The sequence below is a fragment of the Pseudorhodoplanes sp. genome (genome assembly GCF_046289595.1).
Classification (GTDB): domain Bacteria; phylum Pseudomonadota; class Alphaproteobacteria; order Rhizobiales; family Xanthobacteraceae; genus Pseudorhodoplanes.
The window spans coordinates 1-105,070 of the sequence record NZ_JBKBVB010000002.1; the positions used below are offsets into that span (position 1 = coordinate 1).

The following is a 105,070-nucleotide window of genomic DNA, read 5'->3' on the forward strand; positions in this document are numbered from 1 at the left end:
CCGCCTCCACCCCTTTTTTTTTCCTGGTTGGGAACGCCCCCCTCCCCCCGCTTCTTTTGTTGCACGGCACCGGCGCGGACGAGAACGACCTGATCCCGCTTGGGGAAATGCTGTCGCCGGGCTCGGCGCTGCTATCCCCGCGCGGCAGGGTGCTGGAAGACGGTATGCCGCGTTTCTTCATGCGCGACGAAACCGGACGCTGGGACCTCGACGACTTCGCAACCCGCACGGCGGAGCTTGCGGCTTTCGTTGCGCAGGCGCAGGAGACTTACGGTATCGGACCGCCGGTCGTGCTCGGCTTTTCAAACGGCGCCAATATCGGCTGGGGACTGGTGCGGCATGAGCCGTCGCTGCTCGCAGGCGCGCTCCTGCTGCGCGCATCGCTGCCGTTCGATCCGCGTCCCCTTCCCGATCTGACCGGCTTTCCGATCCTGCTTCTGTCGGGCAAGAACGATCCGTTGGTGCCGTCGGACCGGCCGCCCTATTTCGCCGCGCTGTTCGGGGAGGTCGGAGCCGACGTGACCCTCGAACTCCTGCCGGCCGGACATGCGCTCACCCGGCAGGACCTCGTCTTCGCCCATGCCTGGCTGGAACGGATATTCGGATCAGTCGGGACGTAGCACCAGATTGGCGAGCAGCAGCCCGAGCGTTGCAGAGGCGCCGGTAACGAAGGCGCCCCAGATGATGTCGACCACCGTCACCGGCCAGGTCCAGCCCTTCAACAGCGCCAGCGCTGTCAGATCGAAGGTCGCGTAGCAGAAGATGCCGAACAGCGCGCCGTAAAGCAGCGCATGCTGCCAGTTCTGGCCCGCCGCATAACTCGCGAAAATCACGATGCCGATCGGGTAGCCCAGATAGAAAATCGCGGCAGGAACAATGCGCACGTCGCCAAGGAGCGGGCCGACCTGCGACTGGAAGAAATTCTTGGCGATCACGCCGAGGAACAGGAAATCCAGCGGCAGCATGACGATCAGGGTCGTGAAATAGAGAACGATGGCGCGCTTCATGACGGTCCCCGTTACGATCTGGATGGAAAATACGCACGTCCCCCGTTCCGGTTTCACCGTGATGCGAGACTTTTCTTTCGCTTTTCCCGCGCGCTCGACTGTGGCAAGCCGACTCCGCCCATTGCTCTCGCCAAGATGAAACCATGCGCCAGGATCGCCAGCCGCCCTTTGCCGATACACTCGGGATCAAGGTCATCAGCATACAGCCAGACCGGATCGAGGCCGAATTGCCGGTGCGGCCGCAGCTGGGCAACCGCAACGGCAACCTGCATGGCGGTGCGGTGATGGCCTTTGCCGACGACCTCGGCGGCGCCGCCACCATCGTCAATCTGCCCGAGGGCTCCACCACCGCCACCATCGAAAGCAAGACCAACTTTTTCGCCGCGATTGCGGTCGGCGATGTGGCGCGCGCCGAGTGTACCGCTCTGCACAAAGGCAAGACTACGATGGTCTGGCAGACCCGCATCACGCGGGCGAGCGACGGACGCCTTGCGGCGATCGTGACCCAGACCCAGCTCGTGATTGCGGGCACATTCGGAACGCGAGGCCCTCATGGCTGATGAGCCGCCCCTGTCAGCCATCGTCTGGTTTCGCGACGACCTGCGGCTTGCCGATCATCCGGCGCTGACCGCGGGCACAAAGGCCGCTGCCCTCACCTGCGTCTATGTACTGGATGAAGAGAGCGCAGGGCTGCGCGCCCATGGCGGGGCCTCGCGCTGGTGGCTCGCGCAATCGCTGCGCGCGCTGGGTGCGGATTTGAAGATGTACGGTCAACGGCTGGTTCTTCGCCGTGGCAAGGCGGCGAAGGTGATCCCGGCCCTCGCAAGGGATGTCCAGGCGACGCAGGTCTGCTGGAACCGGCGCTACGACCAGGCCGGCATCGCTACCGACGACGCGGTGATCGCGCAGCTTCGCGCGGAGGGCGTGAACGGCGGCACCTTTCCAGGAAATCTCCTCGTCGAACCTGACCGGATTGCGAACAAGGATGGTGGTCCGATCCGGGTGTTCACGCCATTCTGGAAGCGCGTCCTCGCACTGGGCGATCCGCGAAAGCCGTTGGATGAACCAAGTCACCTGCCGCCGCCTGTCGAGGTTTCCTCGGACAGTCTCGACGACTGGCACCTCGAACCGTCCAGGCCCGATTGGGCTGGCGGATTGCGCAAGACCTGGCGCCCCGGAGAAGGCGCGGCGCGGGAACGGCTGTCCGGTTTCCTCGACAATATCCGCGGATATGCAGACAACCGCGACCGTCCGGACAAGCCCGCCACATCGCGGCTTTCCCCTCACCTGCGCTTCGGCGAAATCAGCCCGGTCGAGATTGCCCATGCCGCACGATTTGCGGCGGATGGCGGTGCGCCATCGCGCGATGTCGAGAAGTTTTTGAGCGAACTCGGCTGGCGCGAATTTTCCTATCATCTGCTGCACCATTTCCCGGATCTTGCGACAGAAAACCTGCAGTCACGCTTCGACGCCTTTCCATGGCGCAACGACGCTGCGGCGCTGAAGGCGTGGCAACGCGGCCTTACCGGCTATCCGATCGTCGATGCCGGCATGCGCGAACTCTGGCAGACGGGCTGGATGCATAACCGCGTGCGCATGGTGGCGGCGTCGTTCCTGATCAAGCATCTGTTGATTGACTGGCGCATTGGCGAGCAATGGTTCTGGGACACGCTGGTCGATGCCGACCCCGCCAACAACACTGCGAGCTGGCAATGGGTGGCGGGCTCGGGCGCCGATGCCGCGCCCTATTTCCGCATCTTCAATCCGGTGCTGCAGGGCGAGAAATTCGACCCGCAGGGTGAGTATGTGCGGCGCTGGGTGCCGGAAATCGCAGCCCTCCCCGACCGCTTCATCCACAAGCCGTGGATGGCCTCGCCCCTCGAACTGGCGGAAGCGAAAATTGCTTTGGGCAAAACCTATCCGGAGCCGATCGTCGATCACGACATGGCGCGCAAACGCGCGCTCGCGGCGTTCGAGGCGCTTAAGGCCTGAGGGCGCCGCGGCTGACCATGAACACGCCTGCCGCGCATAGCACCATGCCGGCAATCGCGGGCGCGTTCAGCGTTTCGCCGAACATCAGGAAGGCGAAGGCCGCCGTGGTCGCGGGGACGAGATAAAAGAGGCTTGCGACCCTCGATGCGGGGATCCGGCGGATCAGCCAGTACATCAGCGCGATGGTAAGCACCGACAGGACGATCACCGACCAGCCAAGCGCCGCAATGAAATGGATGTCCCAGTCGATGGGTCGTGTTTCGAACAGCCACGCTGCGACGCCGAATACGACGGCCGAGCCGGCGAACTGAAACAGATTGCCGGAGCGCCAGTCGATCGCGCCGCAATAGCGCTTCTGGTAGAGCGTGCCCAGCGTGATGCCGAGCAGGGAGACAACGCTGGCCGTCCATCCAAGCGCGGTGCCGGTCATGGTGACGTTGCGGTCGTTGAGGACCAGAAGCACGCCGACCAGCCCCAGCGCAAAGCCGCCCCATTGCAAGGCCGTCACGCGCTCGCCGAGAAAGCGGCCGGCCAGCGTGGCGGTCAGGATCGGCTGCAGACCGGGGAGCAGCGCGGATATGCCGGCGGGCACCCCGTGCGACAGCGCGACGAACACGCCGCCGAGATAGAGCGTCTGCAGCAAAAAGCCTGCGACCAGACTGTGAAACGCGTCGACCAGCTTGGGCAACCTGACCCGCATCACCATCACGATCAGCGCAAGCACGACCACGACCATCCACATCCGGGTGAACAGGAAGGTCAGCGGCCCGGCATAAGGCAGCCCGTATTTCGCCGCGATGAAGCCGGTGCTCCAGAGGAATACGAAGGTCAGCGGCGCCGAGCGGATGGCGAGATCGGCAAGGAAGGGTTTCAAAAGGCAATATCCGGCAGGCAGGTCTTGATCGGCGCGCGGCGTCGCGCAAAACCGGTACCACGCGAGCGGGTTTACCGGACTGCTGCCGCAAAGTCATTGCGCCTTGTGTTGATCCGGGCCATCAATCGGGCGAATACATGCCCCTTGTGACTCGTGGCGAAGGACGGAGACCGGAACATGGATGTGCGTGCGGCGGTGGCGGTCGAGGCGGGCAAGCCGCTGGAAATCATGACGGTGCAGCTCGAAGGCCCGAAGGCCGGCGAAGTGCTGGTCGAGATCAAGGCAACCGGGATCTGCCACACCGACGATTTCACGCTGTCGGGCGCCGATCCGGAGGGCATTTTCCCCTCGATCCTCGGCCATGAGGGCGCGGGCGTGGTGGTCGATATCGGCCCCGGCGTCACCAGCGTCAAGAAGGGCGACCATGTCATCCCGCTCTATACCCCGGAATGCCGGCAATGCCCGTCCTGCCTGTCGCGCAAGACAAATCTCTGCACCGCGATCCGTGCCACCCAGGGCAAAGGTGTGATGCCGGACGGCACCTCGCGCTTTTCGATGGGCGGCAAGCCGATCCATCATTATATGGGCTGCTCGACCTTTTCGAATTTCACGGTGCTGCCGGAAATTGCGGTCGCGAAAGTGCGCGAGGACGCGCCCTTCGACAAGATCTGCTATATCGGCTGCGGCGTCACCACCGGGATCGGCGCCGTTTTCAACACCGCCAAGGTCGAGATCGGAGCCAAGGCGATCGTGTTCGGTCTTGGCGGCATCGGCCTCAACGTCATCCAGGGGCTGAAGCTCGCCGGCGCCGACATGATCATCGGCGTCGACATCAACAACGACCGCAAGGCCTGGGGCGAACGCTTCGGCATGACGCATTTCGTCAATCCGAAGGAGGTTGGGAACGACCTTGTGGCCCATCTCGTCGACATGACCAAGACGCCGGCCGACCAGATCGGCGGCGCCGATTACACCTTCGACTGCACCGGCAACGTCACCGTGATGCGCCAGGCACTTGAAGCCTGCCATCGCGGCTGGGGTGTCTCGGTCATCATCGGAGTCGCGCCGGCAGGCGCCGAAATTTCCACGCGGCCGTTCCAGCTGGTGACCGGCCGGGTCTGGAAAGGCACCGCCTTCGGCGGCGCAAGGGGCCGTACCGACGTGCCGAAAATCGTCGACTGGTACATGGACAAGAAGATCGAGATCGATCCGATGATCACGCACATTCTGCCCCTGTCCGACATCAACAGGGGTTTCGACCTGATGCACAAGGGTGAAAGCATCCGCAGCGTTGTGGTCTATTGACGCTGCGGGGAAACGGCGCCTTGCCGCGTGGCGCCGCCGCAAAGGCTTCGTCGTTATGCGGCGTCGTCGGGCCGTTGCGCTTCGAGACGGTGGATGTGATCCGTGAAATCCTTCACGCGTTCGCGAATGGTACCGGCCTGGCGTGTCACCTCGCCGGCCGCCTGACTGAACTGCGCGATCGCAATTGCGCTTTGCGACATCACGGCCTCGATTTCTGAAACGCTTTGGGCGAGACGTCCCACCCCGAGCGTCGCGGTATTGACGTTGCCTGCGATCTCGCGCGTCGCAATCGCCTGCTGCTGGACCGCCGACGCAATGCGCGTGTGCGACGCATCGAGCTCGCGGATGACGCCGTCGATCGTCTGAATTGCCGCGACCGAGCGGCCGGTCGCCTCCTGGATCGCTGCGATCCGGCGGGCGATGTCTTGAGTGGCGCTCGCGGTCTGGGCAGCGAGCGCTTTCACCTCCTGCGCGACCACGGCAAATCCGCGGCCCGCCTCGCCCGCGCGCGCCGCTTCGATCGTGGCATTCAACGCCAAGAGATTGGTCTGGCTGGCGATCGCGCTGATGAGTTCGGTAACCTTGCCAATCTCGTCGGCAACGGCGGCAAGCTCGTCGATGGTGGCGCTGGCGCGCGCGGCCTCTTCGACCGCCGTACTCGCAAGATGCAGCGACTGGGTCGCGTTGGCCTCGACCTCGGTGACCGTGACCGCCAGTTCGTCGCCGGCCTGCGCCGCGAGCCGGACGCGCCCGGAGGTGTCCTCAGCCGTGACCAGCGCCGTCGAAGTTTGCGCTTTGGAGCGGACAGACGCCGCCTCAAGCGTACTGGCATTGCTGTGCAAAACACGCGCGGCCTCGTGCAGAAGCGCGATGGATTGCGACATTTCCTGCTCGAAAACCTGCAACAATTCCTCGACCGACCTGGCCCGTTGTCTGGTCTGGGTCAGGTCGCGACCACGCTGGTCGAACACATGCTGGAGCTGCTCGGCGGCCTGTTCGGCGGCATTGCGTGCGATTTGCGCCTGCTGAAACGCGGTGCGGATGGTCCAGCCGATGCCGGCGAGCATCACCGTCTCGACGACGACGACAAAGGCATGCAGCGCAACGCGGCCATAGTCGGTCCCGCCCGGGTAAATCGCCGCGGGAAAGAGCTCGTTGAAGCCGAGATGCTGCACGGCGATCAGGCCGGCCGCGAGCAACAGAACCCGCAGATCGCAAAAGCCCGACAGCATCGCCAGGATCGCAAAATAATAGAAATGGGTTTCCACCTGCCAGGGATGTCCCTGCATCAGGAAAACCAGAAGCGAGGTCTGGGCGATCAGGACAATGGCGAGCGCCGCTGCAACGGAACCAATCGGGCGCCGCACAAGCATCAGACCGGCCGGCGCCGCGGCAAAAAACAGGGCAAGGACTGTGACCGCCAGCACGTCAAAGCCGCGCAGACCCGCAAGAACCGCAAGAACGGGAACGTGAATGAAGGCGAGTGCGCATAGTGCGATCGCGACGAGCCGCCGCAGACTTTGCAGACTATCGATCTTGGTCATGGCTTGACTTCGCGCCACGGCAGGCACGCGGCCAGCTTGCGCGGATCGAGCGCCGCAAGCGCGCCCTGCCGGGCGATCCGCTCGGAGAAATCCACCCGGTCCGGTTCGGTAATGACGATGAAGGGAAACGCCCCGAAGCGGACAATCCGGCCGCCCGCTTCCGCGACGCGCAGCATCGCCGTGTCAGCGGTTGTCCAGGGCGCGAACATGATTGCGACGACTCCGCCGGCGGCGGCATCCGCCGGCCGTTCAAGCCCTCGGATCTGCACAAGCAGGGTGGCGCCCAGCAAAACGGCGAGGACCGCACCATCCAGCCAGCGGCCATTCTTGGCCAACATCATTCTTTCCAACCCCAAATGCTCGCCTTCAATAGGATTTGAGCCGTTTCCAGACCATTAACGATGCATCGCAGCAGCGTCCTTAGCCTCGGCAATGGGAGGCCCGCGTGAGACCGGCCCATGCTTGATCCGTGTCAATACGGCGCAGGCGGCTTGGCCTATTTTCTTCGAAAAGCCGAAGGGAGAGGATCATGAACGCAAGCGATGTCATGACGGTGCGCGTCGTTACCATCGAGCCGCATGCGACCGTCCAGGATGCCGCCAAGCTGATGCTTGAACGCGGCATCAGCGCCTTGCCGGTCGTCGACAAGGCGGGAAATCTCGTCGGCATTATATCCGAGGGCGATCTGATCCGGCGTGCCGAAACCGGCACCGAGCGCAAACCATCCTGGTGGCTGACAGCGATTTCAGGCGCGGACCAGCTGGCCTACGATTTCGTCAAATCGCACGGCACCAAGGTTTCCGACGTCATGACACCGGACGTCGTGGTTGCAAAGCCCGATACGCCGCTCAACGAAGTGGCGCGCCTTCTCGAAAAGAACCGGATCAAACGGGTTCCGGTTGTCGAGGGTGACCTGATCGTTGGAATCGTCAGCCGGGCCAATCTGCTGCAGGCGCTGGCCAGCGCCAAGCCTCGTCCCGCCAGCGCCCAGCCGTCGGACTCGGAACTGCGCGACATCATCATGGACAAGCTCGCGGCCCAACCGTGGTCGCATCCCGCCCTGCTCAATCCGATCGTAACCGACGGGGTCGTCGAGCTCTGGGGCATGGTGCTGAACCAGACCGAGCACAACGCGGTGCGGGTTCTGGTCGAGGAGACCCCGGGAGTGCGCGGCGTCAACAGCCATCTTGCGGTCCGTCCGATGCCAAGCGGTATCTGACCACGGGAGGCAGCCGCCGACTCACGATTTTTGGAAGAACGGCGCGGTCGTTCCGCGACGCGGCCGTGCCGGCAGTACGCGGCGGTATGCCGCCGTATGCTTAACGGATTGAAAACCGGATTTCGTCAAAGTCCTGCCCAGCTGAGGCCGTTGATGGGCTTCAGTAGTCGTCAGCGTATTGTTTGCGTTCCGGGGTGGGTATGCGTCGCTTGGGGGTTGCGATTGCGGCCTTATGTGTTTCGGCCGCGTCGGCGTCTGCCGACTTGCGCATCACGCGCGATCACGGCGGAGAAGTCGAGAAATACAAGGCGAAGTATCGTCAGATCGCGGCGCGCGGCGAGCGCGTCATCATCGACGGGATCTGCAATTCCGCCTGCACGCTGGTGATCGGCATCGTGCCGCACAACAAGATCTGCGTCACACCGCGGGCGAGCCTCGGCTTTCACAAGGCCTATACGATGGTGAACTGGCCGATCAAGAAGAAGGTCATTCACGAGGCCGGAACCCGCGATCTGCTCTCCTATTATTCAGAGCCGGTACTCGACTGGATCGAGCGCAATGGCGGGCTGACGCCGCAGATGAAGACGGTGAAGAACGGTCCCGAACTCTGGGCAATGCTGCATCCCTGCCCGGAGGAATGGTAGGTCACTCGAACATCTTGTCGATCGGCACGCGATAGCCGTTCGCCAGCCGGTTGGTCTCGTTGGCCATCCCGGTAACCGCCATCACCTCGCCGAACATTGCGTCCGTCATGCCGGCCTTGCGCGCGGCGGCGGTGTGGCTCGCGATGCAATAGCCGCAGCCATTGGTGACGCTGACAGCGAGATAGATCATCTCTTTCGTCAGTGGATCGAGTGCGCCCGGCGCCATCACCTCCTTGACGCTCTCCCAGGTGCGTTTCAGCAAGGCCGGATCGCGCGCCAGATATTTCCAGAAATTGTTCACGTCCGGCACATTGCGCGAGGTCTTGATGTCGTCGAACACGGCACGAACCTCGGCGGAGGCCTCGTCGTAGTTGATGGCAGCTGCCGGCATGGATCTTCCCTGTTGGCGTTGCGATGAAGGCGCTTAACGAACGGCGCATGGTTAACGAGGGTGCGACAATCTGGCCTACCCCGTCATGGTCCGGATGGCCGTCCGGCCTTGAACCTACAGCATTTTCGGCGTCGCGCGCATGGCACGCGCCGGCAACCGCGGTGGAAAACGGCGCCGCCTGTTAACCTCTTGCCCTTCACCCGCCACATTTGCATCGGGAATTGTCGCGGTATGCGACGGGGGTCCTGCGTAGTGTTGCGTCGCATTTGATTATCGATTTGTGCGGCAAGACATTTGGGGGGACACATGCGGACAGGATTCGCATCACTCTTGCTTGCGTGCGCATTCTTGGCCGCACATTCAGCCGGCAACCCGGCACAGGCCAGCCGGGCGCCTGTCGAAGTGCAGAAGGTGGCGCTCGGCGACCCGGTCAATCGCAGCCGCGACATCGCCTATGAGACCGACCTCTATTGCCTGACGCTGGCCGTCTATTTCGAGGGCGGTTCCACTGATGAGTCCGAGGAAGGCCAGCGGCACATCGCGCAGGTCGTAGCCGAGCGCGCCAAGGCCAACCGGAAAATCTGGGGTGGCAACAAGATTTGCGACGTCGTCTTCTACAAGCGCGGCAAGGTCTGCCAGTTTTCCTTCGCATGCCTTGCGATCGAGAAGCGCACGGCGCGCGGCGGCAAGGCCTGGGCCTATTCGATGCAGATTGCGCGCGACGAACTCGAAGGCCGCAGCGGCCTCGAGGACCGACTCCTGCGCTATTACATGAATGCCGCCCTCACCCCGCCGAAAAATGCCTGCCGGTTCCGAAAGGAATTTGTCCCGGTGGTGCAGGCAGGGCGCCACGAATTCTTCCGCGAGGCGACGCGCGCCGAACGCCGCGCGCTGGAGAAAGCCGAGCATGAGGAATGCAAAAAGTATGAGGCCTCGCTGAAAAAGAAGAAGCAGGCTCGAAACACGAAGATCGCCAAGAGCGCCAGAAAGGACGCCAAGCTCGCGAAGAAGACAGCGCCTGCGAAGGCCAACAACGCCGTGACTGCCGCCCGGAAGTCCGCGGTGGCGGCCGCGAAGCAGGCCGGTCCTGCGGCGCAAAAAAAGGCTGCGCCGCGGGCGGTGGCGAAGCGATAGGCTCGGCGGCCAGTTAGAACGAATAGCGCTTCCCGACGGCGGTCGGGGCCAGAACTCCATCGCTGAAAGCGTTGGCGAGCGCGGTCATGGCCCGCCAGCCTGTGCAATGACCGGCCGCGATCGTGATCAGGCCGAACTGCCTGAGATCGGCGACGGTTTGCGGGATCACCGCTTCGTTCGCGCCGGACAGATGCAAGCCGCCAAGAATGGCGTAGAGCGGTACATCAGGAAAACTCTGGCGCGCGTGATGCAGCACATTGACGATGCCGGCATGCGAGCAGGCTGACAGCACGACAAGTCCTTTGCCCTTCACGTGCACGCCGAGCCAACGTTCGTCGAGCAGGAGTTCGTCGGGCTCCCACCCCTCCCCGTCCAGCGTGCGGCGGACCTGACCGGGATAGCCGCGCTCATAATCGGTGACGCGTGGAATTTCTCCGCTGACATGCACCAGGCCGCCGAGCAAGGTATGCGGCTCGCAGCTGCTCACGACCTTTGCGCCGAACGCCGTGAGATCCTCGATCGAGGGGATGTCCTCCATCTGGCGCAACTTGCCATTCGGCATTTTCACCGCGCGGGTGCGGAACATGTCCGGATGCGCATCGAAGAGAATTTCGCGGCCGCCGTTGCGGCCGCGGATCATGGTCAGCGCCAGCAGCATGGCGCCCGCATGGTCCCAGTGCCCATGCGACAGCATGATGGCCTCAACGGGAGACAGATCGGCGGCAAGCCGCGTGACATTGCGCTCGAACGCATATTCCTCCGGACCGGAATCGAACAGCATGGTCCGGCGCACACCGTCCCGCTCGACGGTAATGAGGCAGGAGAGACCATGCGCGGCGCAGCACAGGCATTTGCCGCCCATCATGCGCACGCCGCGCCGCATCAATCCGGCGCCCTCGCCTTCTACATGCGCGGGCGTCGAGGAGAGCATATCGGTCGCATTGTCGACGAGGACGAGGATTTCCAGCGAGTCGACTGCCTCCAGCATGCCGCACTACCAGCCCATCAAGGCCTTGGTGCTGACCTCGTTTTCTTTCAGGAATTTAACGTAGGCATCGCCCTTGATGACGCGCGGCTCAAGCGACAATTGTTTTGCCTTCTGCTGGTGCTCGGCAGAGTTCAGCGTCTTTTCCAGCGCCGCCGTCAGCGTGTCCTGCACAGCCTTCGGCAATCCGGCGGGCGCGGCAATGCCGCGGGACACCGACCAGACCTGGTCGAAGCCCTGTTCCCTGAAGGTCGGCACGTTCGGCAGGAATGGCGAGCGTTCGGGTGCCATCACGCCAAGGACACGGATTGTGCCGGCGCGCGCTTCTTCGGCGACTTCGGAAATATTGGCGCCCAGCACCTGGATATGTCCGCCGAGCGCACCGGTCTTGGCGTCGGCCGTCGACTTGTGATGCACGGTGATCAGCTTGATTCCGTTCTCCTTCTGCATCGAGAGGATGGCGAGATGATCGTCCGAGCCCGCGCCGAAGGCCGAGACGCTGATGGTTTCGGGCGCATTCTTTGCGGCCTCGACAATGTCCTTGACCGACTTGAAGGGCGAATCCGCCTTCACCGCCCAGACATTGTAGTCGAGCACATGGTTCATCAGCGGCGTGAAGCTGTCGAGCGACTCAGAGCGGTTATACTGGCGATCCAGATAACCGGCATACATCGACGGGACATTGAGATAGCCGATGGTGTAGCCGTCGGGGGCGGCTTTCGCCAGTGCGCCCCACCCGACCCAGCCGCCGCCGCCGGCGCGATTTTCCACGGTGACCGGCTTGCCGAGCACGGCTTCGAGATCCTTTGCCAGCATGCGTGCGGTGATGTCGGTGCCGCCGCCTGCGCCATAGGGCACGATCAGCGTGACCGGGCGTTCGGGATATTGCGACACCGCAGGCGTTGAAACGGTACATGCGATCAAGGCAAGCGCGAACGGCGTCGCGCGCAGTGAAGCAACGATCATGACGTCCTCCCGTCCGCCGCTTGATGCGGCGTTACCGGTTCAAGACTGCTCCCGCCCGATCGGCCCTGCAAGCGCAAACGACTCCGCGCGGCAAATCCTGCAAGCCCGCAGGCGTGCAAATTCGACAATCAGAAATCCAGCTTGTCCTGCACCGCCGCGATCCCGGCCTTGGCGCAGGCGTCATCGGCATCGCCGCCGGGCGCGCCGGACACGCCGACCGCGCCAACCGTGACACCGGCCGCCTCGACGCGCACCCCGCCGCCGAGGATCACCGCGCCGGGCAGATCGCGCAGGCCCGCCTGCGGCATGCCGGGCCCGCTGATGCCGATCAGGTCGGTGGTATTGGTGCGGAAGCTGACCGCGGTCCAGCCTTTGCCTGCCGCGGTCGCGGGCGTATGCGGACCGGCAAAGCGGTCGCGCAGCATCACCTGGGTCTGGCCGAACCGGTCCACCACAGCGACTGCGACCTGGAAGCCGCGCTTGCGGCAATCCTCGAGCGCCGCCCGCGCGATTTCGAGCGCGGTCTCGGGACTGAGGCTGCGATACGTCACCAGCGCCTCCTGCCCGCTGGCGGGCCGGCAGGCGATGAGCGTGAGGCAAATCATCATCGCGGAGACGAAAGCTGTACGGTTGCGGATCATGAATGACCTCCCTGCCCATTCCTCAGTGCGGCACAATATGCCGCCAACATTTTCTCCTACTTGAATGCGTAAGGACGAGCCGCACGTTGCGCCGGATCAATCCGCCGCCATGGCATCCGCTGGCAGCAAAAACGGCTATTGCCCCGGCACACCGATCGATACCGGCCGTACCGGCGAACCCGAGCTGCCCCTGGAGCGCAGCGGCAGGATCATGGTGCAGGACAGCCAGACCCGGTCCTTCGCCAGTTCGCCGAGATTGGCGTTCTGGATATTATGAATGCCGGCGACCACCAGATTGTGGTGATGGATCGCGAAAGGCAGCCCGGGCGGCGTGCCGGGCGCGGGGTCGGCCTTGCCGATCAGCATGCCGTCCGGCACCGGATCGGTGAACGGATTGTCGAGTGCGACCAGGACGATCTGCTTGCCTTCGATGTATTTGGCCGCGTCGTAAGAGAGGCCCGGCCCCTTGGTGTAATAGGTCTTTGCAGTATCCGGATCGATCCAGCCGTCGCCCCAGCCGGTATAGATGTAGAGCACATCGCCCGGCAGCAGGCCACGCTTGTCGAGCCCCTGCGCCTTCAGCATCGCCTCGATATCGGCGGCCGTGACAAGCGCGCCCGGCTCCATCGGCTTGCCCTTGCCGAGATGGGTCCTGGCGTCGAGCAGGATCGCGGTGGTGAGGATCGGCGGCACCTTCTCGATGCCGAGCTTCTGCAGCGGCGAATCCGGCGTCGGCTTCACCTCCTGCTGCTTGAAGCCGCCGTAATAGGTAGCGCGGCCGGAAGGAAATTCGCTTTTGCCGTCCCAGGGTTCGGGCAGCACTGCGAAATGGCCAAGCGCATCCATCTGCGTGCCCTGTGCGCCGGGTTCGCCGCTCACTGTCTCCTCGCCATTGAAGGCGTGGCGGGTGCCGGGAATGCCGACGGTCGGGCGGTATTTCTCGACCAGCGGCGTGCCGAACGGCGATTGCGGCATGGTGTTGGAGCGGATGTGCGAGATTTCGTAGGACTTCGCCTTGGGGTCGGCGAGCAGCGGCGCGCAGCGCGCCCAGGTGGCGGGACCGAGATTGTTCGCCATGCCGATTTCGTCGCCCGCAGGCCAGCGCGATTGCGCGGCGGCGGAACCAGAAATAAGCACAAGACCGAGAAGAGTGAGGCCGAGCCGTCGCATCGTAGCACCTCGTGATTTGCGTACCCGGACCGATTGGACAACAGCGTCGCAGGCGCTTCAAGTCCGGGAACTCCCCGCATCCCCGGCCGTTTGCTCAACGGTCATCCAAAACATGCGACGATGGTAACGGAGCCAAGCATGCAGACGCCGCACGACCGCATTCCGCCCACGGAGGCAGCCCAGCCCGATCCGCAATTGCAGCTCTCCCATGGCCGCGCAGGCATCGGGCAAGTCGCGATGGCGGCGTTCGTATGCGTGGCAGTAATCGGCGTGACGATCTACGGCCTTGGACGCCCCTCGCCGACGGACGGATTCCAGAATGCTTCGGCGTCGGCAGTCGAGGAAACAACGGGCGCCGCGACACCTGCCGAGCCGGAGGCACCGCAGGCAGGCGGCGAGACGGCCGCACCGGCTGCCGAACTGCCTGAACAGCAGCCTACGGTTGAGGAGCCGGTGCCGCAACTGCAGAAGCCTGACGCCGTTGAGGACGACGCGAACCGCTAATCCTTGGCGCGTTGCCGTTGATCCCGATCAAGGCGGGTTACGGCGCTTTTTGTCAGATTTTCTTTCGAACAAGAGCTTCGGGAGGAAATCCCATGACTGCGAGACAGGCACAATGGCCCGCGATCCGTTCGCTGATCGACTGGTTCAAGCCGAGCCCCTATCAGCGCGATCTGGACTTTCTCGAAAAAGCACGCGGCGAGGAGATGGATCGGCTGCGCGCCCATGTGCGCGGACGCCCTGAGGATTTGCGCTGGCTGGTGGGGCGCGAGCCGGGCTCGACCGAACTTCTCTGCCACATGATGGCGTTGACGGGCGTCGACGAGCGCCGCCTGCCGAAAGGCACGATGCGCGAACTGGAATCCAATTGCGCGAGCTGCACCGCCAAGCTGCATTGCGCCGACGAGATCGGCTATGGCCGTGCCGCGCAGAGCTTTGCCGATTATTGCCCGAATGCGCCGGTGCTGAAGCGGCTGCAGACGTAACGGCCCCGGGACACTCCGGGCGGGAGTTGCGCGCGCCGGTCCCCGGCGCGCGCAGCTTTTTTTATGGCTCAGAAGCGATCCCGTCGAACAGATTAAGGCTCAGCATCCAAACATCGGGCGTCGTCGCCAGCGCGCTCCGCTACGCGGCCGGCGCCGGAAAAAAGCGCTGAATCATTTCCGGATCGGTAATCGCCGGTCCGATCTCAAGAGCAAGGATGATCGGCTGAGCATGCTGCGGAAAGCGCTTTGTCATTGCATCGACGATTGCCGCTCGTCGCCATCTAGGCACCCGGTATTAGGTGTTTATTCCTTGCAAATGCGTGGGACGACGGCTATTCTTTTCTGATGAATGCTCATGTAAGCATCAAACCACAAGCAGCCCGCGTCGGCTGCCAGCGCGGTTTGAACTGGCCGAAACGGATAATCGGCTCATATGGTTCTTACATGCAGTATCCAAAATTCGATGTCTCGACCTCTCTCGCTGAACGGCCGGAAGCCCTCGGCTCCAAAGAAAAGACTTGGATTGTGCCGAGTCCGGAACTCGGATTGCCGGACATACCTCACCTATTTAAAATCGGAAGACCCAACACAGGTGAAAACTGGTCCGAGAAGGCATGTTGCGAAATTTTGAAAACCATTGGCATCCCCTGCGCCGATTACAATCTCGCTGTATGCCTTGGCAAGGAAGGCGTCATCTCAGGCAGATTTTTTCCGGCTGGCGGGTCATTTGTTCCAGCGAACATGATCATTTCCGAGCTCGATGATGAATATGATGGGTCGGTTCGTTTCAAACAGGTTAGGTATAAATTGGTTGTGGCCCTTGCCCTCGTTAAGGCGCTGACCCTCAAACCGCCGCTCGGTGCCGAAAAACATATCCAGGCCTTACAGCGCAGGACTTTTTCGGCGGATATCTGCTATTCGACGCCCTCGTTGGTAACACAGACCGTCACCATGAAAACTGGGGCGTAGTAGTCCTCGATCGGGGAAACAATCAAACGGAATATCACTTGGCACCGACCTTCGATCACGCGTCCAGTCTTGGTCGCGAACTCACTGATGAAGCCAGGACCAAAAGACTGGAAACGTCAGACCCTCGCGCCACAGTCGAAGCTTACGCTGACCGAGCTCGGTCAGCCTTCTATGACGTAGGCCCACAGCCCAAAATCCTGACAACAAAAGAAACGGTTGCCGCCCTACGTCAAGCGACACCTACCGCGACGGCGTTTTGGGCGGAAAAGCTGGGCAATGTCGAATCACTGGTATTCGAAGATATCTTTGCTCGAATCGGGCCAAATGATATTTCATCGGAAGCGACGCAGTTTGCCTTACGAATGCTGGCGCACAATCAGAGCGTAATTCGGGAGGTTGGTCTTGGCTAATGCCCTGTACGTTGCTTGGCAGGATCAAACTTCACGCACTTGGCATACCGTTGCGCGATTGCGTAGAGTTAAGGACGAGTATGAGTTTGTCTTTACTCGTGGCGCTGAACGCCTTCGGAATGTCCCGTCTGAATTGTTTCGGATGGACGTGCGCAAGCGCTATCGTTCAAATGAATTAATTCCGTTATTCAGGAACCGGCTCCTTTCGAGCAGTCGCACCGACTATCACAAAATCTCCAACTGGCTAAATCTTAGCGGCGAGGAAGATGAGTTTGGCACGCTCATGAAGTTTGGTCTGATCCCGGGCACAGACTCAATTTTGATCTACCCGGAACCAACCTTGGTCAACAATAACTATGCCTTGGAGTTTTTTGTTCACGGACTTCGCCATATGCATCGCGACGCGATCAATTTGTGCCGCCTGATGAATCCGGGAGAAAGGCTCTTGCCGCTCTTAGACGTTCAAAATCCGTTCGATCCGAATGCTGTGGCGCTGCGCTGCCCTGAAAATACAATTATTATCGGATACGTTCCGACGTTCTATGCCGCTGATTTGCGCGACCTCCTCTCGCGCCCCACCGTCGCGAGGAATGCTCGAATTGTCATAGTCAAGAACAATACGGACGCGCCCGAACAATTGAGATTGCTTTGCAAAATTGAAGCTGTCGCTCCCGCAGGATTTCGGGCACTTAGCTCGGAAGATCATCAACCTCTTTTTGATGAAGCCGCTTAAGTACCCCTCACACCGGCAAATTGTCGTGCTTCCGCGCCGGCATCTCCACCTTCTTGGTCCGCAGCATCGCCAGCGCGCGGGCGATGCGCTTGCGCGTCGAGTGCGGCATGATCACGTCGTCGATATAGCCGCGCTCGGCGGCGACGAAGGGCGAGAGAAACCGCTCCTCGTATTCCTTGGTGCGCGCGGCGATCTTGTCGGGGTCGGCCATGTCGGCGCGGAAGATGATCTCCACCGCGCCTTTTGCGCCCATCACCGCGATCTGCGCCGACGGCCAAGCATAGTTGAGGTCGCCGCCGACATGCTTACTCGCCATCACGTCATAGGCGCCGCCGAAGGCCTTACGGGTGATGACGGTGACCAGCGGCACCGTCGCCTGCGAATACGCGAACAGAAGCTTGGCACCATGCTTGATCAGCCCGCCGTACTCCTGCGCGGTCCCCGGCAGGAAGCCCGGCACGTCGACGAAAGTCACGATCGGGATTTCGAACGCATCGCAGAAGCGCACGAAGCGCGCGGCTTTCCGTGACGCATCGGAATCGAGCACGCCCGCCAGCACCATCGGCTGGTTGGCGACAAAGCCGACCGAGCGGCCGGCGATGCGGCCGAAGCCGGTGACGATATTTTTCGCAAAGGTCGGGGAGATTTCGAAGAAGTCGCCCTCGTCCACGACCTTCAGGATCAGCTCCTTCATGTCGTAGGGCTTGTTCGGATTGTCAGGAATCAGCGTGTCGAGGGAATTGTCGATGCGGTCGGCCTCGTCGAGCGAGGGCCATTCCGGCACGCCCGATGTGCAGTTCGAGGGGAGAAAATCGATCAGCCGGCGCATCTGGAGAAGGCACTCGACATCGTTCTCGAATGCGCCGTCGGCGACCGAGGATTTGGTTGCATGCACCGAGGCGCCGCCGAGTTCTTCCGCGGTCACCACCTCGTTGGTCACGGTCTTCACCACGTCGGGGCCGGTGACGAACATGTAGCTCGTGTCCTTCACCATGAAGATGAAGTCCGTCATCGCCGGGGAATAGACGTCGCCGCCCGCGCACGGCCCCATGATCACGCTGATCTGCGGGATGACCCCGGACGCGATCACGTTGCGCTTGAAGACTTCACCATAGCCGCCGAGCGCCGCCACGCCTTCCTGGATTCGGGCACCGCCGGCATCGAACAGGCCGATGATCGGGGCGCGCGCCTTCAGCGCCATGTCTTGCACCTTGACGATCTTCTGCGCATGGGTCTCCGACAAGGAGCCGCCGAATACGGTGAAGTCCTTGGAGAACAGGAACACGGTGCGGCCGTTCACGGTACCCCAGCCGGTGACCACCCCATCGCCCGGGATCTTGGTCTTTTCCATGCCGAATTCGTTGGAGCGGTGCTCCACGAACATGTCGAATTCCTCGAACGAGCCCTTGTCGAGCAGGAGCTCGATGCGCTCGCGCGCGGTCAGTTTGCCGCGCTTGTGCTGCGCCTCGATGCGGGTCTGCCCGCCGCCGAGCCTGGCGTCCTTGCGGCGAAGATCGAGCTTTTCGATAATGTCTTTCATGGTGCCCCGTGCCTGATGACCGGCCTTGGTCATAGCACGAAGACCATTTTTTCGTCATGCCCGCCCTTGTGCCGGGCATCCGCGCCGTTGATCGCCGAACGGCGTGGATGGCCGGGACATCGGCGGGCGAAGCGACCCCGTCCTGCGGACGGCCACGCTCGGCCACGACGTGCCGGGGTCTCAGGCAGTGGTGAGCTGCCTGTTAAACGCCCGGAGCCCCATCGCGATGGCGATCAGGATCACCCCGGCCGCCAGCACCGAGAGCGCCTTGGCGCCGAGGATCGCGGTCCCGGCGCGCACCGCCGTGACGAAAAGGGCCGCGCGCGGCGAGCCGTCGTCGAGAATGAGCAGGCGTCCTGCGCCGGTCAGCGCGCCGATGATGATCAGGGTCTGCGAGAGCAGGTTCATCACCTCGCCGCGCATCCCGAGCAGCGCCAGGCCGATAGAGAACACCGCACCGCCGATGATGACGGCGGCTCCTGCGGTAAACTGGAACGCCGTGAGCAGGATGGCGACCGCGCCGGCGCTGGCCGCGATCACGCCGAAGCCGGTGAGGATGTTGAGGCCGAGATGGCCGGTCTCCTGCGCTGCGAGCGCCGAGGCGGTCGGCCTCCGCGGCGGTCAGTTTACCCTGCTCAACAAGTTTTGACAGGTCGAGGGTAATTTTCATCGAAAGTTTCCGCTGCAAAGTCAGCACGTCTATACCAAAGTCGGCAATTCCGGCCGATCGCACTTTGCGTCAACTCGCTTACATCCGCGTTGTGCTATCCAAAATCGATTTATCCGCCCTCGGAGATTTGCCATGAGCGCCGAAAAGACCAGAGCCCGCCTTGCCACCCCGACCGATCTCGGCGGCAACGCCACCAAGGATATCTCAGGCGCACTCAACGCGCTCCTGGCCGATACCTTCGCGCTGTATCTGAAGACCAAGAATTTCCACTGGCATGTCTCGGGCCCGAACTTCCGCGACTTCCATCTGATGTTCGACGAGCACGGCGACCAGCTCTTCGCCATGACCGACGAGATCGCCGAGCGGGTGCGCAAGATCGGCGGCACCACGTTGCGCTCGATCGGCGATATCGCCAGGCATCAGCGGATTTCCGACAACGACGCGGCCTATGTCGATGCGCAGGACATGCTGGCCGAGTTGCGCGAAGATAATCAGAGCATCATCAGAGCGATGCGGGAGGTGCATGACATCTGCGACGAGCACGGCGACGTCGCCACCGCCAGCCTTCTCGAAAACTATATCGATCAGGCCGAGAAGCGGGTGTGGTTCCTGTACGAAGCCGGCCGCGCCGCAACCGCGACGGGGCAATAGCAACCGCCCGTTACCCGTCATGGCCGGGCCTGTCCCGGCCATCCACGTCGTTCTTATGAGTTCCGCCACATAAGACGCGGATGCCCGCGACAAGCGCGGGCATAACCGGTTGAAACATCGTGACGCTCGGGCTACCGCGCCAGCCTCAGCACCGTCGCCGCCGCCTTCATCTCGGCTTCCCGATAGGCGCGCCGCTCCATGGCGAGGCTGTCGCGGCCCCATTGCTCCATTTGCCAGTCTTCGTCGACATGCGCGGCTTTCCAGACATCGTCGACCGACGCTGCATCACGTGCAAGTGCGAGTGCAAGGAGCGCCGATCCGGTCAATGTCATTGCCGAATGGACAGCGCCGAGAGTCCATGCATCGGCAGGGATCGCCCTCGCCGCCGCGGCGATCGCCTCTTCCGGCTGCATCGCATAGACGACGCCCTCCACCATGATGAACCGCGCACCGAGCGCATCCGCCGCCCAGCGCACGACCGGGTCGAAGGCCGCTGCCTGCCGCTCGATCAGTCCTTCGGGACCGTCGGCACGGTAAAACAGAAGATCGGAGCCCAGATATTTGACGATCTCGTCGCGGACCTCGTGCGGTTTGTCGGCGACACCGTCGACGATCGAGTTGGCGAGCCGGGTCAGCGGCATATGCGCGGGATCGATCACGTCTTTTTGCGCCTGCCACTCGTCGGCGATGGCCTGGGCCAATTCGCGCGTGGGCGCCGCCAGCAGCCTACGCGCCGGCGTGCGCACCGGCTTGCCGTCGAGGGTCACGGCATATGCATCGCCATCCTGTGCGACCGCAGCGTTCTCATAGAAGCGCCTGCGCAGAGTCGGCCGCACGTTGCGCCGCGCCGCCTCCATCGGGTCGAGGGGATTGCCCTTGAAAATGTCATCGAAAATATCGCGCATCCGTCTTGTCCAGCGGCGCTCGGCGGGAGCCCGCGCAATCATAAAAGAGTCGATGCGGCGTGCGAGTTCCGCAAAATCCGATACCAGGTCGGCGGCCCCGCTTCGCTGAAGCATCACATGCGGGTGATAGCCCCAGGTCACGCCGATCGCATGCACGCCAGCGGCGCGCGCCATTTCCATATCGTAGGTAGTATCGCCGACCATGAGCGTATCGTGCGGCTCAGTACCCGCCTCGCGCATGGCCTCAAGGATCATGCCGGGATGCGGCTTGGACGGTGCATCGTCGGCGGTTTTGAGCGTCGCAAAATACGGCAATAGTTCGTGGTGGGTCAGTATCGCGCGCAAGCCGCGCTGCGACTTGCCGGTCGCGATCCCCAGCAGGCAATCGTCGCGCGCGGCCAGGGCGTGCACGGTTTCGCGGGCACCGGGATAAAGCGGCTCATGATGCTCGAGCGAATGGCGCAGGTCGAAAAACGCCTGCTTATAGTGTTCGATCATGCCATCGACGGGGAAGCCATCATGCCCCTCGCCGAGCCGCTGGAATGCTTCCCGCAACGACAGGCCGACAATCGACAGCACCCGCTCGCGCGGCGGACAAGCGATGGCATGCGCATCGTAAGCCCGCTGCATGGCGGCGCAGATCATGTTCTGGCTGTCTACCAGGGTTCCGTCGCAATCGAAGATAATAAGTTTCAGTGTTCGTCTCCCCCGGTTTCCAGGGTCGCGGCAAGATCGGACGAGGCCCCGCGAATCTGCACTGGAACCATGCCACTTTCGTATGAGGCAGGTTTGTGCGCTGCACAAGCCCTGGAGCTGCGGGCTCTATTCACGCATGGATAGCAGCCATCAATGGCGCAAAAACCGGCCCAAACCGGCAGGCTTTTCGACTCATGAAATCCACCGCGCTGTCGCAAGGCATCGCGTGACCCGACGTCAACCATGTGCCGGAATTGCGCAACCGCGACAGTGCATCGGTGGCTTTTCAGAATTGGACTGACTACAATTTAGGTAAGAGTCGGGGGATAGAACACCGGCCCAACGGGGAATGAAATGCCAGCCTGCCGTTTGCGGCTCGCCGGTCCCAACAGAGCACAGGAAACCGAAGGGTTCCGGGACGCGTGCGAGAGGAGTCAATGAAACCGACTGACATCGGCGATCCGAATTATTTCCACAAAGTCGTGGACTGCCAGTGGGCATGCCCCGCGCACACGCCCGTTCCCGAATATATCCGCCTTATCGCGCAGGGGCGTTATACCGACGCCTACATGATCAACTGGAAATCGAATGTGTTTCCGGGAATTCTGGGCCGCACCTGCGACCGCCCCTGCGAGCCGGCCTGCCGGCGCGGCCGCGTCGAGAAGGACCCGGTCGCGATCTGCCGCCTGAAGCGCGTCGCCGCCGACTACAAGGACGACGTCTCGGCGCGCATGCCGAAAAGAGCGCGCGTCAAGAACGGCAGGCGTGTTGCGCTGGTTGGCGGCGGACCCGCCTCCCTCACCGTCGCACGCGACCTCGCTCCGCTCGGCTATGACTGTGTGGTATTCGACGGCGATCCGCAGCCCGGCGGCATGATGCGTACGCAGATCCCGAAATTCCGGCTGCCCGATTCCGTGATCGACGAGGAGACCGGCTATATCCTCGATCTCGGCGTCGAATTCCGCGGCGGCCGGCGCATCGACAGCATGAAGGCGCTGCTCGCCGAGAATTACGACGCGATCTTCGTCGGCTCAGGCGCGCCACGCGGCCGCGATCTCGATATTCCCGGGCGGAAGGAAGCCGCCGCCAATATCCATATCGGCATCGACTGGCTATCCTCCATCGCCTTTGGTCACATCGACAAGATCGGCAAACGCGTGATCGTCCTCGGCGGGGGCAATACCGCGATGGATTGCTGCCGCTCCGCGCGAAGGCTTGGCGGCGAAAGCGTGCAGGTCGTGGTGCGGTCGGGCTTCGAGGAAATGAAGGCGTCTCCCTGGGAGAAGGAAGACGCCATGCACGAGGATATTCCGATTCACAATTATCTCGTGCCGAAGGAATTCACCCACGAGAACGGCAAGCTGACCGGCATCACCTTCGAGAAGGTCAAGGCCGAATATGACGACAAGGGCCGGCGCAAGCTCGTTCCCGCCGGCGAGCCGGACCAGCACTTCCCGTGTGACGACGTTCTGGTCGCGGTTGGACAGGAGAATGCCTATCCGTGGATCGAGCGCGACATCGGCATCGCGTTCGACAAGTGGGACATGCCGGTGGTGGATGCGACCACGCTCGGCTCGACCCACCCGAAAGTGTTCTTCGGCGGCGACGCGGCGTTCGGACCGAAGAACATCATCTGGGCGGTCGCGCATGGCCATGACGCCGCCTTGTCGATCCACAAGATGCTGTCCGGCGAAAGTATCAGCGAGCGGCCGCTGCCGCATGTCGAGATCGTCAGCCAGAAAATGGGCATTCACGAATGGTCCTATGACAACGACGTCACGCTGGACCATCGCTATCGCGTTCCGCTGCGGGACAAGCAGGTGGCGCTGCGCGACATCAAGGCGGAGGTCGAGCTTGGCTATGACGTCAAGCTCGCGCTCGGCGAGGCGCATCGCTGCCTGAATTGCGACGTACAGACGGTGTTCGCCTCACAGCTCTGTATCGAATGCGATGCCTGCGTCGATATCTGTCCGATGGACTGCATCACCTTCACCCAGAATGGCGACGAAGCCGACCTGCGGCAGCGGCTCCAGGCCCCGGCTCTGAATCTGACACAGGACCTCTATGTTGAGGACGGGCTGAAGACCGGCCGGGTGATGGTGAAGGACGAGGATGTCTGCCTGCATTGCGGGCTGTGCGCCGAACGCTGTCCGACCGGCGCCTGGGACATGCAGAAATACCTGATCGAAATGACACATGCGGGTGATCGAGGATGTCAGGCGGCGCGCTCAGCAGCGTAAATGATTTCGTCATCCGCTTTGCCAATGTGAACGGCTCCGGCTCGGCAAGCGCGAACGAGATGTTCGCGCGCGCGGTGATGCGGATGGGCGTGCCGGTCTCGCCCCGCAATATCTTCCCATCCAACATCCAGGGATTGCCGACCTGGTATGAGGTGCGCGTTACCGAGGACGGCCATCTCGGTGCCCGCGGCGGCGTGGATTTCATGGTCGCGATGAACCCACAGACCTTCGACAAGGACGTCGCGATGATCGAGCCGGGAGGCTACCTCCTCTACGACTCGACCAAGCCCCTGCCGGCCTCAAAATTCCGCGAGGACATCAACGTCATCGGCGTGCCGCTGACCGCGATCTGCAACAAGGAATATACCGACCCGCGCCAGCGGCAGCTGTTCAAGAACATCATTTATCTCGGCGTGCTCTCGGCCCTGCTCGAGATGGACGCCACGGTGATCGAGACCCTGATCGGCGAGCAATATAAGGGCAAGGACAAGCTGATCGGCCCGAATGTGCATGCGCTGCATCTGGGCCGAGACTGGGCGCTTGCGAACCTGAAATGCCCGATCGGCCTGCGCATCCGCAAGGCCGACAAGGTCGGCGACCGCATTTTCATCGAAGGCAATGCGGCCGCGGCGCTCGGCGCGGTCTATGGCGGCGCGACCGTCTGCGCATGGTATCCGATCACGCCGTCATCCTCGCTGGCCGAGGCTTTCACCCGCTATTGCGCCAGGCTGCGCGTCGACAAGGATACCGGCGAGGCAAAATACGCCATCATCCAGGCCGAGGACGAACTCGCCTCGATCGGCATGGTGATCGGCGCCTCGTGGAACGGCGCCCGCGCCTTCACCTCGACTTCCGGGCCCGGCATATCGCTGATGCAGGAATTTCTGGGCCTCGCCTATTTCGCGGAAATCCCGTCGGTCATCTTCAACGTTCAGCGTGCTGGCCCCTCGACCGGCATGCCGACGCGCACACAGCAATGCGACCTGATCTCCTGCGCCTATGCCTCGCATGGCGATACCAAGCATGTGATGCTGTTCCCCGAGGATCCGCACGAGGCCTTCCGGTTCGGTGCCGATGCATTCGACCTCGCCGAGCGGCTGCAGACCCCGATCTTCGTCATGCTCGATCTCGACATCGGCATGAATCATCGCCTCTGCGCGCCGCTGACATGGGACGACAATCGCAAGTTCGACCGCGGCAAGGTCATGACCCGTGCCGAACTGGAGGCCGGCACCGAATTCGGCCGCTATCTCGATGTGCATGGCGACGGTATTCCGTTTCGCACCTATCCCGGCACGCATCCCACCAGAGGGTCGTTCTTCACCCGCGGCACTTCCCGCGACCGCTATGCGCGCTACACCGAGGAGGGCGGCCCTTACGTCGACAACATGCAGCGGCTCTTACGTAAGTTCGAGACCGCTAAGAATATCGTGCCGCGGCCGCTGATCGCCAATGCCGACAAGCCGACCAAATACGGGGTAATCTATTTCGGCTCGACCTCGCCGGCGATGGACGAGGCGATCGGGCTTCTGGAGAAGCGCGGACACGAGCTCGACCGCATGCGCATCCGCGCTTTCCCGTTCCATTCCAGCGTGAACTCTTTCGTCGCCGACCACGACTTCGTCTACGTGGTCGAGCAGAACCGCGACTCTCAGCTACGCTCACTCATCGTCAACGAATGCGGCGTCGATCCGGTGCGGCTTGTGCCGATCCTGCATTATGACGGCACCCCGATCACCGCGCGCTTCATCGCCGGCGCGATCGGGGATCATCTCGGCCGGATGAAGGTCAAGCCGATGCGGGTGGCGTCATGAAGTTTTCGCTCGCCATCACGGGCGCCCTCGCCGGCGTCCTGGTCGCGGCCGGCCCGGCGCTGGCGCAATTCAAGACGCCGGAAGCCGCGGTCGAAAGCCTTTATGCGATCTATACAAAGCAAGGCTCCGACGGGTTTTCGGACCGCGATGCGCCGCGCTTTCTGGACGCCCAGACGTTGAAATTGTGGCGCGCCGCCAGGCACAAGGATTCCGACTTTTTCATTCAGGGCCAGGACTTCGAACTGAAGGACGTAAGCGTCGCACCCGCCAGGATTGCCGGTGACAAGGCGGAGACGGTTGTCACCTTCCGCAATTTCGGCGAGCCGATGCGGATCACCTATGTCTTCGTCCAGGCCAAAGACGGCTGGCGCATCACCGATGCGCGCAGCAGCAGCGGAACCCTGCGGGCGGCGCTTAAGCGAGCGAGCAAACCATGACCTATCTCGCCAAACCGAAATTCCACCACCCCGCTCTGCCGAAGAATGCGCTGGGCTATACCCACCGCGATTACGAGGGCTCGATCTCCACGCTCTGCGCGGGCTGCGGCCACGATTCGATTACCGCGGCGATCATCGAAGCGTGTTTCGAACTCTCCATCGAGCCTCACCGGGTGGCGAAGATATCGGGCATCGGCTGCTCGTCCAAGACCCCGACCTATTTCCTGGGCAATTCGCACGGCTTCAATTCCGTACATGGCCGCATGCCCTCGGTGCTGACCGGCGCCAATCTCGCCAACCGCGACCTGATCTATCTTGGGATATCGGGCGACGGCGATTCCGCCTCCATCGGCTTTGGCCAGTTCGCGCACGCGCTTCGTCGCGCCGTCAACATGGTCTATATCGTCGAGAATAACGGCGTGTATGGCCTGACCAAAGGCCAGTTTTCCGCGACCGCCGACCGCGGATCAAAATCCAAGCGCGGCGTCATCAACACCGACAATTCGATCGATCTATGCGCCATGGCGCTGCAGCTCGGCGCAACCTTTGTCGCCCGCTCCTTCTCCGGCGACAAGAAGCAGCTGGTGCCGATCATCAAGGCCGCCATCGAGCACGAAGGCGCGGCTTTCCTCGATGTGATCTCGCCTTGCGTTGCCTTCAACAATCATGCGGGCTCCACCAAGAGCTTCGACTATGTGCGCGAACATAACGAGGCGGTGAACCGGCTCGACGTGATCGCAGGCCGCGCGCCGATCACGGTCGACTATGGCGAAGGCGAGGTCCAACTGGTGGAGCAGCATGACGGTTCGACGCTTGCGCTCCGCAAGCTCGGCGCCGATTACGACATCCACGACCGCACCGCGGCCATGGCTTTCCTGCAGCGCCACGCCGCCGAAGGCCAGATCGTCACCGGCGTCCTCTATATCGCCGAGGAACCGCAGGATCTGCACGCCTCGCTGAAGACGATCGCCAAGCCGCTCAACACGCTGGGCGAGGCCGAGCTCTGCCCCGGTTCGGCTGCGCTCGAGAAAATCAACGCCAGCCTGCGCTGAAGCCGTAAACATCGTAGCACCGGGCCTTGCCGCGCGCTGGAAGGCACGGCATGGTGAACGGCGTCCAATCAAGGAGAGCAGCGTGTATCGCCGAAAGCTCGGCCGCTCGGATCTTTCGATTGCCCCGATCGTGTTCGGCGGCAATGTGTTCGGCTGGAGCGCCGACGAAAAAACTTCGTTCGCGCTACTCGATGCCTTTGTCGATGCAGGCTTCAACGCCGTCGATACTGCGGACGCCTATTCGCGCTGGGTGCCCGGCAATTCCGGCGGCGAATCCGAAACCATCATCGGGCGCTGGCTGAAAGCGCGCGGACGCCGCGACGACGTTCTGATCTTTACCAAGGTCGGCAGCGACATGGGGTCCGGCAAGACCTTGAAGCGCGATTATGTGATGCGTGCTGCGGAAGCCTCCCTGCGGCGGCTGCAAACCGACTATATCGACCTGTATCAGACCCATTTCGACGACATCGACACCCCCGTTGAGGAAACGCTCGATGCTTATGCAACACTGATTGCGCAGGGCAAGGTGCGGGTCATCGGCGCGTCCAATGTCAGCCCGGATCGCCTGCGGGCCTCGCTCGATGCAAGCCGCAGGCTCGGCCTTCCGCGCTACGAATGCCTGCAGCCGCACTACAATCTCTGTGAGCGCTTTGGCTACGAGCACGACTACGAGGCGCTGTGCGGCGAAGAACAACTCGGCGTCATTACCTATTATGCGCTCGCAAGCGGCTTTCTGTCCGGCAAATACCGCTCCAAGGACGACCTTCCGAAGAGCGCCGCACGCGGCAGCGGGGTCGCCAAATATCTCGACGCGCGGGGTCTGCGCATTCTCGATGCGCTCGATACGGTCGCAGCGCGGCACGCGGCGACGCCCGCGCAGATCGCGCTGGCCTGGCAGCTGGCGCGGCCCGGCATCACAGCGCCCATTGTCAGCGCGACACGTCTCCCCCAGCTTGCCGAAATCCTGAAGGCGCCGGACATAGCGCTGACCGCCGAAGACATCGCTGTGCTCGATACGGCCAGCGCGGAAGCTTGATCGTGGAGCGCTTTACCGGTTCACGCAGTTCTGGGTGAAGCTTCCGATCTGGCCGGGGCCGACGCCCTGCCCAGTCCCGGACATGATGCAGTCGCGGGCGCGATCCTGGAAAGTCTGACCTGCCGGACGCGCCGGCGCGATCGCCGGCATACCGCCGGTGCCGGCTACACCCGGAACAGTCGCGGCAGGCGATGCCGGGTTGGCCATGCTCGGCGCGGTAGGCATCGGACGGACGGCGCCGGGCGGTGTCAGGGGTGAGCTGTGGGTCGGGATCGTGGACAGGGTGGATGAGCCACGCGGCGCGCGCCGGGAACCGGCTTTGGCCTTCTGCCGTGCGGGCTGCGCATCGTCCGCCTTGGGCACAGGCTTCGCCCGCTTCGCGGCACGCCGCTCGGACCCGTCATTGATGATCGAGAATGGAAATCCTTCGCTGCTCTGGGCATGCGCAACCGGGCCCGAAAACCCAGGCAAGATCAACGCCAATGCAAAGATGCTCAAGCGATTCCACATATCGCTCATCCAATCTCTAAGGATGCAGGACCAGAACCTGCACCAAGATTTAATATAGGAACGCAAGGGGGGCGGTTTCGGGTCCCGGCCTCGGCGGACCTAGTCTAGATTCGCGGCTTCGCACGCTCGGGTTCCGCAGGCTCCAATGGCGCGAGCCGGACCGCTGCGCGCACACAACGGTCGGACAGACGGCGCAGATTGGCGGCGGTCCGGATGGCGCGGTCGGTTTGAGACACCGGAAAAGCGCCCCGGCTCGCGGCATCCAGGAGCCTCGCCTTCAGCGCCTGATACGCGGCTTCTACCTCGGCCATTGCCGCCTCCGCCGCCGCGACTGGAATCCTCTCGTTTTCGTCTCTACCCAAGCCGACCAGCGTGTCGACCTGTCGGATCAGATTTTGCGCGGTGTCCTCGGCGCCCCCCAGCGGTCCCGACAGCGCGGAGGGCCGCTCTGCCCGCTCGGCGACTTCCTCGAAATGCTGGACCGCCCGCAACACCGAGGCCAGCGCCGCGCCGATCGGTTCCGGGGACGGCGTCGCAGACATCGCCGCAACGTGGTCTTCGATCCGCCCGGCCAGCTGCCGTGCGGCCTCGCGTTCGGTCTCGAAGGGCTGGCCATTGAGCGCCTTGTGAACCGCCGATCGCGCCAGCGCGCCCAGCCGGTTGGTCTCCAGCACAAGCCCCGCGAGACTGAGCTCCGGCACCGCGAGGAGATTGGCATCGAGGTAGCGCGGCGAGGCCAGGTCCTCGACCGGCGACCGGAACATCCTTTGCAGGACCCGCACCAGCATGGCCGAGAACGGCCACATCAGAACGACGCCGAGCAGATTGAAGGTTGTGTGAAACAGCGCCAGCGTCGTCGCCGGCGCCGCGCCAAGCCCGATCAAATCGCGCAAGGCTTCGATGCCCGGCAATATCAACGGCAGCAATGCAATCGCGGCGACGGCGGCGATCAGGTTGAAAACGATATGCGCGGCCGCAACCCTGCGGGCGTTCGGGGTTGCGCCGATGCTCGCGAAGACGGCCGTGGACGTGGTACCGATATTGGTGCCAATCACCGCGGCGGCGGCATAAGACAGCGGCACCGCATCGCCCGCCGCGGCCGTCAGCACGATCGCCATCGCAGCGCTGGACGATTGCACAAGAACCGTCAGAAAGGTTCCAAGCCCCAGAAACAGCAATGTCGTTGTCACCGGATGTGCGGTCAGGCCGGCCAGGCCGATATCGTCGCCAATCGACGAGAATGACTTTTGCAGGATGTCGATGCCGAGAAAGAACAGGCCCAATCCAGCGATGGCGAGGCCGAACGCTGCTGCCCGGCCACGCGATGCCGACAGGAGCCGCAACGCCATGCCAATTCCGATCAACGGCAGGGCCAGGGCTTCCATCTTGATCTTCACGCCGATCAGAGCCACCAGCCATCCAGTCATCGTGGTCCCGACATTGGCCCCGAACACCAGCCAGACCGCCTGAGAGAGCGTGAGCAGGCCGGCATTGACGAAACCGACAATGGCCACCACCACCGCGCTCGACGACTGCACCAAGGCAGTGATGACGGCTCCGGTAATGAAGCCGCGGCCGCGATTTGAGGTCCACGATCCGAGGATGGTCTTGAGGCGCTCACCGGCGGCCGTTTTCAGGCCGTCGGTCATCAACCGCATGCCAAGAAGAAACAGCCCGACCCCGCCGGCCAGCGACGCCACCTCCGCTGCGCCGATCCCCGGCAGCATCATTGCTCAGTCACCCCTCCGGCGCCTCCTCGATCGGATCGTAGCGGGTGGCATCGAGCCCGAGCAGGTTGAAGCTCTGCTGCATATGCGGCGGCAGCGGTGCAGTGACGTCGATCACCCCGCCGCGCGGATGCGGCACTGCGATCCTGCGCGCCAGAAGGTGCAGGCGGTTCTGCATGCCGCCGGGCAGCTGCCAGTTTTCGATATCGAAATATTTCGGATCGCCAACGATGGGGTGCCCGATATGGGCGAGCTGAACGCGCAGCTGATGGGTGCGTCCGGTGACCGGCTTTAGCGACAGCCAGGCGAGGCGCTGCGCGGCGGTTTCTACCACCGCGTAATAGGTTACAGCATGGCTCGCGCCCTCTTCGCCGTGCCTGGCGACACGCATCACCGAGTCGTCCTGTCGCTCCTCCTTGGCAAGATAGGTCGAGATGCGGCCCTGTTTGGGCTTGGGCACGCCGGGCACCAGTGCCCAATAGATCTTGCGCGCCGACCGCGAGCGGAACGTCTTGGCAAGCGCTGCGGCGGCAAAGCGCGATTTCGCCACCAGAAGGCAGCCGGCGGTATCCTTGTCGAGGCGGTGCACGAGCCGCGGCCGCTGGCCGTCCTTGGTCGCGATCGCTCCCAGCATGCCGTCGATATGGCGCACAGTGCCGGAGCCGCCCTGCACGGCAAGCCCCATTGGCTTGTTGAGGACCATCACATCGTCGTCCTCGTACAAGGTGATGGATTCCAGGAAGGCGCGCGTGTCTGCATTCTTGCCGCCGCCCTCACCGTCCCCGCGCGGCTTTTCCGGATCGAGCCGCAGCGGCGGGATTCGCACCGATTGTCCCGCCTCCAGACGATCCTTGGGCTCCACCCGCTTGCCATTCACCCGCAACTGGCCCTTGCGGATGATGCGCTGGATATGACTGAAGGACAGCCCCGGAAAGCGCGCTTCGAGGAAGCGATCGATGCGCATGGCGTTCTCGTCAGCCGTGACAGTCACGGTCTGCACCGCCATGCTGAGCGGCGCGGCATCTGCCGGTATCGGTCTCGCCTCAGGTTTCGGAGCGGCTTTGTGCGCTGCCGTAACCGGGGCGGATTTCCGCTGCCCCCCGGGAGGTCTGATCCGCTTTTCCTGAATTTTGCCGAACGGCCGCGCAGACGTGTCGGCCCGCTCTGGCCTGCCGACACGCCCTTGCTGCTCGGGACGCTCTGGTTTCTGAGCACGTCCTTGCTGATCCGGACGCCCGTGCTTCACGGGCCGGCGCTGCGGCAATGACGGACGTTTGACGCGCGATCTCATGACCGCGCCATACCACAATCCGGCCCGCCAATGCGAACCGGACCGTGCCGCTTCATTGCGCCATGACCGGGACTGTCGTTTCAACGACCCTGGGCTTAACCCCGGCAAGTTCAAGCACCGCTTTAAGGACTGCATGTCCCGGTTTCGCGCCGGCTTCGAACCGGCCGACAAAGGATCGCTCGAACGGATTGCCGGGGTCGGACGCGGACGGGTCCGGTTCGAGCGGGATCGCGACCTCGTGCCCGTCCGCCATCCGCCGGGTCAGTTTGATGCCGGCAGGGTCGACGCTGGTCCGGTCGCCGAGCCGCAGATGCACATAGACCTTGCCAACGTCGCCGGTGCGATAGATCGGCTCGTCCGGCTCCACCTTGACGCCCACCAGCTCGGTCAGGCTGCCGTCGACGGAGAGCATCCGGCCGCGCTCGCGCACCGGCACGGTGGCGATGGCGCGCGCGACGCTTTCGGTCAGCGCCACGCGCAGGAAGTCCTGAATCTGCGGATCGTGAAGGATGCGGTGGTGATCGGAGAAGCTGGTCGGGTGGAATGGCGTCTGGCCGATTACCGCACTGTCGCGGATCACGGTGCCGTCGCCAGCCCAGCTATGCAGCACGGTCAGCACCGCGGGCCCTTCCCCGTTACGAAATGCGGCGCGCTGCGGCGTCCGCTGATCGAGCCCGACCAGCAGCACGTCCTCGACATCGCGGGGCATCGGCATCGTGATCAGCGCCTCGAGTTTCCGGATACGTCCGAAGGTTTGCTGCAGGTCCGGCATGGTCGTCGTGTCGACCCCCTCCCAATGCAGCGCAGTCCACATATCGCCGCGTGCCGGATCGAATGCGTCGGCGGTGTTGCCACAGCAGTCGTGATAGCGCGGCATCAGTTCGAACACCGAGGGAAACGACAGCATGGTGCGGCGGAATCCCTCGAGCCCGCCCATCGCCGGATTGAGCGCGCCCCACCCTTTCTGCACGGTCTGGAACACCTTGACCGAGCCCTGAAACGGCGCCCCGGCGCTGAACAGACGCGCCACGCGCTCGCCGCCCTCGTTCGCCACATAGATACGCGCAACAAGTGCGCCCATGGAATGCGCAAGAATGTCTACCTTGCCGTCCGGCACCTTGTCGCGGATGAACGCGCCGAGCGCCCTTGCGTTATCGAACGCCGAGCGCCGCCAGTCATAGGCGAATACGAACAGATCGCGGCCCTCGCGATATCCGGTCTTTTCGAGGTGGCGGATGATCGGCGAATAAACGTCCTGCGCGTAGACACCGAGATAAACGATCTCACGAATAACGCCGCAGGGCCTGATCGGATCGCGCGCATCCGGCCGGTGCGACAGACGAATGGTTGGAAACTGCTTCAGTGCGCCGACCGTCCCCCACACGACCTGCACTTTCTTCGGATCTTTGGGGTCGGGGCGGCAGAGGCGTGAACCGAGGAGACCGGGAACCAGAACCAGCGGCCGCTGGACGCCTGGGCCAGGCTTTGGCGTGACCTGCTGCGCAGATACCTGCGGCGCGGCGCATAGCGCCAGAGATAGAGCGGCGGCATACCAGCAATGCCGAATGGCCGGGGCGGGCAACGTGACCATCGCCCTTCTCCTTTTCGTACGCCTCCTGGCCCCGGGCTCTTGCGTGCGGCCGGGCCGACCCAATCTACCAGACTCCGCCGCACGCCCAGTCAGATTGTCGTGAAAGGCCTCCCTTCCGAAGTCTTTCCGGGCAGCATCGATCCACCTTCCGGCCAATTTGCGATGAGCAGCGCATGACCCTGGTCAGCTTCGTTCTCGGACTCACCTTGCTGATTGTGGGAGCCGAGTTCCTGGTTCGTGGCGCGGCGAAGCTCGCGCTCACCTTCGGAATATCGCCGCTTGTCGTGGGATTGACCGTGGTGGCTTTCGGCACCGGATCGCCCGAGGTCGCGGTCTCGATGCAGTCCGCACTCTCCGGTCAGGTGGACCTCGCCGTCGCCAATGTGGTCGGCAGCAACATGTTCAACGTGCTTTTCATCCTCGGCGTGTCGGCGATGATCACGCCGCTCCTGGTGGACCGGCAGCTGATCCGGCAGGAAATCCCGATCATGGTCGGCACGTCGCTGCTCTTGGCCGCGATGGCGTGGGATGGGGCGATTTCCCGCGTTGACGGCTTGATCCTCACCGCTCTTCTCGCCGCCTATACCGTGTTTCTCATCGTTCAAAGCCGCCGGTTCGGCGCCAAACCGGAAGACGGCACAGAGGACCTCCCAGGGGCGGGCTCGGATTGGGATTCGACGGTGCCGGTACAGGCCGTCTTGATCGTTGGCGGCCTGGCGTTGCTGATTGTGGGTGCGCAACGGCTTGTCGGGGCCGCGATCGCGTTTGCAACGTATCTCGGCGTCAGCGAGATGATCATCGGGCTGACGATCGTTGCCGCGGGCACGTCGCTGCCGGAGGTCGCGACCTCGGTCATGGCCGCGATCCGGGGGCAGCGCGATATTGCGGTCGGTAATGTCGTCGGCAGCAACATTTTCAATATTCTCGGTGTGCTCGGCCTGTCCGCCGCGATCATACCCGGCGGACTTGTCGTTGCGCCGGCTCTGCTCGCGTTCGATATCCCCGCGATGGTGGCGGTGGCGATCGCCTGCCTGCCCATTTTCTTTACCGGCAATCTGATCGCGCGCTGGGAGGGCGCGGTCTTTTTCGGACTCTATATCGCCTACACGGTGTATCTCATCCTGGCCGCAAAACAGCACGATGCCTTGTCGACCTACAGCTTCGTGCTCGGCACCGTGGTCCTGCCGCTCTGTGCGCTGACCATCGCCGTCATTGCCTGGCGCGAATGGCAAAGCAGGCATCCCACATCTTGACATCGCGCGTTCCCGCCTGCGAAGGCTCTGGGCCATGACTTCTGACATCGCTGAAAAAATCGCGGCCATCGGCCGCGTGATCGATCCGCAAAAGACCGCGGCACTATACGCACCGCTGCATAAGCCGGAGCCCTATGCCGGCGTGACCGTCACGCGCGACATCCGCTATGGCCCGGCGGGCCGCAATTTTTTGGATATTTTCGTCGAACAAGGCGCGACGGGCACGCGCCCGGTGCTCGTCTTCGTGCATGGCGGCGGTTTCACCGGCGGCAACAAATCGACACCCGGCTCGCCGTTTTACGACAATGTGCCGCTATGGGCGGCACGCAACGGGCTTGTCGGCGTCAACATCACCTATCGCCTTGCGCCTGAGCATCCCTGGCCGGCCGGCCCGCAGGACGTCGGTGCGGCGCTTCAATGGGTGCGCGACAATATCGTGGATTATGGAGGCGATGCTTCGAAGATCGTGCTGTTCGGCCATTCGGCGGGTGCGACCCATGCCGGCAGTTACGCGGGTATGCGGCAATTTCACGAGCCCGACGGCATCCGCATCGCCGGCCTGGTTCTGACATCGGGAATCTACGACTTCACCGACTTTCCTCCGAACGAGGGCTATCGCTCCTATATCGGCAGCGACGAATCCCTGTATCCGGCGCGCTCCCCGATCGGCGGGCTGCGCACGCTTGCGGTGCCGTCGCTGGTGGTCTGCGCCGAGTACGATCCCCTTCCGTTCGTGAGCCAATTTGAGGCGCTGCTCGCCGCCATGGCGAACGCGCCGGGCGGTCCTCCGATGACGCTATTTCTGAAGCAGCACAGCCATCTGTCGCTTGGCTATGCGATTGGCACGGACGATACGGCGCTGACGGGGCGGATTCTCGATTTCATGCGGGGGCTGGGATAGGCGCGTTGCGGTCTTGGTGCTGCGCAAAAAAAGGCCCGGCATCCATATCCGCGGCCGGGCCAAGTGGAGAGAGACGCTGCTGAAAGCGCCCTGCCCGGGAACACGCAAACCGGGCACAACTGCTGATAATTGACATGCCCCGCTTCGACTGTGAGCCGCATCACACTGCACCCGAAAGTTTTCCCTTCGCTGCCGGACACATTCGGCTTTCGTTAAATGATGATTCAGAGCCGCGCCGTAACGTCGCCCCCCTCTAAGGAGGGATACTATGTCCGAATTATTGAACTCGCTCGACAAAGCCATCGCCGCACACGCAACCTGGAAACGGCGCCTGAAAACGGCCGCGGAAACCGGCCAGTCGGATGTGAACCCGCAAACCGTCGCCGTCGACAATCAATGTGAATTCGGAAAGTGGCTTTATAGCGCAACGATCTCGCCGTCAGATAAAGGTACAGATTTCGACACCGTGAAGAAGCTGCACGCACAATTTCATCAGTGCGCGGCGCAAACTCTGAGCAAAGCCCTGAGACGCGACAAGGCTGGCTATGAAAGCGACATGAGTCTGACCGGCAGCTTCACCAGCGCTTCGGCAAAGCTGACCGAGGCGATGATGGCATGGAAGAGGCGCCTGGCCGCCAAGGTATGATACGGGTGTCCGGCAAGCAGAAAAACCCCCGCGGCGCCCCGATTTGCCCAACGAAATCGGGGCGACCGCATGCGACATGCCGCTCGATGCGTTTCACGTCCCGGCCTTGTCGCGGCGCAGTTTCGCCCAATAGTCCAGACGCTTCCTGATCTCGCGCTCGAATCCGCGTTCGGGCGGGTCGTAGAAGGTCTGGCGGGGCAGCGCGTCCGGGAAAAAATTCTGCCCGGAGAATGCATCCGCGGTGTCGTGGTCGTAGGCATAGCCGCGGCCATAACCTTCGTCCTTCATCAGGCGGGTCGGCGCATTCAGGATGTGCTTCGGCGGCAGGAGCGAGCCATGCTCCCTGGCGCTCCGCATTGCCGCGCCATAGGCCTTATAGGCAGCATTCGATTTCGGCGCGGTGGCGACGTAGATCACGGCCTGCGCGATCGCGAGTTCGCCTTCGGGGCTGCCGAGGAAATCGTAGGCCTCTTTCGCCGCATTGCAGATCAGCAGCGCCTGCGGATCGGCGAGGCCGATATCCTCTACGGCCATGCGTACCACACGCCGCGCGATATAAAGCGGGTCTTCGCCGGCGTCGAACATCCGAGCGAGATAGTAGAGCGCGGCATCGGGATCGGAGCCGCGCACCGACTTGTGCAGCGCGGAGATCAGGTTGTAATGCCCGTCCTGGCCATTGTCATAGATCGGCGCGCGCCTTTGCACGATGTCCTGCAGCGCAGCCTCGTCGAAAATTTCACCCGGCCGCGCCGCGCGCCACACCTCTTCCGCAAGCGTCAGCGAGGCGCGGCCGTCGCCATCGGCCATCCGGATTAACGAAGCGCGCGCGCGCTCGTCGATCGGCAAAGGCCTGCCCTCGATCTCCTCGGCACGCAAAAGAAGTTTGCCGATAGCATCCTCATCTAGCGAGCGAAAGACCAGGACGCGCGCGCGGGACAATAGCGGCGCATTCAGTTCGAAGGACGGATTCTCGGTAGTGGCGCCGACGAGCACAATGGTGCCGTCCTCCATCACCGGCAGGAACGAGTCTTGCTGGGCGCGGTTAAAGCGGTGAATCTCGTCGACGAATAGCAGCGTGCCCTGCCCGCTTTCCCGCCGCGCGCGGGCCTGTTCGAACACCTTTTTCAGGTCGGCGACGCCGGTGAAGATTGCGGAAATCTGTTCGAAATGCAGATCGGTCTGCTGCGCAAGCAGACGCGCGACTGTGGTCTTGCCGGTACCAGGCGGGCCCCAGAAGATCAGCGAGCCAAGCGATCGCGTCGCCAGCATGCGGCTCAGAATGCCGTCGGGCCCCAGCAGATGATCCTGGCCGACCACCTCGGCGAGCTTCTGTGGGCGAAGCTTGTCGGCAAGCGGACGCGGCCCCGCCTTGTCGAGTCCTGCGGCGGTGAACAGGTTCCGACCGCCCTGTTTTGCGCGGGGCGGCGTCATCGCGGCTTCATCCGGGAAATTGCGCCGTTACCTGCCGGCCGCCGCGCAGGATCGTGATCTCCCAGAAGCGCGCCGGAGCGCGGGTAGCGCGCTCCAGTTCCTTGCTGGTGCCGACACGCGCATCATTGACCGCCAGCACGACATCGCCGCGCTGGAACCCGAGCCGCTGGGCGACCGAGCCTTGCGCCAAATCAAGCACGACAACGCCTTCCGCGGAGGGATCGAGCCGCAATTCCTCGGCAAGGGCCGGTGACAGATTGCCGACTTTCGCACCGGACAAGGGCGAACGCGATTTCAGCACCACTTCCTCGCGCGGCCGGTCCGGCGCGGTCTGCAGCGCCACCACGACCGCGACCTCCCGCCCGCTGCGCAGAACGCCGATCTTTGCCTGGCCGCCGAGCGGCCGCGTACCGAACCGGTATTCGAAACCGTTATGGTCCTCGACTTCCTGACCTTCGATCGACACGATCACATCGCCGGTGCGGATGCCGGCGCGCGCCGCAGGCGAATCCTTGCTGACGCCGGCAACCAGCGCACCGGCGGCGCGCTTGAGGCCAAGACCTTCGGCGATTTCCGGCGTCACGCTTTGCAGTTTGGCCCCGAGCCAGGGTCGCTTCACGGCGCTGCCGCCGCCGCGGGCTGACGCCACCACCACCTGGACCATCTTGGCCGGGATCGCGAAGCCGATGCCCTGCGAACCGCCGGAGCGCGAGAAGATCGCCGTGTTGATACCGACGAGCCGGCCGGACAGATCGACCAGCGCACCGCCGGAATTACCGGGATTGATCGCCGCATCGGTCTGGATGAAGAACTGATAATCGGTGATGCCAACCTGGGTGCGGGCGAGCGCCGAAACGATGCCATGGGTTACGGTCTGGCCGACGCCAAACGGGTTGCCGATGGCGAGCACGAGATCGCCGACCTCCAGATCGTCGGAATTGCCGAATTCGGCGGCCGGAAACCGTTCCCGCGCGTCCTTGATCTTCAGCACCGCAAGGTCGGTGCGCGCGTCCTTCAGCACGATCTCGGCTTCGAATTCGCGTTTGTCGGCGAGCGAGACCTTTACCTCGGTTGCACCCTCGACCACATGATTGTTGGTGATGATGAAGCCGCTCGCATCGACGATGACGCCGGAGCCAAGCGAGCGCTGCATCTGCTCGCGCGGGATATTGCCGGGCGCACCGAAGAAGCGGCGGAACATCGGGTCGTCGAACAGCGGATGCCGCACCTCCACCGCGCGCGCGGCATAGACGTTGACCACGGACGGCGCCGCCCGCTTCACCACCGAGGCAAAGGACAATCTCAGCTCCGCCGCCGACCGTGGAACGGTTCGGTCCTGCCCCTGCGCCGGCGAAGTGAGCGCTGCCGCCGTGAGGCCAAAGGTCGCGCAGAGAATGCACAGGGTTCGGCGTCCGATCATGCGAAATTCCCCAGAATCTGCGCCAGATATAGGCCGAACCGGGGAGCAATAGAAGGGCGGGGCCGTACACATGGCGTTCATCGCATCCAGCCAATAATCCAATCCGGCCAGAGACTTGTGCCGGACCGGCCGCTTTTGCATTACCGGCCCGGACGCCAGGGGAGCGGGAGATTTCAGTGACCGATCGTTCGAGAAGGGGCGCGAGTGCAATCGCGCTCATCGTCTATGTTGCGGCCTTCGTGGTGGGCACCATTGTGATGAGCTTCGAAATGCTCGGTTCGCGCTATCTCAATCCGTATTTCGGCAGCGGCATCTACACCTGGGCGTCGCTGATCTCGACCGTGCTCGCCGCACTTTGCGTCGGCTATTTCCTCGGCGGATGGCTGGCCGACCGCGCCCCTTCCCTAACAATGCTCGGCCTGACCGTGATCATCGGCTCAATCTACATTCTGCTGGTGCCGGTTTTCGCCGAGCCGATGCTGGAAATGCTGCTCGCCGGGATCGACGATGTGCGCACCGGAAGTCTCGTCGCGTCCATGGCGATCCTGTTCTTTCCGGTGACGTTCCTTGGCATGTATTCGCCGTTCGGAATCCGGCTCCTGCTGCGCGACCCCAAGCATTCCGGACGGGTTTCCGGGACGGTCTATGGCATCAACACCTTCGGCAGCATCGTCGGCACGCTGGGCACGACTTTTTTCCTGATCCCGATGATGGGGTCGCGCGCGATCACGATCACTGCGGGTCTTGCCGGCATCGCCTCCGGCCTCGCGCTGATGGCCGGGCAGCGGTTGATGCGCGCGGTGCCGGCGGCCCTGCTCGCCGGCGCTTTGGCCACCGGTTCGGCCGCCCTTTCGCCGGGCACGGCGTCGGCGGAAGATCTGGTCGACATGTCCGTGCGCGAGAAGCTTCTCACCCGCAAGGACGGCCAAATCGATCATATCGAAACCACCTATAACGACATCTTCATCACCAAGGACAGGTCCGAATTGCACATGGCCTTCCAGCTCAAGGGCTGGGACTATACGCAATCGACCATCAACCTGAAGGATGCCGACGACCTGCCGATCGCGGTCGCGCGACAGATGACGATGGCCGTGGCCTATCCGGCCGAACTGAATCGCATCCTGATGATCGGGCTGGGCGGAGGCACGATCTCGACCTATCTCGGCCGGCATATTCCGGACGTCACCATCGACACCGTGGAAATCGATCCTGGCGTCATCACCGCGGCGAAAAAGTACTTCGGCATCCGGGAGAGCGAACGCATCCGCTATCTCGACGGCGACGGCCGCGTCTTTCTGAACCGCAACAAGCGGCCCTTCGACCTGATCCTGTGCGACGCCTTTCACGGCGGCTATATCCCGTTCCACCTCCTGACCCGCGAATTCTTCCGGCTGGTGAAGCGCAATCTGACGCCGGACGGCGCGGTCGCGGTGAATATCCATGACGGCACCAAGCTCTATGTCTCCACCATCATGACGATGCGGGCGGAGTTTCCGTCGGTGCATCTCTATCCAACCGGGGAAGGCGAAGTGATCGCGATAGGGACGCTTAAGCCGCGCGAGCGCGACTGGGTGGTGGCCCGCGCCGCAGCGCTGCAAGAGAAGTACAAGTTCCGCTTTCCCCTGCCCGATCTCGTCGCAAAGCCGCTCGACAAACTCGACACCGCGCAGGGCGTGATCCTGACCGACGATTTCGCGCCGGCCGACCTCTACAATGCGCTGCGCAGTTCGCAGCGCAAGAAGAAATGAACGGCTATCGCAGGACAGTGTGCTTGCGCATTATCGCGCGCCGCGCGCTTCGAGCAGACGCACCATTTGCGGGAATCCGCGACGCCGCGCATGTTCGAGCGGCGTCACGCCCTCGCGATCGCCAATCGAAGGATTGGCACCCGCCTCCAGCAAAAGCCGCACAATCTCGGTGTGGACCGGGCCGCCATCGCCCAGGATCACGGCTTCCATGAGCGCGGTCCAGCCGAGCCTGTTAACGTGATCGATGTCGATTTTCGTTGCGAGCAGCACTTTGACTGCATCGATATGCCCGTAATGGCACGCCGGAATCAGCGCCGTGCCGCCGAACCGGTTGAGGCTCTTCAGGTCGGCGCCGGCGGCGAGCGTCATCTTCAGGATCTCGGTGCGGCCATGCGCGCCGGCGTAGAGATAGGCGCTGTCCTGGATGTTGTCCTTGGCATTGACGTCCGCGCCTGCCGCGATCAGAAGCCGCGCCGCCTCGACATGATTGCCGTGGGTGGCTGCAAGGAGCGCGGTGCGGCCCCGCGCATCGCGTGCATCGATAGCAACGCCGCGCGCCAGCAGCGCTTTCACCTCGCTCGAGTCTCCACGCCCGGCCGCCGCGATCAGCGCCTGGCGTTCATCGGCCGTGGCATTGCCCGCGCAAAGAAACGCACAAACAAAAAGAGCGACGCACAGCGCCGCTCTCGAATTCTGCAAAATGGCGGCCATCGTCACGCAGCCGCATTCTCCTCGACCGCCTTCTCCTGGACCGGTCCGGAATCCTGGCCCTTGGCGCTTTCGTCGCGATCGACGAACTCAATTACCGCGATCGGCGCGGAATCACCGTAGCGGAAGCCGGCCTTGATGATGCGGGTATAGCCGCCGTTGCGGTCCTTGTAGCGGGGACCGAGAACCTCGAACAGCTTCTTGACCATATCGACATCGCGCATCTGCGCAACCGCCTGGCGGCGGGCATGCAGGTCGCCGCGTTTGCCCAGCGTGACCAGCTTCTCGACGATCGGACGCAAGTCCTTGGCCTTGGGCAGCGTGGTGATGATCTGCTCGTGCTTGATCAGCGCCGCGCACATATTGGCGAACATCGCCTTGCGGTGCTCGGCGGTGCGGTTCAGCTTGCGGTGTGCATTTCCGTGACGCATTGGGGCTTGTCCTTCTCTGTTTCTCCGCGTCGCGACGGACCGCCGGACACTGTGCTCAGGTGGGCTTCCTGCGTTCGCCCGAAAAAATCATGGCAGGGCCGCCGGCCCGGCCATGACGAAATCAAACTCAGTAGTGATCCTCGAAACGCTTGGCGAGATCATCGATATTCTCCGGCGGCCAGCCCGGCACTTCCATGCCGAGATGCAGGCCCATCTGCGCCAGCACTTCCTTGATCTCGTTCAGCGACTTGCGGCCGAAATTCGGGGTGCGGAGCATTTCGGCTTCGGTCTTCTGAACGAGATCGCCGATATAGACGATGTTGTCGTTCTTCAGGCAGTTCGCAGAGCGCACCGACAGCTCCAGCTCGTCCACCTTCTTGAGGAAGGCCGGGTTGAACGCAAGATCGGGGATCGATTCCGCGACCACTTCCTTGCGCGGCTCTTCGAAGTTGACGAACACGTTGAGCTGGTCCTGCAGGATCCGCGCGGCATAGGCGAGCGCGTCCTCCGGCGACACCGCACCGTTGGTCTCGATCGAAAGCGTCAGCTTGTCGTAATCAAGGATCTGGCCCTCGCGGGTGTTCTCGACCTTGTAGGAAACCTTCTTCACCGGCGAATACAGGCTGTCGACCGGGATCAGCCCGATCGGCGCGTCCTCCGGACGATTGCGTTCCGAGGCGACGTAGCCCTTGCCGGTATTGACCGTGAATTCCATGCGAATCTCTGCGCCCTCGTCGAGGGTGCAGAGCACGAGGTCCGGATTGAGGATCACGATGTCGCCGACGGTCGAGATATCGCCCGCGGTCACGACGCCCGGGCCCGACTTCTTCACCACCATGCGCTTGGGGCCCTCGCCCTGCATCTTGATGGCAATGTCCTTGATGTTGAGGACGATGTCGGTCACGTCTTCGCGCACGCCCGGGATCGACGAGAATTCGTGCAGCACGCCGTCAATATGGACCGACTGCACCGCCGCGCCCTGCAGCGAGGACAACAATATGCGGCGCAGCGCGTTGCCCAGCGTGAGGCCGAAGCCGCGCTCCAGCGGCTCGGCCACCAGCGTGGCCTCGCGCCGCGGATCGGCGCCAGCCGAAACCTGGAGCTTGTTCGGCCTGATCAGTTCTTGCCAGTTTTTCTGGATCGTCACGTTTGCACCCATCGCCTTGGTCGGCTCGGTCTTGCCCTGCGGATCCCGGAACGTTCCAAAAGCACCAGCCCCGGGAGACATATCGGCGGCGGACGCCTCGTCCGGCCGCCACGCCGTCGTAGACGTCATACCCTGCGTCGCTTCCTCGGCCGGCAGCCGTTATGCGGGATCGGCGTTACGTCCCGGATCGAGGTGATGGTGAAGCCTGCCGCCTGCAGCGCACGCAGAGCACTTTCGCGGCCCGAACCCGGCCCCGAGACCTCGACTTCCAGCGTCCGCATGCCATGCTCGGCCGCCTTCTTCGCAGCGTCTTCGCTCGCCACCTGCGCAGCGTAGGGTGTCGACTTTCGTGAGCCCTTGAAACCCATGGTCCCCGCCGTCGACCACGCAATTGTATTGCCTTGCGCGTCGGTTATGGTGATCATGGTGTTGTTGAAGCTGGCGTTCACATGGGCGACGCCGGACACAATATTCTTGCGCTCCCGGCGGCGGACGCGCGTTACTTCCTTTGCCATTCTGGTCCCTTTCGAAGCGCCCAAGTATCGCCATTCGCGACTGGCGACCCGGGCGAGAATCCCGTCAATTACTTCTTCTTGCCTGCAATCGCCTTGGCCGGACCCTTTCGGGTGCGGGCATTGGTGTGGGTCCGCTGGCCACGCACCGGCAAGCCTTTACGATGGCGCAAGCCGCGGTAGCAGCCGAGATCCATGAGGCGCTTGATATTCATCGCCGTCTCGCGACGCAGATCGCCCTCGACCGTATATTCACGGTCGATCATCTCGCGAATCTGCAGCACTTCGGCGTCTGTCAGCTGCGACACACGCCGTTCATACGGGATGTGTAGCTGCTGCATGATCTGGTCGGCCGCATGCGCGCCGATGCCGTGAATATACTGAAGCGCGACGACCACGCGCTTGTTGGTTGGAATATTGACGCCTGCAATACGGGCCACGATCTCGCTCCATGTGCCGGCGGCCGTTCCGGGCCGCCGATCAGCCTTCCTGCTCTGTCCGTGTCTTTCGGAGGGGACCGCAAAGGGTTACCACGACACCTTGCCCCCGCCTCTTCCGGGGCCCGGTATCGCGCATACGTTCTCCCACTGAATGGCGCGGTATGTACGGTTTCACCGGCGTTTCGTCAACCTCCGGTCACGCCCCGATCGGGCTTTTGATGCCCGGTTCCGGGTCGAATTCCTGCTCTTGACGGCCTTGTGACGGGCCCCGGCTGCTTTCGCCGATTTTGCAGACCTGGCCTTCGAAACTGCCTTTTTAGGCCGGACCTTGACCGCTTTTTTGAGCCCGGAGCGCGCCTTTTTCGCGGATTTTTGCGCGGTTTTGGAGGCCGCACGGCCAGCACCTGACCGGGATGCGGGCTTACGGCCGGCGGGCCGGCGGCCCGGCGCGGCGCGCGCGGCGCGCTTTCGCGGCGGAGCCTTTTTACGGGGAACCGCAGGCTTCAGCAGGTTCCCGATCGCGGCCGTGACCTCGTCGATTGAAGCCATGCCATCGGTCGCTTTGTGCAGGCCCTTTTTGCGGTAATAGTGAGACAAGGGCGCCGTCTGGGCGTGATACGCGTCGAGCCGCTTCTTGAGCGATTCGGCATTGTCGTCGGCCCGCACCGCTTCGCCGCGCGCCTTCATTTCCGCGACCCGGTTTTCGATTCGCTTCAGCAGGATGTCGTCATCGACCTCAAGCTCGATCACCGCATCGAGCTTCAAGCCCTTTTTCGCCAAAAGCTTTTCCAGCGCCTCGGCCTGGGCGACGGTGCGCGGAAAGCCGTCGAGAATGAAGCCCTTACGAGCGTCCGGCTGCGCGATCCGTTCTTCGATGATGCCGACGACCACATCGTCCGGCACCAGCTCGCCGCGTGCCATGATGTCCTTGGCACGCAGCCCGACCGGCGTTTCCGCCTTGACCGCGGCGCGCAGCATGTCTCCCGTCGAGAGTTGCACGATGCCGTGCTTCTCGACCAGCCGCTGCGCCTGGGTGCCCTTGCCCGCTCCCGGCGGTCCGAGCAGGATCAGCCTCATCTGCGTCGCCCCCGCAACTTCGATTTCTTGATCAGGCCTTCATACTGGTGCGCGAGCAGGTGCCCCTGCACCTGCGCGACCGTATCCATGGTCACGCTGACCACGATCAGAAGCGACGTTCCGCCGAAATAGAATGGCACCGCTGCATAGGAAATCAGGATTTCGGGTATCAGGCAGACGATCGAAAGATAGATCGCCCCGACCACGGTGATCCTGGTCAACACATAGTCGATATATTCCGCCGTCCGCTCGCCCGGCCGAATGCCCGGGATGAAACCGCCATGCTTCTTCAGATTGTCGGCGGTCTCGGTCGGATTGAATACGATCGCCGTGTAGAAAAACGCGAAGAAGATGATCAGCGAGATGTAGAGCACAAGGAAGAGCGGCCGGCCATGACCAAGCTGCGTGGTGATGGTGGTAAGCCAAGCCGGTCCCTGGCCTGCGTTGAAATTCGCGATCGTGGTCGGCAGCAAGAGCAGCGACGAGGCAAAGATTGGCGGAATGACGCCCGCGGTGTTGAGCTTGAGCGGCAGATGCGAGGTCTGCCCTTCGAACATGCGGTTGCCGACCTGCCGTTTCGGATACTGGATCAGGAGGCGGCGCTGTGCGCGCTCCATGAACACGATGAAGGCGGTGACCACGAAGGCCATCACGATCACGATCAGGATCAGACCGGTGGAGAGGGCGCCCTGACGCCCGAGTTCCAGAGTGCCGGCGATTGCCGACGGCAATTCTGCAACGATGCCCGCCATGATGATGAGCGAGATGCCGTTGCCGATGCCGCGCGAGGTGATCTGCTCGCCAAGCCACATCAGGAACATGGTGCCGCCGGTCAGCGTGATCACGGTGGAGATGCGGAAGAACCAGCCCGGTTCGCTGATGACGTTGCCGGCACCCTCAAGACCGATGGCGATGCCATAGGCCTGAATGGCGGCCAGGAAGACCGTAAGGTACCGGGTATATTGGTTGATGGTCTTGCGGCCCGATTCACCCTCTTTCTTGAGGGCTTCGAGGGTCGGCGACACCGTCGTCATCAGCTGGATGATGATCGAGGCCGAAATATACGGCATGATATTCAGCGCAAAAATCGCCATGCGCTGAATGCCGCCGCCCGCGAACATGTTGAACATGCCGAGGATGCCGCCGGCCTGGGTGCGGAAAATCTGTTCCCAGGCGGTCGGATCGATGCCGGGCAGCGGAATATAGGTGCCAAGCCGATAGACCAGCAGCGCACCGAGCGTGAACCAGATCCGCTTCTTCAGCTCCTCGGCCTTTGCGAGCGCGGAGAAGTTGATATTGGCCGCAAGTTGTTCCGCTGCTGAGACCATGCTCGCTCCTGCCCCCGCTTTAGCCCCTATGACGTCCCGGCGTCATGTAGGGATCAGGCGGGCTTTTTGCCCGCGGGCTTGGCCGGCTTTTCGGCCTTCGCGGTCTCGCCGGCGTCGGCCTTTTTCTTGCCCGCCTGGGCCGGCGCGGCCTCGACGACCTTCGGCTTGTCGATGCCCGCGGCAAAACGGGCATTCTTGCCACGCGGCTCTTTCGGCTCTTCCTTCGCGGGCGCCAGGATCTTCACGCTGCCGCCCGCCTTCTCGACCGCGGCGACCGCGGACTTGGAGGCACGCCACACCGCGAATTCGACCTTCGCCTTGATTTCGCCGCCGCCCAGCAGCTTGACGCCTTCACGTGCGCGGCTCAGCACGCCGGCCTCGACCAGGGCGTCCACGTCCACCGGCTTTCCGGCGTCGAGCAGCTTGGCGTCGATCGCTGCCTGAACGCGGCCAAGATTGACCTCGTTGAGATCGAGCTGGAACGCGGTGTTGCGGAAACCGCGCTTCGGCAAACGCCGGTGCAGCGGCATCTGCCCGCCCTCGAAGCCCTTGATGCGCACGCCCGATCGCGCGGTCTGGCCCTTGCCGCCGCGCCCGCCGGTCTTGCCCTTGCCCGAGCCGATGCCGCGCCCGACACGGGTGCGACCCTTGGAAGAGCCGGGTCGGCCGGCCAGTTGGTTGAGCTTCATGACCCTACGTCCTCATTCTCTTTTCCGTCATGGCCGGACCTTTCCCGGCCAACCGCGTCATGCCCCGATTTTCAGAGGAGACGCAGATGCCCGCGAGCGGCGCGGGCAGGACAATCCTTCACTTTCCGTCTTCGACCACCCGGACCAGATGCGCGACCTTCGCGATCATGCCGCGTGTCGAGGGGGTGTCCGGCAATTCCCTGGTGCGGCCGATTTTGTTCAGCCCGAGTCCGATCAGGGTCCGACGCTGCGACGCCTCGCGGCGGATCGGGCTGCCGACCTGCTCGACCTTGATTGTCTTGTTCGCTGCCATCACGCGTTGCCTTCCGAAATCAAATTGCCGATCACTCGGCCGTCGCCTCGACACCCTCTTCGCGGCGGCGCGCCTGAAGGGTCGAAACCTTCATCGAGCGGCGGGCCGCGACCGACCGGGGTGAATCCTGGTTCTTCAATGCATCGAACGTTGCCCGCACCATGTTGTACGGATTCGACGACCCGAGCGATTTGGCCACCACGTCCTGCATGCCAAGCGATTCGAACACCGCGCGCATCGGGCCGCCGGCGATAATGCCGGTACCGGCGGGCGCGGCACGCAGATGCACCTTGCCTGCGCCGTGGCGTCCGGCGACGTCATGATGCAGCGTGCGGCCTTCGCGCAGCGGCACCCTGATCAGCGCGCGCTTGGCAGCGTCGGTTGCCTTGCGGATCGCCTCCGGCACCTCGCGCGCCTTGCCGTGGCCGAAACCGACCCGGCCTTTCTGGTCGCCGACGACGACGAGTGCCGCGAAGCCGAAGCGCCGACCGCCCTTCACCACTTTCGCCACGCGATTGATATGAACGAGCTTGTCGATGAATTCCGACTCTTCCCGCTCGCCCCGTTCACCGCGTTCGCGTTCGCGCCTGGGTTCTCGTGCCATTCTGTCGATCCTTTAGAAGCTCAGGCCGCCTTCGCGGGCGGCATCGGCGAGCGCCTTGACCCGCCCGTGATACATGTAGCCGCCGCGGTCGAAGACCACGTTCTTGATGCCCTTTTCCACGGCGCGCTCGGCAACCAGCCTGCCCACCGCCTTGGCCGCCTCGATATCGGCGCCGGTCTTGCCGGCCTCGCGCTGCGCCTTCTCCAGCGAAGACGCCGCCACCAGCGTCACGCCCTTGGTGTCGTCGATCACCTGCGCATAGATATGCTTCGACGAGCGGTGCACCGAAAGCCGCATGCGGCCGTTGGCCGCCGCCTTGATCGAGCGGCGCACGCGCGCCTTGCGGCGCTCTGTTGTGGTCTTGTGTGCCATCGTCGTTACTTCTTCTTGCCTTCCTTGCGGAAGATGAACTCGTCGGCATACCGCACGCCCTTGCCCTTGTAGGGCTCCGGCGGCCGATAGGCGCGGATTTCGGACGCCACCTGCCCCACCTTCTTCTTGTCGATGCCCGTTACCACGATCTCGGTCGGCTTGGGGGTCGCCACCGCAATGCCTTCCGGAATTGGATAGAGCACGTCGTGGCTGTAGCCGAGCGCAAGCTGCAGGTTCTTGCCCTGCACCGCGGCGCGATAGCCGACACCGGTGATTTCGAGCTTGCGTTCGAAGCCCTTGGTCACCCCGGTCAGGATGTTGTTCAGGTTGGCGCGGGTCGTGCCCCACAGGGCACGCGCCTCTTTGCTGTCGTCCTTGGGATCGACCTTGATCTCGCTCTTGTCCATTTTGACAGCGACCCGCTCGTCGACAACGAGCGAGAGCGTGCCCTTCGGTCCCTTCACATTGATGGTGTTGCCGGACAGATTGGCAGTCACACCCGACGGAACGGAGACCGGTTTCTTGCCGACGCGCGACATCAGAACACCGTACAAAGCAGTTCGCCGCCGACATTGGCGTCGCGTGCGGAATGGTCCGCCATGACGCCCTTCGGGGTCGAGAGGATCGAGATGCCGAGGCCGTTATTGACCCGCGGCAGGTTCTTTACCGCCACATAAACCCGGCGGCCGGGCTTGGAAACGCGCGCGATCTCACGAATCACGGGCGCACCGTCGAAATATTTCAGCTCGATCTCGAGCTCGCTGCGGCCATCCTTGTGGGCAACCGCGGAGTAGCCGCGGATATAGCCTTCCGACTTCAGCACTTCGAGCACGCGCTCGCGGAGCTTGGAGCCAGGCGACGACACCTTCTGCTTGTGGCGCTCCTGGGCGTTGCGGATGCGGGTGATGAGATCGCCGATGGGATCGTTCATGGCCTTCCCCTCCTCACCAGCTCGACTTCACGAGGCCGGGAATCAGGCCCTTGTTGCCGAGTTCACGAAGCGCGATTCGCGACAGCTTGTGCTTGCGGTAATAGGCGCGCGGCCGGCCGGTCACTTCGCAGCGGTTTCGGATGCGCGAGGGCGCGGAATTGCGAGGCAGTTCGGCAAGCTTCAGCGAGGCCTGGAAGCGCTCTTCCATCGGCTTGGTCTTGTCGTTGACGATCGCCTTCAGCCGCGCGCGCCGGCCACTGAAGGTCTTGGCCATCTTGCGCCGCCGCTTGTTCTTTTCGATCGAACTCTTCTTCGCCATCAAAGTCTCCTGACTATCCGCGTCTGAGGGTATTCGGCCCTCACTGCCGGAAGGGGAAGTTGAATGCCGCGAGCAGCGCGCGCGCCTCTTCGTCGGTACGCGCCGTCGTGCAAATCGTGATGTCCATGCCCCAGGTATCCTGGGTCTTGTCGTAATCGATCTCCGGGAACACGATGTGCTCCTTCAGACCGAACGAATAATTGCCCATGCCGTCGAAGCTCTTCGGATTGAGCCCGCGGAAGTCGCGCACCCGCGGCAGCGCGATATTCACCAGCCGGTCGATGAAATCGTACATGCGCGTCTTGCGCAGCGTCACCTTGGCGCCGATCGACTGGCCGTCACGCAGTTTGAAGGTTGCGATCGATTTGCGCGACTTGGTGATCACCGCCTTCTGCCCGGCGATCAGCGTCAGATCGTTGGCGGCATTTTCGACCTTCTTGCGGTCGTTGACGCCCTCGCCGATTCCCATATTGAGCACGACCTTCGTGATCGCAGGAACCTGCATCGGATTGGTATAGCCGAAATCCTTGGTCATCTTGCCACGGATGACCTGCTCGAACTGGGTCTTTAGCCGCGGAACATAAGCTCCAGCCGGCGCACCCTTGTTCGACTTTTCGGCTTTGGGCTTTTCGGTTTCAGCCATCGATCTCTACTCCCGAACGCCGCGCGACGCGGATCTTGCGTCCGTCGTTCATCATCTTGAAGCCGACGCGGGTCGGCTTGCCGTCCTTGGGATCGGCGATCGCGATATTGGACAGGTGGATCGTCGCCTCTTTGGAGATGATGCCGCCTTCCTGCTGCGCGGTCTGGCGCTGGTGGCGCTTGACCATGTTGATGCCGCGCACCAGCGCCCGCCCCTCGGACGGATGCACCGCGATCACCTCGCCGGTGCGGCCCTTGTCACGGCCGGTCAATACGACGACCTTGTCGCCCTTGCGGATTTTCGCCGCCATCACAGCACCTCCGGCGCGAGCGAAATGATCTTCATATGGTTCTTGGCGCGCAATTCACGCGGCACCGGGCCGAAGATGCGGGTGCCAACCGGCTCCTGCTGATTGTTGATCAGCACCGCCGCGTTTCGGTCGAACCGGATCACCGAGCCATCCGAGCGCTTGATGTCCTTGGAAATGCGCACGACGACCGCCTTCATGACGTCGCCCTTCTTGACGCGGCCGCGCGGGATCGCCTCCTTCACCGAGACGACGATGACGTCGCCAATGGTGGCGTATTTCCGCTTCGATCCGCCCAGCACCTTGATGCACATGACGCGGCGCGCGCCGGAATTGTCGGCAACGTCCAGGTTGGTCTGCATCTGAATCATGGGGCACCTAATCCTTCATCTGCCACGACCGCGATACGCCGCGCTCACAGCACCTTTTTCTTTTTCTCGCCCTGGATCACCTTCCAGCGCTTCAGCTTGGAGATCGGCTTGTGTTCCTCGATCCAGACCATGTCGCCGACCGCAAATTCGTTGGTCTCGTCATGGGCGTGGAACTTGGTGGTGCGCCGGATGGTCTTCTTCAGCACCGGATGCGTGAAACGGCGCTCGACGGAAACCACCACGGTCTTGTCCTGCTTGTCGCTGACCACGAGGCCATGCAGTTGACGCTTCGGCATAACGGGCCCCTTACTTGGCTTTCTTCTGGCGCGCGACCGTCTTCAGGCGCGCGATGTCGCGGCGCACCTGGCGCACGCGCGAGGTGTTCTCGAGCTGACCGGTGGCGCGCTGGAAGCGCAGGTTGAACTGCTCCTTCTTCAGCTTGAGCACCTCGTCCTCAATCTGGTCGACCGTCATCACCTTGACGTCTGCGGCCTTCATGGTCGTCACTCCGCAATGCGCTGGATGAAGCGCGTCTTGATCGGCAGCTTGGCGGCGGCAAGCGTCAGCGCCTCGCGAGCAAGGGCAACCGGTACGCCGTCGATCTCGAAAATCACACGGCCCGGCTTGACGCGGGCGACCCAGAATTCGGGGGTACCCTTGCCCTTGCCCATGCGCACTTCGATCGGCTTCTTCGACACCGGCACGTCCGGGAAAATGCGGATCCACACCCGCCCTGCCCGCTTCATGTGACGGGTCAGCGCACGGCGCGCTGCCTCGATCTGGCGCGCGGTGATGCGCTCCGGCTCCATCGCCTTCAGCCCGTACTGGCCGAAGTCGAGCGCATTGCCCGAGGTGGCGACGCCGTGAATGCGTCCCTTATGGGCCTTGCGATATTTGGTTCGCTTGGGTTGCAGCATGACGGTTACTCGTTATCCCGCGGCCATTTCCCGGCGCGGACGCCCAGCTTCGGCCTCGTTCATCTTCTTGTCCTGGGCCATCGAGTCGTGCTCCAGTATCTCGCCCTTGAAGATCCACACCTTGACGCCGCAGGTGCCATAGGTGGTGAAGGCGGTCGCCACACCGTAGTCGACGTCGGCGCGCAGCGTATGCAGCGGCACCCGGCCTTCGCGGTACCATTCGAGACGCGCGATTTCGGCGCCGCCGAGACGGCCCGAGCAATTGATGCGGATGCCTTCCGCGCCGAGCCGCATCGCCGTCTGCACCGCACGCTTCATGGCCCGGCGGAACGCGACGCGGCGCTCGAGCTGCTGGGCGATCGATTCGGCGACCAGCTGGGCGTCGAGTTCGGGCTTGCGGATTTCGACGATGTTGATGACAACATCCGACTGCGTGAGCTTTGCAACGGTCTTGCGCAGCTTCTCGATGTCTGAGCCCTTTTTGCCGATCACGACGCCCGGGCGCGCCGAATAGATCGTCACGCGGCACTTCTTGTGCGGGCGCTCGATCACGATCTTGGACACCGCCGCCTGCTTCAAGAGCTTCATCAGCGCTTCGCGGATCTTCATGTCCTCGTGCAACAGCGTGCCGTACTCATTCTTGCCGGCATACCAGCGCGAATCCCAGGTCCGGTTGATGCCGAGCCGCAGCCCGATCGGGTTGATCTTCTGACCCATCCCAAATTCTCCTTAAGCCGCTTTCTGCTCGACCTGACGCACCACGATGGTCAGGTGAGAGAACGGCTTCAAAATGCGTCCCGAGCGGCCGCGACCACGCGACGCCCAGCGCTTCATGACGAGGCCCTTGCCGACATGGGCTTCCGCCACGATCAGATCGTCGACATCGAGGTCGTGATTGTTCTCGGCGTTGGCGATCGCCGATTCCAGGCACTTCTTAACGTCGACCGCGATGCGCTTGCGCGAAAACTGCAGATCGTTCAGCGCCATTGCGACTTTCTTGCCGCGAATGAGCTGCGCAACCAGATTCAGCTTTTGCGGCGACACCCGGATGTTGCGAGCGACCGCCTTGGCTTCGTTGTCGGGGAGCGTACGCTCGCGCGCCGGTTTGCCCATGACTTTACCCTCTCAATCTCAAGCGCGCTTGGCCTTGCGGTCCGACGCGTGGCCATGGAACGTGCGGCTCGGCGAGAACTCGCCGAACTTGTGCCCGACCATTTCCTCGGTGACCTGCACCGGCACATGCTTCTGACCGTTATAGACACCGAAGGTCAGGCCGACGAATTGCGGCAGAATGGTCGAGCGGCGGCTCCAGATCTTGATGACCTCATGCCGTCCCGACGCACGCGCCTTCTCTGCCTTGTTCAGCAGATAGCCGTCGACGAATGGACCCTTCCAAACCGAACGCGCCATGACGAACGTTCCTTATTTCTTCTTTTTCCGAGCGTGGCGGCTCGAAACGATGAACTTGGTGGTGGACTTGTTCTTGCGGGTCTTCTTGCCCTTGGTCGGGAAGCCCCACGGTGTGACCGGGTGACGACCGCCCGAGGTGCGGCCTTCGCCGCCGCCATGGGGGTGATCGACCGGGTTCATCGCCACGCCACGGTTATGCGGACGCCGCCCGAGCCACCGGCTACGCCCCGCCTTGCCGATCGAAATATTCATATGGTCGGGGTTCGACACCGCCCCGATCGTGGCCATGCAGCGGCCATGCACCAGCCGCTGCTCGCCGGAATTGAGCCGCAGGATCACGTATTCGCCGTCGCGGCCGACGATCTGCGCGTAGGATCCGGCCGAGCGAGCGATCTGGCCGCCCTTGCCGATCTTCAGCTCGATATTGTGCACGACCGTGCCGACCGGGATGTTTCCGGCAGGCATGGCATTGCCCGGCTTCACGTCGACATGCTCGCCGGCGACGATGGTGTCGCCAACCGCGAGGCGCTGCGCCGCCAGGATATAGGCGAGTTCGCCATCCTCGTATTTCACGAGCGCGATGAAGGCGGTGCGGTTCGGATCGTATTCCAGCCGCTCGACTTTGGCCGGCGCGTCGAACTTGCGCCGCTTGAAGTCGATCACCCGGTAGGTCTTTTTGTGACCGCCGCCGCGGAACCGCGTGGTGATGCGCCCGTTGTTGTTGCGGCCGCCCGTCGACGGTTTGCCCTCGGTCAGGGTCTTGACCGGAGCCCCTTTGTACAGGGCCGAACGGTCGACCAGAACCAGCTGACGCTGGCCCGGCGTGGTCGGCTTATATTTTTTCAGTGCCATGACGTGTTTCCTGCCACGCTTCTCAGAGGCCCGTCGTCACGTCGATGCGGTGCCCCTCTTCGAGGGTCACGATCGCGCGCTTGGTATCGGACTGATTGCCGACGATGCCCCGGAACGCCTTCACCTTGCCCTTGCGGACAATGGTGTTGACGCCCTTCACCTTCACGTCGAACAGCTTCTCGACCGCGTCCTTGATCTGCGGCTTGGTCGCATCGAGACGCACCTTGAACACGACCTTGTTATACTCGGACGCGTTCGTCGATTTTTCCGTGATCACCGGCGACAGGATCACGTCATAATGCCGCGGGTCGTTCGTGCTCATTTGAAGCGCGCCTCCAATGCGTCAAGCGCGGCCTTGGTCAGCACCAGCTTTCCGTGGCGGAGAATGTCGTAGACGTTGATGCCGGCAACCGGCAGCACGTCCACATGCGGGATGTTGCGCGCTGCGTTGCGGAAATTGGTGTCGATTTCCGCCCCGTCGATAATCAGCGCATTGGCGATCTCGAGCTTGGCGAAACGCTCGGTCAAAGCCTTGGTCTTGGCCTCCTGGAGCTTGGCCTCGTTCAGCACGATTATGCCGCCGTCCTTGGCCTTGGCCGACAAGGCATGGCGCAGCGCGAGCGCGCGCACCTTCTTCGGCAGACCGATTTCATGGCTGCGCACGACCGGACCGAACGAGCGGCCGCCGCCGCGGAACAGGTTCACCCGGTGCGAGCCGTGACGCGCACCGCCGGTGCCTTTCTGCGCTGCAAGCTTCTTGCCGGTGCGGGCGATCTCACCGCGATTCTTCACCTTGTGGGTGCCGGCCCGCCGCTTGGCGAGCTGCCACACCACGCAACGGTGGATCAGGTCGGCACGCGGCTCGAGCCCGAAGATGTCTTTGTTCAGCGTGACGGCGCCGGCTTCGCTGCCGTCGAGCGCAAGCATCTTGAGTTCCATCACGCGCCCTCTTTCGTCTCGGCTTCGGCCGCAGGCGCGGCCGCATTTTCGGCCGGCTTGTCGGCGGCACCATTGGCGGCACCGGATTCGCGGAACTTGCCGGGCTTCGGCGCATCCTTCGGCAGCGCCTTCTTCACCGCGTCACGCACCGTGATCCATCCGCCCTTGTGGCCGGGCACCGCGCCCTCGACCAGGATCAGCCCGCGCTCGATGTCGGTCTGCACCACCTTGAGATTGAGCGTGGTGACACGCTCGACACCGAGGTGACCCGGCATCTTCTTGTTCTTAAAGGTCTTGCCCGGATCCTGACGCCCGCCGGTCGAACCGATCGAGCGGTGCGAAATCGACACACCATGCGAGGCGCGCAAGCCGCCGAAATTCCAGCGCTTCATGCCGCCCGCAAAGCCCTTGCCGATGGTGGTGCCGGTCACGTCAACGAACTGCCCGACCACGAAATGGTCGGCCGTAATTTCGGCGCCAACGGGAATCAAGGCGTCGTCACTGACGCGGAATTCCACGATCCTGCTCTTCGGCTCGACCTTGGCGACGGCAAAATTGCCGCGTTCCGCCTTGGAGACGTTCTTGACCTTGCGGCTGCCGGCGCCGAGCTGCAGCGCGACATAGCCGTTCTTGTCCTTGGTGCGATGACCAACGACCTGACAGCCCGCGAGCTTCAGCACCGTCACCGGCACATGCTCGCCGGCCTCGGTGAAGACCCGCGTCATTCCGACCTTTTGTGCGACCACACCGGTGCGCATGGCTATGGTTCCTTACGTGCGCGGCTCAGAGCTTGATCTCGACATCGACGCCGGCGGCGAGGTCGAGCTTCATCAGCGCGTCCACCGTTTGCGGCGTCGGATCGACGATGTCCAAAAGGCGCTTATGGGTGCGCATCTCGAACTGTTCGCGGCTCTTCTTGTCGATATGCGGCGAGCGGTTCACCGTGAACTTCTCGATCTTGGTCGGCAGCGGAATCGGTCCACGCACCTGAGCGCCCGTGCGCTTGGCGGTGTTGACGATCTCGCGGGTCGACGCATCGAGGATGCGGTGATCGAACGCCTTGAGCCGGATCCGGATATTCTGGCCGTTCATTTGTCGTTTCTCTCTGAACTGCCGCCGTCCGCCAGGCGGACGACCCAGTAAACGCTGAGGTCTATGGTTCAACCCGCGGTCCGCGGGTACTGGGTCCCCCGCTTTCGCGGGGGACGACATTTTCAGTCTGCTCGTTACTCGATGATGCTGACGACGACGCCCGCGCCGACGGTGCGGCCGCCCTCACGGATGGCGAAGCGCAGCTTCTCTTCCATCGCGATCGGAACAATCAGCTCGACGGTCATGGTCACCGTATCGCCGGGGATCACCATCTCGGTGCCTTCCGGCAGGTGCACGATGCCGGTCACGTCCGTCGTGCGGAAGTAGAATTGCGGACGATAGTTGGTCATGAACGGCGTGTGGCGGCCGCCCTCGTCCTTGGTGAGGATGTAGGCCTCGGCCTTGAACTTGGTGTGCGGCTTCACCGAACCCGGCTTGCAGAGCACCTGGCCGCGCTCGACTTCCTCGCGCTTGGTGCCGCGCAGCAGAGCGCCGATATTGTCGCCCGCCTCGCCCTGATCGAGCAGCTTGCGGAACATTTCGACGCCGGTCACGGTGGTCTTCTGGGTCGGCTTCAGACCGACGATCTCGACTTCCTCGCCGACCTTGATCACGCCGCGCTCGACACGGCCGGTGCAGACGGTGCCGCGGCCCGAGATCGAGAACACGTCTTCGACCGGCATCAGGAACGGCTGGTCCTTCGGACGCTCCGGCTGCGGAATGTATTCGTCGACATTGCGCATCAGCTCGAGGATGGCTTCCTTGCCGAGCTTGGGATCCTTGTCCTCCAGCGCCATCAGCGCCGAACCCTTGATGATCGGGATCTTGTCGCCCGGGAACTGGTACTTCGAGAGAAGCTCGCGCACTTCGAGCTCAACGAGCTCAAGCAGTTCCGGATCGTCGACCATGTCGACCTTGTTCAGGAACACGACCAGCGCCGGCACGCCGACCTGGCGGGCGAGCAGGATGTGCTCGCGGGTCTGCGGCATCGGGCCGTCGGCGGCCGACACGACCAGGATCGCCCCGTCCATCTGGGCCGCGCCAGTGATCATGTTCTTCACATAGTCCGCATGGCCCGGGCAGTCGACATGCGCATAGTGCCGCTTCTCGGTCTCGTATTCGACATGCGCGGTCGAGATGGTGATGCCGCGCGCCTTCTCCTCCGGCGCCTTGTCGATCTGGTCATAGGCGGTGAAAGTCGCACCACCCGTCTCCGCCAGAACCTTGGTGATCGCAGCCGTCAGCGACGTCTTGCCGTGGTCGACGTGGCCGATCGTGCCGATATTGCAGTGCGGCTTGCTGCGGTTGAATTTCTCTTTAGCCATAGAACTCTCCCTTCCGGGTCCTTCTGACGGTTGGTCTAAACTTTCAGATCACGCGAACTTCTTCTGGACCTCGTCCGAGACGTTTCGCGGCGCTTCGGCATAGTGATCGAATTGCATGGTGAAGGTCGCACGCCCCTGAGACATCGAGCGCAGCGTATTGACGTAGCCGAACATGTTCATGAGCGGCACCATCGCGTTGATCACGTTGGCGTTGCCGCGCATGTCCTGGCCCTGGATCTGGCCGCGCCGCGAATTCAGGTCGCCGATGACCGAGCCGGTATAGTCTTCCGGGGTCACCACCTCGACCTTCATGATCGGCTCGAGCAGGACCGACTTGCCCTTCTGCAGCGCTTCGCGGAATGCAGCCCGTGCCGCGATCTCGAAGGCCAGCGCCGACGAGTCGACTTCGTGATAGGCGCCGTCGACCAGCTGCACCTTGACGTCGACCACCGGGAAGCCCGCGACCACGCCCGAGCCCAGGACGCTCTGCAACCCCTTTTCGACGCCGGGGATGTATTCCTTCGGCACTGCGCCGCCGACGATCTTGCTTTCGAACTCGAAGCCCTTGCCCGGCTCGTTCGGCTCGACGATGAACTTCACCCGCGCGAACTGGCCGGTACCGCCGGTCTGCTTCTTGTGGGTATAATCGACCTCGGCACGCTGCGTGATGCGCTCGCGGAACGCCACCTGGGGGGCGCCGATATTGGCATCGACCTTGTAGGTGCGCTTCAGGATGTCGACCTTGATGTCGAGATGCAGCTCGCCCATCCCCTTCAGGATGGTCTGACCGCTTTCGGTGTCGGTCGAGACACGGAACGACGGATCCTCGGCGGCGAGCTTCGCCAGCGCGACGCCGAGCTTCTCCTGGTCGGCCTTCGACTTCGGCTCGATCGCGATTTCGATGACCGGCTCGGGAAATTCCATCTTCTCGAGCACCACCGGCTTGTCGGGATCGCACAGCGTATCGCCGGTGCGGGTCTCCTTCAGGCCGGCCAGCGCCACGATGTCGCCGGCATAGGCTTCCTTGATGTCCTCGCGGTTATTCGCATGCATCAGCAGCATGCGGCCGACCCGCTCCTTGCGCTCGCGGGTGGAATTCACGACGCCGGTGCCGCTCTGCAGGATTCCCGAATAGATGCGGCAGAATGTGATGGTGCCGACGAAGGGGTCGTCCATGATCTTGAAGGCGAGCAGCGACATCGGCTCGCTGTCGTCCGGCTTGCGCACGACCTCGTTGCCCTTGTCGTCCACGCCCTTGATGGCCGGAACGTCGAGCGGCGACGGCAGATAGTCCACCACCGCGTCGAGCAGCGGCTGAACGCCCTTGTTCTTGAAGGCCGAACCGCACAGCACCGGGAAGAAGGCCGAGGTCAGAACCGCCTTGCGGATCAGACTCTTCAGCGTCGCCTCGTCCGGCTCTTTGCCGTCGAGAAACGCGGTCAGCGCATCGTCATCAAGCTCAACGGCAGCCTCTACCAGCTTCTCGCGATATTCCTTGGCCTGATCGAGCAACTCGGCCGGAATGTCCTCGTCGTGATACTTCGCGCCGAGCGACTCGTCGTCCCACACCACCGCCTTCATGCGCACGAGGTCGATGACGCCCTTGAACTGATTTTCTGAGCCGATCGGCAGCTGAATGGCCACAGGCTTCGCACCGAGCCGCTTCACGATGTCGTCGAGACATTTGAAGAAGTCGGCGCCGATCTTGTCCATCTTGTTGGCAAAGACGATGCGGGGCACGCGGTACTTGTCGCCCTGGCGCCAGACCGTCTCGGTCTGCGGCTCGACGCCCTGGTTGGAATCGAGCACGCAGACGGCACCGTCGAGCACGCGCAGCGAACGCTCGACCTCGATGGTGAAATCGACGTGACCCGGCGTATCGATGATGTTGAGCCGCTTGTCCTTCCAGAACGCGGTGGTCGCGGCCGAGGTGATGGTGATGCCGCGCTCCTGCTCCTGCTCCATCCAGTCCATCGTCGCGGCGCCTTCATGCACCTCGCCGATCTTGTGGCTCTTGCCGGTGTAATAGAGGATCCGCTCGGTCGTCGTCGTCTTGCCGGCATCGATGTGGGCCATGATGCCGAAATTGCGGTAGTCCTCGATTTTATGGCTGCGGGGCATGGGGGATCCTTTACCAGCGGTAATGCGAGAAGGCGCGGTTGGCTTCCGCCATCCGGTGGACGTCTTCGCGCTTCTTGACGGCATTCCCCCGGTTATTGGATGCGTCGAGGAGCTCGGCCGAGAGCCGGTCCATCATGGTCTTTTCGTTACGATCGCGCGCTGCGGCGATAATCCAGCGAATGCCGAGCGCCTGGCGGCGGGTCGAGCGCACTTCGACGGGCACCTGGTAGGTGGCGCCGCCAACGCGGCGGGAGCGCACCTCGATCGAGGGCATCACGTTGTCGAGCGCCTGCTGGAACACCTGCAGCGGATTCGATTTGGTCTTGCCTTCGATGATGTCGAAGGCGCCATAGACGATCCGCTCGGCGGCCGACTTCTTGCCGTCATACATCAGCGAATTCATGAATTTGGAGACGACGAGATTGCCGAACTTCGGATCCGGGTTGATCTCGCGCTTCTCGGCGGAGTGACGACGGGACATGACGCGCTACCTCACTTCGGCCGTTTGGCGCCGTACTTGGAGCGGCGCTGCTTGCGGTTCTTGACGCCCTGCGTGTCGAGGACGCCGCGGAGGATGTGGTAGCGGACGCCCGGCAGGTCCTTCACGCGGCCGCCGCGGATCATCACCACCGAATGCTCCTGAAGGTTATGCCCCTCGCCCGGGATGTAGCCGATGACCTCGAACTGATTGGTCAGGCGCACCTTGGCGACCTTGCGAAGCGCCGAGTTCGGCTTCTTCGGCGTGGTCGTGTAGACGCGCGTGCACACGCCACGCTTCTGCGGAGCGGCCTGCAGCGCCGGCACCGTGTTTCGGTAGGTCGGTTTCACCCGGCCTTTGCGGATCAACTGGTTGATCGTCGGCATCCGATTTAAGCCTTCATCCTCACCGTGCGGGACGCCCCTCGGGACGCCCCTTGCCGGACCGCGCGTTCACACGCGCAAAACGAAAACACGCCATCCGCTCCGGCTTTGCGGATTGGCGCTTCGCGATGCAGAGGACCGCGTAGGCTTGCGCCCCACGGTCATGACTTTTCCAACTGGCTTTCGTGCCGTCAGCGGCAGCGTCTGAGAATCGTTCGTCGAGGTCCTGGTCCGCCGAAGCAACCGTCAAAAGAGCCTTTGGCTCAAAGACTTAGTGCTGCTCTCGGGATGCCGTGCCGACGAGGGTGATACTCACCGCCTGCCGAAAAGTGGGCGCTATGTATCGGCGTGGGCACACCAAGTCAAGCAAAGAAGGCCAGATTTTGCGGGGCTTTCTGAGATTTTAGCTGCGGCCACGCACCGCCCCGAGGAGAGGCCCGGCCCTTCCCCGGCAACCACATGGTCGCGCGGCCCCCAATCGGGGCCGGCGCACACGTGAACAGCCGTGGGGCCACGTTTGCCGACCCGGCGGACGTCCGCCGGGCCTGCCAAAAGGCGGGCTAACGACGCTAGCGCCACCCCGCCTGGCGCTCGCAGGCGCGCCGCGCGCTTGGATTGGATTTCTCCCATTGAGTGATGGACCGGGTTTCGTTCGAATCCATCTTCTCGTTCATGCAAACGCAATATGCCCGCACCACGGCGGCGCTGGCACCTTCGTCACGATTGTCGCGAATGCATTGGTTGATCCACTTCAGATCGTCCTCATTCATCGACTGGGCGAGCACGCCGGTCGATGCGATCGATCCAGCCAGAAGCATCGATAAAGTCAGAAGTCTCACGATCTATCCCTCTGTTGGCCGACCCGAAATGATCGGCAATGACCCGTTTGGCTCGCACCCGCAATTTTGCGGCGCGGAAACGCTGCGCGGTCGTTGACACCGTGGGCGTCCGCAAAGCCATCCGGCGGCGACTTGTTGCCATGTCCGCAGCGCCGCAGTCCTGAGAGCGCGGCGCAGGATTTCTGAAATTTTTCTGAAATTGGCGTTTTTGGACGGCTCCGGGTACACAAAGAGCTGACAATGACTGGCATTTTGGGCGGTCTGCGGAGCCGCGGGAGTGGGGACGGTGTTCCGTTTCAACGGCTTTGAATTGGATCCGCAGCGCGGCGAGCTGCGCGGGCCCGATCGCAAGGCGATCAAGCTTCGGCCGAAAACCTTCGAGATGCTGCGGCTGTTCGCGACCGATGCCGGCCGGGTCATCAGCAAGCAGGAATTGATGGACCGGATCTGGCCGAACGTCCATGTCGGCGAGGACAGCCTTTTCCAGTGCATCCGCGAGCTTCGCGCGGCACTCGGCGACGACCGGCGGGAGATGATCAGGCTGGTGTCCGGCCGCGGCTATATGTTCACAACCGAGATTTTACACGGGCCGGCTGAGCTACCTCACCCGCCCGAAACAACGAGCCGCCCGGCCAAACGGCTTTTCGGACCGGGTTTGCGCCGCCCGGCCGCCGCTGCACTGGTCGGACTTTGCACCGTCATCGGCTTCGGTGCAGCAGCATCGATTTTCGTGCCGGATCTCCTTTTCCAGGCGAAGCCGCCGGCCATCGTGGTGATGCCGCTCATCCCCGCCGGACACGATCCGGACAGCATCGCAATGGCGGCGCATGTCACTGGCAGTCTCACCGATGGCCTGGCCCGAATCGACAACATCCGGGTGGTGACAATGCAGCCAGTCACTGCATCCACGGCACCGCAACCCGCAGCGGCACGCACCGCAGCCGCACGCACCGAACCGGCCGAATTCGAGCTGAGCGGCGAATTGCGTCATACCGCTCATGCGTGGGAGCTGCGCGCACGGCTGACCAGAACCCCAACCCGCGAAGTCGCCTGGACGACGTCGATATCCGTCAGTACCGACGGGTCCGATTTGCAGCTTCAGCAGTCGCGCCTCACTGCAGGACTTGGTCACCGGCTGGCTGAAAAGATGAACGCGATTCTCCATGCCGGTACGCAGTCCGGCAGTGCGAAAGTTGTGGTCGAGCAGGCCAAGGCCGCCATCGGCCAGACCACCCGCGAGCGGTTCGGTGCCGCTCAGGCGATGCTCGAAAAGGCACTCGCCGACAACCCTCACAATGTCGATCTCGAGGTTGCTCTCGCCGCGCACATGCTGCGCGGCATTCAGATGGCATGGTACAGTCCCGAAGATAACGCCGCCGCCGAAAGCAAGGCCCGCGCGATGTTGAAGCACGCGGTGCGGACCCGGCCCGATTACCTTCCGGTCCACGAAGCCTATTGCCGATTCCTGTCGGCGACCAACAATTTCGTCGACGCCCTGGTCGCCTGCGCGAGGGCCCTGACCTTCGACCCGTGGAACGGCCTGGTGCTCTACAATCTCGGTCTGACGCAAATCAAACTGGGGCGCTTCGAGGACGCGCTGGCGACGTTCACGCTGGCCGATCGATACGATACGCCGGACGTCTCGCGTTGGACCTGGCTGCTCGGGGCGGGATGGGCATCGATGCTAATGGGCCGCGACGAGGATGCGCTGCCCTGGCTGCAGCGATCGATCGCGATTACGCCCGCGACAGGACGCTCGCATTTTCTGCTGGCCGCGGCATACCAGCGGTTGGGGCGCTCCGACGAGGCCAAGGCGGCGCTCGCGCAAACCATTGCGCTTCGGCCTCGGTCGACCGCAGCCAACATTGCGCCGCCGCAGCAAAACACCAGCCAGCGCTATCGGGACGCAAGCGCGCTCATCATCGAGGCGGGCGTTGCGGCCGGGTTGCCGGAGCAATGACGCCGCGATCATCGCCATAGCAAAAAGGCCGCCCGAAGGGCGGCCTTTTGCAACCAGCAAGGACGACAGGCCTCACTCCGCAGCAGGCAATGCCGCTGGCGCCTCGGCCTGCTTGGCCGCCGCATCCTTCTCGCGTTCCTCGAGAATAAGCGAGTCGCGCTTGGTCGCGATCTCGCGCAGCGTGCTAATCATCGCGCCGGTGCCGGCCGGGATCAGCCGGCCGACAATGACGTTTTCCTTGAGGCCGTCGAGCGTGTCCGACTTGCCGTTGACGGCAGCCTCGGTGAGCACGCGCGTGGTCTCCTGGAACGACGCCGCCGAGATGAAGGAACGGGTCTGGAGCGAAGCTTTGGTGATGCCGAGCAGCACCGGGGTTCCGGTCGCCGGCTTCTTGCCCTGCTCCACCGCCTTGGCATTGATCTGGTCCATCTCGATGCGATCGAGCTGCTCGCCCTGGATCAGGTCGGTCTCGCCCGCGTCGTCGATCTCCACCTTCTGCAGCATCTGCCGGACAATGACCTCGATGTGCTTGTCGTTGATGCCGACACCCTGCAACCGGTAGACTTCCTGGATCTCGTTGACCAGATAGGCGGCGAGCTCCTCGACGCCCTTGATCGCCAGAATGTCGTGCGGCGCCGGGTTGCCCTCGACGATGGCATCGCCCTTTTCGACAATATCGCCGTCCTGCAGGTGGATGTGCTTGCCCTTCGGGATCAGGTACTCGACGGGCTCGACATCCTTCTCCGCAGGCTCGATCGAGATGCGACGCTTGTTCTTGTAGTCGCGGCCGAAGCGGATGGTGCCGGAGATTTCGGCGATGACCGCCGCCTCCTTCGGACGACGTGCCTCGAACAGCTCGGCCACCCGCGGCAGACCGCCGGTGATGTCGCGCGTCTTGGCGCTTTCGGTCGGAATACGGGCGATAACGTCGCCCGCATGCACCTGCGCACCCTGATCGACCGACAGAATGGCGTCAATCGCGAGCGGATAGCGCGCCTCGCCGCCGCGCGACAGCTTCAGGATAGCGCCGTCGCGGTCCTTGATCACGATCGCCGGACGCAGGTCCGCCGCGCGCGATGAGGTCCGCCAGTCGGTCACCACGCGCTTGGCGATGCCGGTCGACTCGTCGAGCGATTCCTGCATCGACTGGCCTTCGACCAGATCCTCAAAGGCGGCAAAGCCGTCGACCTCGGTGATGATCGGGCGCGTATAGGGATCCCATTCGGCCAGGCGCTGGCCGCGCTTGACCTTGTCGCCTTCGTTGACCCGCAGACGCGCCCCGAACGGCAGGCGATGGGTCGCCCGCTCGGTGCCGTCGGCGTCGACTATCGCGAGCGTGACGTTGCGGCTCATGACGATCAGTTCGCCATCGGAATTCTTGATCACCGCGTTGGCCTGCTTGTCTTTTGACTTCAGGCGAACCGTGCCTTCGAAATTCGACTCGATGAAGGACTGCTCGTTGATCTGCGCCGCGCCGCCGATGTGGAAGGTGCGCATCGTGAGCTGGGTTCCCGGCTCGCCGATCGACTGGGCTGCGATCACACCGACCGCCTCACCCATATTCACCGGCGTTCCGCGCGCCAGATCGCGGCCGTAACAGGCGCCGCAGACGCCGTTGCGCGACTCGCAGGTCAGCACCGAGCGGATGCGCACTTCCTGCACATTCGCCTGGGTGATGCGCTCGACTTCCGGCTCGCCAAGCAGCACGCCCTTCGCGACGATCACTTCGCCGGTCGCCGGATCCTTCACGTCTTCGGCCGTGGTGCGGCCGAGAATGCGGATGCCGAGGGAGGCGACGACGGTGCCGGCATCGATGATCGCGCGGACCTTGATCCCGGACTCGGTTCCGCAATCCGTTGACGTGATGATGCAATCCTGAGCGACGTCGACCAGACGGCGGGTCAGGTAGCCGGAATTCGCGGTCTTCAGCGCGGTGTCGGCCAGGCCCTTGCGGGCACCATGTGTGGAGTTGAAATACTCCATCACGGTCAGGCCTTCCTTGAAGTTCGACACGATCGGCGTTTCGATGATCGAGCCGTCGGGCTTGGCCATCAGGCCGCGCATGCCGGCAAGCTGACGCATCTGGGCAGGCGAGCCGCGCGCACCCGAATGCGCCATCATGTAGATCGAGTTGATCTGCGCCTCGCGGCCGGTCTTGGGATCCTTCTTGGTCGTCGAGATTTCGCGCATCATCTCGGCGGCAATCGCCTCGGTGCATTTCGACCAGGCATCGACGACCTTATTGTATTTCTCGCCCTGCGTGATCAGACCGTCATTGTACTGTTGCTCGAAGTCCTTGGCCTCTTCGCGGGTCCTGTCGACGATCGACCACTTCTTCTCCGGCACCACCATGTCGTCTTTGCCGAAGGAAATGCCGGCCTTGAACGCATGGTGAAAGCCAAGCGCCATGATCCGGTCGCAGAAGATGACCGTGTCCTTCTGACCGCAATGGCGGTAGACGGTATCGATCATGTTCGAGATTTCGCGCTTGGTCATCAGCTTGTTGACGACGTCGAAGGTCACGACCTTGCTCTTGGGCAGCACCTGACCGAGCAGCACGCGCCCGGGCGTCGTATCGTAGACCTTCTTCACCGGCTCGCCGTCCGGGCCGGTCCCGATCCAGCGATACTTGATCTTGGAATGCAGCGTGATCGCCTTTTCCGACAGCGCGTGTTCGATCTCGGCGACGTTGGCGAACACCTTGCCCTGCCCCGGCTCGCCTTCGCGCTCGAGCGTGAGATAGTAGAGACCAAGCACGATGTCCTGCGACGGAACGATGATCGGCTGGCCGTTTGCTGGATGCAGAATGTTGTTGGTCGACATCATCAGGACGCGCGCTTCCAGTTGCGCTTCGAGCGACAGCGGAACGTGCACGGCCATCTGGTCGCCGTCGAAGTCGGCATTGAACGCGGCGCAGACCAGCGGATGAAGCTGGATCGCCTTGCCTTCGATCAGCACCGGTTCGAAGGCCTGGATGCCGAGACGGTGCAGCGTCGGCGCGCGATTCAGCAGCACCGGATGCTCGCGGATCACCTCGTCGAGGATATCCCAAACCTCGGGCTTCTCCTTCTCGACGAGCTTCTTGGCCTGCTTGACGGTGGTTGAGAGGCCCTTTGCATCCAGCCGCGAATAGATGAACGGCTTGAACAGTTCCAGCGCCATCTTTTTTGGCAGGCCGCATTGATGCAGCTTGAGCTCCGGCCCGACCACGATCACCGAGCGCCCCGAATAGTCGACGCGCTTGCCAAGCAGGTTCTGGCGGAACCGGCCCTGCTTGCCTTTCAACATGTCGGCAAGCGACTTCAGCGGACGCTTGTTGGCGCCGGTGATGACGCGGCCGCGGCGGCCGTTATCGAACAGCGCGTCCACCGCCTCCTGCAACATGCGCTTTTCGTTGCGGATGATGATGTCCGGCGCACGCAGTTCGATCAGCCGCTTCAGGCGGTTGTTACGGTTGATCACGCGGCGATAGAGATCGTTCAGGTCCGACGTCGCGAACCGGCCGCCGTCGAGCGGCACCAGTGGCCGCAGATCCGGCGGGATCACCGGGACATGGGTCAGGATCATCCATTCCGGCTTGTTGCCGGATTCGATGAAGGCCTCGATCAGCTTCACCCGCTTGGCGAGCTTCTTCTTCTTGATGTCGCTGTCGGTCGCAGCAATTTCGGCGCGCAGCTCGCCCTGCAGCTTGGTGAGATCGAGCGCCTTCAGCATCTCTCGGATTGCTTCTGCGCCGATCATGGCGGTGAAGGAATCCTGGCCGTATTCGTCCTGCGCCTTGAGATATTCCTCCTCGGACAGGAGCTGGCGGTCCTGCAGCGGCGTAAGTCCCGGCTCCAGCACGACGTAATATTCGAAATACAGGATGCGCTCGAGATCCTTCAGGGTCATGTCGAGCAGCATGCCGATGCGGCTCGGCAGCGACTTCAGGAACCAGATATGTGCCACCGGCGCGGCGAGTTCGATATGACCCATGCGCTCGCGGCGCACGCGCGACAGCGTCACCTCGACCGAGCATTTCTCGCAGATGATGCCTTTGTACTTCATGCGCTTGTACTTGCCGCACAAGCATTCGTAGTCCTTGATCGGACCGAAGATGCGCGCACAGAACAGGCCGTCGCGCTCGGGCTTGAAGGTGCGGTAATTGATGGTCTCCGGCTTCTTGATCTCGCCGTAGGACCAGGACTGAATCTTTTCCGGGCTCGCGATCGAGATCCGGATCTGGTCGAAGACCTGAGCCGGCGCCTGCGGGCTGAACAGATTCATGATTTCTTGGTTCATCGTCGTCTCCTCGGCGCGGGCCCCGGCGTCCCGGAGCATTCGGCCGTCAATTGTTTCGCCATTGAGCCAGTCAACTGGACCCGGGACGGCGCCCTCGCCGTCCCGTCTCGTTCGCGAATTACTCCGCCGCTTCGGGCAGGTCGGTCGGACGCTGCGCCTTGGAATTGTGCAGGTCGACATTGAGGCCGAGCGAGCGCATTTCCTTGACCAGCACGTTGAAGCTCTCCGGAATGCCGGCTTCGAAGGTGTCGTCGCCGCGCACGATCGCCTCGTAGACCTTGGTGCGGCCGGCAACGTCGTCCGACTTCACCGTCAGCATTTCCTGCAGCGTGTAGGCAGCACCGTAAGCCTCGAGCGCCCAGACCTCCATTTCGCCGAAGCGCTGGCCGCCGAACTGCGCCTTGCCGCCCAGCGGTTGCTGGGTGACGAGCGAGTACGGACCGATCGAACGGGCGTGAATCTTGTCGTCGACGAGGTGATGCAGCTTCAACATATAGATGTAGCCGACCGTCACCTTGCGGTCGAACTGCTCGCCGGTCCGGCCGTCGAACAACGTCACCTGCCCCGAGTGATCGAGACCCGCCATGTCGAGCATCTGTTCGATATCGCTCTCCTTGGCGCCGTCAAAGACCGGCGTTGCGATCGGAACACCACTGCGAAGATTGTGGCCGAGCTCCACCAGACCGCGCTCATCGAGCGACTTGATGGTGTCATCATCGCCATAAATCTTCTTCAGCGTTTCCTTAAGAGGCTTGGTATCCTGCTTGCCGTAATAGGCATCGACCGCCTGCCCGATACGCTTGCCTAGACCGGCACAGGCCCAGCCGAGATGGGTCTCCAGAATCTGGCCGACATTCATGCGGCTCGGCACGCCGAGCGGGTTCAGCACGATATCCGCATGCGTGCCGTCCTCAAGGAACGGCATGTCCTCGATCGGCACGATCTTGGACACCACGCCCTTGTTGCCGTGACGGCCGGCCATCTTGTCGCCGGGCTGGATCTTGCGCTTCACCGCAACGAAGACCTTGACCATCTTCATCACGCCGGGCGGAAGCTCGTCGCCGCGCTGCAGCTTCTCGACTTTGTCGAGGAAGCGCTGCTCAAGCATCTTCTTCGACTCGTCATACTGCTTCCGCATGGCCTCGATCTCGGCCATCAGCTTGTCGTTGGGCGAGGCGAACAGCCACCATTGCGAACGCGGATATTCGTCCAGGATCGCGCGGGTGATCTTGGTGTCCTTCTTGAAGCCCTTCGGACCCGCGACCCCCTGACGGCCTTCCAGCATCTCGGCCAAACGGCCAAAAACGTTGCGGTCGAGGATCGCCTGTTCGTCGTCGCGGTCCTTGGCGAGACGCTCAATTTCCTCGCGTTCGATCGCCAGCGCACGCTCGTCCTTGTCGACGCCATGACGGTTGAAGACGCGGACTTCGACCACGGTGCCCTGCACGCCCGGGGGAACACGCAGAGACGTGTCGCGGACGTCTGAGGCCTTCTCGCCGAAGATGGCGCGCAGAAGCTTTTCTTCCGGCGTCATCGGGCTTTCGCCCTTCGGCGTGATCTTGCCGACCAGAATGTCGCCGGCGCGTACTTCCGCGCCGATATAGACGATGCCGGCCTCGTCAAGATTCTTCAGCGCCTCTTCCGAGACGTTCGGAATATCGCGCGTGATCTCTTCGGGCCCGAGCTTGGTGTCGCGCGCCATCACCTCGAATTCCTCGATGTGAATGGACGTGAACACGTCGTCGCGCACGATGCGCTCGGACAGAAGGATAGAGTCCTCGAAGTTGTAGCCGTTCCACGGCATGAAGGCGACCAGCACGTTCCTGCCGAGCGCAAGCTCGCCAAGCTCGGTCGAGGGACCGTCGGCAATGATGTCGCCCTTCTTGACCACGTCACCCACACGCACCAGCGGACGCTGGTTGATGCAGGTGTTCTGGTTGGAGCGCTGGAACTTCATCAGCCGATAGATGTCGACCCCGGGTTTGGTCGGGTCGGTCTCTTCCGTGGCGCGGATGACGATACGGGTGGCGTCGACCTGATCGACCACGCCGGCACGGCGTGCGCCGATCGCGGCGCCGGAGTCGCGGGCCACCACGCCTTCCATGCCGGTGCCGACGAACGGCGCCTCGGCGCGGACCAGCGGCACCGCCTGGCGCTGCATGTTCGAGCCCATCAGCGCACGGTTGGCGTCGTCGTTCTCCAGGAACGGGATCAGCGCCGCGGCGACCGACACAAGCTGCTTCGGCGACACGTCCATGAAGTCGACCTTGTCGCGCGGATAAGGCGCGACGTCGCCGGCATGGCGGCAGACGATCATGTCCTCGGTGAAGCGGCCTTTGGCATCGATCGGGGCGTTTGCCTGCGCCACGGTGTAGCGGGCCTCCTCCATCGCCGAGAGATAGATAACCTCGTCGGTGACGCGGCCGTCCTTCACCTTGCGATACGGCGTTTCGACGAAACCGTATTTGTTCACCCGCGCATAGGTCGCGAGCGAGTTGATCAGACCGATATTCGGACCTTCCGGGGTCTCGATCGGGCAGATCCGGCCGTAATGGGTCGGATGCACGTCGCGCACTTCGAAGCCGGCGCGCTCGCGGGTGAGACCGCCCGGTCCAAGCGCCGAGAGACGCCGCTTGTGCGTGATCTCGGACAGCGGATTGGTCTGGTCCATGAACTGCGAGAGCTGCGAGGAGCCGAAGAACTCGCGCACGGCAGCGGCGGCAGGCTTGGCGTTGATCAGGTCCTGCGGCATGACGGTGTCGATATCGACGCTCGACATGCGCTCCTTGATCGCGCGCTCCATGCGCAGCAGCCCGATGCGGTACTGGTTCTCCATGAGTTCGCCGACCGAACGCACCCGGCGGTTGCCGAGATTGTCGATATCGTCGATCTCGCCCTTGCCGTCGCGCAGATCGACCAGCGTCTTGACGACCGCAAGAATATCGTCCTTGCGGAGCACGCGCATGGTATCGGGCGCATCGAGGTCGAGACGCATGTTCATCTTGACCCGGCCGACCGCAGAAAGATCGTAGCGGTCGGCATCGAAGAACAGCGACTGGAACATCGCCGAAGCGGTGTCGACCGTGGGCGGCTCGCCCGGGCGCATGACGCGGTAAATGTCGAACAGCGCGTCCTCGCGCGTCATGTTCTTGTCGACGGCGAGCGTGTTGCGGATATAGGCGCCGACATTGATGTGGTCGATGTCGAGGATCGGCAATTCCTTGAAGCCGAGCTCGTTGATGGTCTCCAGCAGCTTCTCGGTGATTTCGTCGCCGGCCTCGGCGTAGATCTCGCCGGTCTTCATGTTGACGAGGTCTTCGGCAATGTAGTTGCCGAGCAATTCCTCATCGGTCATGCGCAGAGCTTTGAGGCCCTTTTCCGCGAGAAGGCGCGCCTGACGCACGGTGATCTTGCGGCCGGCCTCGACCACCACCTTGCCGCTGTCGGCATCGACCAGGTCGTTGACCGCCTTGTAGCCCTTCATGCGGTTGGCGTCGAAGGGCACGCGCCAGCCGTCCTTGGCGCGCTTGTAGGTCACGACATTATAGAACGTCTTGAGTATCTCCTCGCCGTCCATGCCAAGCGCATAGAGCAGCGACGTCACCGGAATCTTGCGGCGGCGGTCGATACGCGCATGTACGATGTCTTTGGCGTCGAACTCGATGTCCAGCCAGGAACCGCGATACGGGATGATGCGGGCGGCGAACAGAAGCTTGCCCGAAGAATGCGTCTTGCCCTTGTCGTGGTCGAAGAACACGCCGGGGGAACGATGCATCTGCGAGACGATGACGCGCTCGGTGCCGTTGACGATGAAGGTACCGTTGTTCGTCATCAGCGGGATGTCGCCCATATAGACATCCTGCTCCTTGATGTCCTTGACGGAGCGGGCGCCGGTCTCCTCGTCGACATCAAATACGATCAGCCGCAGCGTCACTTTGAGCGGCGCGGCGTAGGTCATGCCGCGCTGACGGCACTCATCGACGTCATATTTGGGCGGATCGAATTCATAGCTGACGAAGTCGAGCTGCGCGGTGTTGGAAAAATCCTTGATCGGGAATACCGACTTGAAGACCGCTTGCAGGCCCTCGTCCGGCCGCCCGCCCTCGGGAGCCTCAACCAGCAGAAACTGGTCGTAGGATGCCTTCTGAACCTCGATGAGGTTCGGCATCTCCGCCACTTCCTGAATTTTCCCGAAAAACTTCCTAACGCGCTTCCGACCGATAAACGTCTGCGCTTGCGCCATCGTTTCTTTCTCTCGTCTGTCACTGTGAGACAGCCTGAGACGACTCTCCGAACGGCCTCCATCAATCGCGGCCATCAGGACAGGCGTCGGGGTGCCTGCGTTCTATGCGGCTCGAGCCAGAGCTCGAGCCAAAGCAAATGCCGCCGCATGGCGGCGCTATAAGGGGATTGGCCACCGTATATGGCGGCCGCACCCCGGATGTCTAGGGCAAATTGCGACGAACCGGCCGGAAACGTGAAAATTTCCGTGCCGGCTCCGCTCACATTGGCGTCAAATGGCCGGTTCCGGCCCGAAATGGCGGACCAAGAGGCCGGCCAAGATCCGCTTTACTTCAGTTCGACCTTGGCGCCGACCTTTTCGAGGGTCGCCTTGATCTTGTCGGCTTCTTCCTTGTTGGCGCCTTCCTTCAGGGTCTTCGGCGCACCTTCGACCAGATCCTTGGCTTCCTTCAGGCCAAGACCGGTGAGGGCCCGCACTTCCTTGATAACCTCGATCTTCTTGTCGCCGGCCGCGGCCAGGACAACCGTAAACTCGGTCTTCTCTTCGGCCGGAGCGGCACCGCCGCCGGCCCCAGGAGCAGCGGCCACCGCGACCGCGGCAGCGGCCGAGACGCCCCACTTTTCTTCCAGCATCTTGGCGAGGTCAGCGGCCTCGAGAACGGTGAGCGACGAGAGATCGTCGACGATTTTCTGCAAGTCAGCCATGGTGTTATCTTCCTGTTCGAACCTGAATTGTTAATTTGGGTGTCACGCCGCGTCTTTGCTGGCATAGGCCTGGACAACGCGGGCCAGCTTGGCGGCCGGCGCGTTGACGACCTGGGCGATCTTGGTGGCCGGGGCCTGGATCAGGCCGACCAGCTTGCCGCGCAGTTCGTCGAGGGACGGCAGCGAAGCGAGCTGCTTCACGCCGTTTACGTCCAGGGCGGTCTTGCCCATCGCTCCGCCGAGGATCACGAATTGCTCGTTGGCCTTGGCGAAGTCGGTGGCGACCTTCGGTGCCGCCACCGGATCGCTCGTCGAGTAAGCGATCAGGGTCGGCCCCTTCAGCAGGGGCACGATGGAGGCGGCATCGGAGCCATCAACAGCAATCTTGGCGAGACGGTTTTTCGCGACCTTCACATGGGCGCCGGCCTGCTTCATCTGCTTGCGCAGGGTCTGCATCTGGGCGACGGTGAGGCCGGAATAGTGAGCCACCACGACCACCTTGGAGGTCTGAAAGACCTCCTTCAGCGACGCAACGGACTCCTGCTTTTCCGCTCGGTTCACTAGCTCTCTCCGGTTGGCAAATCCCCTTCGGGATCGGCCGGTTACGACGGCCGTTTCGCCCAAAACGCAAAGCGCGGGCAGAACGGCTGTGATCAAGCCCTGCCCTCCGCGCAGCCGAAGATGCGTGGAACCGAAAGGTTCGAACCGGACCGCGGCTTGCACTCGGCAAAAGCCCGGTCTCGTCTCTCACCCGTCTATGCTGGCCGCGCCCATCCTGCGATGGTGGCGATTAAGCGGGAGCCTCCCGCACCGGCAGTCTCGGACAGGACGCGCGCCGGACATAAAGCCCAGACACGCGACAGCGCACCGGAGGCCGGCACGCTCGTTGCGCGCTCTCCTAGCGGGATACGGGAAAATTGCAAGGAAAATTGCCGGTCCGAATCGCCGTGAAGGCGGCGCAGAAAGGTCCGCCCCGTCCTCCCGGCAAGTTGGACTGAGCGGGACGAAAACGCGCGCAGCGGCGCTTGCGGCGCCATGCGGACCTGCGACATTCCGGCCCGGTGCGATTCCGCACCGCGAACCCGGATCATCCCATGAAACGCATTCTGCTGGTTGCGACGGCCGCGCTGCTGTCCGCAACCCTGCCGGCCCAGGCGCAGCGGCTCGATGTCTCGACCGTCAAATGCAAGGACGTCCTGTCGAGCGGCACCGAGACCATCGCCTTCATGCCTTCATCATGATGTGGCTGCAGGGCTATTACAGCGCCGAGGACGCCTCCCCGGTGGTCGACTTCGACAAAATGAAGAAGGACGGCATCAAGATCGCCGAGTATTGCGCCAAGCATCCCGACGACAGCCTGATCACCGCAGCCGACGAAGCCCTCGAAGACTGACGTCGCGGAGCCGATAGCCTGAAGCCGGCGTCCGCGGCATAGTGCACGCCAACGCCAAGAACCGTGTTGGAGGACGACCATGCCCGCGCATCCCGGCCGCATTCTTGTCACCCATGTCGGCAGCCTGATCCGTCCGCCGAAGCTCGTCGCGTTTCTGCGCCGGATCGAGTCGGGCGAGGCGTACGATGCGGCAGCCTACGAAGCCTGCCTGAGAGACTCGATCGACGAGGTGGTGCGCGAACAGGTCGGAGCGGGCATCGACATCGTCAGCGATGGCGAATTTTCCAAGGGACGCAACTGGGCTTTCTATATCCACGAGCGGCTGTCGGGCCTCTCCACGCGCCCGCTCACGCCCGAAGAGGCGAAAGATCCACTCACCCAGGCCGGCGGCGGCAACGACCGCAAGGCCTTCCCGGAATTCTATGCCGAGTACGACGCCGCAACCGGATTGGGCAAACGGCTTGGCAACCGCTTCGTCTGCAACGGCGCACTTTCCTACACCGGCCAGCATCAGGTCGGCCGCGACATCGCCAATCTCAAATCCGCGGCAAAGAAAGCAGGCGCTCACGGCGCGTTCCTGCCCGTGGTCGCCCCTGCAAGCGCGCTTCCCGGCGGCAAGAACGAATTCTACGAGGACGAAGAGAGCTTCCTGTTCGCACTGGCCGATGCACTGAATGCGGAGTATCGCGCGATCGTCGATGCCGGGCTGATCGTGCAGATCGACGATGCCTTCCTGCCCTATTGGCACGAGAAGATGGTGCCTCCGATGTCGCTTGGCGAATACCGCAAATGGGCGGAATTGCGCATCGACGCGCTCAACCATGCGCTCTCCGGCATTCCGGAAGGGCGCTCGCGCTATCACCTGTGCTGGGGCAGCTGGAACGGGCCGCATGCCTTCGACGTGCCGCTGAAAGACATCGTCGATCTCATGCTCAAGGTGAAGGTCGGCGGCTATCAATACGAGGCCGCCAATCCGCGCCACGAGCACGAATGGGTGGTCTGGGAAAGCGTGAAACTGCCAGACGGCAAGATGCTCATTCCCGGATGCGTCAGCCACGCCACCAACATCGTGGAGCATCCCGAACTCGTGGCGCAGCGGCTGGTGCGCCTCGCCAGGCTCGTCGGCCGCGAGAATGTGATGGCCGGTACCGATTGCGGCTTCGCGCAAAGTCCGTTCGCCAAGCGCGTGCACGAGAGCATCATGTGGGCGAAGCTGCGCAGCCTCAGCGAGGGCGCGCGGATTGCGAGCGCGCAATTGTGGGGCAGACGCAGCGCGGCGTAAGGATCAGCTTTTCTGAGCCGCCGCGCGCCGGTCGCGCAGCAATTCGGCGATCAGCAGGCGGCCAAGGCGCCGCTGGTTGCGCCGGTAGCCTTGCGGCAGCCATTGCGGCTGGCTTTGCATGTTGCAGAGCCTTGCCCTGATCTCGCGCCAGACTTTCGGTTTGCCCTGCGACAACGTCCCGGCAGCATCCGATCGATTCACGGCGATCCCTCCCCCGAGGTGATGAAAGGCTGCGCCGATCCGGTTAAGGGCGCATTAACGCCGTCTGTCTCACGCGACCCTCCGGCCCGGAGCCGCCCGCCGTGCAGGGCTGGCGAACCACATGAAAAAGCCCGGCATCGCTGCCGGGCTTTCTGAGTGTCGTTTGCGCCGGCTCAGTTGCCGCCGAGCACGGTATTCGGTTCGACCTTGAGGCCAGGCCCCATTGTCGACGACAGCGAAACCTTTTGCACATAAGTGCCCTTGGCGCCGGCCGGCTTGGCCTTCTGCACGGCATCCGCAAATGCCTTGATGTTGGCGACCAGCGCATCGGCCGAGAACGACGCCTTGCCGACGCCGGCCTGGACGATGCCGGCCTTCTCGACCCGGAACTCGACCGAGCCGCCCTTGGCGCCCTTTACCGCATTGGCTACGTCCATGGTCACGGTGCCGACCTTGGGATTGGGCATCATGCCACGCGGGCCCAGCACCTTACCGAGACGGCCGACCAGCGGCATCATGTCGGGGGTGGCGATACAGCGGTCGAAATCGATTTCGCCGTTCTGGACCTTCTCGACGAGATCTTCCGCACCGACCACATCGGCGCCGGCGGCCTTCGCCTCTTCGGCCTTGGCGCCGCGCGCGAACACGCCGACACGCTGGGTGCGGCCCGAACCCGACGGCAGCGTCACCACGCCGCGCACCATCTGGTCGGCATGGCGCGGATCGACGCCGAGATTCATCGCGATCTCGATGGTCTCGTCGAACTTCGACTTGGCGCGATCCTTGATCATCTTCACCGCTTCATCGAGCGGATACAGCTTGTTGCGATCCACACCTTCGCGGATCTGGGCGTAGCGCTTGCCTTGTTTCGCCATGATCAGCCTCCCACCACGTCGATGCCCATCGAACGGGCGGAGCCTTCCACCATCTTGGCCGCGGCCTCGACGGTGTCACAGTTCAGATCCTTCATCTTCTGCTCGGCGATTTCCTTGATCTGGGCCTTCGTGATCTTGCCGGCCTTGTCGCGGCCGGGGGTCTTCGAGCCCTTCTCGATCTTGGCCGCCTTCTTGATGAAATAGGACACGGGCGCCTGCTTCATCTCGAAGGTGAAGGAGCGATCCGCGTAGACCGTAATGGTCACCGGGATCGGCATGTTTTTTTCGAGCTTGGCGGTCTGCGCGTTGAAGGCCTTGCAGAATTCCATGATGTTGAGGCCGCGCTGGCCGAGCGCGGGGCCGATCGGCGGTGACGGATTGGCGGCGCCGGCCGGCACCTGTAGCTTTACGTAGCCGGTGATTTTCTTTGCCATAGACTTCTCCTGTTGCGTGGGCGCAGGATCGTTGCGATCCCGGCCCGGTTCAGGTGCCGTGGTGCGGATTTGGACGGTTGGCGGCCGCCCTCACCTCCCACGGCTCTCTCGCCTCCTCCCGATCGGGAGGAGGAAAACGTCAAACCTTCTCCACTTGTCCGAATTCGAGTTCAACCGGCGTTGCGCGGCCGAAGATCGACACCGCGACCTTCACCCGCGAGCGGCCCTCGTCGACTTCCTCCACCGTCCCGTTGAACGAGGCAAAGGGTCCGTCGGCAACGCGGACCTGTTCGCCGACCTCGAACGAGACGGACGACTTCGGCCGCTCGATGCCTTCCTGAACCTGCTGGAGAAGGCGGTTGGCCTCCGCATCCGAAATCGGCATGGGCTTGTTGTCGGCACCGAGAAAGCCGGTCACTTTCGGGGTGTTCTTGATGAGGTGATAGGCCTCGTCGGTGAGGTCGACCTTGACGAGCACGTAACCGGGAAAGAACTTGCGCTCGGTATCGACCTTGCGGCCGCGCCGCACCTCGGTGACCTTCTCCTTCGGAACCAGCACTTCCTCGAACTGGTCGACCAGGCCACGCTGCTTGGCCTGCTCGCGGATCGATTCCGCGACCTTGTTCTCGAAATTGGAGTAGGCGTGGACGATATACCAGCGCTTGGCCATGGCTCTAATTCCGGTTCTCTTGGCTCAGCGCCCGACAGACAGGATCGTGGTGATCAAGAAGCGGATGGCCTGATCGGCGAGCAGAAAGAAGATCGCCGTTATCGTCACCATCACGAACACCATGGCCGTGGTAATGGCGGTCTCGCGCCGCGTCGGCCACGTGACCTTGCCGGTCTCGTCGCGCACTTCCTGCAGGAATTTGAACGGGCTGAACTTGGCCATTCGCTTTGGTCCGAACGAGCCGCCCTGCGGCCAATCCATGAGGCGGACTGACCGGAATTTGGCCCTGTTTTTTGGGGGTGCCGACGCTGCGGATGTCCGTCACCGGGCCGCAAAGCGTGACGGTCAATTAAAGACAATGCCGCCGAAAATCAAGGCAATCCGCACGACGGGCCGGGCCTGCCCCGGACACTCGCCCGGCGCCGGCGGCTTCCGGATGCAGTTTCGGTCCTGCGGTGCGTTCCGTAACCGACTGCAATGAAAGAACAATCCCTCGCGCCGCGATCGGCCCGGCCGCGCGGTCTTGCGCTGTCGACGTTCACCGAACCGTTGTCCCCGCGTCACGTCCTTGTGGCGTCATTCCGGGTCAAGCCGGACGATGGGTCGCTGGACGAGGTGCAGGTGGAGACTTTAATCCTGATATTGCTGGCGGGCGGTCTGCTTTACGGGGCGCTCGCCCTGATTTTCAGAATCTGCATGGCGTTTGACCGTGGCGACGGTGATCGCGACAGCGCCGCACGGCGCCGGAGCTGAACCCGCAATGATTGCGAGCCGTGCGATACCCCGAGCCTTGAAGGTGCGCGGGGGCTGGTTGCAACCTGCTCCACGCAACAAATGCTGGGTTGCCGCAATCGCTGGCAGGAGTGGAGGGACTCGAACCCCCAACCCCCGGTTTTGGAGACCGGTGCTCTAGCCAGTTGAGCTACACTCCTACAGACGCGGGCCTGTGTAACGCCGATTCAGGTCGAAAGCGCCTGCGGCGGACCTTGGGCCCGCCGCCTCCGGCATATGCCCGAGCGATAGGCGCTTTGCAAGGGTCGGCGCAGGGTCGCAAACCGGCGCCGGCCCGCGAGACCAGGCTCGCTCGCCTTGGCGCTGAGCAGTCCCGCCCCTCGCGGCCCGCCCCTCCCGACCCCCGCAGCGCGACGGCAGGCTTAACCCCCCATTAACCCTGTTCCGGCACGTTCCCGTTACCGCAATTGCATGCGGTGCGCGAGTCGAAGCCCGGTTCGCGCGATACGGACCTTGGGGGCGCGGATGCTTTGGCACTATCGCAGGCGTGCTGAAGAGTGTGCATCGCGTATCGCTCACACCAGAAGCGACGCGGTCCGTCAGAATTACCAGCGTCTGCTTGAGGCCTGGCAGGCGTTGATCGAAGCCGAAGAAGCCCGCCTCAGCCGCATCGCCAATGCGCCCCAGCGCGACGCGCGACCGATCCGCGAGCGTCCGCGCCTCGAACTCGTGCGTGCCCCATTCGGCCAGGAGCCGATCCTCGACCGGCCGGTCGCTTGATATTTGTCAACTCTGGCGGTTTGCGGTTCTCTAAGGTCGTCCGGATCACGGAATAGTCCGGAAGAACCAGCGACAAATATGCGCCAGTTGAGGTCTAATCCTGATGCGACGGCGGTGGTGTTTTCCTCCTCCCGCAGAGCAACGATGAAAAGCCATTGCTCGACGCCGAGGGATCCTGGTCTGGCCGCAGCCGCGGTGGCGGCATTGCTGCTGCTCGCGTCGGGCCAGCCGGCGCCGGCACAAGGACCGTACGAGATCGGCGAGCAGATCGCGCAGCGGCTTTGCGGCGCGTGTCACGGCCTTGGCCGCGCCGAGCGCAGCCCGATTCCCTCGGCGCCGGCGTTCCGCAGGCTCGAACCGCGAGTCGACCTGGGCCGCATGCAGGAGCGCCTGCAGGACGGCATCATCGGCGGTCACCCGGAAATGCCGATTTTCGTGCTGCGCGCGGACGAGGCGCGCGCGCTGGTCGCCTATATGAAGATGCTGCGCGACCAGAATTGAAACAGGATTGCGAGATCAGAGTGCCGCGGCCACTGCGCGCCGCCGCGTAGCGCCTTGCTTGCGATGAGGCTCGTTGCCGAGCAGGACGCGCAGCACCGCCCCCGCATCGTCGGCGACCTTCGGATTGCGCGTCACCATGGCGGCGATGATGGCGCCGTCGATCAGAAGTCCGATCTGGTGCGCCAGCGCCGCCGGGTTCGGCAACTCCGCCTCGGCGGCGAGCCGCTCGATCCGCGACAGCACCATACTCTTGTGCTTGATTGTGATCGCGCGCAGCCGCTCGTCGGCCTTGTCGTGCTCGCCGATCGCATTGATGAACGGGCAGCCGTAGAACCGCTCCTCGGAGAACCACTCCTTCAGCAGCGTAAAGATACGCATCAGCTTGGTGCGCGGCGCGGCGTTGCCGGCCTCAATGCCGCCGATAAACCAGTCGCGCCAGCGCTCGCCTTCCTGTTCGAGCACCGCCTCGATCAGCCCCTCCTTCGATCCGAAGATGCGATAGAGCGTGGTCTTTGCGGTTCCGGCTTCGTCGATCACCGCATCGACGCCGGTGGCGTTGATCCCGTAGCGGCAGAATAATTCGGTCGCCGCATCCAGCAGGCGCTTGCGCGCGCTCTCGGCGTCGCCCGTCGCGCGCGGATCGAGTTCGGCTGCAACGCTCTTCCCGTTCATAACTCATTCCTTAGCGCAGGATCGCGGAAAACGGAATTCGTGCCGCTTCCTGTGCACGCATGCGGCTGCTGCGCGACGCGGAGTGCACCCGGCGAAGGCGCGCTCGCCTGGCCGGTCGCCATGCCCGCAAAGCAAGCGCAACGCCGCTTAAAACGCGCCCGACTGCCCCGTCATTGAGCAAAAGCCCGCCGGTCCAGCCGCAACCCCGAGCGCCCAACGATTGAGATTCCACGCGAATCCGTATCGGCGCGGTCTGGCACGCTCCCTGCAATGAAACAGACCGGTTGGTAGCCTACGGCGCGAAATCGTCGCCTGAAACCTGGAGGAACGCATGGCCGTTGCCGCGGAAAAAGTCGTGCTCACCGGATGTCTCGCCCCGATCGACAGGAGCGGATTGGAAAAACTGATCGAAAGCGGAAAGGCTAATCCGAAGGTCATCAAGACGCTGAAATGCAAGACCGTTGCGGAGGGCAAGTTCCGCCACCTCAACTTCATCCGTAACCTTCCGCCTTATATCGTCGACGAGCCGCCGGCGTTGCTTGGCGACGACACTGCGCCGAATCCCTCCGAAGCCTCGCTCGCAGCGCTGGGATCCTGTCTTGCGGTCGGCCTGCATGCCAATGCCGTGCATCGCGGCTGGACCGTGCGCAAGCTCGAACTCGAGCTCGAAGGCGATCTCAATATCACCGCGGTCTGGGGCACCGGCGATACCAGCGAAAAGCCGGTCGGCTTCACCGATGTGCGGGTGAAGGTCGCGATGGAATGCGACGGGGTTTCGCCGGACGAGATCGATGCGCTGATCGCGCATGTGACCAAATGGTCGCCGGTCGCCAACACCTTCACACGCTCGGTCGCGCTCGCCGTGACCCGCTGATCCGCAAACCGAAATGACAACAAGGTCGTAACGCCATGACGCAGGCCGCGCTCGCACTGGAACCCCGGACCGAAACGGAAGACCTGTGCGAGCGCGTCCGCACCGTGGCGCGGACCAGGCTCGCGCCGGCAACCGACGCCATCGACACCGGCGAACTTTACCCCGCCGACATCTTGCGCAGCTTTGCTGCGGAAGGAGCATTTGCCTCACATATGCCGCAGAATGGCAGCGCCGATCTGCGGCCCGCGATCGCCGCCATGTCGGTGATTGGCGAGACCTGCGGCGCCACCGCGTTCATGACGTGGTGTCAGGACACGCTCGCCTGGTATATCGGCAATTCGCAGAACACGGCGTTGCAGGCGCAATGGCTCAAGCCCGTTGCGAGCGGCGCTCAGCTCGGCGGCACCGGGCTGTCGAACCCGATGAAAAGTTTCTTCGGGATCGAGACCCTGAAGCTCAAGGGACGCAAGGTCGACGGCGGCTATGTCGTGAAGGGCGCCCTGCCCTGGGTCTCCAATCTCGCACCCGGGCACCTGTTCGGCACCATCTTCGAGCGCGAGGACGCACCCGGCGAAAAGGTGATGTTCCTTGCCGATTGCGGCGACCCTAACATCACCCTGCAGCCCTGCCCGCCCTTTCTCGCGATGGACGGCACCGGCACTTACGCCGTGCAGATCCGCAATGCCTTCGTGCCGGACCGTCTGATCCTCGCCGAAAACGCGATGCCCTTCGTCAAGCGCATCCGCGCCGGCTTTGTACTGCTGCAGGCCGGCATGGGGCTCGGCGTGATGCGCGACTGCATCGCCATCATGAAAGAGCTGCGGCCGATGCTCGGTCACGTCAATTGCTTCCTCGACCAGCAGCCGGAAGACTTCGAGCGCCTGCTCGTCGAGGCCGAGCGCGAGGTGATGACACTCGCGGCCACCCCTTATGACCCAAGCCCGGCCTTCTGGGAGCGCGTTATCAAGATCCGGTTGCAGCTCGGCGAAGCGTCGGTCGCGACCGCGCATGCGGCGATGCTGCATGCCGGCGCGCGCGGCTATCTCAAATCACATCGCGCGCAACGCCGGCTGCGCGAAGCCTATTTCGTCGCCATCGTCACGCCGGCGACCAAGCAACTCAGAAAGATGCTCGCCGACGGCGCGCAATAACATTTTCGGGAGACGTCCGGGGGCTTTGAAGCAAGGAACAACGGAGGTTCGTCATGACTGCGGCTTTGATTACTGCGGAAGACCTCAAGACCATGATGGGAAGCGAGCCCGTCGTCGTCATCGATACGAGAAGCCCCGACGCCTATGCAGCGGGCCATATCCCCGGCGCCGTCAATGTCCACGACATCTTCACCTATCTTGCGACATCCACGCCGGAAGGCATGGCGGAGCTGAAATCGAAATTCGCCGACGCCTTCGGCGCCGCCGGCCTGTCCGGCAAGGAAACGGCGGTCATCTACGAGCAGTCGATGAATTCCGGCTTCGGCCAATCCTGCCGCGGCTATTTCCTGCTTTCCATGCTCGGCTATCCGAAGATCAAGGTGTTGCATGGCGGGTTCGATGCTTGGACCGCCAAAGGTCTGCCGGTCACGACCGAGGTGCCTTCGCCCGCGGCCGCCACATTCCCCGTGGTGCCTGAAGCCGCCGACATCATCATCGATGCCAAGACCATGCTTGCCGCGCTCGGCAAATCCGACATTGCGCTGCTGGACGTGCGCGACGTCGACGAATGGATCGGCGAAAGCTCATCGCCCTACGGCAAGGACTTCTGCCCGCGCAAGGGCCGCATTCCCGGCGCCGTCTGGCTCGAATGGTACCGCATGATGAAGCCGACCGCCGAGGGCCCGCGCTTCAAGTCATCGGAAGAAATTCTCGCCGAATGCGCGACCGTCGGCATCACGCCCGACACGCCGGTCTATCTCTATTGCTTCAAGGGCGCGCGCGCCTCGAACACTTTCGTTGCGCTGAAGAATGCCGGCGTGAAGGACGTGCGGATGTATTTCGGCTCCTGGAACGAATGGTCGCGCGATCCGTCGCTGCCGATCGAGGAAGGCCATCCCGCAGCGCCCAAGGCGATGCAGGGCAAGGCCGCCTGACGCAGGCACATCGCGGCGCGTCGGCCATGCGTCGCGCGCCGTTTCCTCTCACCCCCGCGAACGTCAGCAAGGTAACGTCCGATGACCGACACTCCGCCGACCCGAATGAATGCCTGCGCCTGCGGCGCCGACCACGAGCCGGGACTGGCCTGCGAGGGCCTGAGCGACAAGGGGCTGCAGAGCCGGGTCGAGACCGCGGTGCTGCGCGCCGCTTTCCCCAACCCGGTGACGCGGCGTTCGCTGCTCGCCGCCGTCGGCAGCGCGACTGTCACGGCCGCGTTGTCGCAAATTTTCCCGGTCGCCACCGCGACCGAGGCCTTTGCGCAAGGCGGACCGCTGGAGAAGACCAAGCTCGCAGTCGGCTTCATCCCGATCACCTGCGCCACGCCGATCATCATGGCGCATCCGCTCGGCTTCTACACCAAGCAGAAGCTGGACGTGGACGTGGTCAAGACCGCCGGATGGGCCGTGGTGCGCGACAAGACCCTGAACAAGGAATACGACGTCGCCCACATGCTGGCGCCGATGCCGATCGCGATCTCGCTCGGCCTTGGCTCGACCGCAACGCCCTTCACCGTGCCGGCGATCCAGAACGTCAACGGCCAGGCCATCTGCATGGCGATGGCGCATAAGGACCGCCGCGATCCGAAGACCTGGAAGGGCATGCGGTTTGCGATCCCGTTCGACTATTCGATCCACAATTATCTCTTGCGCTACTACCTCGCGGAAAACGGCCTCGATCCGGATCAGGACGTTCAGCTGCGCGTCGTGCCGCCGCCGGACATGGTCGCCAATATGCGCGCCGGCAACATCGACGGCTTCCTCGCGCCCGACAGCGTGGTGCAGCGCGCGGTGTTCGACGGCATCGGGTTCATCCATCTCATCTCCAAGGAGATGTGGGACGGCCATCCCTGCTGCTCGTTCTCGGCGCGCGCCGACTTCCTGTCGGAAATGCCGAACACCTATGCGGCGCTGTTGCGGGCGCTGATCGAGGCATCCAGCTATGCTTCGAAACCGGAAAACCGCAAGCAGATCGCCGAGGCGATTGCGCCGGCGAATTATCTGAACGCGCCGGTACCGGTGCTCGACCAGGTTCTGACCGGCACGTTCGCCGACGGACTTGGCGGCATCAAGAAGGACCCGAACCGCGTCAGCTTCGATCCATTCCCCTACGAAGGCTTCGCGGTCTGGATCCTGACCCAGATGAAGCGCTGGGGTCAGGTGAAAGGCGACGTCGATTATGCCGGCATCGCCAAAAAGGTATTCCTCACCACCGAAGCCGCCAAAGCCATGAAGGAGGCCGGCATGGCGGTGCCGGATGCCTCGATGAAGGGCTTCTCGGTGATGGGCAAGGCGTTCGATCCGGCCAAGCCGAACGAGTATGTGGAGAGCTTTTCGATCCGCAGGGCTTGATCGCCCTAGCTGCGCCCTTGCGCTATCCACCTGCAACAGCGCCCGGTGTCGTGCCGGGCGTTGCCCATCCGCGGTCAGCCGATGCGGTCCGCGGTCAGCGTTCGGGCCGCGGAAGCCCGCGCGCCTGCAGAAAATCGATCGAAGCGCGCGCGGTCAGCGCGAGCAGCTCCAATTCCCGGTCCAGCCGCATAAACGCGTGCCGGATCTCGGAATTGGGTTCGACCCTGTGTTTGCGAAGCAGCGCCATCCTGTCGGCAATTCCGGACAGAATCAGATCGGCGACGAGAGGATTCGGGTACACGGTTACGCCTTACGCTTACGCGACGGTTCCACGACAGATACGCAACGCAGCGATGATGGACGCACAAGAATGACGATCCTGAGGCGGCGTGCCGGCGCCCGGCGATAATAACCGGCGCCAACCGCTTCGCGCGCGACACCGCGCAGGCGCGTTGTGTCGCGGTTGAAAAACGCCCATGCTGGGCGTCCCAGCCGCTTCCCGTGGCGTCGTCCACAGCCCGGAATGGCTCCTGCCGCGATTCGCCGTTAGCATGGGAACCTGTACCAAGGCGGAGCGTTTGATACCGCCACAGGTCAGGAAAGGGCGGCGCATGGGCATCATCTGGACGATCATCATCGGCTTTATCGCGGGCGTGATCGCGAAATTCCTTCATCCGGGCGACAATGAGCCCAAGGGATTCATTCTCACCACCATTCTCGGTATCGTCGGCGCGTTCCTCGCCACCTATCTCGGTCAGGCCATCGGCTGGTACCGCGCTGGCGAAGGCGCTGGTCTGATCGGCGCGGTCGTGGGCGCCATCATCATTCTCCTGGTCTGGGGCATCGTCACCAAGAAGCGGGCCTGAGGCATTTATCGGCGGAACCTGCTAGTCTGACGCCGGGCGAGTCCCGCGGCCCAGCGCCGCCGGGCAGCCCGGCATTTGTGCGTCCGGACTGATTGTCGTTGAAACCTGTCCGTTTTCGATCCGACGGCTGAACCGGAGGGGTTTCGGTTGCGACCCATTCGGACACCGGGCCCGCACCGCGCGGCATTGCCGCGCGCATCCGCGTCCGCAAAAGAGGGAGAGCAGGATCCATGAACAAATCGCTTGCGCAAATGGCGGCCTCCGCGAGCGGAGGCGGTGGTAGCGGTGGCGGCGGCTGGGGCCGCAGGATCGGCGTCGTCCTTGGCGTCGGCATTATCGGCCTGATCGCCCTCTCGATCGTGATGGGCAGCTGGTACACCATCGATCAGCGCGAACGCGGCGTCATTCTGCGCAACGGCAAGCTGATCGGCATCGCCACACCCGGCCTCGGCTTCAAGATTCCGTTCATCGACTCGATCGTCAAAATCTCTCTGGAGACGCAGCGTGCCCGGTTCGACAAGGTGCATTCCTACAGCCGCGACCAGCAGCCGGCCAATCTGACGATTTCTGTCAACTATCGCGCCACCGAAGACAAGGTCGACGACCTGTACTCGCAGTTCGGCGGCCTGCGCGGCTATGCCGATCGCGTGCTGTTCCCCAAGGTCAATTCGGAGTCCAAAATCGTGTTCGGGCAGTTCAACGCCGTCACCGCCATCCAGGAGCGTGGACGGCTCAATTCCGAAGTCATGGCCGCAATCCTGAAAGCGGCGGCCGGTCCGGTCGTGATCGAGTCGGTGCAGATCGAGAATCTCGATTTCAGCGCCGAATACGAAAAGTCAATCGAGCAGCGCATGCTGGCCGAAGTTGAAGTGCAGCGTCTGCGCCAGAACGCCGAGCGCGAAAAGGTTCAGGCCGAGATCGTTGTCACCAAGGCGACCGCGGAGGCCAATGCGGTGCGCCAGCGCGCGCAGGCCGAGGCGGACGCCATCAAGCTGCGCGGCGAAGCTGAAGCTGCCGCGATCCGGGCGCGCGGTGCGGCGCTTGGCGACAACCCGAACCTCGTCAACCTGGTGCAGGCCGAAAAATGGGACGGAAAGCTGCCGGTGACCATGCTGCCCGGCGGCGCGGTGCCGATGCTCAATCTCGATCCGCGCAGCGTTGCGCCCGCCACCCCGCGCGCAGCGGCGCCGGCGCCGACCGTCGGGGTGGCGCGCTGAGGCGCCCCGACCTTTTCCTGCAGACGCACCGGCCCCGCTCAGGGGCCGGTCTTGTTTTTAGTCCTGCGAAACCGCGCCGCGTAAATCCAGTATGCATAGACTGCGGCGGCAGCGACCAAGAAAACCACCCCCGACCCGATCTCGCCCTTGAACAGCGCAACGCCGACGGAAATTGCGATGGCGGCAAGCCAGAATTTCAGAGAATTGCGCAGGCTGGGCGCGGTCTTGTCGGAGAACATTTGGTCGGACCGCAATGCGGCGCATGGATGCGAACGCCCCGACCGGCGTTACGGACCGTGGCGTGCGCGATCCTACAGATTGACGCAGGCCGATGAAAGCATTGACAACAGGCTGTTCGTCCTGGATGGCGCCGGCCGCGGGGCTTCCGCTCACGCCGCGGACTGATAGACTTGCAGGCATGGACCGCGCCTCGATCCTCAGCCAGTCGGAGAAGCTCGAGCGCCACATCGCGCTGGTCGAGGAGGATTTGACCAAGCAGCGCGAGCTGGTCGCCGAATTGCTGCGCCAGGGCGAGGACGCCACCGGCGCCATGGCGCTGCTGCGGCAATTCGAGGAACTCCACGCACGGCTCCTGGTCGACCGCGAGACGCTGCGCCGGCATCTCGACGGCGTTTCAGGCTGAGGGGAACGCGCGGGTCGCGTCAGGCAAAGTCTGGAGCGGGTGAAGGGAATCGAACCCTCGTCATCAGCTTGGAAGGCTGTTGCTCTACCATTGAGCTACACCCGCGTTGCGGACGCTGCCGGACGCCCGTTGGTTTCCACAATTTGCCGCCGGAAACAAGGCCTTGTCTGCATAATATAGGCCCCTGCCGCGCAACGTCATCGGCCGCGCGCCGCAACCTGCACGCGGCAGGCTCGGCCTTCTCACTTCGCGGCCGGCGCCGGCGCGGTTCCGAGCAATGCCTCCATCGCCAGCCCGAGCGCGAGCAGCGCGGTGTCGCTGCCGACCGGCCCGTCGATCTCGATCCCGACCGGCAGGCCGCCCTTGGTCATGCCCGCAAACAGCGACAGCCCCGGAATGCCGGCATTGCTGCCGGGATCGGTGTTGCGGATCATGGTGAAGAAGGTCGGCGCGGGCTTGCCGCCGGCAATCGAGATCTCGCCCGAGCCCCTCTCCGCATCGATCGGCACCGCGGGCGCGGGCGTCGTCGGATACAGCATGGCGTCGAGATTGTTGGTCTTGAAATAATCCGCATAAAGCTTCTGCAAGGCCGGCCGATGCACTTGCATGGCGTCGGGATAATCCTTGCCGAAAGCGTCCTTCATGATCGCGCCGAACGCGCCCTGCACGTCCGGGCTTGCAATCTTGCCGGCAATGTCGGCGAGCGTGACGCCCTCAATGCCGGACGCTTTCAGATAGGCCGGAATATCCTCAACAGGTTCATGCAGCGCGACCGGGAACGACACCTTGCCATTCAGTTCGACCAAGCCCAGCAGGTCTGCATCGACAACGACCACGCCCGCCGCTTCCAGCTTGCCGCGCGCGGCCTTGGCCACCGCCTCCAGCTCCGGATCGAGCCCGGACCAGAACGAAGCCGGGATGCCGAAGCGTTTGCCCTTCAGCTCTGCCGGTGCTGCCACCGGCGTACCGGTGATCACCGCATCGAGCAGCGCCACGTCGGCAACGCTGCGGCCCATCGGACCTACGGTGTCGCGGGTGCGGCTGATCGGCACCACCGCATTGGCGTCGTGATAGCGGCGCTCGGCCCCGCCATTGCCGACAGAGGGACGAAAGCCCGCAATTCCGGTCAGCGCCGCGGGAATCCGGGTCGAGCCGCCGGTGTCGCTGCCGAGCCCCGCCGGCACGATACCGGCGGCGATCGCGGCCGCGGTGCCGCCCGAGGAGCCGCCGGGGATGCGCGTGACGTCGTAAGGGTTCTTCACATGCCCCGCAAAAGACGCGGCGTTGGTCGAGGTGATGCCGAAGGCGAGTTCGTGGAGGTTGGCCTTGCCGATCACGATCGCGCCGGCATCGATGAGTTTCTGCAGCGATGGCGCATTGGCCTTCGGGCGAGCATTCCGCAGGGCGGGCGTTCCGCCGGTGGTCGGCAGGTCGGCGGTGTTGATGTTGTCTTTCACCACGATCGGCAATCCGGCAAGCGGCGGCAGCGCCTGCCCTGCCGTGATCATGTCGTCGATCGTCTTCGCCGCAGCGAGCGCGCCGTCGGCATTGAGGGTGATGATGGCATTGAGATGCTTCATCTGTTCGGCACGGGCGAGCGCGGCCTTGACCACATCGGTCGCGGTCAGGCGTTTTGCCCGGATTGCAGCGACGATGTCGGCGGCGGATTGCGGAGCTGCGGATGATGCGCCTTGCGCCATGGCGGGCCTCACCGCGGCAACAAGGGAACAGGCGTTGGCGGCCGCAAGGCCGAGCGCCACGGTCAGAATGTCGCGGCGGGATGCATGATGCATGAAAGCCCCCTGAAGCTGGTCGGGAGCAAGTCTACACGCAATTGCGGCAGGAACCGCGCTCAAGCGCTATGCAACGGCCGTTTCGGTGTGATCGTTTCGGTTGCTTGCAGAGCAAACAACGATTGGTGGAGGGGGTTGGATTCGAACCAACGTAGGCATAGCCAACGGATTTACAGTCCGTCCCCTTTAGCCACTCGGGCACCCCTCCACGGGATCGCTTTCGGTGCGAGCCTTCCTTGGTCGCGCCATGCCGACAAAAGGTTTAACCCGGATCGGCATTCTGTAAAACGCCGCGTCGGCCGGGAAAATCCCGCAAGCCGCCGGGCGCGGGCTGCGTTATGGTGGCGAGAGCCGGTTAAGTCAATCCAAAATCACGGATTTTCCAATGCGCGACGCTGACAGGACGAGGCCGCGAAAGCCCGGCCAACGGGGCAAGCCCGCCCCTGCCCCGCGCAGATTCGACCGTGCACCACCCCGCCAGCGCGGCGAGCGGAACCGCGCGCGCGAAGATGTCGCAATCCTCTATGGCTGGCATACGGTGGAGGCCGCGCTGGCCAATCCGAACCGCCGCATCCGCGCGCTCTATGCCACCGAAAATGCCGCCAAGCGGCTTGCCGAGGCCGGTCTCGACAAGCATTTGATGCCGCAGATCGTGCGGCCGGACGAGATCGCGCGGCGGCTCGGCCCGGACGCGGTTCACAACGGGCTTCTGGCGGAGGCCGATCCGCTCGATGCGCCGGACCTGTCCGACCTGCCGGCCGAAGGCATCGTCCTCGTCCTCGACCAGATCACCGACCCGCATAATGTCGGTGCGATCCTGCGAAGCGCCGCCGCCTTCGGGGTCAAGGCCCTCGTCACCACTGCCCGCCATTCGCCGGAGGCCACCGGGGTGCTCGCGAAATCCGCCTCGGGTGCGCTCGACCACGTGCCGATCGTCACCGTGCAGAATCTCGCGCGCGGTCTCAACGCGCTGCGCGAGCGCGGCTTTCTTCTGGTCGGGCTCGACAGCGAGGGCGAGGCCGATCTTGCGGCGACCCCGCTTCGCGGTCCGCTGGCGCTGGTGCTCGGTGCCGAGGGCAAGGGCCTTCGCCAGTTGACGCGCGAGACCTGCGACCGCACAGCCCGGCTCGACCTGCCCGGCACGATCAAGAGCCTCAACGTCTCGAATGCCGCAGCGCTCGCGCTTTACGTGGCGAGCACACGGCTCAAGCCATGACGCAAGCGATGCCCGGCGCAGACCGGGCATCCGGATCTGCCAATGCTCAGACGATGCGAGCGGCGTCAGTTATAGACGCTGATCGGACGGCCATAACGGTGATGATGCCGATGATGGTGGCGCGGACCGTAAGAGGCGCGGCGCGGCCCATAACCCCAGCGGCCCTCGACATAGGGATAGGGACGGTGTGCACGCGGCGCGTAATAGGTCCCATAGCGCGCATCGCTGAGACCGGGACCGGAATAGACCGGACCCTGATTGACCACATATTGCTGCACCACCGGCTGCGGCTGCACCACCACCGGATGCTGGACGATGACCGGCTGCTTCACGATCACCGGCTGCTGCACCACGACCGGGGCGCCCTGCACCACCACGGGCGCAGCATGGACCACGACCGGGGCGGCCTGAACATTGAAGCCGGTGTTGCAGCAAGTGCTGGAAAAGCCGAACGGCACGGCAAAGCCGAAGCCCGAATTGCAGCATTGGGCACTGGCGGGGCCTGCGGCGGCGATGGTGACCGCGGCGGCGGCAAGCAGGGAGAGCGTTACGCGAGACATGGGACGTCCTCTTCAGGCGGCTGGAATTAGCGACGGCGAGGTCGCGGTTGGGGTTGCGGGTGATGATGGCGGTTATTCTGGCCACCCTCATCCCAGGGCGAGCCGATATTGACTTCGGGGCTGATCATCATCGGCCCGGTCGGCGCATATTGCGTCGGCGGCACATCCGGTGACTCGGCCGACCAGGAGCGGCTGTAGGCTTCGGCGGGCTTTGGCAGCTCGCGATTGGCAGGCGGCTCGACCTCCAGCCGCCCGACAGCGGGCTTGACGCCCATCGTTGGGAAATAGCCGACGGGCTTGCGGTAGCGCACCGGCTTTTCCGGCTCGAGCGGCGGCACATAGGGCGACGGATAGACCGTGATGCCGGGCGCTGCGCCCGGCCGGTAGAGACCCCAGTCGCCTTCGACCACGCCCCAAGCGGCGTTATAGCCTTGGATCGGCACCGGCACATTCGGCCGGCCGGGTACCACCAGAACCGGTCCGTGATCGGCGCGCGCGTCCACCATGCCTGCAACGGCGGGCACGATCCCGAACGCGACAGCCGCCCAACGCATCCGACCAACTCCAGCGCGGGCGCAAGCCTGCGCCCCCTCAGCCGTCGGTCGTTATGGCTGCCCGCGGCCTTTGGCCCGGTTAATCGGCCGGCACAATCATCGGGTAGCATTAACTCAAGGTGACCAGCCGGTGCTGCACTGCGCCGCGATCACCGGAACGTCATCTCGTCCGCCGAAACGGCGCCGGGCCCTGCCGCGTAACTGTCGAACCCGGGCGTCCGTTCGGGACACAAAGTTGGGACAGCGACAGACACCGGCATGGCGCCCTGTCCTGCAAGCGCAAAGGAGGCAAGCGTGAAAGGTCTCGCCGCTATCGTCGTGTCGGCTTTCGCCCTGACCGGCAGCTTTGCGGCGCCCGCCGCAGCGCAGACGGCCGAACCGCAGCCTCAATTCATCTCCGGCCTGATCTGCGACACCGCGGAACAGGCGGAGCATTTCATTCTGGTCCTGCGCGATAATGTCGAAGCCGCGCTCGGCACGGTAAACCGTGAAGCCGGCACCCCGGATGCCTGCATGATCGCGACCTACGGCTTTGTGCCGGGTCAGACCGTGTCGGAGGTGGAGCGCAACGGCGCCATCGTCAATGTGATCGAGGTGCGCGTGCTGGCGGTTGCGACCTCCGGCGGCCTGCAGCCAATCGCGCCGAAAATCTATTATTCGGTGCGTCCGACCGGTCAGCGCGTGGCGTAAGCTCCGGCGGCCAACCCGCGGCCTTATGCCGACCTCCGATATTGCAGTTTCGGCGGTTTTCGATCAAAACACGGCTGGCTTCGAACCCATGGCGCGCAGCTTAGGGCGCCGCGGCGTTGGACGGGCTCCGCACCGGGGTCTTGCTTAGCCAAGCCGGCTTAGCTCAGCGGTAGAGCAGCGGTTTTGTAAACCGAAGGTCGGGGGTTCAATCCCCTCAGCCGGCACCAAACAAGTCAGATCCGGCCCGGAAACATCGGTAACAGATCGTACCTGAGACATGGGTGACACCGTCGCGCCGAACGGGTTGTCGTTGGGTTGCAAGGTTTTCTGCTCCAGGTCGAAATATCCGAGATCGTAGCGCATGAAAGCTTGACTCGCGGCGTTCATCGCGGTGCGTCAGCGACTTTATCCTTCCGGCTGATGCAGGCCGAACTCGACGTCCTGATTGTCGCGGCACAGCTGAAGCTTTCCCGCGCCCGGCAGCGGCACAACAGGTCCGACCGTGCCGCCCAGAGCCTGCACCCGCGCGGCCGCAGCGGCCAGGTCGCGTGTGCGGAAATAGATCACGAATCCGCAGCGCTGGTCGCTTGCATGGGCATTGCCAGGAATGCCTGCGCCGCAAAGGCGGCCTGCCGTGTTCGGGTATTCGTTGCCGAACGTCCAGCCGAACAGGCTTCCGTAAAACGCCTTCGCACCGTCGAAATGCGGTATCGCCATTGCGATAAATGACACCGTTCCTTCGTCCTGCCCAGTCACCGGCGAATCCTTTCCTCAAGTTGTGCTGCGAGGTTCATCTGTTCGCGGCACACAGCGTCCCCTCGCAATTTCTGTGTCTGATCCCGCATCATCGCACCGCATGCCGCGCAAATCAGTATCACCATGCTCCCCGCGGTCACATCGCCGCCCCAATACGCTGCCCCAATTAGAGACAGGATTCGAGCGGGGGCTCGGTTCGTTACGACCGCGACATCCGGCGGCTTTTGCCGCGGAAATACAAGGCTTTCTTCTTCTCGCGTTTCGATCGGGGGAACACAGACCGGACGCGCCGCAGCGGCAACCGCCGCCCAGGGGGACAATAGATGATGGAAATGCTGATCGGCGCCGTCGCAGGCGTCGTGCTGTTCATTGTTCTGGAATGGTGGCTCACCGGCCGCAGGCCCACCAGCACGCGAGGTCATCATCATGGCATTTAATGGGACCGGTAACACGCAGATCCATGTCCTGCGCGATCGCCCGAGCCGCATCGACAAACCGGCGCGGATCGTCATCGACAAGACAAGCAGCATGGACTGCCTTGTGCGCAACCTGTCGGCCACCGGCGCGCTGGTGATGGTCAGTCACCCGACCTACCTGCCCGACCGCATTGTGGTCGCGATCCCTGAAATGGGCTTCGAGCGCGCGGCACGGATCAAGTGGCGGCGCGCCCGAAGCATCGGGCTGACTTTCAACTGAAGACAGGCCGCCGGCGCAAGCGGTACCGCACGCGCACCTCACAGCCCGCGCGCAGTTCACAGCCCATGACCGGCGGTAACAGGTTGTGAGACGATTTTGGCGCGTCCTGCGCCGATAATCGGCGCCGCGACCGGCAGCGTGAACCTCCCGGCCGGTCGATCACTGCAAAGGCCCCGTGCCGCATGCCGGCGCGGGGTTTTGCGCGCCAGGACCACCGCAGCCGGAATTCCTTGGTTGACGTTGGGCGCAGGCATCGCGGCCTTTGACCAAGGTGCTCGCGATTAACCGTGTTTCTTCAGCGGGCGTTAGCTGCCCCCTCCCACCATAGGGGTCCGGGACGCATTCGGGAGATGCGGAGCCGGCGCGCGCACCGGCGCGCTGCAATCGCAGCGGCCGCAACGGGGATGGTGCGCACCGCTGTTTTCAGGTTGGGGAGATTTGGTCATGACCGCGATGGATTTCGTGGGACTGGCGCTGATCCTGTTGCTGGTCGTGCCGATGATTACGGCCCGGCCGAGCCAATATTAGGGGCTGGATAGAGGTCAGCCGTGCCGCGTCAGTCGCGGTCGCGCCCGAATTCGCAGCCGCGTGCGGCATAGACGTAGCGATTGACGCCATACATGTCGGCACGCAATTGCGGCCGGCACCGGTCCGCCCATCGCCGTTCGCGATCGCGCAATTCGGCGACATCCTCCGCGCTTGGCTCGCGCAGCGAGGGCGCGGCATTGTCGTTGCGCGGAGCATAGCGATATTGCTGCACGCAATTGCCGGCGCCGCGCGAGAACACGCAGCTTTCGACAAAGGTATCGGTCGACCCGCGGTGTGACTGCGGCTGGGCTGCTGCAGGTGCAGCCAGACCGAGCAAGCCGGCAAATACGACCGCCACCGCGACCCTGGTCATCATCACGACTACTCCGCTTCCGGCCGGGACGGCCGGAGATGGTTAAATATTTGATAGCAAGCGCGGTGCCATCGCAACCGTGCCGGTCCGGTACAGAACGCCATTCCCACGCGCAGCCCTGTTTCGTTCTGCGACAGGGAACCTAATTCCCCATGCCGAATTGTAGGAAGCCGCATCATCGGCGGCGGCCCTCGGGACGGGACAAAATCAGCGTGAACGTGGCGCAGAATGCCAGATTGAAGCCGGCCGCCGGCAAGGACGGCGCCGACGACGTCCGCGTCAGCGCGCGGCCGGCCCCGGTCGCAATCGTGCGCGGTTTGCGGTTCGGTGCGCAGGAACCCTCGCCGCTCGAGGATGCCGGCGTCTTCTGGAAGATCATGTCGCAATTCGCCACCATCCTGATGGCGGCGATCATGTTCGGCGCGCTGCTGTATCTGGCGCGCCCGCTCCTGATGCCGGTTCTTGCGGCGCTGATCGTCGCCTTCACCATCGGTCCGCTGACCGGATTTGCGGTGAAGCGCGGCCTGCCCTCCTTCGTGCCGGCGCTGATTATCGTCGCGGTTTTCGCCGGCGCGCTTTATCTCGCCGTCATCCTGCTCGCCGACCCGATCTACGACCTGATCTCACGCTCCGCCGAGATCGGCGCCACGATCAAGGACAAGTTCAGCTTCATGGAGCGGCCGCTCGCCGCGATCAAGGAATTGACCTCGGCCCTGTCGGGGTCGGCGGCGCTCAGCGTCGATATCTCCAAGCCCACAGACGTGATCGGCAGCGTGCTCGCCATGGTGACGCCGGCGATGATGCAGTTCGTGCTGTTCTTCGCGACGCTGTTCTTCTTCGTGCTCGGGCGCAACGCCATGCGCCAGTCCATCGTCAATTTCTTCGATACACGCGACGGACGGCTGCGCGCGCTGAAAATTTTCAACGACACCGAACGCAGCCTGAACGGCTATCTGGTCACGGTCACCATCATCAATGCCGGCGTCGGCCTGGTCGCCACGCTCGTGACCTGGGCGCTCGGATTCCCTGCGCCGCTGCTTTGGGGCGCACTCGCCTTTGCGCTGAACTACATCCCCTATGTCGGTCCCGGCATCATGCACGCGACACTGTTCGTGATCGGGCTTCTGACGTTCGATACGCTGCCGCCCGCATTGATCGCGCCCGCCCTGTTCATCGCCTTCACCTTCGTCGAGGGGCATTTCCTGGTGCCGACCATCATCGGCCGCCAGTTTCTCATGCATCCGCTGGCGGTGTTCCTCTCGCTCGCCTTCTGGGCCTGGCTGTGGGGACCGATCGGAGCCTTCCTCGCCACCCCGATCCTGATCATGGGCATGGTCGCGGCCGGTCACCTCTATCCGCGGCCGAAGACCGTGCTGCCGGATTAGGCGCGACGCCACGCCCTCATTCGGGCATCGGCGTCTCGCCTTTGGGGAAATGCGCGAAGGTTGCGGCCGGCCTGCCGAAATTGGTCGCAAGCAGTTCGGCCGGATTGGCGGCGAACCAGGCTGTCGCCGAGATCGACTGGTATTCGCCGTCGTTGAAGGCAAGCACCAGTTCGAGTTCGTCGTCGCCGATATTCTCGATGTAATGGCCAAAGCCCTGCGGCGCGTAGCCGACATCGCCCGGTCCGTATTGCTCGGTGCGCGCCCGGCCGCCCGAACCGAACACCGTCATGCGCGCCTTGCCCTTGATGTAGTATTGCCACTCGTCGGCATTCGGGTGCCAATGCAGTTCGCGCAGGCCGCCCGGCTTGATGCGCAAGAGCGCGCCGGTCATCGTCGCAGAAATCGGAAACTCCTTCTGTGACACGATCCGCATGGTGCCGCCGGGAAACTCCTGCGGCTTTTGCGCGAGCAGCCTGAAGCGATGCGTCAGCGCGCCGGGATTGAGCGATCCGGGCGTCGGATTGTCCGGCAGCGGCGGCGGCACCGGGCCTTTGACCAGATAGACTTCCTGCTTGGGAAAATCTGCAAAGGTCGATGCGGGGACCGCGAAATTCTTCGCCAGCACGTCGGCCGGTACATGCCCGATCCAGTCGGTGATGCTGAAGGTGCCGAATTCGGAAAAATAGCCATTGTCGAAGATCAGGATGAACTCGCAAGGCTCGGTCCCGATGCCCTGGATCGAATGACCGTGCCCGCGCGGGAAATACCAGACATCGCCCTCGCCGAAATCGGCGATCTCGCACTGGCCCTGTGGATCGATGGTGGTGACGCGGCAACATCCCTTGATGACATAGGCCCATTCGGCGGCGTTCGCATGCCAGTGCAATTCGCGCAAGGCCCCCGGATCGAGCTGCATCAGCACGCCCGCGAGCTTCTCCGAGACCGGAAAATTGCGGGCCGTGGCTTCCTTCGACCAGCCGCCGTCGCGCGGAATATTCGGCGCGGCGCCGAGCGCGTAGCGCAGCGAGGGCAAGTCCTTGCCCTGAAGCGGCGCGGTCATCGGACCGTAGGGCGGCTGCCCTGTGTAAGAATCTCCGTCCCCGCCCGATGCCATTCCCAGTCCCCCGATTGCCGCCGCGCCGCCGATCACCGAACGCCGGGATCTCCCGGTCACGACCCGTCTTGTACGCTCGCGACCGCGTTGCGTGCCAGCGGCGGACGGCGTCTGCGCATCAGCTTAAAGACGCGAATGGCCGGGGCAAGCCCGGCCGTTCACAATGCAATCCCGGACATCGCCGCAGCTAATTCGCAAGCTTCGCGCCGGCCTGCTGCACCGCCTTGGCCCAGCGCGCGAGCTCAGCCTGGTTCAGCTTGAGCAGGTCTTCCGGGGACCCCGCGACCGGGTCGATGCCTTGTGCCAGGAGTTTTGCCTTCACGTCCGGCGTGTTGATGATTTTCAGGATCGCTTGGTTGAGCTTTGTCACGACCTCCTTCGGCGTTTTGGCCGGCGCCCAGACGCCGAACCAGGCCGAGACCTCGAAATCGTCCATCCCGGCTTCCTTCATCACCGGTACATCAGGCAGGGCTGCGATCCGCGTCGCATTGGTGTTGGCGATCGCGCGCAGCTTGCCGTCCTTGATATGACCGAGCAGCGGCAGATAGTGATAGAACATGAACTGCAGATCGCCGCGCAGAAGACCGGTGATGGCTTCCGCGCCGCCCTTGTAGGGAATATGCGTCGCATTCAGTCCGTTGCGTGCGACGAACATGGCGCCTGACAGATGGTTCGAGGTGCCGTTGCCGGAGGATCCGTAATTCACCTTGCCGGGATTGGCCTTGATATAGGCGATCAGGTCGGCGACGTTCTTGACCGGCAGAGCGGGATTGACGACCAGCACATTCGGTGCGGTGCCGAACTGGATCACCGGCTCGAAATCCTTGATCGGATCGTAGTTGATCTTGGCGTACACGGCCGGATTGATCGAGTGCGTCCCGATCGTGCCCATCAGCAGCGTATAGCCGTCGGGCGCCGAGCGCGCCACCGCTTCGGTGCCGACGCTGCCCCCGGCCCCGCCGCGATTTTCGATCACGACCGTCTGTCCGATCGCCCTGGACAATTCATCCTGAAGGATGCGCCCGACCAGATCGGTGGTGCTGCCAGGCGGGAACGGGACAGTAAGTGTGATGGGCTTGGACGGATAAGTCTGCGCCTGTGCGGCGGCGTTCAGGAAGATGAGGCAGGCGGCCGCAGCAAGGGCCTGTGGCCAAACGCGAAATTGCATTGCATCCTCCCCACTGCCGCTCATCATCGAGCGGTCATCTGTTTGTCTTTACACTAGCGGGTCTTTCGCAGAGGCGACAAGGCCGTCTTCGACGCTGCCGCGTCGCCTAAAGCTGCACGCCGAAATAACTTGGGCCATCCGGTGTTTCACCTACCGGAAAGTCAAAAGGGACGCCCGCAAAACCGCCAACCGAGGGAGAATATTGCCATGACCGAGCTATCCCGCCGTCATCTGCTTGCCGGAACGGCCCTCGCCGCAGCCGGCGCCGCCGGTTTTGCTTTGCCGCAAGTCGCAACAGCCGCGGCCCCGCAAAGCGGCCAGCAGGGACCGGGCTTTTACCGCTTCAAGGTCGGCGACTATGAGGTGACCGCGGTCAATGACGGCACCTGGTACCGCAAGCTCGATGCGTCCTTCGTGCGCAACGCCGAGCTTCCCGATGTGCAAAAGGCGCTCGAGGCCGCGTTCCTGCCGACCGATGTGGTGCCGATCCCGTTCACGACGCTCCTGATCAATACCGGCTCAAAGCTGGTCGCGCTCGATACCGGCACCGGCGGCGTGCTCACCGGCATGGCGCCGCAATCGGGCACCTATGCCGCCAATCTCGCGGCCGCCGGGATCGATCCGAAGACAGTCGATGCGATCTACATCTCGCATTTCCATCCAGACCATATCAACGGCATCAAGGGCAAGGACGGCGGCCTGTTCTTCCCGAACGCTTCCATCAATGTCCCCGAACCGGAATGGGCGTTCTGGATGGATGACGGCAACATGAGCCGCGCGCCGGAGGCGGCGCAGGGATCGTTCAAGAATGCGCGGCGCGTCTTCGACGACATCGCCGGCAAGGTGCAGCGCTTTGCGCCCGGCAAGGAAGTCGAGCCCGGCATCATGAGCATCGCCGCGCACGGCCACACGCCCGGCCACACGGCCTTCTCGGTGCATTCCGGCAACAAATCCTTCCTCTACATCGCGGACGCCACCAACAATCCGTGGCTGTTCGTGCGCAATCCGACCTGGCAGGCCATATTCGACGCGGACGGCAACAAGGCCGCCGAGACCCGCAAGATGCTGCTCGACCGTGCCGCGGCCGACAAGATGCTGACCCATGGCTATCACTGGCCGTTCCCGGCCTCGGGCTACATCACCAGGACCGCGAGCGGCTACGAGCTCGTCCCGAAGATGTGGTCGCCGACGCTGTAACGCGATCGCGCGGTCACAACCGCTTCAGGAGCAAAAGGGCCGCCCGCGGGCGGCCCTTTCAATGTCATGCGTCGCGCAGCGATGCTCACCATGTCATCCCGGCCCGCACCATGTAGGTGCGGCCCGGCTGCGGATAGGCATTGTAGGTTCCGAGCGTCGAGGCAAAGCCGTACGGATACGGGCTTGCGATCGCGTAATCGAAATACTCCTCGTTGAACAGATTCAGCACCGAGACCGACCAGAAGAACTGCTGATAGGCGCCGCCGAGCCGCACATCGACGGTTGTGTAGGACGGAATCGTCGGCTGCAGATTGACCTGATCGTTGTCCATGCGGCGGTCGCCGAAATATCGGACCACGGTGTCCAGCGTCAGGTATTTCTTCCAGATATCCCAGGACACCCCGATATTGCCGGTCCAGCGCGACACCAGCGGCACGTCGTTACCGGCGAACAGTCCCTCACGGAACACCGCGCGGGTATAGGCGAGCCCCCCCTTGATCCGCAGATCCTCGTTCACGCGATACGCCACGATCGTTTCATGGCCGTAGCGCCGCGTCGGATCGAGGTTGGTGTTGTTGGCCTCAAAATTCGGTCCGTAGCGGAAATGAATCTCGTCAGTGAGATTCATGGTGTAGTAGCTCCATTGCGCCTCCAGCGGCCCGGCATTGATGCGCAGGCCGGCCTCCCAATCGTGCGACTTCTGGGTGCGCAGGTCGAAATTCGTCGGGGCGGTGAACGCCGTCACTGCGCCGACGCGCTCGTCGACATTGGGCACGCGGAAGCTTTGCGCCATGCGCCCGAACAGCGCCAGGTTCGGCGTGATGCGCTGCTCCAGCCCCAGATGCCATGCGTGATTGGTCTCGCTCTTGTCCAGCGGCAAACCCTCGATGCCGTTCGGGAAGCAGAATCCGAAAAAGCAGCTGGTGCCGCCAGGCGCCGACGCATCGAAGGTGTCTCGCGCCCTGACCTTGGTGCGTTGCGTGCGCACGCCGCCGGAAATGTCGGTATGGGTCGGCAGCGACACCGTCTGCATCCAGTACAGCCCGGTCGATTCCTGCCGCAGATCGTAGACATTGATCGGCGCTGCGCCGAAATAGAGCGGCCGGTTCGAGTCGTAATCGGCATTGTAATAATCGAGGCCACCGGTCGCCCTCACCTTCATCCCCCACCACTCGGTGTCGATCTTGACGCGGGGCGTGAGCGACCACGTCGTCAATTTGGTATCGACCGCCTGCCGCGGATTGAGGGTGGCGACGAACTCAGTGGCACGGAAGAACTGCGCCTGCTCCTCTTTGCGCCGCACGCCGCCATCGACGATCAGCTCCATGCCCGGCGCGAGCTGATAGGTGAAGCCGAGCGTGCCGTTCTGGCCCTGCTTGTCGGCCCAGTCGTAAGGCGTGAAGGCGCCGCGCCGGTCGGTGATGAGGTTGAACACGCCATCGGCGAGTGAATAGCGGCGGTGCCCCGGCAGGCCGATATGCTGATCGTCGGCCGACAGATTGAGATAGAAGCTGCCGCGATCGTAGGTATAGCGCAGATCGGCGACGCCGCCCTGCTGCTTGTAGTCGTTGTTTTCCCGATAGCCATCGCTGCGGATCGCATTGGTGAAAATGCTGCCCGACCAGCCGCCATTGGAGCCCCAGGCCGAGAGATTGCCCTCGCGGTAATTGAACGAGCCGAACGCGCCGTCGATCCGCGCGCCCGGCTTCACCCCGACCCCAGTCTTGGTGACGATGTTGATGACGCCGCCGACGGCGCCGTCGCCATAAAGTACCGCACCGGAATTGCCGCGCGTGATCTCGATGCGCTCGATGCTTTCGCGCGGGATCGCGGCAAGATCGATCCCGACCATGTCGAGATCTTGGACGCGCCGGCCATTGATCAGGAACAGCGTGTTGGAATTGGCGGCCGCACCGAAACCGCGCACGTCGACCGACGTGCGCGCGCCGTTGACGCCGCCGAACAGGCTCTGCACCTGCACGCCCGGCTCGCGCGACAGGATCGCGGGCAAATTCTGTTCGGGTGAACGCGCGATGTCCTCGCCGGTGATGACGGTGGTGGAGGCGCCGGTGATGCCTGCGCCGCCCACCGCAATACCGCCGATCGTCCCGGATGGCGCGCCGTCGGGCGGGCCGCCGGGCTCGGCCTCACCGCCGGTCCCGGTGCGGCGGCCGATTCCGGTCAGCCGGGTTTCGGTCACGTTGATGTCCGGCAGCGTCACTGTCTGCGCCATCGCCGGATGCCAGGCGGCCGACGCCATAAGGACCGCAAGCCCCGCCGCCCCGGTCCGGCACGTTGTGGAAAAGTCCCCCATCGCATGTTCCTTCGCTTGCTCCGGTACAAACCGGAGCCTTTCGGTGCACAAAGCCCGATGCGAAGGACACGCGAACGAACGCCCGTGACGCGCGGCAGCCACCACGCTGCCGCTGCCAGCGCCGCTCACGCCTTACGAAAAGTCGCCGAGATCCCCCTTGGCGGCCTTCGCATCGGCATTCAAGCGTCACCGCTGCGAACAACCGCTCCGTATGGACGCCCCGCCCACCGGTTGGGTGACTGCGCTGGCAGGTCTCCTGGCTCGCGGGTCTTCACCTGCACCCAGCCTTCCCGGTTTCCCAGTGGCCAAATTCGGGTGCGGATTCGCCGCTCACAGTTGCGGGGGCAGCCACGGCTTCGGCCCGGAAAAGGCTGTTCCGTGTTCCCTCTTGCCTCTCCGGCGGTGCCGAAGAACCAGTGCGGATCACATGATCCGATTGACGCCCCGAGGAGTCAAGATCACGCCGATGTGAGCCGCTGGCATGGCGGCGATACATTGTGTCTCTATGATTTGATCGGTGCGGCCGAATTTTTTCGGACGCGCGAACATACCTGCGCAACTTTTTGAACTATTCTCGTATCTGAAACGACGAAACCTCGAGCACCAGATCATGACCCGTCCGAAGCAGCGTCTTTCGAGCCTCGCCGCCGCGGCACTCATCGCTATCGCGATGGGCGGGGCATCGCATGCCATGGGCATCGACGAGCCTGCCAAGCCCGCGGAGGCCCCGGCCGGCAGCCAGACCGACAAGAAGGACGCAAAGCCGGCTGCGGAAGGCGCAAAGCCAGGTTCCAAGCCCGCCGATGCGAAGCCGGGCGACGCCAAGCCGACGGAAAAGAAATCCGAGTTGGAGTTCCGCAGCGGCTACAAGCTCGCCTACGACGCCGTGTATCTGCGGCAGGATTACGCGGGTGCTGTTTTAATTCTCAGCGCGCTCGGTCATGACGATCACCCCGATGTCGCCAACCTGATCGGCTTTGCCAGCCGCAAGCTTGGCCGCACCGAGGATGCGCGCCACTGGTACGAGAAGGCGCTGGCCGCCGATCCGAACCATGCCCGCACCTGGCAATATTACGGGCTGTGGCATCTGGAGCGCGGTGACCGCGCCAAGGCGCAGGCGCATCTGGAACGGATCGCGCTGATCTGCGGCGAGGCTTGCGAGGAATTCGTTTCGCTCAAAGATGCACTGAACGGAAAGCTGACCTACTGACGCGCGACTTCCCGGTGCGCGATCGCGAGGCCACCATGATCAGAATCCGATCCGGACTCATTGCAGCCGTTCTCACCGCTGCAATCGGTCTGCCCGGTGCGAATGCAGCAGGTGTCGAGAATCCTGCAGCGGCCGGCGGCGGCATGAAGCTGCAATCGGCCGCCCCTGAAGCAAAAGCCAAGACGCCGCGCAAGAAAAAGCCCGCCGCCGAGGGCAAGCCAAGGACGCCGGAAAAGAAGTCGGAGCAGCACTTTCTCGACGGCTACCGCCTCGCCTATGACCTGATCTATCGCAAGCAGGACTACGACGCGGCGATCGCAGCCCTGCATGCGCTTGGCCGGGCCGATCATCCGGACGTCGCCAACCTGATCGGCTTTGCCAGCCGCAAGCTCGGCCGCACCGAAGACGCCAGGCTCTGGTACGAGAAGGCGCTGGCCGCAGATCCGAACCACACCCGGACCTGGCAATATTACGGGCTCTGGCATCTGGAACGCGGCGACCGCGCAAGGGCCGAGCGGCACCTGACAAGGATCGCGTCGATCTGCGGCACGCAATGCGACGACTACATCTCGCTCAGGCGGGCGCTGACCGGCGAGAGCCTGACCTATTGAGCTAGCCGGCCGCTCCGGCCATGGCGGCGCGGTCGGTTTCTTTCATGATCCAGCGCAGATAGGTGTCCTCGACCGATTCCACCGGAATCACCAGGATCGCCGGCGTGTCATAGGGATGGGCGGCCTTGACTGCCTTGCGCACGCGGTCGGCGAACGAGGCCCGCGTCTTGACGATCATCACCACCTCCTCGCCGCGCTCGACCTTCCCTTCCCACCAGTAATGCGAGACCATGCCGGGCAGGATATTCACGCAGGCGGCGAGCCGCTGCGCAACCACGTCCTTGCCGGCCTTCTCCGCCTCGACAAGCGAAGGATAAGTCGTATAGACGAGCACCACGCGTTCCATAACGTCCTCTCTCGGCATTCAACTGCACCAATCCGGCGCCGGACCCGGCCGTTATTAGCACGACACAGGGAGCGAGCCGGTTCGATGAGCCGTCGATACGAGAAAATCGCCTTCGTGGCGAGCCAAAGTCCGGAAGCCGCGGAGGCGCGGAGCCGGCTTGCCGCGCGCTATGGCGATTGCGAACCGGCATCCGCAGATGTTGTGGTTGCGCTCGGCGGCGACGGCCTCATGCTGCAGACCCTGCGCGCGCAGATGCGTTCCGGCAAGCCGGTCTACGGGATGCATCGCGGCACCATCGGGTTCCTGATGAACGAATTCGCCGAAAACGGTCTAAGGGAACGGCTCGCCGCAGCCGAAACCACCGTAATCCATCCGCTGGTCATGCGCGCCCGCGACCGCATGGGCGGGGCGCATGAGCATTACGCCATCAATGAAGTGTCGGCGTTCCGCCAGAGCTACCAGGCGGCACGGCTGCGCCTTCTGATCGACGGCAAGGAGCGTTTGCCCGAGCTCGTCGCCGACGGCGTCATGGTGGCGACCCCCGCAGGCTCGACCGCCTATAACCTGTCGGCGCAGGGGCCGATCATTCCGATCAAGGCGCCGCTCCTGGCGCTGACCCCGATCAGTCCGTTCCGGCCGCGCCGCTGGCACGGCGCGCTGCTTCCCGATACCGCCCGCGTCACGGTCGAGGTGATCGATCCGGACAAGCGGCCGGTGGCTGCCGTTGCCGATCATTCCGAGGTCCGCGACGTGACGCAGGTCGAGGTGGCGATGGATCATTCCATTTCCATGCACATGCTGTTCGACCCCGGGCACAGCCTCGATGAACGCATCCTGCGCGAGCAGTTCGGATATTGACGCAGCCCACGCGAGGGCGATCCGCGCCATCATCCTAAACCCTTCGTTAACGGCGCGCGCCTAACGTTTCCGCCCACCGGCCGCCGCGGTGACGGACCCAGCATGTCGCAAATCGATTTCAACCGGCTGCGCTTTGTCGTGGTGGACGACAGCCACCCGATGCGGCGGATCGTGCGCACGCTGCTGCACGGTTTCGGCGCCCGCGAGGTGATCGAAGCCGAAGACGGCGCCGCCGGGCTCGAAGCCTTCACCAATCAGGTTCCGGACATCGTCATCATGGATTGGGCGATGCCGATCTTCGACGGGCTGGAGCTGACCCAGATGATCCGTCAGCCCGGCGCCAATCCCAATCCGTTCGTCCCTATCATCATGCTGACGGCCCATTCCGAAAAGCGCCGGGTCACCGCCGCGCGCGATGCCGGCGTCACCGAGTTTCTGGCAAAGCCGCTGTCGGCGCGCGGACTGTATCAGCGTATCGTCAATGTCGTCGTCAATCCGCGCCCGTTCGTGCGCACCAAGACCTATTTCGGACCGGACAGACGGCGCAGCCTCAACCCCAACTATAGCGGGCCGGAGTGCCGGCGCGGCGGCCCGACCGACTTCGTCAACCAGAAGCTGGTCGCCGCCAGCGCGCAGGCCCATTCATAGCGAGACCCTGCCATGGGTGAATCGGACAAGAACCGCGTGTCGATCCGCATGTTCGGCGACCACGAGATCATTACGCCGGTCAACAGGCTGGAGAAGTTCAAGGTCAAGTTCGTCGCCGCAGGCGACGATCCGCTGACGCGCGCCGA

The 105,070-nt window shown here is 63.4% G+C and carries 117 protein-coding genes, 4 tRNA genes and 1 riboswitch; of the genes, 47 read left to right on the forward strand and 74 right to left on the reverse strand.

Annotated features, from left to right (window positions below; all coding sequences use genetic code 11):
- Window positions 1–59: 59 nt before the first annotated feature.
- The gene (locus tag ACK41X_RS00690) at window positions 60–620 is read left to right on the forward strand and encodes an alpha/beta hydrolase (protein WP_409718269.1); all 561 of its coding nucleotides are present in this window, start codon (window positions 60–62) and stop codon (window positions 618–620) included.
- Here the strand turns inward: ACK41X_RS00690 and ACK41X_RS00695 are convergent.
- A complete protein-coding gene (locus tag ACK41X_RS00695; RefSeq protein WP_409717936.1) occupies window positions 606–1,007 on the reverse strand; it encodes a DUF2177 family protein in 402 nt (133 codons plus the stop codon). The two genes, ACK41X_RS00690 and ACK41X_RS00695, sit on opposite strands and share 15 nt — an antisense overlap.
- A 143-nt stretch (window positions 1,008–1,150) precedes the next feature.
- Here ACK41X_RS00695 and ACK41X_RS00700 point away from each other — a divergent pair, with 143 nt between their 5' ends.
- On the forward strand, window positions 1,151–1,567 hold the full coding sequence (locus ACK41X_RS00700; RefSeq protein WP_409717939.1) for a PaaI family thioesterase: 417 nt from the start codon (window positions 1,151–1,153) through the stop codon (window positions 1,565–1,567).
- Window positions 1,560–2,999: a cryptochrome/photolyase family protein gene (locus ACK41X_RS00705; RefSeq protein WP_409717942.1), complete on the forward strand. Its 1,440-nt coding sequence runs from the start codon at window positions 1,560–1,562 to the stop codon at window positions 2,997–2,999. The genes ACK41X_RS00700 and ACK41X_RS00705 overlap by 8 nt, the downstream gene beginning before the upstream one ends.
- Here the strand turns inward: ACK41X_RS00705 and ACK41X_RS00710 are convergent.
- Window positions 2,989–3,873 carry a DMT family transporter gene (locus ACK41X_RS00710; protein ID WP_409717945.1) on the reverse strand — a complete coding sequence of 295 codons (885 nt, stop codon included), beginning with the start codon at window positions 3,871–3,873 and terminating at the stop codon, window positions 2,989–2,991. The genes ACK41X_RS00705 and ACK41X_RS00710 overlap by 11 nt on opposite strands.
- A gap of 177 nt (window positions 3,874–4,050) precedes the next feature.
- Between ACK41X_RS00710 and ACK41X_RS00715 the strand changes: the two genes are divergently transcribed.
- Window positions 4,051–5,178 (forward strand): S-(hydroxymethyl)glutathione dehydrogenase/class III alcohol dehydrogenase, encoded by a 1,128-nt coding sequence (locus ACK41X_RS00715; protein WP_409717948.1) that lies wholly within the window; start codon window positions 4,051–4,053, stop codon window positions 5,176–5,178.
- 53 nt (window positions 5,179–5,231) lie between these two features.
- On the opposite strand, the gene ACK41X_RS00720 is transcribed toward ACK41X_RS00715, so the two are convergent.
- Window positions 5,232–6,722 carry a methyl-accepting chemotaxis protein gene (locus tag ACK41X_RS00720; RefSeq protein ID WP_409717951.1) on the reverse strand — a complete coding sequence of 497 codons (1,491 nt, stop codon included), beginning with the start codon at window positions 6,720–6,722 and terminating at the stop codon, window positions 5,232–5,234.
- Window positions 6,719–7,057: a hypothetical protein gene (locus ACK41X_RS00725; RefSeq protein ID WP_409717954.1), complete on the reverse strand. Its 339-nt coding sequence runs from the start codon at window positions 7,055–7,057 to the stop codon at window positions 6,719–6,721. Before ACK41X_RS00725 ends, ACK41X_RS00720 begins: the two co-directional genes overlap by 4 nt.
- A gap of 194 nt (window positions 7,058–7,251) precedes the next feature.
- Between ACK41X_RS00725 and ACK41X_RS00730 the strand changes: the two genes are divergently transcribed.
- Window positions 7,252–7,941 carry a CBS domain-containing protein gene (locus ACK41X_RS00730; protein ID WP_409717957.1) on the forward strand — a complete coding sequence of 230 codons (690 nt, stop codon included), beginning with the start codon at window positions 7,252–7,254 and terminating at the stop codon, window positions 7,939–7,941.
- A gap of 200 nt (window positions 7,942–8,141) precedes the next feature.
- The gene (locus ACK41X_RS00735) at window positions 8,142–8,585 is read left to right on the forward strand and encodes a hypothetical protein (RefSeq protein ID WP_409717960.1); all 444 of its coding nucleotides are present in this window, start codon (window positions 8,142–8,144) and stop codon (window positions 8,583–8,585) included.
- Between the two features lies 1 nt (window position 8,586).
- Here ACK41X_RS00735 and ACK41X_RS00740 read toward each other — a convergent pair whose 3' ends face one another.
- Window positions 8,587–8,976, reverse strand: coding sequence for a carboxymuconolactone decarboxylase family protein (locus ACK41X_RS00740; RefSeq protein ID WP_409717963.1), 390 nt, complete (start codon window positions 8,974–8,976; stop codon window positions 8,587–8,589).
- Between the two features lie 348 nt (window positions 8,977–9,324).
- On the opposite strand from ACK41X_RS00740, the gene ACK41X_RS00745 reads away from it, so the two are divergent.
- Window positions 9,325–10,110, forward strand: a complete 786-nt coding sequence (locus ACK41X_RS00745; protein WP_409717965.1) for a cell wall hydrolase — start codon at window positions 9,325–9,327, stop codon at window positions 10,108–10,110.
- Window positions 10,111–10,123: 13 nt separating this feature from the next.
- Here the strand turns inward: ACK41X_RS00745 and ACK41X_RS00750 are convergent, their stop codons facing one another.
- The 4 genes from ACK41X_RS00750 to ACK41X_RS00765 form a co-directional block, all read right to left on the reverse strand.
- On the reverse strand, window positions 10,124–11,098 hold the full coding sequence (locus ACK41X_RS00750; RefSeq protein WP_409717968.1) for an MBL fold metallo-hydrolase: 975 nt from the start codon (window positions 11,096–11,098) through the stop codon (window positions 10,124–10,126).
- A gap of 6 nt (window positions 11,099–11,104) precedes the next feature.
- The gene (locus ACK41X_RS00755) at window positions 11,105–12,061 is read right to left on the reverse strand and encodes a tripartite tricarboxylate transporter substrate binding protein (RefSeq protein WP_409717971.1); all 957 of its coding nucleotides are present in this window, start codon (window positions 12,059–12,061) and stop codon (window positions 11,105–11,107) included.
- 128 nt (window positions 12,062–12,189) lie between these two features.
- Entirely contained in the window at window positions 12,190–12,669 is a 480-nt protein-coding gene (locus ACK41X_RS00760; protein ID WP_409718272.1) for a GlcG/HbpS family heme-binding protein, read from the reverse strand.
- A gap of 168 nt (window positions 12,670–12,837) precedes the next feature.
- Entirely contained in the window at window positions 12,838–13,872 is a 1,035-nt protein-coding gene (locus ACK41X_RS00765) for a cyclase family protein (protein WP_409717974.1), read from the reverse strand.
- Window positions 13,873–14,010: 138 nt separating this feature from the next.
- Here ACK41X_RS00765 and ACK41X_RS00770 point away from each other — a divergent pair, with 138 nt between their 5' ends.
- The 5 genes from ACK41X_RS00770 to ACK41X_RS00790 all read left to right on the forward strand — a co-directional run bounded on the left by ACK41X_RS00770 (window position 14,011) and on the right by ACK41X_RS00790 (window position 16,970).
- Window positions 14,011–14,376, forward strand: a complete 366-nt coding sequence (locus ACK41X_RS00770; protein ID WP_409717977.1) for a hypothetical protein — start codon at window positions 14,011–14,013, stop codon at window positions 14,374–14,376.
- 92 nt (window positions 14,377–14,468) lie between these two features.
- Window positions 14,469–14,858: a hypothetical protein gene (locus ACK41X_RS00775; RefSeq protein ID WP_409717980.1), complete on the forward strand. Its 390-nt coding sequence runs from the start codon at window positions 14,469–14,471 to the stop codon at window positions 14,856–14,858.
- Window positions 14,859–15,203: 345 nt separating this feature from the next.
- Window positions 15,204–15,827: a hypothetical protein gene (locus ACK41X_RS00780; RefSeq protein ID WP_409717982.1), complete on the forward strand. Its 624-nt coding sequence runs from the start codon at window positions 15,204–15,206 to the stop codon at window positions 15,825–15,827.
- Between the two features lie 38 nt (window positions 15,828–15,865).
- The gene (locus ACK41X_RS00785) at window positions 15,866–16,237 is read left to right on the forward strand and encodes a hypothetical protein (protein ID WP_409717985.1); all 372 of its coding nucleotides are present in this window, start codon (window positions 15,866–15,868) and stop codon (window positions 16,235–16,237) included.
- Complete coding sequence (locus ACK41X_RS00790) at window positions 16,230–16,970, forward strand: HIRAN domain-containing protein (protein WP_409717988.1); 741 nt, start codon at window positions 16,230–16,232, stop codon at window positions 16,968–16,970. Before ACK41X_RS00785 ends, ACK41X_RS00790 begins: the two co-directional genes overlap by 8 nt.
- Before the next feature lie 7 nt (window positions 16,971–16,977).
- Here the strand turns inward: ACK41X_RS00790 and ACK41X_RS00795 are convergent, their stop codons facing one another.
- Window positions 16,978–18,510: an acyl-CoA carboxylase subunit beta gene (locus tag ACK41X_RS00795; protein ID WP_409717991.1), complete on the reverse strand. Its 1,533-nt coding sequence runs from the start codon at window positions 18,508–18,510 to the stop codon at window positions 16,978–16,980.
- Window positions 18,511–18,690: 180 nt separating this feature from the next.
- Window positions 18,691–19,050, reverse strand: a complete 360-nt coding sequence (locus ACK41X_RS00800; RefSeq protein WP_409717994.1) for a hypothetical protein — start codon at window positions 19,048–19,050, stop codon at window positions 18,691–18,693.
- Between the two features lie 262 nt (window positions 19,051–19,312).
- On the opposite strand from ACK41X_RS00800, the gene ACK41X_RS00805 reads away from it, so the two are divergent.
- A complete protein-coding gene (locus tag ACK41X_RS00805; protein WP_409717997.1) occupies window positions 19,313–19,831 on the forward strand; it encodes a Dps family protein in 519 nt (172 codons plus the stop codon).
- A gap of 131 nt (window positions 19,832–19,962) precedes the next feature.
- Here the strand turns inward: ACK41X_RS00805 and ACK41X_RS00810 are convergent, their stop codons facing one another.
- Entirely contained in the window at window positions 19,963–21,540 is a 1,578-nt protein-coding gene (locus ACK41X_RS00810; protein WP_409718000.1) for an HAD-IA family hydrolase, read from the reverse strand.
- 329 nt (window positions 21,541–21,869) lie between these two features.
- Here ACK41X_RS00810 and ACK41X_RS00815 point away from each other — a divergent pair, with 329 nt between their 5' ends.
- The 6 genes from ACK41X_RS00815 to ACK41X_RS00840 all read left to right on the forward strand — a co-directional run bounded on the left by ACK41X_RS00815 (window position 21,870) and on the right by ACK41X_RS00840 (window position 28,579).
- Window positions 21,870–23,672, forward strand: a complete 1,803-nt coding sequence (locus ACK41X_RS00815) for an FAD-dependent oxidoreductase (RefSeq protein ID WP_409718003.1) — start codon at window positions 21,870–21,872, stop codon at window positions 23,670–23,672.
- A complete protein-coding gene (locus ACK41X_RS00820; RefSeq protein WP_409718006.1) occupies window positions 23,645–25,486 on the forward strand; it encodes a 2-oxoacid:acceptor oxidoreductase subunit alpha in 1,842 nt (613 codons plus the stop codon). The genes ACK41X_RS00815 and ACK41X_RS00820 overlap by 28 nt, the downstream gene beginning before the upstream one ends.
- Complete coding sequence (locus ACK41X_RS00825; protein WP_409718009.1) at window positions 25,483–25,923, forward strand: hypothetical protein; 441 nt, start codon at window positions 25,483–25,485, stop codon at window positions 25,921–25,923. Before ACK41X_RS00820 ends, ACK41X_RS00825 begins: the two co-directional genes overlap by 4 nt.
- Window positions 25,920–26,975: a 2-oxoacid:ferredoxin oxidoreductase subunit beta gene (locus ACK41X_RS00830; RefSeq protein WP_409718012.1), complete on the forward strand. Its 1,056-nt coding sequence runs from the start codon at window positions 25,920–25,922 to the stop codon at window positions 26,973–26,975. The genes ACK41X_RS00825 and ACK41X_RS00830 overlap by 4 nt, the downstream gene beginning before the upstream one ends.
- An 82-nt stretch (window positions 26,976–27,057) precedes the next feature.
- Window positions 27,058–28,011, forward strand: a complete 954-nt coding sequence (locus ACK41X_RS00835) for an aldo/keto reductase (protein ID WP_409718015.1) — start codon at window positions 27,058–27,060, stop codon at window positions 28,009–28,011.
- Between the two features lie 199 nt (window positions 28,012–28,210).
- Window positions 28,211–28,579 (forward strand): hypothetical protein, encoded by a 369-nt coding sequence (locus ACK41X_RS00840; RefSeq protein WP_409718018.1) that lies wholly within the window; start codon window positions 28,211–28,213, stop codon window positions 28,577–28,579.
- 46 nt (window positions 28,580–28,625) lie between these two features.
- Here ACK41X_RS00840 and ACK41X_RS00845 read toward each other — a convergent pair whose 3' ends face one another.
- The 3 genes from ACK41X_RS00845 to ACK41X_RS00855 are packed head-to-tail and all read right to left on the reverse strand — an operon-like array spanning window position 28,626 to window position 33,130.
- A complete protein-coding gene (locus ACK41X_RS00845; RefSeq protein ID WP_409718021.1) occupies window positions 28,626–30,251 on the reverse strand; it encodes a Na/Pi cotransporter family protein in 1,626 nt (541 codons plus the stop codon).
- A gap of 7 nt (window positions 30,252–30,258) precedes the next feature.
- The gene (locus tag ACK41X_RS00850) at window positions 30,259–31,539 is read right to left on the reverse strand and encodes an RluA family pseudouridine synthase (RefSeq protein ID WP_409718038.1); all 1,281 of its coding nucleotides are present in this window, start codon (window positions 31,537–31,539) and stop codon (window positions 30,259–30,261) included.
- Window positions 31,540–31,591: 52 nt separating this feature from the next.
- The gene (locus ACK41X_RS00855; protein ID WP_409718041.1) at window positions 31,592–33,130 is read right to left on the reverse strand and encodes an alpha/beta fold hydrolase; all 1,539 of its coding nucleotides are present in this window, start codon (window positions 33,128–33,130) and stop codon (window positions 31,592–31,594) included.
- A gap of 173 nt (window positions 33,131–33,303) precedes the next feature.
- Here ACK41X_RS00855 and ACK41X_RS00860 point away from each other — a divergent pair, with 173 nt between their 5' ends.
- The 3 genes from ACK41X_RS00860 to ACK41X_RS00870 all read left to right on the forward strand — a co-directional run bounded on the left by ACK41X_RS00860 (window position 33,304) and on the right by ACK41X_RS00870 (window position 35,930).
- Window positions 33,304–34,383: a calcium/sodium antiporter gene (locus ACK41X_RS00860; RefSeq protein ID WP_409718044.1), complete on the forward strand. Its 1,080-nt coding sequence runs from the start codon at window positions 33,304–33,306 to the stop codon at window positions 34,381–34,383.
- 34 nt (window positions 34,384–34,417) lie between these two features.
- A complete protein-coding gene (locus ACK41X_RS00865) occupies window positions 34,418–35,284 on the forward strand; it encodes an alpha/beta hydrolase (protein WP_409718047.1) in 867 nt (288 codons plus the stop codon).
- 268 nt (window positions 35,285–35,552) lie between these two features.
- Window positions 35,553–35,930, forward strand: coding sequence for a CZB domain-containing protein (locus tag ACK41X_RS00870; protein ID WP_409718050.1), 378 nt, complete (start codon window positions 35,553–35,555; stop codon window positions 35,928–35,930).
- A gap of 93 nt (window positions 35,931–36,023) precedes the next feature.
- Here the strand turns inward: ACK41X_RS00870 and ACK41X_RS00875 are convergent, their stop codons facing one another.
- On the reverse strand, window positions 36,024–37,361 hold the full coding sequence (locus ACK41X_RS00875; RefSeq protein WP_409718052.1) for a replication-associated recombination protein A: 1,338 nt from the start codon (window positions 37,359–37,361) through the stop codon (window positions 36,024–36,026).
- A 7-nt stretch (window positions 37,362–37,368) separates the two neighbouring features.
- Window positions 37,369–38,781 (reverse strand): DegQ family serine endoprotease, encoded by a 1,413-nt coding sequence (locus tag ACK41X_RS00880; protein ID WP_409718054.1) that lies wholly within the window; start codon window positions 38,779–38,781, stop codon window positions 37,369–37,371.
- Window positions 38,782–38,957: 176 nt separating this feature from the next.
- Between ACK41X_RS00880 and ACK41X_RS00885 the strand changes: the two genes are divergently transcribed.
- Window positions 38,958–40,532 (forward strand): spermidine synthase, encoded by a 1,575-nt coding sequence (locus ACK41X_RS00885; RefSeq protein WP_409718057.1) that lies wholly within the window; start codon window positions 38,958–38,960, stop codon window positions 40,530–40,532.
- Window positions 40,533–40,562: 30 nt separating this feature from the next.
- Here ACK41X_RS00885 and ACK41X_RS00890 read toward each other — a convergent pair whose 3' ends face one another.
- From ACK41X_RS00890 to ACK41X_RS01050, 33 genes are all read right to left on the reverse strand, one after another.
- Window positions 40,563–41,243 (reverse strand): ankyrin repeat domain-containing protein, encoded by a 681-nt coding sequence (locus ACK41X_RS00890; RefSeq protein WP_409718275.1) that lies wholly within the window; start codon window positions 41,241–41,243, stop codon window positions 40,563–40,565.
- A gap of 2 nt (window positions 41,244–41,245) precedes the next feature.
- On the reverse strand, window positions 41,246–41,671 hold the full coding sequence (gene rplQ, locus ACK41X_RS00895) for a 50S ribosomal protein L17 (RefSeq protein WP_409718060.1): 426 nt from the start codon (window positions 41,669–41,671) through the stop codon (window positions 41,246–41,248).
- A gap of 127 nt (window positions 41,672–41,798) precedes the next feature.
- Window positions 41,799–42,830, reverse strand: coding sequence for a DNA-directed RNA polymerase subunit alpha (locus tag ACK41X_RS00900; RefSeq protein ID WP_409718278.1), 1,032 nt, complete (start codon window positions 42,828–42,830; stop codon window positions 41,799–41,801).
- A 113-nt stretch (window positions 42,831–42,943) separates the two neighbouring features.
- Entirely contained in the window at window positions 42,944–43,333 is a 390-nt protein-coding gene (gene rpsK, locus ACK41X_RS00905) for a 30S ribosomal protein S11 (RefSeq protein ID WP_325704718.1), read from the reverse strand.
- 68 nt (window positions 43,334–43,401) lie between these two features.
- A complete protein-coding gene (gene rpsM, locus ACK41X_RS00910; protein ID WP_409718063.1) occupies window positions 43,402–43,770 on the reverse strand; it encodes a 30S ribosomal protein S13 in 369 nt (122 codons plus the stop codon).
- A gap of 171 nt (window positions 43,771–43,941) precedes the next feature.
- Window positions 43,942–44,847, reverse strand: a complete 906-nt coding sequence (locus ACK41X_RS00915) for an adenylate kinase (RefSeq protein ID WP_409718066.1) — start codon at window positions 44,845–44,847, stop codon at window positions 43,942–43,944.
- Complete coding sequence (secY, locus tag ACK41X_RS00920; protein WP_409718069.1) at window positions 44,844–46,175, reverse strand: preprotein translocase subunit SecY; 1,332 nt, start codon at window positions 46,173–46,175, stop codon at window positions 44,844–44,846. Before secY ends, ACK41X_RS00915 begins: the two co-directional genes overlap by 4 nt.
- 53 nt (window positions 46,176–46,228) lie before the next feature.
- Window positions 46,229–46,864 carry a 50S ribosomal protein L15 gene (rplO, locus tag ACK41X_RS00925; protein ID WP_409718072.1) on the reverse strand — a complete coding sequence of 212 codons (636 nt, stop codon included), beginning with the start codon at window positions 46,862–46,864 and terminating at the stop codon, window positions 46,229–46,231.
- 118 nt (window positions 46,865–46,982) lie between these two features.
- A complete protein-coding gene (rpmD, locus tag ACK41X_RS00930) occupies window positions 46,983–47,177 on the reverse strand; it encodes a 50S ribosomal protein L30 (protein WP_409718075.1) in 195 nt (64 codons plus the stop codon).
- A 31-nt stretch (window positions 47,178–47,208) separates the two neighbouring features.
- Window positions 47,209–47,781: a 30S ribosomal protein S5 gene (gene rpsE, locus ACK41X_RS00935; protein ID WP_409718078.1), complete on the reverse strand. Its 573-nt coding sequence runs from the start codon at window positions 47,779–47,781 to the stop codon at window positions 47,209–47,211.
- A gap of 12 nt (window positions 47,782–47,793) precedes the next feature.
- Entirely contained in the window at window positions 47,794–48,153 is a 360-nt protein-coding gene (gene rplR, locus ACK41X_RS00940; RefSeq protein ID WP_409718081.1) for a 50S ribosomal protein L18, read from the reverse strand.
- Window positions 48,154–48,158: 5 nt separating this feature from the next.
- The gene (gene rplF, locus ACK41X_RS00945) at window positions 48,159–48,692 is read right to left on the reverse strand and encodes a 50S ribosomal protein L6 (protein WP_409718084.1); all 534 of its coding nucleotides are present in this window, start codon (window positions 48,690–48,692) and stop codon (window positions 48,159–48,161) included.
- The gene (rpsH, locus tag ACK41X_RS00950; protein ID WP_409718087.1) at window positions 48,692–49,084 is read right to left on the reverse strand and encodes a 30S ribosomal protein S8; all 393 of its coding nucleotides are present in this window, start codon (window positions 49,082–49,084) and stop codon (window positions 48,692–48,694) included. The genes rplF and rpsH overlap by 1 nt, the downstream gene beginning before the upstream one ends.
- A gap of 13 nt (window positions 49,085–49,097) precedes the next feature.
- Window positions 49,098–49,403 carry a 30S ribosomal protein S14 gene (gene rpsN / locus ACK41X_RS00955; protein ID WP_409718090.1) on the reverse strand — a complete coding sequence of 102 codons (306 nt, stop codon included), beginning with the start codon at window positions 49,401–49,403 and terminating at the stop codon, window positions 49,098–49,100.
- Between the two features lie 40 nt (window positions 49,404–49,443).
- A complete protein-coding gene (gene rplE / locus ACK41X_RS00960; RefSeq protein WP_409718092.1) occupies window positions 49,444–50,046 on the reverse strand; it encodes a 50S ribosomal protein L5 in 603 nt (200 codons plus the stop codon).
- Window positions 50,039–50,356: a 50S ribosomal protein L24 gene (gene rplX, locus ACK41X_RS00965; RefSeq protein WP_409718095.1), complete on the reverse strand. Its 318-nt coding sequence runs from the start codon at window positions 50,354–50,356 to the stop codon at window positions 50,039–50,041. Before rplX ends, rplE begins: the two co-directional genes overlap by 8 nt.
- Window positions 50,356–50,724, reverse strand: a complete 369-nt coding sequence (gene rplN / locus ACK41X_RS00970) for a 50S ribosomal protein L14 (RefSeq protein WP_325611702.1) — start codon at window positions 50,722–50,724, stop codon at window positions 50,356–50,358. Before rplN ends, rplX begins: the two co-directional genes overlap by 1 nt.
- Before the next feature lie 44 nt (window positions 50,725–50,768).
- Window positions 50,769–51,020 (reverse strand): 30S ribosomal protein S17, encoded by a 252-nt coding sequence (gene rpsQ, locus ACK41X_RS00975; RefSeq protein ID WP_409718100.1) that lies wholly within the window; start codon window positions 51,018–51,020, stop codon window positions 50,769–50,771.
- A gap of 10 nt (window positions 51,021–51,030) precedes the next feature.
- The gene (rpmC, locus tag ACK41X_RS00980; RefSeq protein WP_409718103.1) at window positions 51,031–51,231 is read right to left on the reverse strand and encodes a 50S ribosomal protein L29; all 201 of its coding nucleotides are present in this window, start codon (window positions 51,229–51,231) and stop codon (window positions 51,031–51,033) included.
- On the reverse strand, window positions 51,228–51,641 hold the full coding sequence (gene rplP / locus ACK41X_RS00985; RefSeq protein ID WP_409718106.1) for a 50S ribosomal protein L16: 414 nt from the start codon (window positions 51,639–51,641) through the stop codon (window positions 51,228–51,230). The genes rpmC and rplP overlap by 4 nt, the downstream gene beginning before the upstream one ends.
- A gap of 12 nt (window positions 51,642–51,653) precedes the next feature.
- Entirely contained in the window at window positions 51,654–52,358 is a 705-nt protein-coding gene (gene rpsC, locus ACK41X_RS00990; protein WP_409718109.1) for a 30S ribosomal protein S3, read from the reverse strand.
- A 12-nt stretch (window positions 52,359–52,370) separates the two neighbouring features.
- Window positions 52,371–52,754, reverse strand: coding sequence for a 50S ribosomal protein L22 (gene rplV / locus ACK41X_RS00995; RefSeq protein WP_409718112.1), 384 nt, complete (start codon window positions 52,752–52,754; stop codon window positions 52,371–52,373).
- 18 nt (window positions 52,755–52,772) lie between these two features.
- Window positions 52,773–53,051 carry a 30S ribosomal protein S19 gene (gene rpsS / locus ACK41X_RS01000; protein ID WP_409718115.1) on the reverse strand — a complete coding sequence of 93 codons (279 nt, stop codon included), beginning with the start codon at window positions 53,049–53,051 and terminating at the stop codon, window positions 52,773–52,775.
- 12 nt (window positions 53,052–53,063) lie between these two features.
- Complete coding sequence (gene rplB / locus ACK41X_RS01005; protein WP_409718118.1) at window positions 53,064–53,903, reverse strand: 50S ribosomal protein L2; 840 nt, start codon at window positions 53,901–53,903, stop codon at window positions 53,064–53,066.
- 22 nt (window positions 53,904–53,925) lie between these two features.
- The gene (locus ACK41X_RS01010; RefSeq protein WP_409718121.1) at window positions 53,926–54,225 is read right to left on the reverse strand and encodes a 50S ribosomal protein L23; all 300 of its coding nucleotides are present in this window, start codon (window positions 54,223–54,225) and stop codon (window positions 53,926–53,928) included.
- Window positions 54,222–54,842, reverse strand: a complete 621-nt coding sequence (gene rplD / locus ACK41X_RS01015) for a 50S ribosomal protein L4 (RefSeq protein WP_409718124.1) — start codon at window positions 54,840–54,842, stop codon at window positions 54,222–54,224. The genes ACK41X_RS01010 and rplD overlap by 4 nt, the downstream gene beginning before the upstream one ends.
- Window positions 54,842–55,600, reverse strand: a complete 759-nt coding sequence (gene rplC, locus ACK41X_RS01020) for a 50S ribosomal protein L3 (protein ID WP_409718127.1) — start codon at window positions 55,598–55,600, stop codon at window positions 54,842–54,844. Before rplC ends, rplD begins: the two co-directional genes overlap by 1 nt.
- 25 nt (window positions 55,601–55,625) lie before the next feature.
- Window positions 55,626–55,934 carry a 30S ribosomal protein S10 gene (rpsJ, locus tag ACK41X_RS01025; RefSeq protein WP_086089732.1) on the reverse strand — a complete coding sequence of 103 codons (309 nt, stop codon included), beginning with the start codon at window positions 55,932–55,934 and terminating at the stop codon, window positions 55,626–55,628.
- Window positions 55,935–56,068: 134 nt separating this feature from the next.
- A complete protein-coding gene (gene tuf, locus ACK41X_RS01030; RefSeq protein ID WP_409718132.1) occupies window positions 56,069–57,259 on the reverse strand; it encodes an elongation factor Tu in 1,191 nt (396 codons plus the stop codon).
- Window positions 57,260–57,307: 48 nt separating this feature from the next.
- Window positions 57,308–59,380 (reverse strand): elongation factor G, encoded by a 2,073-nt coding sequence (gene fusA, locus ACK41X_RS01035; protein ID WP_409718135.1) that lies wholly within the window; start codon window positions 59,378–59,380, stop codon window positions 57,308–57,310.
- Window positions 59,381–59,390: 10 nt separating this feature from the next.
- Window positions 59,391–59,861, reverse strand: a complete 471-nt coding sequence (rpsG, locus tag ACK41X_RS01040; protein ID WP_409718137.1) for a 30S ribosomal protein S7 — start codon at window positions 59,859–59,861, stop codon at window positions 59,391–59,393.
- A gap of 11 nt (window positions 59,862–59,872) precedes the next feature.
- Window positions 59,873–60,244: a 30S ribosomal protein S12 gene (rpsL, locus tag ACK41X_RS01045; RefSeq protein WP_325703758.1), complete on the reverse strand. Its 372-nt coding sequence runs from the start codon at window positions 60,242–60,244 to the stop codon at window positions 59,873–59,875.
- A 566-nt stretch (window positions 60,245–60,810) separates the two neighbouring features.
- Window positions 60,811–61,080: a hypothetical protein gene (locus ACK41X_RS01050; RefSeq protein ID WP_409718141.1), complete on the reverse strand. Its 270-nt coding sequence runs from the start codon at window positions 61,078–61,080 to the stop codon at window positions 60,811–60,813.
- Window positions 61,081–61,366: 286 nt separating this feature from the next.
- On the opposite strand from ACK41X_RS01050, the gene ACK41X_RS01055 reads away from it, so the two are divergent.
- Window positions 61,367–63,040, forward strand: coding sequence for a tetratricopeptide repeat protein (locus tag ACK41X_RS01055; protein WP_409718144.1), 1,674 nt, complete (start codon window positions 61,367–61,369; stop codon window positions 63,038–63,040).
- A gap of 72 nt (window positions 63,041–63,112) precedes the next feature.
- Here ACK41X_RS01055 and rpoC read toward each other — a convergent pair whose 3' ends face one another.
- The 4 genes from rpoC to rplJ all read right to left on the reverse strand — a co-directional run bounded on the left by rpoC (window position 63,113) and on the right by rplJ (window position 72,829).
- Window positions 63,113–67,321, reverse strand: a complete 4,209-nt coding sequence (gene rpoC / locus ACK41X_RS01060) for a DNA-directed RNA polymerase subunit beta' (protein ID WP_409718147.1) — start codon at window positions 67,319–67,321, stop codon at window positions 63,113–63,115.
- Window positions 67,322–67,439: 118 nt separating this feature from the next.
- Window positions 67,440–71,564 carry a DNA-directed RNA polymerase subunit beta gene (gene rpoB, locus ACK41X_RS01065; RefSeq protein WP_409718150.1) on the reverse strand — a complete coding sequence of 1,375 codons (4,125 nt, stop codon included), beginning with the start codon at window positions 71,562–71,564 and terminating at the stop codon, window positions 67,440–67,442.
- A 326-nt stretch (window positions 71,565–71,890) separates the two neighbouring features.
- Window positions 71,891–72,268, reverse strand: a complete 378-nt coding sequence (rplL, locus tag ACK41X_RS01070; protein ID WP_409718153.1) for a 50S ribosomal protein L7/L12 — start codon at window positions 72,266–72,268, stop codon at window positions 71,891–71,893.
- A gap of 42 nt (window positions 72,269–72,310) precedes the next feature.
- Window positions 72,311–72,829, reverse strand: coding sequence for a 50S ribosomal protein L10 (gene rplJ / locus ACK41X_RS01075; protein ID WP_409718281.1), 519 nt, complete (start codon window positions 72,827–72,829; stop codon window positions 72,311–72,313).
- Window positions 72,830–73,362: 533 nt separating this feature from the next.
- Between rplJ and ACK41X_RS01080 the strand changes: the two genes are divergently transcribed.
- The 3 genes from ACK41X_RS01080 to ACK41X_RS01090 all read left to right on the forward strand — a co-directional run bounded on the left by ACK41X_RS01080 (window position 73,363) and on the right by ACK41X_RS01090 (window position 74,943).
- Window positions 73,363–73,509 (forward strand): hypothetical protein, encoded by a 147-nt coding sequence (locus ACK41X_RS01080; RefSeq protein WP_409718156.1) that lies wholly within the window; start codon window positions 73,363–73,365, stop codon window positions 73,507–73,509.
- Window positions 73,506–73,661 (forward strand): HdeA/HdeB family chaperone, encoded by a 156-nt coding sequence (locus tag ACK41X_RS01085; protein ID WP_409718159.1) that lies wholly within the window; start codon window positions 73,506–73,508, stop codon window positions 73,659–73,661. The genes ACK41X_RS01080 and ACK41X_RS01085 overlap by 4 nt, the downstream gene beginning before the upstream one ends.
- Window positions 73,662–73,740: 79 nt before the next feature.
- Window positions 73,741–74,943, forward strand: a complete 1,203-nt coding sequence (locus ACK41X_RS01090) for a cobalamin-independent methionine synthase II family protein (protein WP_409718162.1) — start codon at window positions 73,741–73,743, stop codon at window positions 74,941–74,943.
- A gap of 3 nt (window positions 74,944–74,946) precedes the next feature.
- Here the strand turns inward: ACK41X_RS01090 and ACK41X_RS01095 are convergent, their stop codons facing one another.
- The 5 genes from ACK41X_RS01095 to secE all read right to left on the reverse strand — a co-directional run bounded on the left by ACK41X_RS01095 (window position 74,947) and on the right by secE (window position 77,345).
- The gene (locus ACK41X_RS01095) at window positions 74,947–75,144 is read right to left on the reverse strand and encodes a hypothetical protein (RefSeq protein ID WP_409718165.1); all 198 of its coding nucleotides are present in this window, start codon (window positions 75,142–75,144) and stop codon (window positions 74,947–74,949) included.
- A gap of 173 nt (window positions 75,145–75,317) precedes the next feature.
- Window positions 75,318–76,019, reverse strand: a complete 702-nt coding sequence (gene rplA, locus ACK41X_RS01100; protein WP_409718168.1) for a 50S ribosomal protein L1 — start codon at window positions 76,017–76,019, stop codon at window positions 75,318–75,320.
- Window positions 76,020–76,021: 2 nt separating this feature from the next.
- Window positions 76,022–76,453 carry a 50S ribosomal protein L11 gene (rplK, locus tag ACK41X_RS01105; protein ID WP_409718171.1) on the reverse strand — a complete coding sequence of 144 codons (432 nt, stop codon included), beginning with the start codon at window positions 76,451–76,453 and terminating at the stop codon, window positions 76,022–76,024.
- Between the two features lie 139 nt (window positions 76,454–76,592).
- Entirely contained in the window at window positions 76,593–77,123 is a 531-nt protein-coding gene (gene nusG / locus ACK41X_RS01110) for a transcription termination/antitermination protein NusG (RefSeq protein WP_409718174.1), read from the reverse strand.
- Window positions 77,124–77,147: 24 nt separating this feature from the next.
- Entirely contained in the window at window positions 77,148–77,345 is a 198-nt protein-coding gene (gene secE / locus ACK41X_RS01115; protein WP_409718177.1) for a preprotein translocase subunit SecE, read from the reverse strand.
- Between the two features lie 255 nt (window positions 77,346–77,600).
- Between secE and ACK41X_RS01120 the strand changes: the two genes are divergently transcribed.
- Entirely contained in the window at window positions 77,601–77,876 is a 276-nt protein-coding gene (locus ACK41X_RS01120; protein WP_409718180.1) for a hypothetical protein, read from the forward strand.
- Between the two features lie 102 nt (window positions 77,877–77,978).
- Here ACK41X_RS01120 and ACK41X_RS01125 read toward each other — a convergent pair.
- Window positions 77,979–78,055 (reverse strand) — tRNA-Trp (locus ACK41X_RS01125).
- A gap of 325 nt (window positions 78,056–78,380) precedes the next feature.
- Between ACK41X_RS01125 and ACK41X_RS01130 the strand changes: the two genes are divergently transcribed.
- On the forward strand, window positions 78,381–78,635 hold the full coding sequence (locus tag ACK41X_RS01130; protein WP_409718183.1) for a hypothetical protein: 255 nt from the start codon (window positions 78,381–78,383) through the stop codon (window positions 78,633–78,635).
- 144 nt (window positions 78,636–78,779) lie between these two features.
- A complete protein-coding gene (locus ACK41X_RS01135) occupies window positions 78,780–79,136 on the forward strand; it encodes a c-type cytochrome (protein WP_409718186.1) in 357 nt (118 codons plus the stop codon).
- Window positions 79,137–79,151: 15 nt separating this feature from the next.
- Here the strand turns inward: ACK41X_RS01135 and ACK41X_RS01140 are convergent, their stop codons facing one another.
- A complete protein-coding gene (locus tag ACK41X_RS01140) occupies window positions 79,152–79,808 on the reverse strand; it encodes a TetR/AcrR family transcriptional regulator (protein WP_409718189.1) in 657 nt (218 codons plus the stop codon).
- Window positions 79,809–80,139: 331 nt separating this feature from the next.
- Here ACK41X_RS01140 and ACK41X_RS01145 point away from each other — a divergent pair, with 331 nt between their 5' ends.
- From ACK41X_RS01145 to ACK41X_RS01160, 4 genes are all read left to right on the forward strand, one after another.
- The gene (locus tag ACK41X_RS01145; protein ID WP_409718192.1) at window positions 80,140–80,682 is read left to right on the forward strand and encodes an OsmC family protein; all 543 of its coding nucleotides are present in this window, start codon (window positions 80,140–80,142) and stop codon (window positions 80,680–80,682) included.
- 35 nt (window positions 80,683–80,717) lie between these two features.
- Complete coding sequence (locus ACK41X_RS01150) at window positions 80,718–81,833, forward strand: acyl-CoA dehydrogenase family protein (protein WP_409718195.1); 1,116 nt, start codon at window positions 80,718–80,720, stop codon at window positions 81,831–81,833.
- Between the two features lie 53 nt (window positions 81,834–81,886).
- Window positions 81,887–82,768 (forward strand): sulfurtransferase, encoded by an 882-nt coding sequence (locus tag ACK41X_RS01155; RefSeq protein WP_409718198.1) that lies wholly within the window; start codon window positions 81,887–81,889, stop codon window positions 82,766–82,768.
- An 81-nt stretch (window positions 82,769–82,849) separates the two neighbouring features.
- Window positions 82,850–84,181, forward strand: coding sequence for a CmpA/NrtA family ABC transporter substrate-binding protein (locus ACK41X_RS01160; RefSeq protein WP_409718201.1), 1,332 nt, complete (start codon window positions 82,850–82,852; stop codon window positions 84,179–84,181).
- Window positions 84,182–84,275: 94 nt separating this feature from the next.
- Here the strand turns inward: ACK41X_RS01160 and ACK41X_RS01165 are convergent, their stop codons facing one another.
- Window positions 84,276–84,482, reverse strand: coding sequence for a hypothetical protein (locus tag ACK41X_RS01165; RefSeq protein ID WP_409718205.1), 207 nt, complete (start codon window positions 84,480–84,482; stop codon window positions 84,276–84,278).
- A 310-nt stretch (window positions 84,483–84,792) separates the two neighbouring features.
- Between ACK41X_RS01165 and ACK41X_RS01170 the strand changes: the two genes are divergently transcribed.
- Both ACK41X_RS01170 and ACK41X_RS01175 read left to right on the forward strand, forming a co-directional pair.
- Window positions 84,793–85,047 (forward strand): GlsB/YeaQ/YmgE family stress response membrane protein, encoded by a 255-nt coding sequence (locus ACK41X_RS01170; RefSeq protein WP_409718208.1) that lies wholly within the window; start codon window positions 84,793–84,795, stop codon window positions 85,045–85,047.
- 362 nt (window positions 85,048–85,409) lie between these two features.
- Complete coding sequence (locus ACK41X_RS01175; RefSeq protein ID WP_409718284.1) at window positions 85,410–86,264, forward strand: prohibitin family protein; 855 nt, start codon at window positions 85,410–85,412, stop codon at window positions 86,262–86,264.
- Window positions 86,265–86,302: 38 nt separating this feature from the next.
- On the opposite strand, the gene ACK41X_RS01180 is transcribed toward ACK41X_RS01175, so the two are convergent.
- A complete protein-coding gene (locus ACK41X_RS01180) occupies window positions 86,303–86,503 on the reverse strand; it encodes a hypothetical protein (protein WP_409718210.1) in 201 nt (66 codons plus the stop codon).
- A 92-nt stretch (window positions 86,504–86,595) separates the two neighbouring features.
- Here ACK41X_RS01180 and ACK41X_RS01185 point away from each other — a divergent pair, with 92 nt between their 5' ends.
- A complete protein-coding gene (locus ACK41X_RS01185) occupies window positions 86,596–86,907 on the forward strand; it encodes a hypothetical protein (RefSeq protein ID WP_409718213.1) in 312 nt (103 codons plus the stop codon).
- 31 nt (window positions 86,908–86,938) lie between these two features.
- Here the strand turns inward: ACK41X_RS01185 and ACK41X_RS01190 are convergent.
- The 3 genes from ACK41X_RS01190 to ACK41X_RS01200 all read right to left on the reverse strand — a co-directional run bounded on the left by ACK41X_RS01190 (window position 86,939) and on the right by ACK41X_RS01200 (window position 88,908).
- Window positions 86,939–87,012, reverse strand: a tRNA-Gly gene (locus tag ACK41X_RS01190).
- A 137-nt stretch (window positions 87,013–87,149) separates the two neighbouring features.
- Window positions 87,150–88,700: an indoleacetamide hydrolase gene (gene iaaH / locus ACK41X_RS01195; RefSeq protein WP_409718216.1), complete on the reverse strand. Its 1,551-nt coding sequence runs from the start codon at window positions 88,698–88,700 to the stop codon at window positions 87,150–87,152.
- A gap of 123 nt (window positions 88,701–88,823) precedes the next feature.
- A tRNA-Tyr gene (locus ACK41X_RS01200) sits at window positions 88,824–88,908 on the reverse strand.
- A gap of 177 nt (window positions 88,909–89,085) precedes the next feature.
- Here ACK41X_RS01200 and rlmB point away from each other — a divergent pair.
- Window positions 89,086–89,916: a 23S rRNA (guanosine(2251)-2'-O)-methyltransferase RlmB gene (gene rlmB, locus ACK41X_RS01205; RefSeq protein ID WP_409718219.1), complete on the forward strand. Its 831-nt coding sequence runs from the start codon at window positions 89,086–89,088 to the stop codon at window positions 89,914–89,916.
- Window positions 89,917–89,981: 65 nt separating this feature from the next.
- Here rlmB and ACK41X_RS01210 read toward each other — a convergent pair whose 3' ends face one another.
- Window positions 89,982–90,476 carry a hypothetical protein gene (locus ACK41X_RS01210; protein WP_409718222.1) on the reverse strand — a complete coding sequence of 165 codons (495 nt, stop codon included), beginning with the start codon at window positions 90,474–90,476 and terminating at the stop codon, window positions 89,982–89,984.
- Window positions 90,477–90,502: 26 nt separating this feature from the next.
- On the reverse strand, window positions 90,503–91,030 hold the full coding sequence (locus ACK41X_RS01215; RefSeq protein ID WP_409718225.1) for a hypothetical protein: 528 nt from the start codon (window positions 91,028–91,030) through the stop codon (window positions 90,503–90,505).
- A gap of 294 nt (window positions 91,031–91,324) precedes the next feature.
- On the opposite strand from ACK41X_RS01215, the gene ACK41X_RS01220 reads away from it, so the two are divergent.
- Window positions 91,325–91,720, forward strand: a complete 396-nt coding sequence (locus tag ACK41X_RS01220; protein ID WP_409718228.1) for a hypothetical protein — start codon at window positions 91,325–91,327, stop codon at window positions 91,718–91,720.
- A 152-nt stretch (window positions 91,721–91,872) separates the two neighbouring features.
- A tRNA-Thr gene (locus ACK41X_RS01225) sits at window positions 91,873–91,947 on the forward strand.
- Between the two features lie 178 nt (window positions 91,948–92,125).
- On the opposite strand, the gene ACK41X_RS01230 is transcribed toward ACK41X_RS01225, so the two are convergent.
- Window positions 92,126–92,452: a hypothetical protein gene (locus ACK41X_RS01230; RefSeq protein ID WP_409718231.1), complete on the reverse strand. Its 327-nt coding sequence runs from the start codon at window positions 92,450–92,452 to the stop codon at window positions 92,126–92,128.
- Window positions 92,453–92,902: 450 nt separating this feature from the next.
- Here ACK41X_RS01230 and ACK41X_RS01235 point away from each other — a divergent pair, with 450 nt between their 5' ends.
- The gene (locus ACK41X_RS01235; RefSeq protein WP_409718234.1) at window positions 92,903–93,172 is read left to right on the forward strand and encodes a hypothetical protein; all 270 of its coding nucleotides are present in this window, start codon (window positions 92,903–92,905) and stop codon (window positions 93,170–93,172) included.
- A gap of 556 nt (window positions 93,173–93,728) precedes the next feature.
- On the opposite strand, the gene ACK41X_RS01240 is transcribed toward ACK41X_RS01235, so the two are convergent.
- On the reverse strand, window positions 93,729–94,076 hold the full coding sequence (locus tag ACK41X_RS01240; protein ID WP_409718237.1) for a hypothetical protein: 348 nt from the start codon (window positions 94,074–94,076) through the stop codon (window positions 93,729–93,731).
- Between the two features lie 209 nt (window positions 94,077–94,285).
- Between ACK41X_RS01240 and ACK41X_RS01245 the strand changes: the two genes are divergently transcribed.
- Window positions 94,286–95,458 (forward strand): AI-2E family transporter, encoded by a 1,173-nt coding sequence (locus ACK41X_RS01245; protein WP_409718240.1) that lies wholly within the window; start codon window positions 94,286–94,288, stop codon window positions 95,456–95,458.
- A 16-nt stretch (window positions 95,459–95,474) separates the two neighbouring features.
- On the opposite strand, the gene ACK41X_RS01250 is transcribed toward ACK41X_RS01245, so the two are convergent.
- Entirely contained in the window at window positions 95,475–96,518 is a 1,044-nt protein-coding gene (locus ACK41X_RS01250) for a cupin domain-containing protein (RefSeq protein ID WP_409718243.1), read from the reverse strand.
- Window positions 96,519–96,759: 241 nt separating this feature from the next.
- Complete coding sequence (locus ACK41X_RS01255; RefSeq protein WP_409718246.1) at window positions 96,760–97,740, reverse strand: Bug family tripartite tricarboxylate transporter substrate binding protein; 981 nt, start codon at window positions 97,738–97,740, stop codon at window positions 96,760–96,762.
- 207 nt (window positions 97,741–97,947) lie between these two features.
- Here ACK41X_RS01255 and ACK41X_RS01260 point away from each other — a divergent pair, with 207 nt between their 5' ends.
- Window positions 97,948–98,937, forward strand: coding sequence for an MBL fold metallo-hydrolase (locus tag ACK41X_RS01260; RefSeq protein ID WP_409718248.1), 990 nt, complete (start codon window positions 97,948–97,950; stop codon window positions 98,935–98,937).
- 85 nt (window positions 98,938–99,022) lie between these two features.
- Here ACK41X_RS01260 and ACK41X_RS01265 read toward each other — a convergent pair whose 3' ends face one another.
- Window positions 99,023–101,251 carry a TonB-dependent receptor gene (locus tag ACK41X_RS01265; protein WP_409718251.1) on the reverse strand — a complete coding sequence of 743 codons (2,229 nt, stop codon included), beginning with the start codon at window positions 101,249–101,251 and terminating at the stop codon, window positions 99,023–99,025.
- 228 nt (window positions 101,252–101,479) lie between these two features.
- A riboswitch (cobalamin riboswitch) is annotated at window positions 101,480–101,684 on the reverse strand.
- Between the two features lie 177 nt (window positions 101,685–101,861).
- Between ACK41X_RS01265 and ACK41X_RS01270 the strand changes: the two genes are divergently transcribed.
- Together ACK41X_RS01270 and ACK41X_RS01275 are read left to right on the forward strand one after the other, a co-directional pair.
- A complete protein-coding gene (locus ACK41X_RS01270) occupies window positions 101,862–102,461 on the forward strand; it encodes a tetratricopeptide repeat protein (protein ID WP_409718254.1) in 600 nt (199 codons plus the stop codon).
- Between the two features lie 35 nt (window positions 102,462–102,496).
- Window positions 102,497–103,072: a tetratricopeptide repeat protein gene (locus ACK41X_RS01275; protein WP_409718257.1), complete on the forward strand. Its 576-nt coding sequence runs from the start codon at window positions 102,497–102,499 to the stop codon at window positions 103,070–103,072.
- Between the two features lies 1 nt (window position 103,073).
- Here the strand turns inward: ACK41X_RS01275 and cutA are convergent, their stop codons facing one another.
- Window positions 103,074–103,418 carry a divalent-cation tolerance protein CutA gene (cutA, locus tag ACK41X_RS01280; RefSeq protein WP_409718260.1) on the reverse strand — a complete coding sequence of 115 codons (345 nt, stop codon included), beginning with the start codon at window positions 103,416–103,418 and terminating at the stop codon, window positions 103,074–103,076.
- A gap of 84 nt (window positions 103,419–103,502) precedes the next feature.
- Here cutA and ACK41X_RS01285 point away from each other — a divergent pair, with 84 nt between their 5' ends.
- The gene (locus ACK41X_RS01285; RefSeq protein ID WP_409718263.1) at window positions 103,503–104,276 is read left to right on the forward strand and encodes an NAD kinase; all 774 of its coding nucleotides are present in this window, start codon (window positions 103,503–103,505) and stop codon (window positions 104,274–104,276) included.
- A 102-nt stretch (window positions 104,277–104,378) separates the two neighbouring features.
- Window positions 104,379–104,924, forward strand: coding sequence for a response regulator (locus tag ACK41X_RS01290; protein ID WP_409718266.1), 546 nt, complete (start codon window positions 104,379–104,381; stop codon window positions 104,922–104,924).
- The last annotated feature ends 146 nt before the right edge of the window (window positions 104,925–105,070 follow it).

Excerpts from the sequence above, each read along its gene's own strand:
- ACK41X_RS00695 (WP_409717936.1), bottom strand. The coding sequence starts at position 1,007 with ATGAAGCGCGCCATCGTTCTCTATTTCACGACCCTGATCGTCATGCTG.
- ACK41X_RS00700 (WP_409717939.1), top strand. The coding sequence starts at position 1,151 with ATGCGCCAGGATCGCCAGCCGCCCTTTGCCGATACACTCGGGATCAAG.
- ACK41X_RS00705 (WP_409717942.1), top strand. The coding sequence starts at position 1,560 with ATGGCTGATGAGCCGCCCCTGTCAGCCATCGTCTGGTTTCGCGACGAC.
- ACK41X_RS00715 (WP_409717948.1), top strand. The coding sequence starts at position 4,051 with ATGGATGTGCGTGCGGCGGTGGCGGTCGAGGCGGGCAAGCCGCTGGAA.
- ACK41X_RS00720 (WP_409717951.1), bottom strand. The coding sequence starts at position 6,722 with ATGACCAAGATCGATAGTCTGCAAAGTCTGCGGCGGCTCGTCGCGATC.
- ACK41X_RS00730 (WP_409717957.1), top strand. The coding sequence starts at position 7,252 with ATGAACGCAAGCGATGTCATGACGGTGCGCGTCGTTACCATCGAGCCG.
- ACK41X_RS00735 (WP_409717960.1), top strand. The coding sequence starts at position 8,142 with ATGCGTCGCTTGGGGGTTGCGATTGCGGCCTTATGTGTTTCGGCCGCG.
- ACK41X_RS00740 (WP_409717963.1), bottom strand. The coding sequence starts at position 8,976 with ATGCCGGCAGCTGCCATCAACTACGACGAGGCCTCCGCCGAGGTTCGT.
- ACK41X_RS00750 (WP_409717968.1), bottom strand. The coding sequence starts at position 11,098 with ATGCTGGAGGCAGTCGACTCGCTGGAAATCCTCGTCCTCGTCGACAAT.
- ACK41X_RS00755 (WP_409717971.1), bottom strand. The coding sequence starts at position 12,061 with ATGATCGTTGCTTCACTGCGCGCGACGCCGTTCGCGCTTGCCTTGATC.
- ACK41X_RS00760 (WP_409718272.1), bottom strand. The coding sequence starts at position 12,669 with ATGATGATTTGCCTCACGCTCATCGCCTGCCGGCCCGCCAGCGGGCAG.
- ACK41X_RS00765 (WP_409717974.1), bottom strand. The coding sequence starts at position 13,872 with ATGCGACGGCTCGGCCTCACTCTTCTCGGTCTTGTGCTTATTTCTGGT.
- ACK41X_RS00770 (WP_409717977.1), top strand. The coding sequence starts at position 14,011 with ATGCAGACGCCGCACGACCGCATTCCGCCCACGGAGGCAGCCCAGCCC.
- ACK41X_RS00775 (WP_409717980.1), top strand. The coding sequence starts at position 14,469 with ATGACTGCGAGACAGGCACAATGGCCCGCGATCCGTTCGCTGATCGAC.
- ACK41X_RS00780 (WP_409717982.1), top strand. The coding sequence starts at position 15,204 with ATGAATGCTCATGTAAGCATCAAACCACAAGCAGCCCGCGTCGGCTGC.
- ACK41X_RS00795 (WP_409717991.1), bottom strand. The coding sequence starts at position 18,510 with ATGAAAGACATTATCGAAAAGCTCGATCTTCGCCGCAAGGACGCCAGG.
- ACK41X_RS00805 (WP_409717997.1), top strand. The coding sequence starts at position 19,313 with ATGAGCGCCGAAAAGACCAGAGCCCGCCTTGCCACCCCGACCGATCTC.
- ACK41X_RS00815 (WP_409718003.1), top strand. The coding sequence starts at position 21,870 with ATGAAACCGACTGACATCGGCGATCCGAATTATTTCCACAAAGTCGTG.
- ACK41X_RS00820 (WP_409718006.1), top strand. The coding sequence starts at position 23,645 with ATGTCAGGCGGCGCGCTCAGCAGCGTAAATGATTTCGTCATCCGCTTT.
- ACK41X_RS00825 (WP_409718009.1), top strand. The coding sequence starts at position 25,483 with ATGAAGTTTTCGCTCGCCATCACGGGCGCCCTCGCCGGCGTCCTGGTC.
- ACK41X_RS00830 (WP_409718012.1), top strand. The coding sequence starts at position 25,920 with ATGACCTATCTCGCCAAACCGAAATTCCACCACCCCGCTCTGCCGAAG.
- ACK41X_RS00845 (WP_409718021.1), bottom strand. The coding sequence starts at position 30,251 with ATGATGCTGCCGGGGATCGGCGCAGCGGAGGTGGCGTCGCTGGCCGGC.
- ACK41X_RS00850 (WP_409718038.1), bottom strand. The coding sequence starts at position 31,539 with ATGAGATCGCGCGTCAAACGTCCGTCATTGCCGCAGCGCCGGCCCGTG.
- ACK41X_RS00855 (WP_409718041.1), bottom strand. The coding sequence starts at position 33,130 with ATGGTCACGTTGCCCGCCCCGGCCATTCGGCATTGCTGGTATGCCGCC.
- ACK41X_RS00860 (WP_409718044.1), top strand. The coding sequence starts at position 33,304 with ATGACCCTGGTCAGCTTCGTTCTCGGACTCACCTTGCTGATTGTGGGA.
- ACK41X_RS00865 (WP_409718047.1), top strand. The coding sequence starts at position 34,418 with ATGACTTCTGACATCGCTGAAAAAATCGCGGCCATCGGCCGCGTGATC.
- ACK41X_RS00870 (WP_409718050.1), top strand. The coding sequence starts at position 35,553 with ATGTCCGAATTATTGAACTCGCTCGACAAAGCCATCGCCGCACACGCA.
- ACK41X_RS00875 (WP_409718052.1), bottom strand. The coding sequence starts at position 37,361 with ATGACGCCGCCCCGCGCAAAACAGGGCGGTCGGAACCTGTTCACCGCC.
- ACK41X_RS00880 (WP_409718054.1), bottom strand. The coding sequence starts at position 38,781 with ATGATCGGACGCCGAACCCTGTGCATTCTCTGCGCGACCTTTGGCCTC.
- ACK41X_RS00890 (WP_409718275.1), bottom strand. The coding sequence starts at position 41,243 with ATGGCCGCCATTTTGCAGAATTCGAGAGCGGCGCTGTGCGTCGCTCTT.
- rplQ (WP_409718060.1), bottom strand. The coding sequence starts at position 41,671 with ATGCGTCACGGAAATGCACACCGCAAGCTGAACCGCACCGCCGAGCAC.
- ACK41X_RS00900 (WP_409718278.1), bottom strand. The coding sequence starts at position 42,830 with ATGGGTGCAAACGTGACGATCCAGAAAAACTGGCAAGAACTGATCAGG.
- rpsK (WP_325704718.1), bottom strand. The coding sequence starts at position 43,333 with ATGGCAAAGGAAGTAACGCGCGTCCGCCGCCGGGAGCGCAAGAATATT.
- ACK41X_RS00915 (WP_409718066.1), bottom strand. The coding sequence starts at position 44,847 with ATGAGGCTGATCCTGCTCGGACCGCCGGGAGCGGGCAAGGGCACCCAG.
- secY (WP_409718069.1), bottom strand. The coding sequence starts at position 46,175 with ATGGTCTCAGCAGCGGAACAACTTGCGGCCAATATCAACTTCTCCGCG.
- rplO (WP_409718072.1), bottom strand. The coding sequence starts at position 46,864 with ATGAAGCTCAACCAACTGGCCGGCCGACCCGGCTCTTCCAAGGGTCGC.
- rpmD (WP_409718075.1), bottom strand. The coding sequence starts at position 47,177 with ATGGCAGCGAACAAGACAATCAAGGTCGAGCAGGTCGGCAGCCCGATC.
- rpsE (WP_409718078.1), bottom strand. The coding sequence starts at position 47,781 with ATGGCACGAGAACCCAGGCGCGAACGCGAACGCGGTGAACGGGGCGAG.
- rplR (WP_409718081.1), bottom strand. The coding sequence starts at position 48,153 with ATGGCACACAAGACCACAACAGAGCGCCGCAAGGCGCGCGTGCGCCGC.
- rplF (WP_409718084.1), bottom strand. The coding sequence starts at position 48,692 with ATGTCGCGCGTCGGCAAGAAACCGGTCTCCGTTCCGTCGGGTGTGACT.
- rpsH (WP_409718087.1), bottom strand. The coding sequence starts at position 49,084 with ATGAACGATCCCATCGGCGATCTCATCACCCGCATCCGCAACGCCCAG.
- rpsN (WP_409718090.1), bottom strand. The coding sequence starts at position 49,403 with ATGGCGAAGAAGAGTTCGATCGAAAAGAACAAGCGGCGGCGCAAGATG.
- rplE (WP_409718092.1), bottom strand. The coding sequence starts at position 50,046 with ATGGCTGAAACCGAAAAGCCCAAAGCCGAAAAGTCGAACAAGGGTGCG.
- rplX (WP_409718095.1), bottom strand. The coding sequence starts at position 50,356 with ATGGCGGCGAAAATCCGCAAGGGCGACAAGGTCGTCGTATTGACCGGC.
- rplN (WP_325611702.1), bottom strand. The coding sequence starts at position 50,724 with ATGATTCAGATGCAGACCAACCTGGACGTTGCCGACAATTCCGGCGCG.
- rpsQ (WP_409718100.1), bottom strand. The coding sequence starts at position 51,020 with ATGCCGAAGCGTCAACTGCATGGCCTCGTGGTCAGCGACAAGCAGGAC.
- rplP (WP_409718106.1), bottom strand. The coding sequence starts at position 51,641 with ATGCTGCAACCCAAGCGAACCAAATATCGCAAGGCCCATAAGGGACGC.
- rpsC (WP_409718109.1), bottom strand. The coding sequence starts at position 52,358 with ATGGGTCAGAAGATCAACCCGATCGGGCTGCGGCTCGGCATCAACCGG.
- rplV (WP_409718112.1), bottom strand. The coding sequence starts at position 52,754 with ATGGGCAAACCGGCGCGCGAGCGTACGCTCCCCGACAACGAAGCCAAG.
- rpsS (WP_409718115.1), bottom strand. The coding sequence starts at position 53,051 with ATGGCGCGTTCGGTTTGGAAGGGTCCATTCGTCGACGGCTATCTGCTG.
- rplB (WP_409718118.1), bottom strand. The coding sequence starts at position 53,903 with ATGGCACTGAAAAAATATAAGCCGACCACGCCGGGCCAGCGTCAGCTG.
- ACK41X_RS01010 (WP_409718121.1), bottom strand. The coding sequence starts at position 54,225 with ATGAGCACGAACGACCCGCGGCATTATGACGTGATCCTGTCGCCGGTG.
- rplD (WP_409718124.1), bottom strand. The coding sequence starts at position 54,842 with ATGGAACTCAAGATGCTTGCGCTCGACGGCAGCGAAGCCGGCGCCGTC.
- rplC (WP_409718127.1), bottom strand. The coding sequence starts at position 55,600 with ATGCGCACCGGTGTGGTCGCACAAAAGGTCGGAATGACGCGGGTCTTC.
- rpsJ (WP_086089732.1), bottom strand. The coding sequence starts at position 55,934 with ATGAACGGCCAGAATATCCGGATCCGGCTCAAGGCGTTCGATCACCGC.
- tuf (WP_409718132.1), bottom strand. The coding sequence starts at position 57,259 with ATGGCTAAAGAGAAATTCAACCGCAGCAAGCCGCACTGCAATATCGGC.
- fusA (WP_409718135.1), bottom strand. The coding sequence starts at position 59,380 with ATGCCCCGCAGCCATAAAATCGAGGACTACCGCAATTTCGGCATCATG.
- rpsG (WP_409718137.1), bottom strand. The coding sequence starts at position 59,861 with ATGTCCCGTCGTCACTCCGCCGAGAAGCGCGAGATCAACCCGGATCCG.
- rpsL (WP_325703758.1), bottom strand. The coding sequence starts at position 60,244 with ATGCCGACGATCAACCAGTTGATCCGCAAAGGCCGGGTGAAACCGACC.
- rpoC (WP_409718147.1), bottom strand. The coding sequence starts at position 67,321 with ATGAACCAAGAAATCATGAATCTGTTCAGCCCGCAGGCGCCGGCTCAG.
- rpoB (WP_409718150.1), bottom strand. The coding sequence starts at position 71,564 with ATGGCGCAAGCGCAGACGTTTATCGGTCGGAAGCGCGTTAGGAAGTTT.
- rplL (WP_409718153.1), bottom strand. The coding sequence starts at position 72,268 with ATGGCTGACTTGCAGAAAATCGTCGACGATCTCTCGTCGCTCACCGTT.
- ACK41X_RS01080 (WP_409718156.1), top strand. The coding sequence starts at position 73,363 with ATGAAACGCATTCTGCTGGTTGCGACGGCCGCGCTGCTGTCCGCAACC.
- ACK41X_RS01085 (WP_409718159.1), top strand. The coding sequence starts at position 73,506 with ATGATGTGGCTGCAGGGCTATTACAGCGCCGAGGACGCCTCCCCGGTG.
- ACK41X_RS01090 (WP_409718162.1), top strand. The coding sequence starts at position 73,741 with ATGCCCGCGCATCCCGGCCGCATTCTTGTCACCCATGTCGGCAGCCTG.
- rplA (WP_409718168.1), bottom strand. The coding sequence starts at position 76,019 with ATGGCGAAACAAGGCAAGCGCTACGCCCAGATCCGCGAAGGTGTGGAT.
- rplK (WP_409718171.1), bottom strand. The coding sequence starts at position 76,453 with ATGGCAAAGAAAATCACCGGCTACGTAAAGCTACAGGTGCCGGCCGGC.
- nusG (WP_409718174.1), bottom strand. The coding sequence starts at position 77,123 with ATGGCCAAGCGCTGGTATATCGTCCACGCCTACTCCAATTTCGAGAAC.
- secE (WP_409718177.1), bottom strand. The coding sequence starts at position 77,345 with ATGGCCAAGTTCAGCCCGTTCAAATTCCTGCAGGAAGTGCGCGACGAG.
- ACK41X_RS01120 (WP_409718180.1), top strand. The coding sequence starts at position 77,601 with ATGAAAGAACAATCCCTCGCGCCGCGATCGGCCCGGCCGCGCGGTCTT.
- ACK41X_RS01130 (WP_409718183.1), top strand. The coding sequence starts at position 78,381 with ATGCTTTGGCACTATCGCAGGCGTGCTGAAGAGTGTGCATCGCGTATC.
- ACK41X_RS01135 (WP_409718186.1), top strand. The coding sequence starts at position 78,780 with ATGAAAAGCCATTGCTCGACGCCGAGGGATCCTGGTCTGGCCGCAGCC.
- ACK41X_RS01140 (WP_409718189.1), bottom strand. The coding sequence starts at position 79,808 with ATGAACGGGAAGAGCGTTGCAGCCGAACTCGATCCGCGCGCGACGGGC.
- ACK41X_RS01145 (WP_409718192.1), top strand. The coding sequence starts at position 80,140 with ATGGCCGTTGCCGCGGAAAAAGTCGTGCTCACCGGATGTCTCGCCCCG.
- ACK41X_RS01150 (WP_409718195.1), top strand. The coding sequence starts at position 80,718 with ATGACGCAGGCCGCGCTCGCACTGGAACCCCGGACCGAAACGGAAGAC.
- ACK41X_RS01155 (WP_409718198.1), top strand. The coding sequence starts at position 81,887 with ATGACTGCGGCTTTGATTACTGCGGAAGACCTCAAGACCATGATGGGA.
- ACK41X_RS01160 (WP_409718201.1), top strand. The coding sequence starts at position 82,850 with ATGACCGACACTCCGCCGACCCGAATGAATGCCTGCGCCTGCGGCGCC.
- ACK41X_RS01170 (WP_409718208.1), top strand. The coding sequence starts at position 84,793 with ATGGGCATCATCTGGACGATCATCATCGGCTTTATCGCGGGCGTGATC.
- ACK41X_RS01175 (WP_409718284.1), top strand. The coding sequence starts at position 85,410 with ATGGGCAGCTGGTACACCATCGATCAGCGCGAACGCGGCGTCATTCTG.
- ACK41X_RS01180 (WP_409718210.1), bottom strand. The coding sequence starts at position 86,503 with ATGTTCTCCGACAAGACCGCGCCCAGCCTGCGCAATTCTCTGAAATTC.
- ACK41X_RS01185 (WP_409718213.1), top strand. The coding sequence starts at position 86,596 with ATGAAAGCATTGACAACAGGCTGTTCGTCCTGGATGGCGCCGGCCGCG.
- iaaH (WP_409718216.1), bottom strand. The coding sequence starts at position 88,700 with ATGCATCATGCATCCCGCCGCGACATTCTGACCGTGGCGCTCGGCCTT.
- rlmB (WP_409718219.1), top strand. The coding sequence starts at position 89,086 with ATGCGCGACGCTGACAGGACGAGGCCGCGAAAGCCCGGCCAACGGGGC.
- ACK41X_RS01210 (WP_409718222.1), bottom strand. The coding sequence starts at position 90,476 with ATGTCTCGCGTAACGCTCTCCCTGCTTGCCGCCGCCGCGGTCACCATC.
- ACK41X_RS01215 (WP_409718225.1), bottom strand. The coding sequence starts at position 91,030 with ATGCGTTGGGCGGCTGTCGCGTTCGGGATCGTGCCCGCCGTTGCAGGC.
- ACK41X_RS01235 (WP_409718234.1), top strand. The coding sequence starts at position 92,903 with ATGGCATTTAATGGGACCGGTAACACGCAGATCCATGTCCTGCGCGAT.
- ACK41X_RS01240 (WP_409718237.1), bottom strand. The coding sequence starts at position 94,076 with ATGATGACCAGGGTCGCGGTGGCGGTCGTATTTGCCGGCTTGCTCGGT.
- ACK41X_RS01250 (WP_409718243.1), bottom strand. The coding sequence starts at position 96,518 with ATGACCGCGCCGCTTCAGGGCAAGGACTTGCCCTCGCTGCGCTACGCG.
- ACK41X_RS01255 (WP_409718246.1), bottom strand. The coding sequence starts at position 97,740 with ATGCAATTTCGCGTTTGGCCACAGGCCCTTGCTGCGGCCGCCTGCCTC.
- ACK41X_RS01260 (WP_409718248.1), top strand. The coding sequence starts at position 97,948 with ATGACCGAGCTATCCCGCCGTCATCTGCTTGCCGGAACGGCCCTCGCC.
- ACK41X_RS01265 (WP_409718251.1), bottom strand. The coding sequence starts at position 101,251 with ATGGGGGACTTTTCCACAACGTGCCGGACCGGGGCGGCGGGGCTTGCG.
- ACK41X_RS01270 (WP_409718254.1), top strand. The coding sequence starts at position 101,862 with ATGACCCGTCCGAAGCAGCGTCTTTCGAGCCTCGCCGCCGCGGCACTC.
- ACK41X_RS01275 (WP_409718257.1), top strand. The coding sequence starts at position 102,497 with ATGATCAGAATCCGATCCGGACTCATTGCAGCCGTTCTCACCGCTGCA.
- cutA (WP_409718260.1), bottom strand. The coding sequence starts at position 103,418 with ATGGAACGCGTGGTGCTCGTCTATACGACTTATCCTTCGCTTGTCGAG.
- ACK41X_RS01285 (WP_409718263.1), top strand. The coding sequence starts at position 103,503 with ATGAGCCGTCGATACGAGAAAATCGCCTTCGTGGCGAGCCAAAGTCCG.
- ACK41X_RS01290 (WP_409718266.1), top strand. The coding sequence starts at position 104,379 with ATGTCGCAAATCGATTTCAACCGGCTGCGCTTTGTCGTGGTGGACGAC.